103 protein-coding genes and 1 tRNA gene (1 of these 104 only partly in view) are annotated in these 109727 nt (G+C 62.9%); 45 read left to right on the top strand and 59 right to left on the bottom strand.

Going from position 1 to position 109727, the window contains the following annotated elements:
- On the bottom strand, window positions 1-303 hold a 303-nt coding region (locus ACN0YJ_RS02975), incomplete at its 3' end, for a hypothetical protein (protein WP_417495287.1).
- A gap of 475 nt (window positions 304-778) precedes the next feature.
- On the opposite strand from ACN0YJ_RS02975, the gene ACN0YJ_RS02970 reads away from it, so the two are divergent.
- The 7 genes from ACN0YJ_RS02970 (at window position 779) to ACN0YJ_RS02940 (ending at window position 9146) form a co-directional block, all read left to right on the top strand.
- On the top strand, window positions 779-2944 hold the full coding sequence (locus ACN0YJ_RS02970; protein WP_417495286.1) for a primosomal protein N': 2166 nt from the start codon (window positions 779-781) through the stop codon (window positions 2942-2944).
- 21 nt (window positions 2945-2965) lie between these two features.
- A complete protein-coding gene (locus tag ACN0YJ_RS02965; protein ID WP_417495285.1) occupies window positions 2966-3712 on the top strand; it encodes a TerC family protein in 747 nt (248 codons plus the stop codon).
- Window positions 3713-4180: 468 nt separating this feature from the next.
- Window positions 4181-4798: a F0F1 ATP synthase subunit delta gene (locus tag ACN0YJ_RS02960; protein ID WP_417488461.1), complete on the top strand. Its 618-nt coding sequence runs from the start codon at window positions 4181-4183 to the stop codon at window positions 4796-4798.
- 3 nt (window positions 4799-4801) lie between these two features.
- Complete coding sequence (gene atpA / locus ACN0YJ_RS02955; RefSeq protein ID WP_417495284.1) at window positions 4802-6334, top strand: F0F1 ATP synthase subunit alpha; 1533 nt, start codon at window positions 4802-4804, stop codon at window positions 6332-6334.
- A gap of 32 nt (window positions 6335-6366) precedes the next feature.
- Window positions 6367-7254, top strand: a complete 888-nt coding sequence (locus tag ACN0YJ_RS02950; protein WP_417488464.1) for a F0F1 ATP synthase subunit gamma — start codon at window positions 6367-6369, stop codon at window positions 7252-7254.
- An 18-nt stretch (window positions 7255-7272) separates the two neighbouring features.
- Window positions 7273-8712 (top strand): F0F1 ATP synthase subunit beta, encoded by a 1440-nt coding sequence (gene atpD / locus ACN0YJ_RS02945; protein ID WP_417495283.1) that lies wholly within the window; start codon window positions 7273-7275, stop codon window positions 8710-8712.
- 32 nt (window positions 8713-8744) lie between these two features.
- Window positions 8745-9146 carry a F0F1 ATP synthase subunit epsilon gene (locus tag ACN0YJ_RS02940; protein ID WP_417478605.1) on the top strand — a complete coding sequence of 134 codons (402 nt, stop codon included), beginning with the start codon at window positions 8745-8747 and terminating at the stop codon, window positions 9144-9146.
- A gap of 72 nt (window positions 9147-9218) precedes the next feature.
- Here the strand turns inward: ACN0YJ_RS02940 and ACN0YJ_RS02935 are convergent, their stop codons facing one another.
- The 13 genes from ACN0YJ_RS02935 to ACN0YJ_RS02875 form a co-directional block, all read right to left on the bottom strand.
- Complete coding sequence (locus ACN0YJ_RS02935) at window positions 9219-9722, bottom strand: RNA pyrophosphohydrolase (RefSeq protein WP_417495282.1); 504 nt, start codon at window positions 9720-9722, stop codon at window positions 9219-9221.
- Window positions 9722-11041 carry a divergent polysaccharide deacetylase family protein gene (locus tag ACN0YJ_RS02930; protein WP_417495281.1) on the bottom strand — a complete coding sequence of 440 codons (1320 nt, stop codon included), beginning with the start codon at window positions 11039-11041 and terminating at the stop codon, window positions 9722-9724. Before ACN0YJ_RS02930 ends, ACN0YJ_RS02935 begins: the two co-directional genes overlap by 1 nt.
- Window positions 11042-11203: 162 nt before the next feature.
- Entirely contained in the window at window positions 11204-12514 is a 1311-nt protein-coding gene (locus ACN0YJ_RS02925; RefSeq protein ID WP_417495280.1) for a S41 family peptidase, read from the bottom strand.
- 29 nt (window positions 12515-12543) lie between these two features.
- Entirely contained in the window at window positions 12544-13770 is a 1227-nt protein-coding gene (locus ACN0YJ_RS02920) for a murein hydrolase activator EnvC family protein (protein ID WP_417478609.1), read from the bottom strand.
- A gap of 102 nt (window positions 13771-13872) precedes the next feature.
- The gene (gene rlmH, locus ACN0YJ_RS02915) at window positions 13873-14343 is read right to left on the bottom strand and encodes a 23S rRNA (pseudouridine(1915)-N(3))-methyltransferase RlmH (protein ID WP_417478610.1); all 471 of its coding nucleotides are present in this window, start codon (window positions 14341-14343) and stop codon (window positions 13873-13875) included.
- Complete coding sequence (gene rsfS / locus ACN0YJ_RS02910; protein ID WP_417478654.1) at window positions 14344-14715, bottom strand: ribosome silencing factor; 372 nt, start codon at window positions 14713-14715, stop codon at window positions 14344-14346.
- Window positions 14716-14815: 100 nt separating this feature from the next.
- Entirely contained in the window at window positions 14816-15820 is a 1005-nt protein-coding gene (gene egtD / locus ACN0YJ_RS02905; protein WP_417478611.1) for an L-histidine N(alpha)-methyltransferase, read from the bottom strand.
- A 30-nt stretch (window positions 15821-15850) separates the two neighbouring features.
- Entirely contained in the window at window positions 15851-16408 is a 558-nt protein-coding gene (locus tag ACN0YJ_RS02900) for a nicotinate-nucleotide adenylyltransferase (RefSeq protein ID WP_417495279.1), read from the bottom strand.
- Window positions 16409-16496: 88 nt separating this feature from the next.
- On the bottom strand, window positions 16497-17633 hold the full coding sequence (gene proB, locus ACN0YJ_RS02895) for a glutamate 5-kinase (RefSeq protein ID WP_417495278.1): 1137 nt from the start codon (window positions 17631-17633) through the stop codon (window positions 16497-16499).
- On the bottom strand, window positions 17630-18664 hold the full coding sequence (gene obgE / locus ACN0YJ_RS02890) for a GTPase ObgE (RefSeq protein ID WP_417478614.1): 1035 nt from the start codon (window positions 18662-18664) through the stop codon (window positions 17630-17632). Before obgE ends, proB (ACN0YJ_RS02895) begins: the two co-directional genes overlap by 4 nt.
- Window positions 18665-18745: 81 nt before the next feature.
- Window positions 18746-19288: a GNAT family N-acetyltransferase gene (locus ACN0YJ_RS02885; RefSeq protein ID WP_417495277.1), complete on the bottom strand. Its 543-nt coding sequence runs from the start codon at window positions 19286-19288 to the stop codon at window positions 18746-18748.
- A gap of 124 nt (window positions 19289-19412) precedes the next feature.
- Window positions 19413-19682, bottom strand: coding sequence for a 50S ribosomal protein L27 (gene rpmA, locus ACN0YJ_RS02880; RefSeq protein WP_417478616.1), 270 nt, complete (start codon window positions 19680-19682; stop codon window positions 19413-19415).
- A gap of 2 nt (window positions 19683-19684) precedes the next feature.
- Entirely contained in the window at window positions 19685-20371 is a 687-nt protein-coding gene (locus tag ACN0YJ_RS02875; protein WP_417478617.1) for a 50S ribosomal protein L21, read from the bottom strand.
- A gap of 256 nt (window positions 20372-20627) precedes the next feature.
- On the opposite strand from ACN0YJ_RS02875, the gene ACN0YJ_RS02870 reads away from it, so the two are divergent.
- Together ACN0YJ_RS02870 and ACN0YJ_RS02865 are read left to right on the top strand one after the other, a co-directional pair.
- Window positions 20628-20715 (top strand) — tRNA-Ser (locus tag ACN0YJ_RS02870).
- Between the two features lie 106 nt (window positions 20716-20821).
- Window positions 20822-22699 (top strand): acetyl-CoA hydrolase/transferase C-terminal domain-containing protein, encoded by a 1878-nt coding sequence (locus tag ACN0YJ_RS02865; RefSeq protein WP_417495276.1) that lies wholly within the window; start codon window positions 20822-20824, stop codon window positions 22697-22699.
- 9 nt (window positions 22700-22708) lie between these two features.
- Here ACN0YJ_RS02865 and mnmH read toward each other — a convergent pair whose 3' ends face one another.
- Window positions 22709-23788 carry a tRNA 2-selenouridine(34) synthase MnmH gene (gene mnmH, locus ACN0YJ_RS02860; protein ID WP_417495275.1) on the bottom strand — a complete coding sequence of 360 codons (1080 nt, stop codon included), beginning with the start codon at window positions 23786-23788 and terminating at the stop codon, window positions 22709-22711.
- Window positions 23789-23839: 51 nt separating this feature from the next.
- Here mnmH and selD point away from each other — a divergent pair, with 51 nt between their 5' ends.
- Window positions 23840-24892, top strand: a complete 1053-nt coding sequence (gene selD / locus ACN0YJ_RS02855; protein ID WP_417495274.1) for a selenide, water dikinase SelD — start codon at window positions 23840-23842, stop codon at window positions 24890-24892.
- Window positions 24893-24902: 10 nt separating this feature from the next.
- Here the strand turns inward: selD and glp are convergent, their stop codons facing one another.
- From glp to moaA, 6 genes are read right to left on the bottom strand one after another with little or no spacing between them, the layout of a single operon-like run.
- A complete protein-coding gene (gene glp / locus ACN0YJ_RS02850; protein WP_417495273.1) occupies window positions 24903-26096 on the bottom strand; it encodes a gephyrin-like molybdotransferase Glp in 1194 nt (397 codons plus the stop codon).
- On the bottom strand, window positions 26089-26571 hold the full coding sequence (moaC, locus tag ACN0YJ_RS02845) for a cyclic pyranopterin monophosphate synthase MoaC (RefSeq protein ID WP_417495272.1): 483 nt from the start codon (window positions 26569-26571) through the stop codon (window positions 26089-26091). The genes glp and moaC overlap by 8 nt, the downstream gene beginning before the upstream one ends.
- A gap of 2 nt (window positions 26572-26573) precedes the next feature.
- Window positions 26574-27089 carry a molybdenum cofactor synthesis domain-containing protein gene (locus ACN0YJ_RS02840; protein WP_417495271.1) on the bottom strand — a complete coding sequence of 172 codons (516 nt, stop codon included), beginning with the start codon at window positions 27087-27089 and terminating at the stop codon, window positions 26574-26576.
- Complete coding sequence (locus ACN0YJ_RS02835) at window positions 27086-27556, bottom strand: molybdenum cofactor biosynthesis protein MoaE (RefSeq protein ID WP_417495270.1); 471 nt, start codon at window positions 27554-27556, stop codon at window positions 27086-27088. The genes ACN0YJ_RS02840 and ACN0YJ_RS02835 overlap by 4 nt, the downstream gene beginning before the upstream one ends.
- A 3-nt stretch (window positions 27557-27559) precedes the next feature.
- A complete protein-coding gene (locus ACN0YJ_RS02830; protein ID WP_417495269.1) occupies window positions 27560-27808 on the bottom strand; it encodes a MoaD/ThiS family protein in 249 nt (82 codons plus the stop codon).
- Window positions 27809-27811: 3 nt separating this feature from the next.
- Window positions 27812-28846, bottom strand: a complete 1035-nt coding sequence (gene moaA, locus ACN0YJ_RS02825) for a GTP 3',8-cyclase MoaA (RefSeq protein ID WP_417495268.1) — start codon at window positions 28844-28846, stop codon at window positions 27812-27814.
- 272 nt (window positions 28847-29118) lie between these two features.
- Here moaA and ACN0YJ_RS02820 point away from each other — a divergent pair, with 272 nt between their 5' ends.
- Entirely contained in the window at window positions 29119-30369 is a 1251-nt protein-coding gene (locus ACN0YJ_RS02820; protein ID WP_417478627.1) for an MFS transporter, read from the top strand.
- Between the two features lie 50 nt (window positions 30370-30419).
- Here the strand turns inward: ACN0YJ_RS02820 and ACN0YJ_RS02815 are convergent, their stop codons facing one another.
- From ACN0YJ_RS02815 to ACN0YJ_RS02800, 4 genes are all read right to left on the bottom strand, one after another.
- The gene (locus ACN0YJ_RS02815) at window positions 30420-32543 is read right to left on the bottom strand and encodes a DEAD/DEAH box helicase (protein ID WP_417495267.1); all 2124 of its coding nucleotides are present in this window, start codon (window positions 32541-32543) and stop codon (window positions 30420-30422) included.
- A gap of 171 nt (window positions 32544-32714) precedes the next feature.
- Window positions 32715-33365, bottom strand: a complete 651-nt coding sequence (gene fsa, locus ACN0YJ_RS02810; RefSeq protein ID WP_417478629.1) for a fructose-6-phosphate aldolase — start codon at window positions 33363-33365, stop codon at window positions 32715-32717.
- Between the two features lie 127 nt (window positions 33366-33492).
- Entirely contained in the window at window positions 33493-34782 is a 1290-nt protein-coding gene (locus ACN0YJ_RS02805) for an NAD(P)/FAD-dependent oxidoreductase (RefSeq protein WP_417488476.1), read from the bottom strand.
- A gap of 33 nt (window positions 34783-34815) precedes the next feature.
- Window positions 34816-35163 (bottom strand): ArsR/SmtB family transcription factor, encoded by a 348-nt coding sequence (locus ACN0YJ_RS02800; protein ID WP_417478631.1) that lies wholly within the window; start codon window positions 35161-35163, stop codon window positions 34816-34818.
- A gap of 87 nt (window positions 35164-35250) precedes the next feature.
- Here ACN0YJ_RS02800 and ACN0YJ_RS02795 point away from each other — a divergent pair, with 87 nt between their 5' ends.
- The 6 genes from ACN0YJ_RS02795 (at window position 35251) to ACN0YJ_RS02770 (ending at window position 42419) form a co-directional block, all read left to right on the top strand.
- Complete coding sequence (locus ACN0YJ_RS02795; protein ID WP_417478632.1) at window positions 35251-35604, top strand: rhodanese-like domain-containing protein; 354 nt, start codon at window positions 35251-35253, stop codon at window positions 35602-35604.
- An 11-nt stretch (window positions 35605-35615) separates the two neighbouring features.
- Entirely contained in the window at window positions 35616-36593 is a 978-nt protein-coding gene (locus ACN0YJ_RS02790) for an efflux RND transporter periplasmic adaptor subunit (RefSeq protein ID WP_417478633.1), read from the top strand.
- A complete protein-coding gene (locus tag ACN0YJ_RS02785) occupies window positions 36590-39868 on the top strand; it encodes an efflux RND transporter permease subunit (protein ID WP_417495266.1) in 3279 nt (1092 codons plus the stop codon). The genes ACN0YJ_RS02790 and ACN0YJ_RS02785 overlap by 4 nt, the downstream gene beginning before the upstream one ends.
- On the top strand, window positions 39865-40053 hold the full coding sequence (locus tag ACN0YJ_RS02780; protein ID WP_417478635.1) for a DUF2892 domain-containing protein: 189 nt from the start codon (window positions 39865-39867) through the stop codon (window positions 40051-40053). Before ACN0YJ_RS02785 ends, ACN0YJ_RS02780 begins: the two co-directional genes overlap by 4 nt.
- 127 nt (window positions 40054-40180) lie before the next feature.
- On the top strand, window positions 40181-41416 hold the full coding sequence (locus ACN0YJ_RS02775; RefSeq protein WP_417495265.1) for an NAD(P)/FAD-dependent oxidoreductase: 1236 nt from the start codon (window positions 40181-40183) through the stop codon (window positions 41414-41416).
- Between the two features lie 103 nt (window positions 41417-41519).
- Window positions 41520-42419, top strand: a complete 900-nt coding sequence (locus ACN0YJ_RS02770; RefSeq protein ID WP_417495264.1) for an acyl-CoA thioesterase — start codon at window positions 41520-41522, stop codon at window positions 42417-42419.
- Between the two features lie 31 nt (window positions 42420-42450).
- On the opposite strand, the gene ACN0YJ_RS02765 is transcribed toward ACN0YJ_RS02770, so the two are convergent.
- Entirely contained in the window at window positions 42451-43707 is a 1257-nt protein-coding gene (locus ACN0YJ_RS02765) for a TetR/AcrR family transcriptional regulator (RefSeq protein ID WP_417495263.1), read from the bottom strand.
- Between the two features lie 149 nt (window positions 43708-43856).
- Here ACN0YJ_RS02765 and ACN0YJ_RS02760 point away from each other — a divergent pair, with 149 nt between their 5' ends.
- On the top strand, window positions 43857-45914 hold the full coding sequence (locus ACN0YJ_RS02760; protein ID WP_417495262.1) for a 3-hydroxyacyl-CoA dehydrogenase NAD-binding domain-containing protein: 2058 nt from the start codon (window positions 43857-43859) through the stop codon (window positions 45912-45914).
- Between the two features lie 62 nt (window positions 45915-45976).
- Here ACN0YJ_RS02760 and putP read toward each other — a convergent pair whose 3' ends face one another.
- The 3 genes from putP to ACN0YJ_RS02745 are packed head-to-tail and all read right to left on the bottom strand — an operon-like array spanning window position 45977 to window position 49623.
- Window positions 45977-47485 (bottom strand): sodium/proline symporter PutP, encoded by a 1509-nt coding sequence (gene putP / locus ACN0YJ_RS02755; protein ID WP_417478640.1) that lies wholly within the window; start codon window positions 47483-47485, stop codon window positions 45977-45979.
- Between the two features lie 51 nt (window positions 47486-47536).
- On the bottom strand, window positions 47537-48823 hold the full coding sequence (locus ACN0YJ_RS02750; protein ID WP_417478655.1) for a glutamate-5-semialdehyde dehydrogenase: 1287 nt from the start codon (window positions 48821-48823) through the stop codon (window positions 47537-47539).
- Window positions 48824-48843: 20 nt separating this feature from the next.
- On the bottom strand, window positions 48844-49623 hold the full coding sequence (locus ACN0YJ_RS02745) for a pyrroline-5-carboxylate reductase family protein (protein WP_417495261.1): 780 nt from the start codon (window positions 49621-49623) through the stop codon (window positions 48844-48846).
- 298 nt (window positions 49624-49921) lie between these two features.
- Between ACN0YJ_RS02745 and proB (ACN0YJ_RS02740) the strand changes: the two genes are divergently transcribed.
- Together proB (ACN0YJ_RS02740) and ACN0YJ_RS02735 are read left to right on the top strand one after the other, a co-directional pair.
- Window positions 49922-51079, top strand: a complete 1158-nt coding sequence (proB, locus tag ACN0YJ_RS02740; RefSeq protein ID WP_417478642.1) for a glutamate 5-kinase — start codon at window positions 49922-49924, stop codon at window positions 51077-51079.
- A 251-nt stretch (window positions 51080-51330) separates the two neighbouring features.
- Complete coding sequence (locus ACN0YJ_RS02735) at window positions 51331-53007, top strand: methyl-accepting chemotaxis protein (protein ID WP_417495260.1); 1677 nt, start codon at window positions 51331-51333, stop codon at window positions 53005-53007.
- Window positions 53008-53014: 7 nt separating this feature from the next.
- Here the strand turns inward: ACN0YJ_RS02735 and ACN0YJ_RS02730 are convergent, their stop codons facing one another.
- The 7 genes from ACN0YJ_RS02730 to ACN0YJ_RS02700 form a co-directional block, all read right to left on the bottom strand.
- Window positions 53015-54166 carry a CaiB/BaiF CoA transferase family protein gene (locus tag ACN0YJ_RS02730; protein WP_417495259.1) on the bottom strand — a complete coding sequence of 384 codons (1152 nt, stop codon included), beginning with the start codon at window positions 54164-54166 and terminating at the stop codon, window positions 53015-53017.
- Between the two features lie 88 nt (window positions 54167-54254).
- Window positions 54255-55355, bottom strand: coding sequence for a molybdenum ABC transporter ATP-binding protein (gene modC / locus ACN0YJ_RS02725; protein WP_417495258.1), 1101 nt, complete (start codon window positions 55353-55355; stop codon window positions 54255-54257).
- Entirely contained in the window at window positions 55345-56016 is a 672-nt protein-coding gene (gene modB / locus ACN0YJ_RS02720; protein WP_417495257.1) for a molybdate ABC transporter permease subunit, read from the bottom strand. Before modB ends, modC begins: the two co-directional genes overlap by 11 nt.
- The gene (modA, locus tag ACN0YJ_RS02715) at window positions 56016-56798 is read right to left on the bottom strand and encodes a molybdate ABC transporter substrate-binding protein (protein WP_417478646.1); all 783 of its coding nucleotides are present in this window, start codon (window positions 56796-56798) and stop codon (window positions 56016-56018) included. The genes modB and modA overlap by 1 nt, the downstream gene beginning before the upstream one ends.
- 77 nt (window positions 56799-56875) lie before the next feature.
- Entirely contained in the window at window positions 56876-58123 is a 1248-nt protein-coding gene (locus tag ACN0YJ_RS02710) for a class I SAM-dependent methyltransferase (RefSeq protein WP_417495288.1), read from the bottom strand.
- A complete protein-coding gene (locus ACN0YJ_RS02705) occupies window positions 58123-58896 on the bottom strand; it encodes a DUF1365 domain-containing protein (protein WP_417495256.1) in 774 nt (257 codons plus the stop codon). The genes ACN0YJ_RS02710 and ACN0YJ_RS02705 overlap by 1 nt, the downstream gene beginning before the upstream one ends.
- Window positions 58893-60251: an NAD(P)/FAD-dependent oxidoreductase gene (locus ACN0YJ_RS02700; protein ID WP_417495255.1), complete on the bottom strand. Its 1359-nt coding sequence runs from the start codon at window positions 60249-60251 to the stop codon at window positions 58893-58895. The genes ACN0YJ_RS02705 and ACN0YJ_RS02700 overlap by 4 nt, the downstream gene beginning before the upstream one ends.
- Window positions 60252-60435: 184 nt before the next feature.
- Here ACN0YJ_RS02700 and ACN0YJ_RS02695 point away from each other — a divergent pair, with 184 nt between their 5' ends.
- From ACN0YJ_RS02695 to ACN0YJ_RS02675, 5 genes are all read left to right on the top strand, one after another.
- Window positions 60436-61014, top strand: a complete 579-nt coding sequence (locus ACN0YJ_RS02695) for a sigma-70 family RNA polymerase sigma factor (protein WP_417478649.1) — start codon at window positions 60436-60438, stop codon at window positions 61012-61014.
- Window positions 61011-61697 (top strand): ChrR family anti-sigma-E factor, encoded by a 687-nt coding sequence (locus ACN0YJ_RS02690; protein WP_417495254.1) that lies wholly within the window; start codon window positions 61011-61013, stop codon window positions 61695-61697. Before ACN0YJ_RS02695 ends, ACN0YJ_RS02690 begins: the two co-directional genes overlap by 4 nt.
- Before the next feature lie 144 nt (window positions 61698-61841).
- The gene (locus tag ACN0YJ_RS02685) at window positions 61842-62189 is read left to right on the top strand and encodes an Hpt domain-containing protein (protein ID WP_417478651.1); all 348 of its coding nucleotides are present in this window, start codon (window positions 61842-61844) and stop codon (window positions 62187-62189) included.
- 150 nt (window positions 62190-62339) lie between these two features.
- Window positions 62340-63677, top strand: coding sequence for a hypothetical protein (locus ACN0YJ_RS02680; protein WP_417478652.1), 1338 nt, complete (start codon window positions 62340-62342; stop codon window positions 63675-63677).
- Between the two features lie 114 nt (window positions 63678-63791).
- A complete protein-coding gene (locus ACN0YJ_RS02675; RefSeq protein ID WP_417495253.1) occupies window positions 63792-64958 on the top strand; it encodes a dipeptidase in 1167 nt (388 codons plus the stop codon).
- Between the two features lie 569 nt (window positions 64959-65527).
- On the opposite strand, the gene ACN0YJ_RS02670 is transcribed toward ACN0YJ_RS02675, so the two are convergent.
- The 4 genes from ACN0YJ_RS02670 to fliQ are packed head-to-tail and all read right to left on the bottom strand — an operon-like array spanning window position 65528 to window position 70228.
- The gene (locus ACN0YJ_RS02670) at window positions 65528-68077 is read right to left on the bottom strand and encodes a response regulator (protein WP_417495252.1); all 2550 of its coding nucleotides are present in this window, start codon (window positions 68075-68077) and stop codon (window positions 65528-65530) included.
- A gap of 39 nt (window positions 68078-68116) precedes the next feature.
- Entirely contained in the window at window positions 68117-69205 is a 1089-nt protein-coding gene (gene flhB, locus ACN0YJ_RS02665; RefSeq protein WP_417477390.1) for a flagellar biosynthesis protein FlhB, read from the bottom strand.
- Between the two features lie 10 nt (window positions 69206-69215).
- Complete coding sequence (gene fliR / locus ACN0YJ_RS02660) at window positions 69216-69968, bottom strand: flagellar biosynthetic protein FliR (protein WP_417477389.1); 753 nt, start codon at window positions 69966-69968, stop codon at window positions 69216-69218.
- Window positions 69965-70228 (bottom strand): flagellar biosynthesis protein FliQ, encoded by a 264-nt coding sequence (gene fliQ, locus ACN0YJ_RS02655; protein WP_417477388.1) that lies wholly within the window; start codon window positions 70226-70228, stop codon window positions 69965-69967. Before fliQ ends, fliR begins: the two co-directional genes overlap by 4 nt.
- A 112-nt stretch (window positions 70229-70340) precedes the next feature.
- Here fliQ and ACN0YJ_RS02650 point away from each other — a divergent pair, with 112 nt between their 5' ends.
- The 3 genes from ACN0YJ_RS02650 (at window position 70341) to ACN0YJ_RS02640 (ending at window position 76170) form a co-directional block, all read left to right on the top strand.
- Window positions 70341-72221 carry a DUF885 domain-containing protein gene (locus ACN0YJ_RS02650; protein WP_417477387.1) on the top strand — a complete coding sequence of 627 codons (1881 nt, stop codon included), beginning with the start codon at window positions 70341-70343 and terminating at the stop codon, window positions 72219-72221.
- Between the two features lie 179 nt (window positions 72222-72400).
- Complete coding sequence (locus ACN0YJ_RS02645; protein WP_417495251.1) at window positions 72401-74278, top strand: DUF885 domain-containing protein; 1878 nt, start codon at window positions 72401-72403, stop codon at window positions 74276-74278.
- Between the two features lie 11 nt (window positions 74279-74289).
- Complete coding sequence (locus tag ACN0YJ_RS02640) at window positions 74290-76170, top strand: DUF885 domain-containing protein (RefSeq protein ID WP_417495250.1); 1881 nt, start codon at window positions 74290-74292, stop codon at window positions 76168-76170.
- A gap of 87 nt (window positions 76171-76257) precedes the next feature.
- On the opposite strand, the gene fliE is transcribed toward ACN0YJ_RS02640, so the two are convergent.
- From fliE to flgB, 3 genes are read right to left on the bottom strand one after another with little or no spacing between them, the layout of a single operon-like run.
- Window positions 76258-76572: a flagellar hook-basal body complex protein FliE gene (fliE, locus tag ACN0YJ_RS02635; protein ID WP_417477384.1), complete on the bottom strand. Its 315-nt coding sequence runs from the start codon at window positions 76570-76572 to the stop codon at window positions 76258-76260.
- Window positions 76573-76616: 44 nt separating this feature from the next.
- Window positions 76617-77030, bottom strand: coding sequence for a flagellar basal body rod protein FlgC (flgC, locus tag ACN0YJ_RS02630; protein WP_417477383.1), 414 nt, complete (start codon window positions 77028-77030; stop codon window positions 76617-76619).
- Window positions 77031-77045: 15 nt separating this feature from the next.
- Entirely contained in the window at window positions 77046-77459 is a 414-nt protein-coding gene (gene flgB, locus ACN0YJ_RS02625) for a flagellar basal body rod protein FlgB (RefSeq protein WP_417477382.1), read from the bottom strand.
- A gap of 104 nt (window positions 77460-77563) precedes the next feature.
- Here flgB and ACN0YJ_RS02620 point away from each other — a divergent pair, with 104 nt between their 5' ends.
- Both ACN0YJ_RS02620 and fliP read left to right on the top strand, forming a co-directional pair.
- Window positions 77564-77887: a flagellar biosynthetic protein FliO gene (locus ACN0YJ_RS02620; RefSeq protein ID WP_417495249.1), complete on the top strand. Its 324-nt coding sequence runs from the start codon at window positions 77564-77566 to the stop codon at window positions 77885-77887.
- Complete coding sequence (gene fliP / locus ACN0YJ_RS02615; protein WP_417477380.1) at window positions 77884-78633, top strand: flagellar type III secretion system pore protein FliP; 750 nt, start codon at window positions 77884-77886, stop codon at window positions 78631-78633. The genes ACN0YJ_RS02620 and fliP overlap by 4 nt, the downstream gene beginning before the upstream one ends.
- Before the next feature lie 82 nt (window positions 78634-78715).
- On the opposite strand, the gene ACN0YJ_RS02610 is transcribed toward fliP, so the two are convergent.
- Genes ACN0YJ_RS02610 through ACN0YJ_RS02590 form a run of 5 tightly spaced genes read right to left on the bottom strand, consistent with a single transcriptional unit; the run spans window position 78716 to window position 85008 of the window.
- Window positions 78716-82153, bottom strand: a complete 3438-nt coding sequence (locus tag ACN0YJ_RS02610; protein WP_417495248.1) for a tetratricopeptide repeat protein — start codon at window positions 82151-82153, stop codon at window positions 78716-78718.
- The gene (locus ACN0YJ_RS02605; protein WP_417495247.1) at window positions 82137-82868 is read right to left on the bottom strand and encodes a MotE family protein; all 732 of its coding nucleotides are present in this window, start codon (window positions 82866-82868) and stop codon (window positions 82137-82139) included. Before ACN0YJ_RS02605 ends, ACN0YJ_RS02610 begins: the two co-directional genes overlap by 17 nt.
- Before the next feature lie 3 nt (window positions 82869-82871).
- Entirely contained in the window at window positions 82872-83261 is a 390-nt protein-coding gene (locus tag ACN0YJ_RS02600) for a DUF6468 domain-containing protein (RefSeq protein ID WP_417477377.1), read from the bottom strand.
- Window positions 83258-84388: a flagellar motor switch protein FliM gene (gene fliM, locus ACN0YJ_RS02595; protein WP_417477376.1), complete on the bottom strand. Its 1131-nt coding sequence runs from the start codon at window positions 84386-84388 to the stop codon at window positions 83258-83260. Before fliM ends, ACN0YJ_RS02600 begins: the two co-directional genes overlap by 4 nt.
- Window positions 84389-84399: 11 nt before the next feature.
- Window positions 84400-85008 (bottom strand): flagellar basal body-associated FliL family protein, encoded by a 609-nt coding sequence (locus tag ACN0YJ_RS02590; RefSeq protein ID WP_417477375.1) that lies wholly within the window; start codon window positions 85006-85008, stop codon window positions 84400-84402.
- A 255-nt stretch (window positions 85009-85263) separates the two neighbouring features.
- On the opposite strand from ACN0YJ_RS02590, the gene flgF reads away from it, so the two are divergent.
- The 4 genes from flgF to flgH are packed head-to-tail and all read left to right on the top strand — an operon-like array spanning window position 85264 to window position 88514.
- Window positions 85264-86013 (top strand): flagellar basal-body rod protein FlgF, encoded by a 750-nt coding sequence (gene flgF, locus ACN0YJ_RS02585; RefSeq protein WP_417477374.1) that lies wholly within the window; start codon window positions 85264-85266, stop codon window positions 86011-86013.
- Between the two features lie 17 nt (window positions 86014-86030).
- A complete protein-coding gene (gene flgG / locus ACN0YJ_RS02580; RefSeq protein WP_417477373.1) occupies window positions 86031-86816 on the top strand; it encodes a flagellar basal-body rod protein FlgG in 786 nt (261 codons plus the stop codon).
- Window positions 86817-86828: 12 nt separating this feature from the next.
- Window positions 86829-87758 carry a flagellar basal body P-ring formation chaperone FlgA gene (gene flgA / locus ACN0YJ_RS02575; RefSeq protein ID WP_417495246.1) on the top strand — a complete coding sequence of 310 codons (930 nt, stop codon included), beginning with the start codon at window positions 86829-86831 and terminating at the stop codon, window positions 87756-87758.
- Between the two features lie 15 nt (window positions 87759-87773).
- The gene (gene flgH / locus ACN0YJ_RS02570; protein WP_417477371.1) at window positions 87774-88514 is read left to right on the top strand and encodes a flagellar basal body L-ring protein FlgH; all 741 of its coding nucleotides are present in this window, start codon (window positions 87774-87776) and stop codon (window positions 88512-88514) included.
- Between the two features lie 170 nt (window positions 88515-88684).
- On the opposite strand, the gene dksA is transcribed toward flgH, so the two are convergent.
- On the bottom strand, window positions 88685-89113 hold the full coding sequence (gene dksA, locus ACN0YJ_RS02565) for an RNA polymerase-binding protein DksA (RefSeq protein WP_417477370.1): 429 nt from the start codon (window positions 89111-89113) through the stop codon (window positions 88685-88687).
- Window positions 89114-89288: 175 nt separating this feature from the next.
- Complete coding sequence (locus ACN0YJ_RS02560; protein ID WP_417477369.1) at window positions 89289-89699, bottom strand: flagellar assembly protein FliX; 411 nt, start codon at window positions 89697-89699, stop codon at window positions 89289-89291.
- Between the two features lie 247 nt (window positions 89700-89946).
- Between ACN0YJ_RS02560 and ACN0YJ_RS02555 the strand changes: the two genes are divergently transcribed.
- The 3 genes from ACN0YJ_RS02555 to ACN0YJ_RS02545 are packed head-to-tail and all read left to right on the top strand — an operon-like array spanning window position 89947 to window position 91852.
- On the top strand, window positions 89947-91062 hold the full coding sequence (locus ACN0YJ_RS02555) for a flagellar basal body P-ring protein FlgI (protein ID WP_417495245.1): 1116 nt from the start codon (window positions 89947-89949) through the stop codon (window positions 91060-91062).
- The gene (locus ACN0YJ_RS02550) at window positions 91062-91406 is read left to right on the top strand and encodes a rod-binding protein (protein ID WP_417477367.1); all 345 of its coding nucleotides are present in this window, start codon (window positions 91062-91064) and stop codon (window positions 91404-91406) included. Before ACN0YJ_RS02555 ends, ACN0YJ_RS02550 begins: the two co-directional genes overlap by 1 nt.
- The gene (locus ACN0YJ_RS02545) at window positions 91403-91852 is read left to right on the top strand and encodes a flagellar basal-body protein FlbY (protein WP_417495244.1); all 450 of its coding nucleotides are present in this window, start codon (window positions 91403-91405) and stop codon (window positions 91850-91852) included. Before ACN0YJ_RS02550 ends, ACN0YJ_RS02545 begins: the two co-directional genes overlap by 4 nt.
- Window positions 91853-91904: 52 nt before the next feature.
- Here the strand turns inward: ACN0YJ_RS02545 and ACN0YJ_RS02540 are convergent, their stop codons facing one another.
- Both ACN0YJ_RS02540 and ACN0YJ_RS02535 read right to left on the bottom strand, forming a co-directional pair.
- The gene (locus tag ACN0YJ_RS02540) at window positions 91905-94610 is read right to left on the bottom strand and encodes a hypothetical protein (RefSeq protein WP_417495243.1); all 2706 of its coding nucleotides are present in this window, start codon (window positions 94608-94610) and stop codon (window positions 91905-91907) included.
- Window positions 94611-94723: 113 nt separating this feature from the next.
- On the bottom strand, window positions 94724-95509 hold the full coding sequence (locus ACN0YJ_RS02535) for a cytidylyltransferase domain-containing protein (RefSeq protein ID WP_417477364.1): 786 nt from the start codon (window positions 95507-95509) through the stop codon (window positions 94724-94726).
- A 122-nt stretch (window positions 95510-95631) separates the two neighbouring features.
- Here ACN0YJ_RS02535 and pseB point away from each other — a divergent pair, with 122 nt between their 5' ends.
- The 5 genes from pseB to ACN0YJ_RS02510 all read left to right on the top strand — a co-directional run bounded on the left by pseB (window position 95632) and on the right by ACN0YJ_RS02510 (window position 100247).
- Complete coding sequence (gene pseB / locus ACN0YJ_RS02530) at window positions 95632-96705, top strand: UDP-N-acetylglucosamine 4,6-dehydratase (inverting) (protein ID WP_417477363.1); 1074 nt, start codon at window positions 95632-95634, stop codon at window positions 96703-96705.
- A complete protein-coding gene (gene pseG, locus ACN0YJ_RS02525) occupies window positions 96705-97763 on the top strand; it encodes a UDP-2,4-diacetamido-2,4,6-trideoxy-beta-L-altropyranose hydrolase (protein WP_417495242.1) in 1059 nt (352 codons plus the stop codon). Before pseB ends, pseG begins: the two co-directional genes overlap by 1 nt.
- Window positions 97764-97805: 42 nt before the next feature.
- Window positions 97806-98435, top strand: a complete 630-nt coding sequence (locus ACN0YJ_RS02520) for a formyltransferase family protein (protein WP_417495241.1) — start codon at window positions 97806-97808, stop codon at window positions 98433-98435.
- A 97-nt stretch (window positions 98436-98532) separates the two neighbouring features.
- Window positions 98533-99618, top strand: a complete 1086-nt coding sequence (gene pseI, locus ACN0YJ_RS02515; protein ID WP_417495240.1) for a pseudaminic acid synthase — start codon at window positions 98533-98535, stop codon at window positions 99616-99618.
- Window positions 99615-100247 (top strand): pseudaminic acid biosynthesis-associated methylase, encoded by a 633-nt coding sequence (locus ACN0YJ_RS02510; RefSeq protein WP_417495239.1) that lies wholly within the window; start codon window positions 99615-99617, stop codon window positions 100245-100247. Before pseI ends, ACN0YJ_RS02510 begins: the two co-directional genes overlap by 4 nt.
- On the opposite strand, the gene pseC is transcribed toward ACN0YJ_RS02510, so the two are convergent.
- The 7 genes from pseC to flbT all read right to left on the bottom strand — a co-directional run bounded on the left by pseC (window position 100244) and on the right by flbT (window position 106150).
- Entirely contained in the window at window positions 100244-101410 is a 1167-nt protein-coding gene (pseC, locus tag ACN0YJ_RS02505; protein ID WP_417495238.1) for a UDP-4-amino-4,6-dideoxy-N-acetyl-beta-L-altrosamine transaminase, read from the bottom strand. The two genes, ACN0YJ_RS02510 and pseC, sit on opposite strands and share 4 nt — an antisense overlap.
- 112 nt (window positions 101411-101522) lie before the next feature.
- The gene (locus ACN0YJ_RS02500) at window positions 101523-102353 is read right to left on the bottom strand and encodes a flagellin (RefSeq protein WP_417477357.1); all 831 of its coding nucleotides are present in this window, start codon (window positions 102351-102353) and stop codon (window positions 101523-101525) included.
- A gap of 200 nt (window positions 102354-102553) precedes the next feature.
- On the bottom strand, window positions 102554-102796 hold the full coding sequence (locus ACN0YJ_RS02495; protein WP_417489832.1) for a flagellar protein FlaG: 243 nt from the start codon (window positions 102794-102796) through the stop codon (window positions 102554-102556).
- A 230-nt stretch (window positions 102797-103026) separates the two neighbouring features.
- The gene (locus tag ACN0YJ_RS02490; protein ID WP_417477355.1) at window positions 103027-103851 is read right to left on the bottom strand and encodes a flagellin; all 825 of its coding nucleotides are present in this window, start codon (window positions 103849-103851) and stop codon (window positions 103027-103029) included.
- A 344-nt stretch (window positions 103852-104195) separates the two neighbouring features.
- Window positions 104196-105020 (bottom strand): flagellin, encoded by an 825-nt coding sequence (locus ACN0YJ_RS02485; protein WP_417477354.1) that lies wholly within the window; start codon window positions 105018-105020, stop codon window positions 104196-104198.
- A 369-nt stretch (window positions 105021-105389) separates the two neighbouring features.
- On the bottom strand, window positions 105390-105764 hold the full coding sequence (flaF, locus tag ACN0YJ_RS02480; RefSeq protein ID WP_417477353.1) for a flagellar biosynthesis regulator FlaF: 375 nt from the start codon (window positions 105762-105764) through the stop codon (window positions 105390-105392).
- Window positions 105764-106150: a flagellar biosynthesis repressor FlbT gene (gene flbT, locus ACN0YJ_RS02475; RefSeq protein ID WP_417477352.1), complete on the bottom strand. Its 387-nt coding sequence runs from the start codon at window positions 106148-106150 to the stop codon at window positions 105764-105766. The genes flaF and flbT overlap by 1 nt, the downstream gene beginning before the upstream one ends.
- A 192-nt stretch (window positions 106151-106342) precedes the next feature.
- Here flbT and ACN0YJ_RS02470 point away from each other — a divergent pair, with 192 nt between their 5' ends.
- From ACN0YJ_RS02470 to ACN0YJ_RS02460, 3 genes are all read left to right on the top strand, one after another.
- Window positions 106343-108127 carry a tetratricopeptide repeat protein gene (locus tag ACN0YJ_RS02470; protein WP_417477351.1) on the top strand — a complete coding sequence of 595 codons (1785 nt, stop codon included), beginning with the start codon at window positions 106343-106345 and terminating at the stop codon, window positions 108125-108127.
- The gene (locus ACN0YJ_RS02465; RefSeq protein ID WP_417495237.1) at window positions 108124-109140 is read left to right on the top strand and encodes a hypothetical protein; all 1017 of its coding nucleotides are present in this window, start codon (window positions 108124-108126) and stop codon (window positions 109138-109140) included. The genes ACN0YJ_RS02470 and ACN0YJ_RS02465 overlap by 4 nt, the downstream gene beginning before the upstream one ends.
- A gap of 69 nt (window positions 109141-109209) precedes the next feature.
- Window positions 109210-109727 carry the 5' portion of a sulfotransferase family protein gene (locus tag ACN0YJ_RS02460; RefSeq protein WP_417495236.1) on the top strand. The gene runs 460 nt beyond the window's last position, so 518 of the gene's 978 nt are visible here — the first part of the coding sequence; it begins with the start codon at window positions 109210-109212; its stop codon lies off the right edge, out of view.

Below are 109727 nucleotides of genomic sequence, written 5' to 3'. Positions count from 1 at the left end.
GCCAGAAAGCTCATAACCATCCTCAACGCCATGCTCAGAGACGCCAAGCCCTTCATCGCCTGATACAGTTGCCGGAATTCGCTGCGCTCCTCCGGGGAAATGGGCTTGTGTATTTTGAGGTGATTGCTGGGTGATCGCGGTACGCCATCCAGGGAAACCCGACCCAGGATGAATGGCGCTGCCCCAAACATGTCCTGCCAGCGGCATGATCGCGACACAGGTGGCGGGCACACTTTCATCATCAACCAGGGAGGCGATGATGCACACCAGACCCGGACAGACACCACAGACCATAGCCTTCATGCACGGCGCCAGCGCGCCGAATGCAGGCGCGAAGGCGGCAATTCTGCTCGATGCCCTGCTGCGCCAGCACAAAGACACACGCCGGCCCCTCCAGGCCTGGTATGACACCCGCCTGACCCGGCGGCGTTGAGGTCGGGCCTTGCGGGATAGTCGGGGTAGGAGCAGGCCCGGTTTTCCCCATTATCAAAACAAATCTTGTCATCCCTGACGGATGCCCCGCGCATGCGGGGCGCAGATCAGGGACCCAGAACCGCCAAGGCGAATCCATCAGAGCTGGGGCAGGACAACGCGTCGCCCGGCGCGTGAATGGCCAGACGTCGGGCGTCTGGGTCCCTGATCTGCGCCCGGATCGCTCACGCGTCCGGGCATCCGTCAGGGATGACACGGATTTGGGTTTGGTCGAACGAGAGGCTGGGTCTCTCCCCAACGCTATTCCGCTTTGAACTCGCCCGCGCAAACAGGCACACTTGGCCTCGTGTCCTCCGAATCGTCATCTCGCGCCTCGATCCTGTTTCCGCTGCCCCTGCCGGAGGCCTTCGACTATCTTGTGCCTGACGGGCTTGAGCTCGGGCTGGGCGATCATGTGCTGGCGCCGCTGGGCAAGCGGATGGTGCATGGGGTTGTCTGGGCGCTGAAACCGGGGCCGGGCGAGCGGGCGTTAAAATCGGTCGAGGCGCCGATGGGCGGGGCGCCGCTGCCGGCGGGGACGCGGCAATTTGTTGACTGGCTGGCGCGCTATCTGGTGCAGCCGCCGGGCGTGATCCTGCGATCGGTATTGCGCAGCGCCGAGGCGCTCAAGCCTTCGCCAACCGAAACACTCTATCGCGTTAGCGGCACTGAAGCACCGCGCATGACGGCGGCTCGCGCGGCGGTGCTCGATGCGGCGCTGGCACTGGGGGAGGCTTCGGCGTCGGACATTGCGCGTGAAGCCGGGGTCGGCTCTGGAGTGGTCAAGGGTCTGGCAACGGCCGGAGCCCTGACCAGGCTGACCCATCCGATCGATCTGCCCTATGGCAATCCCGATCCCGAGGCTGAAGGCCTGTCGCTGACCATGTTGCAGGCCGAGGCGGGCGGCGTATTGCGGCGGCTGGTGCGGGCAGGCGGATTTCAGAGCGCCTTGCTCGACGGGGTGACCGGTTCGGGCAAGACCGAGGTCTATTTCGAGGCGATTGCCGAAGTTTTGCGCCGTCATCCCGATGGCCAGATCCTGATCATGCTGCCCGAGATCGCCCTGACGGCCGCTGTGTTGTCGCGCTTCGAGGCGCGTTTTGGCTGTGCGCCGGCGATCTGGCATTCGGCGGCGGGGCCCAAGGTGCGGCGGCGTTGCTGGCGCGAAGTGGCCGAGGGGCGGGCCCGGATCGTGGTCGGGGCGCGTTCGGCACTGTTTCTGCCCTTCACCAATCTCAAACTCATCATTGTCGATGAGGAGCATGACCCGACCTACAAGCAAGACGAGGGGCTGCCCTATCAGGGCCGCGACCTCGCCGTGCTGCGGGCCAAGATCGAGGGCGCGATGATCGTGCTCGCCTCGGCCACGCCCTCGCTGGAAAGCCTGACCAATGCCCAGGCCGGCCGCTATGTGCATGTACGCCTGCCGGCCCGGCCGGGCGCGGCCGTGCTGCCACAGGTCGACACGATTGATCTGCGCGAGCATCCGCCCGAGGCCGGGCGCTGGATCTCGCCGCCCTTGGTTTCCGCCATGGTGGAAACCCTGCAGGCGGGCGAACAGGTCCTGCTCTATCTCAACCGCCGCGGTTATGCGCCGCTGGTGCTGTGCCGCGCCTGTGGTCATCGCATGACCTCGCCGGACACCCAGTCCTATCTGGTCGAGCATCGCTATACCGGGCGGCTGGTCTGTCATGTCACCGGGTTTTCCATGCCGCGACCGAAATTCTGTCCCGAATGCAAGGCCGAGGACAGCCTGACCAGTGTCGGGCCGGGTGTGGAACGCGTCGCCGAGGAGGCGAAGCATCTCTTTCCCGATGCGAAAATTGAGATCTATTCCTCTGACAGTGCTGCCGGTGCCGATCTGGTCGACCGGATGGAACGCGGCGAGATCGACATCCTCGTCGGCACCCAGATCGCCGCCAAGGGCCATAACTTCCCCAATCTCACCCTGGTCGGGGTGATTGATGCCGATCTGGGCCTGGCCGGCGGCGATCCGCGCGCTGGCGAGCGCACCTTCCAGACCCTGGTCCAGGTGGCCGGCCGGGCCGGTCGCGCCGAACGTCCCGGTCGCGCCCTGTTGCAGACCCACCAGCCGGAACATGAGGCGATCCAGGCGCTGATCGCCGGGGATCGCGATGCCTTTCTGGAAACCGAGATGATGGCACGCGAGGCGCTCGGCCTGCCGCCGTTCGGCCGTATGGCGGCGATCAGTTTCCAGGCGCGTGATGTCCAGGCGGTTGAAGCCGCCGCCGGCCGCTATGCCGCGGCCGCGCCGCTGACCGATGGTGTCGAGATCTGGGGCCCGGCCGAGCCGCCGCGCGCGCTGGTGCGGGGCTGGCACCGCCGCCGCATCCTGGTGCGCGCCGACAAGACGATTGATATCTCCGCCTATCTGCGTGCCTGGAAGACGCGGGTGAAAATCCCGCCTTCGATCCGGGTGACGATTGATGTCGATCCCTATAGTTTCATGTGATCACGCCCGGGAACCATTATCATGATTGAACTCCTGTCTTCGCCAGAGATCTGGATGTCGCTGGCGACGCTGACTTTCCTCGAGATCGTGCTGGGCGTCGACAATGTGATCTTCGTCGCCCTGATGGCCGGGCGCCTGCCCGAGGCCAAACGGGCCTCGGCGCGAACGCTGGGCCTGGCCATGGCGCTGGTCTTCCGCATCATCATGCTGATGGGTCTGGTGTGGATGGCGCATCTGGAAGCCGACCTGTTCGCCGTCTTCGATCACGGTGTCTCCTGGCGCGACCTGATCCTGCTCGGCGGTGGTCTCTTCCTGCTCGCCAAGGGCACGCTGGAAATCCACCACACCGTTGAAGGCGTCAGCGAAGCGCCGAAGAACGCCGCCGGTGAGGCCTTCCTGATGATCGTCGCCCAGATCACCGTGATCGATATCGTCTTCTCGCTCGACAGCGTCATCACCGCTGTTGGCATGACCGATCATGTGCCGATCATGATCACAGCGGTCGTGATTGCGATGGGCGTGATGTTGTTCGCTGCCGGCACGGTCGCCCGTTTCATCGAGAATCACCCGACGACGAAAATGCTGGCCCTGGCCTTCCTGCTGCTGATCGGCATGTCGCTGATCGCCGATGGTCTCGGTTTCCACATTCCGCGCGGCTATCTCTATTTCGCGATCGCCTTTTCGCTCTTCGTCGAAGTGCTCAATATCCTCGCCAAAAAGGCACGCGCCGGCGGAGCGCCACCGTCCGGCAAGGATGCGGCAGGCTAGCCAGAGCCAAACGGGTGACGTGCAGCAGGGCTGCGGGACGTCTGCAGCCGGTCAAGGCGAGGCCGTCGCCGGGCCGGGGGATTCGCTGTCATGCTGCGGCTGCCCGCCTTCAATCGCCGGCCATTTGCCGGACCCGCAAAAATAACCGGGCCGTGGCCAGGCCGTTCAGCCCGGGCCGTTATCCCCGCCGCCGGGATCGCGACTGCCCCTGGAGTGTGCATCGATTCCCCTGTCTTGACAGGCTATCCGGCCGATCCCGACACCGCCGCAGCGGAGGCGTTTACGCCGACAATCCCGTCAATCCCGCCCATTTGGGCGGCAGGCACGCGCTGCAGACAGTGACGCGCCTGCTGAATCGGTACGCGCTCCGGCTTGCTGCGCTGATCACCCTGTGCTATCGCAGCGCCGAACCCCGAGGACGGGTGGCGCAAGCTTGCTCGTCCAATCGTACAAATCGTTGAATTTCAAGTGTTTGCACCTTTCGGTGATTTACAGACACTTCTCCAGCCAGAGAGTGACGTCACGGTGAGCACCGGCGAAGACGCCATCACAGCCAATGCTGCAGGTCGCTATGCGAAAGCAGTATTCGAGCTGGCCAAGACAAGCGGCAGCCTCGATGCGGTTGCCGCCGATCTGTCGGCCCTGCGCGCAGCGCTCGAGACCTCGGACGAATTGTCCGACGTCCTGACCTCGCCGCTGTATTCGGCCGAGCACAAAACCGGCGTTTTGTTCGCATTGGCTGACAAGGCTGGCTTTAACGAGCTGACAAAGAACGCTTTTGGTGTTGTGGCGGAAAACCGCCGCGCTGCCGAACTCGGCGATATCGCGACGATCTTCGCGGCCCTGCTTGATGCCGATCGCGGCATTGTCCGGGCTGATGTGACATCGGCCGCAGCGCTGACCAAGAAACAGACCGAAGCCCTTGCGGCTTCTCTGAAAAGTGCCTTCGGGCGCGAAATCGAAGTACGCACAAACGTGCGTCCTGAATTATTGGGCGGGCTGATCGTCAAGATTGGTTCCCGTATGTTCGACTCATCTCTCCGCACCAAGCTGGACGGGATGAAGAATGCGATGAAAGAGGCGTAGGCCATGGACATCCGGGCTGCAGAGATTTCTGCGATCCTGAAGGATCAGATCAAAAATTACGGCACCGAAGCTAAGGTTTCGGACGTCGGTCGTGTGCTATCCGTCGGTGACGGTATTGCGCGCGTTTACGGCCTCGATGAGGTCGCGGCTGGTGAGCTCGTTGAGTTCCCGGGCGGGATTAAGGGCATGGCCCTCAATCTGGAACGCGACAATGTCGGTTGCGTGATCTTCGGTGAAGACCGGGGCATCAAGGAAGGCGACACCGTCAAGCGTCTCGGCTCGATCGTCGATACCTCCGTTGGCAAGGGCCTGCTGGGCCGTGTGCTCGACGGTCTCGGTGAGCCAATCGATGGCAAGGGTCCTCTGACCGATGTCGCCGAGCGCCGCCGCGTTGACGTCAAGGCGCCGGGCATTATCCCGCGCAAATCGGTCCATGAACCCATGGCAACGGGCATCAAGGCGATTGACGCCATGATCCCGGTCGGCCGTGGCCAGCGCGAGCTGATCATTGGTGACCGCCAGACCGGCAAGACCGCGATCGCGCTCGACACCATCTTGAACCAGAAGGCGATCAACCAGGGCACAGATGAGAGCGCCAAGCTCTACTGCATCTATGTTGCCGTTGGTCAGAAGCGTTCTACGGTCGCCCAGATCGTGAAGACGCTCGAGGAAAACGGCGCGATGGATTACACCATCGTCGTGGCCGCAACGGCGTCGGATCCTGCACCGATGCAGTTCCTGGCACCGTTCACCGCCTCCGCCATGGGCGAATATTTCCGCGATAACGGCATGCATGCACTGATCGTTTATGATGATCTGTCCAAGCAGGCTGTGGCCTATCGCCAGATGTCCCTCCTGCTGCGCCGCCCACCAGGCCGCGAAGCCTATCCGGGCGATGTCTTCTATCTCCACTCTCGTCTGCTCGAGCGTTCGGCCAAGCTGAACGAAGCCAATGGTTCCGGCTCGATGACGGCTCTGCCGATCATTGAAACCCAGGCCAATGACGTCTCAGCCTATATCCCGACCAATGTGATCTCGATCACTGACGGCCAGATCTTCCTGGAAACCGATTTGTTCTACCAGGGCATCCGCCCGGCGGTGAACGTCGGCCTGTCGGTTTCGCGCGTTGGTTCGGCTGCCCAGACCAAGGCGATGAAGCAGGTTGCCGGCAAGATGAAGGGCGAACTGGCCCAGTACCGCGAAATGGCGGCCTTTGCCCAGTTCGGTTCCGACCTCGACGCCGCAACGCAAAAACTTCTCAGCCGTGGTCAGCGCCTGACCGAGCTTCTGAAACAGCCGCAATTCTCGCCGCTGTCGATGGAAGAGCAAGTCTGCACGATCTATGCTGGTACACGCGGCTATCTCGACGGGATCGCAATCGGCGACATCAAGCGTTTTGAAGCAGACCTTCTGCGTCATCTCCATGCCGAGCACGCCACTCTCATGGCGGCGATCCGCGATGAGAAGAAGGTGAGCGACGAATCTGAGGCCAAGCTGAAGGGCGTTCTGGACAAGTTCACCGAACATTTCGCGTGAATTTGAACCGTAACGACCGCTAGGAGTGCCGCATGGCGAGCCTTAAGGACCTTCGAAATCGTATCGCCAGCGTGAAATCCACGCAGAAGATCACCAAGGCGATGCAGATGGTGTCAGCGGCCAAGCTGCGCCGGGCACAGGAAGCCGCGGAAGCCGCGCGCCCCTATGCCGGGCGTATGGCGGCCGTGATGGCAAACCTGTCCAATTCGATGGCCGGAACCCCGGGCGCTTCGCCGCTCTTGGTCGGGACCGGTAGCGATGAGACGCATTTGCTGCTCGTCATGACAGCTGATCGTGGCCTGTGCGGCGGTTTCAATACCAATATCGCCCGTCTGGCGCGGGCGCGCGTCAACGAGCTGCAGCGCGCCGGCAAGACCGTCAAGATCATCTGCGTCGGCAAGAAGGGCTTCGATCAGTTGAAGCGCCAATTCGCCTCGCTGATCATCAAGATGTTCGATCTCAAGGCCGAGAAAACACTCAATAGCGCTGTCGCCGGACGTATCGGTGACGAGATCACCCATATGTTCGAAGCTGGCGAATTCGACGTCTGTGAAATCCTGGCGTCGGAATTTGTTTCGGTGATCTCGCAGAAGCCGTACTCGAAAGTGTTGATCCCGGCGATCGATGCGATCGAAGAAGGCGTCGACCGGCCCGATACGAAGGGCAGCGTCTACGAGGCCGAGCCGGACGAGGAAAGCATCCTCAACGCCTTGTTGCCGCGCTATATCACCACTGTAATTCTTTCGACCCTGCTGGAAAATTCGGCTGGCGAAATGGGGGCCCGCATGGCCGCCATGGACAATGCCACCCGCAATGCCGGCGAACTGATCGACAAGCTGAACCTTCTTTATAACCGCACCCGTCAGGCGCAAATCACGACGGAGTTGACTGAAATCATCTCCGGCGCCGAAGCTCTCTAGACGAGGGGAAGACCAATCATGAGCACTCTTAAAGGCCGTATTGTCCAGATCACCGGCGCCGTCGTCGACGTCGAGTTCGATGGTGGACTGCCCAACATCCTCAACGCCTTGCTGTCGACGAATGACGGCAAGCCGCTGACCCTCGAGGTTTCGCAGCATCTTGGTGAGAACACGGTTCGCACCATCGCCATGGACGCGACCGAGGGCTTGCAGCGCGGCGTCGAAGTGACCGACACGGGTGGCCCGATCATGGTTCCCGTCGGTCCGGGCACGCTCGGCCGCATCATGAACGTGACCGGCGCGCCGATTGACGAGGCCGGCGAGATTCCGCACGCGACCAAAGCGCCGATCCACCGCGCCGCACCGACCTTTGCCGAACAGGCAACGGAAGCTGAAATCCTGCCGACCGGTATCAAGGTCGTCGATCTGCTCTGCCCCTACGCAAAGGGCGGCAAGATTGGCCTGTTCGGCGGCGCCGGCGTTGGCAAGACGGTTCTGATCCAGGAGTTGATCAACAACATCGCAAAGATGTTCGGTGGTTACTCGGTTTTCGCCGGCGTTGGCGAGCGGACCCGTGAAGGTAATGACCTCTACTGGGAAATGATCGAATCGGGCGTCAACAAGGATCCGAAAGAGCATGATGGCTCGACCGAAGGTTCGCGTTGTTCGCTGGTCTTCGGCCAGATGAACGAGCCTCCGGGCGCGCGTGCCCGTGTCGCTCTGTCGGGTCTCGCCCAGGCTGAATATTTCCGCGATGAAGAGGGCAAGGACGTTCTCTTCTTCGTCGACAATATCTTCCGCTTCACCCAGGCCGGCTCCGAAGTGTCCGCCCTGCTCGGCCGTATCCCGTCCGCAGTGGGCTATCAGCCTACCCTGTCGACCGATATGGGCGCACTGCAGGAACGCATTACCTCGACCAACAAGGGTTCGATCACCTCGGTGCAGGCCGTTTACGTGCCAGCCGATGACCTGACCGACCCGGCCCCGGCCGCGACCTTTGCCCACCTCGATGCGACCACGGTTCTCAACCGTGCGATCTCGGAAAAGGGTATTTATCCAGCTGTGGATCCACTCGATTCGACCTCGCGTATTCTCGAGCCCCGCATCGTTGGCGATGACCACTACAACACAGCCCGCCGGGTCCAGGAAACGCTTCAGCGTTACAAGGCCCTGCAGGACATCATCGCCATCCTCGGCATGGACGAGCTGTCCGAAGAGGACAAGATGCTGGTGACCCGCGCGCGCAAGATCGAGCGCTTCCTGTCGCAGCCATTCGACGTGGCCGAAATCTTCACCGGCTTCCCGGGCATCCAGGTGCCTGTGGCGGATACGGTCAAGGGCTTCAAGGCGATCTGTGACGGCGAATATGATCACCTTCCCGAGCAGGCCTTCTACATGGTCGGCACGATCGAAGACGCGGTGAAAAAAGCCGAGAAAATGGCTGCGGAGGCCGCATAAGCGGTCTCCGGCATTAGCCGGAGGAATACCTGATGGCTGACAAGCTGCATTTTGACCTCGTATCGCCTGAGCGCCGCCTGTTTGCGGGCGAAGTCGATATGGTTGTCGTGCCCGGTGAAGATGGCGATTTCGGCGTGCTGCCGAAACACGCCCCCTTCATGTCGGTGATCCGCTCCGGCGCGATCATTGTCACGACTGACGGCGTTGCCGAGCGTACCTTCATTCACGGCGGTTTCGCCGAGGTGACGCCTGAGGGCCTGACCATCCTGGCCGAAGAAGCGATCCCGGTGTCCGAAATCGATGTCGCTGCGGTCGAGCAAGATCTCAAAAATGCCCAGGAAGATCTGGGTGTCGCCAAATCCGATATGGATATTGAGCTGGCGCAAGCGCGCATCGACCGTCTGGAAGCGATGCGGACAACTGCCGCCAACTAATCCGTCTGACATGTCTGATTTAATAGAGGCCGTCCCGTTGGGGCGGCCTTTATCTGTTCACCGTGCCGGTCGTCATACCCGTCGGGCGAATGCGCCAAATGCCTCGGCGACCTGCACATAGACATCCCGCTTCCACGGGATGATCAGCTCAGGGATTTCCGCCAGTTCGCCCCACCGCCAGGCGTCGAATTCAACCTCGGTGTGGCGTGCAAGGTCGATATCCGCCTCACTGCCGTGGAAGCGAAAGGCGAACCAGCGCTGTTTCTGCCCGAGATGGCGCTTCTTGTGAAAGCGCGGATCCTCGCGCACATCTGGCGGGTAATCATAGGCGATCCAGTTGGCGATACTGCCCAGCAGCGCAACGTGATCAGACCGGATACCGGTCTCCTCCTCCAGCTCGCGCAGCGCCGCGTGCTCTGGGATCTCGCCGGGGTCCATTCCGCCCTGCGGCAATTGCCAGTTCCACGGTGGCGGCGTGCCCTCGCGGCGGCCGAGCCAGACCAGGCCATCACCATTGAACAGGGCAATGCCGACATTGGCGCGATGATACGGCCAAGGATCGTTCGTGTTTGACATTAATGGCCCGAGGCGGCGGCGGGCGCCGCATGCTCGCCATCGCTCGATGCGTCCGCAGGCGGGCGAGACCATCGATTATCGGTGACATGTTCGGGCTCGGGCTCAAGCGCACGTGCTTCGGCGGCAAGGCGTGCCTGCAAGCGCCGGCGCGCCATGACTGCGGACGGCGGGGCCAGTTGATAGCCGCGCATGTCGAGGCTACGGGCCCAGTCGCGCACATGCTCGACAGTGGTCGGGTAGGAGAAACCGGCGCCGAGAGAGGCACCATTCTGAAGCGCGAGCGCCTCAAGCGTCAGCAAGTGATCGTCGATCGCGGTCGGGCTGGGGTCTTCGTCGAGAACACGGTCGGCAATGGCGTACTGTACGTTCGTCGTGCGGGCAGCTGTCTCGATCACGGTGCGTCGACCGGCGCCGTCATGCAGGAAGGCGACGCCCCTGTTCTCCAGACTCTGCAGCAGCTGTGTCATGGCCGGTTCCGAGGCAGAAAAGCGGGCGCCAAGGTAGTTGGAGACCGCAAAATAGCCGGTCGTGCGCCCAAGCACCCATTCCAGACGTGCCAAATTGTCCGCGGGGGCGGCATCGGCGAGCAGTGTTTGTGGCCCGGGATCATTATTGGGGTAGTCAAAAGGCTCCATCGGCGCCTCGATCAGGACTTCATGACCTGCGGCACGTGCCCGGTCGACCCAGGTCTGCAAGTCGCGGGTATAGGGTGCGAAGCTCAGGGCAATCTCCGGCGGCAATTCATCAATGGCCGCTTGCGTTACAGCACTATTGAGGCCCAGCCCGCCAATCACGACCGCGATGGTCGGTGCGCTCGGGTCCCCATGGAAGGGCCGCGCATAGGCCCGTGATGCGCGCAGGCCATTGGGTGGAATTACGGGCAGGGGACCATTGGGTCCATCTTCACTCAAACCGGGAAGCGGGGCCGGGGCGAGCGCCCGTGCCGGGTCTGGCCGCGAAGCGGCATGGCGGGCTTCCGCATCCCCGGGGTCGGAACCGGTCGCGGGAGGTTGTGGTGCGACAAAGCGATCCTCAATCCCGGCGAGCTGAGCCTCTTCGGCTCCCTCCGGTTCAATGAAGCGGATCACTGGCGCTTCGTCTTCCTCGGGTGCGATCCGCAATTCGGTTGCCGGATAGAGCGTTTCAGCGGGAGCGGGTGCAACGCCGCCGCGGGCGAGGGGCGGTTCAAGGTCGGCCTTCCCGAATACGGCAATTATCAGAACAACCACTGCCAACAGGGCTGCCGCTCCGAGCCCTGCGAAGAGGGGGGCCCTGATCGTGAGCAGGGGTTCGACATGACGTAGGACGGCGCTGGACATGTGAGCAATCTTCGACAGGCGAGATAACCGGTCATACGCCCCGGCGGGGCGCACGAATTTCCTGTCGAAACTGCCCTGTCCCGGAAAAGAAACGGTTAACGGCCGCCGCGCCGGAACCGCCCGCACCGAGCGGTGGCGGGCGGTGAAATCATGTCGGCCGGCCTATTGCAGCGCTGCCTGCTGGCTTTCCATCGAGCTGCGCAGAACGTCTTGAGCGCGGGAAAGCTGGAAGTCTTCGCCCTCCGGCCAGTCCGCGGGCGGTTGCTCGATCGCAGCGATATCCGCTTCTGCCCGGCCTTCACCGGATTCATTCTCGAGCGCGCCTGGCAGGTCGGCTTCAAGCCTGACCTGCGAGCCGGCCGAGTCCTCGTCTTCAGAAATCGGGAAAGAGCTGATCTGGAGATCCGGCACAATGCCGGTCCCCTGGATCGAGCGGCCTGCCGGCGTGTAATAACGCCCGGTCGTCAGGCGCAGGGCGCCGTCACGGCCGCCGCGCAGCGGGATTATGGTCTGAACCGAGCCCTTGCCAAAACTGGTCATTCCGACGAGCTCGGCACGTTCCCGGTCCTGCAGCGCGCCTGCCACAATCTCGGCGGCACTGGCCGAACCCTCATTGACCAGGACGACGATGGGGGCACCGTTGAGACGATCGCCGGGGCGGGCATTGTAACGCTGAGTGTCGCGTGGATCTCGATTGCGCGTCGAAACAACTTCGCCACCATCCAGGAAAACATCGGTCACACCGATCGCCTGGTCGAGCAAGCCACCCGGGTTATACCGGACATCGAGGATCAGACCGGGCAGAGGCGCGCCATATTCTTCTTCCAGATCAGCGATCCCTTCCAGCACCATTTCGGTGGTGCGCTCGTTGAATCCTGCGATCCGCAGATAGGGAATCCCGTCATCAATACGCGTTGCGACGGTGCGCAGCGGTATGGTGTCACGCACAAGGGTGACGTCGAAAGGGTCCTCGCCGGCGCGGGCAATGGTGATCGTAATCGGATCGCCGACGGCGCCGCGCATCAGCTCAACGGCCCTGTCGACCGTGGCTCCGACAATGCTGTCGCCATCGACCGCGATGATACGGTCATTGGTACGCAGGCCGGCACGTTCGGCCGGGGTATCGCTGATTGGCGATACGATTGTGATGAATTCGTCGCGCTTGGTCACTTCCATGCCCAGCCCGCCATACTCGCCGCGTGTGGTGACACGCAAATTCTCGTAGCTGTCGGGATTGTGATAGGCGGAATGCGGGTCCAGTGAAGTCAGCATGCCCTCAATGGCAGCCTCAATCATCTCGCTTTGTTCAGTCTCTGTGACGTAGTCGGACTCGATCCGGCTCAGCACGTCCCCGAACAGCTCAAGCTGCCGGAACGTCTCCGAATGATCCTCCTGCCGCCCTTCGGCTGCGACAGCTATGGCCACTGCCCCGAGCGCGAAAGCCAGGATTGAAGCGAAGACATTGATGCGCATACAAATTCGCGTCCTTTGTGCGCGAGGTCCTATCCGGATTGTGCGTCGGGCCTGAGCCAGGGCCCGGGATCCATTGCATTACCGTCTCTACGTAGCTCCAGATACAATTCTGGGGCCGTTTGCCCGGTTTCAGGCATTGCACCAACCGGCTCGCCAGCAAGGACGCTTTGTCCGGCGCTGGCATAGGTGACTGCCATGCCCGACAAGACCATATAATAGCCCTCCCCGACATTCAGTATCAAGAGACCGCCATATGTGCTGAACGGTCCGGCGAATTCGATACGGGCGTCGAACGGAGACACTACCTGCGCTTCGCTGCGAGTTCGAATGAATATTCCTTCAGATGCTGTGCCATCCTCGGCCAGCTCTGCAAACCGTCGGACCACTTCTCCGGCTGCGGGCGGCCTGAGCCTGCCGCGGGCATCGGCGAAACGCAGGGTCTCCAGCGGCTCGACCGGTGCCCGTGCGGCGATAAGGTCACGGGCCGGGCGCATGTGCGGTTCGGGTATCGTGTCCGGCAGCTCGATCCGGCGCGGGTTCAGCGTCGGCATCACGGTCGCCATCTGCGTCAATTCGGCCAGGAGCGAGCGGATCGAACGGGCCCGTTCGCCGGCGGAGCTGGAGGCTTCGAGGAAGGCGACGGCTTCGTCTCGCCGGCGGGCTTCGAGCGCGCGCCGCTCCGCGATCAGGGCCTGCAACTCAAGTCTTTGTGCCGACAAGACGTCTTCGGCGCTCGCCAGCACACTGCTCTGGGTCTCGATATCGCTGCGGATCGAGCGCAGCCGCGCCAGCTCCCGCGACAGGGCATCGGCGCGCTCCTGCAGAGCCGGCGCCACCTGTGCCATCAGGGTCGCCGCCCGCGCGGCCCGGGCCGCATCGTCTGGTGCCGCCAGGATCGCAGGCGGCGTTTGGGTCTCGATGCGCTGGATGGCCGCGAGGATGTCAATCAATGATTCGCGCTCAGCCGCCAGGCGGGCGAGAATTTCGGCTTCTTCGCTACCCAGGCGCGCGAGTTCACCCGATGCCGCCAGCGCCGCCTGTTCGCTACTGCCGACACGCTGGCCCAACTCCACCAATTCCTGCTGCATCAAAGCGATCTCGGACGCCACGTGATCGGCTTGTTCGCGCGCGGCTTCGGCGCGCGCCGCGGTCTCGCGGGCCTCCCGCTCAAGCTGCTCCGCGGTGGTCGCATCGGCCGGTAGCGCCTCGGCAGGCTGGGCCTGCGACAGCCAGAGAGAGAGGAGGAGGAAATACATCCGCTGACGACAAATCCTTATTCTGAATAGGGCCGGAACCGGTTCTGCCTAGCGAATGGACGCCGAGACCTGGAACGCCGGAAGGTCTTCCCGGTTCATGACTTACTCTCTGTGATAGGGCGTGCCCGCCAGAATCGACACGGCACGGTAGATCTGTTCCGCCAGCATGACGCGTACAAGCTTGTGTGGCCAGACGGCCGGTCCGAATGCGAGCATCAGATCGGGCGCAGGCAGCACGTCCCTGTCATGCCCGTCGGCCCCGCCAATGCAAAACACGACCTCACGGCAACCGCCATCACGCCATTGCCCGAGCTTGCGGGCAAGATCGGGCGATTTGAAGGCTTTGCCGCGCTCATCCAGCATCACGAATTTGACATCCCCACCGAGACTCTCGGTCAGGGCGCGGCTCTCATCGGTCTGTGTCTTGAGACTTCGATTGTCGATCTGGGTCTCGGTCAGAGGACCCAGGCCGATTCCGCGACCGGCAACTGAACAGCGATTGATATAGTCATCGACCAGTTCACGTTCCGGTCCGGAACGGATCCGCCCGATCGCTGCGATGCGGAGTTTCACCTAGACTGCCGGATCGGCCACCGAATCCGGAGTTTCCGGATCGACCGACCACATCTTTTCCAGGTTATAGAAGGTCCGGACTTCCGGACGGAAGAGGTGGATGACGATATCGCCGGCATCGATCAGCACCCAGTCACAGGTCTGCAATCCCTCGATCCGCGTCTTCACGCGGCCGGTTTCCTTCAACGTATCGATGAGGTGATTGGCGATCGCGCTGACATGGCGCGATGACCGTCCCGAGGCGATGATCATGATGTCGGTCACCGAAGACTTGCCGCGCAGATCGATCGCAACAACGTCTTCAGCCTTGTCGTCATCGAGAGTTTCGAGGACCAGTGCTTCCATTTCCTCGAGGGGACCGTCTTCTCCGATGACCCGGACGGCCGCAGCCGTTTCTTCCTTGGTCCGGCGCGATGTTTCCGTAGACAGGGCGGGTGTCCTTTCTGACAACCAATACAATTTTGTGCCTATATCACGCTTTCGCGTTTGGTTCGAGCCAATGCAGCGAGAAGAGTTCAGCTGGGTCTGACCAGCTCTGCAGCAGGTCGAAACCGGCCGATCTGGCCAGGGCCTGAAAGCTTTCGGGCGTGAATTTGTGGGAATTCTCGGTGTGGAGCCGCTCGCCTTTGGCCAGGGAAAACGACTGGCCAGCGACTTGAAACTGCTGTGCTTCCAGGGCCTCGAGATGCATTTCAATGCGCGATTTTTCGGCATTCCAGACCGAGATATGCTTCAGCAAGGCCGGGTCGAGTGTTCCATCAAGCTCTGAATTGATGCGGGCAATCAGGTTCATGTTGAAGGCGGCGGTCACGCCCTGGGCATCATCATACGCAGCTTCAAGGGTCTGCGGTGACTTCACGCGGTCGGCACCAATGAGGATTGCGTCACCTTCGCGCATCCCCTTGCGGAAACTGGCCAGCACGGCGCGGGCGGCGTCGGGCTCGAAGTTTCCGATGGTCGAGCCCGGGAAAAACAGGATCCGCCGGCCCTTGGGCAGCGGTAAATGGTCGAGCGACAGGCCGGTCGTGAAATCGGCGCAGATCGCGCCGATGTGCAAACCGGGATAATCTCGCGCCAGCTCGTCGCAGGAGGCGATGAGGTGCTCCCCGGAAATATCCAGGCCGACATAGCCGGCTGGCTGATCGAGAGCGCTGAGCAATTTCCGGATTTTCACACTCGAGCCCGAGCCTGGTTCGATGACCACCGCACCCGGCCCGGCGCGCCGGGCCAGCTCGGGTCCGATCCGGTCGAGCAGGGCCAGCTCGGTCCGTGTCACATAATATTCGGGCAGGTCGGTGATCTGGTCGAACAGCGCTGAGCCCGCGGCATCGTAGAAATAGACGGGCGGGATGGATTTTGGTGTCGCCGCCAGACCGGTCAGCACGTCCCGCAGGAAGTCACCGGCGGGCGGGTGCTGGTCATCGAAGAAATCCAGGGCGGCATGAACCGGGGAGTGGCCGAGGGTGAGGTCGGTCATGGAAATGTCCTGCCTGCTGTGGGTCGGGGTTCAGGTTTGGGCGCGAAGCGCAGAAGAGGAATGCCAGTTTAACGGTTCTACCAGATAGGTCCACGCGGGCGCCGTTTTTAGGGGCAGCATTGCCAGGCCCTGGTCACGAAGCCGTGAGCTTGCATGCATGCGGACGGCTGGAGCAAGACGGGCGCGAACGGAATCCTGTGGCCGTGAAATTACCGCAATCGGAACCGAGTTGAAAATTTCGCGCCATTGGCCCCAGCGGTGGAAGCTCCTGAGATTATCGGCGCCCATCAGCCAGACGAAGTGGACGCCGGGATAGCGGCGCTGCAGGGCGCGGATCAGTTCGATGGTCCGGCTGCAGCCCAGCCGGGCCTCTATATCGCTGACCACCATGCCCGGCCGGTCCGCCAGGGCAGACACCGCCGCCATGCGGTCGTCCAGCTCCCCGGCCCGTCGTTGCTTGAGTGGATTTTGCGGCGAGACCAACCACCAGATCCGGTCCAGGCCAAGGCGCCGTCTTGTGGCGTCGGCGACGTGGAGGTGGCCGTCATGGGGTGGATCGAACGTACCGCCGAACAGACCAATTTTCATCCCGCGGACGAGCGTTTCACCCCGCAGTGGCGGCGCGGGTTTCGGGGCGCTGATCAGCCGGCCTCCCGCCATCGGGCTGGACCGGCGCCTAGACATCACAGCCGGCAATTGCGCCAGGGCTCGACAGGACGATGTCGTCGGCATGAACCAGTGCCGATGCTCGCCGGTATCCGAGCAGGGCTTCGATTTCGGCAGACTGGCAACCGCAAATCCGCCGCGCATCGCTGGCGTCATAGCCGCTGACACCGCGTGCAATCGCGGAGCCGTCCGGTCCCGTGATGCGAATCGCATCGCCGCGTCCGAAATGCCCGTCCACCGCGACGGCACCGACTGGCAGCAGCGATTTTCCGGCGCGAAGCGCCGCAGCCGCGCCGGCATCGATCCGGATCTCGCCATGGGGGCTGTGGGCGCCCGCAATCCAGGCGGCGCGGGCACTGACGGCAGAGCCGGTCGGATGGAACCAGCTGCCACAACCGGCTTGCCGTAGTCGCAAGATAGGTGTGGGCGCCGATCCTGGTCCGATCAGGGTAGAGCAGCCTGAGGCCGTGGCAATCTCGGCAGCGAGGATTTTGGAACGCATCCCGCCCGTCCCGACGCCGGTCAGCGTGTTGGTGTCGCCGGCCATGGCGTGGATGGATGCGTCAATTCGTTGAACTTCCGGGACAAGTCTGGCCTCGGGATGGTTCCGGGGGTCACGGTCGAACAGGCCATCAATATCTGACAGCAAGATCAGAAGTTCGGCACCGACCAGCTGGGCCACCCGCGCTGCGAGGCGGTCATTATCGCCATAGCGAATCTCGTCGGTGGCGACGGTATCATTCTCATTGACCACCGGAATGGCACCGAGATCGAGCAGTGTATGAAGCGTGGCGCGGGCATTGAGCCAGTGGCGGCGTGATTCGGTCACGTCGAGCGTCAACAGGGCCTGGGCCGTGGCGCGGCCATGGCGGGCGAAGGCCCGTTCCCATTCGCCGACCAGAACCGGTTGACCGGCCGCTGCGGCGGCCTGTTTCTGTTCCAGGGTCAGAGAGCCGGAGCCGAGGCTGAGCCGGGGCCGTCCCAGCGCTACAGCGCCGGAGGAAACGAGTACGACCCGTTTCTTCTGCCCGGCCAGCGACGCGATATCGTCCGCAATCGCGTCTATGACGGCAGGGCCCGATTGCAGCAGGCTCGAACCGACCTTGACCACGATGCAGCGGGCCGCGTCGAAGCCGGGGCGTGTCACGGGGTCCAGCCTTCCTCATCGGGTTCGGCGACGCCGGCGCGGACCTGTTGCACGATGCGCCAGGCTTCCGAGCAGAGCCGCTTGACGCCGTCACCGGAGACACCCGACAGGCGCATGACTTTCTTGCCAGTCGCCGCTTCCAGCAGTTTCGCCTTTTCCTCGACCTCGTCCTCGGAAATGGCATCGATCTTGTTCAGCGCGAGGATTTCACGCTTGTCGGTAATGCCGCCGCCATAGGCCGCCAACTCGTTGCGGACCGTATGATAGGCTTCCACCGGATCATCCTGGGTGCCGTCGATCAGATGGATAATCGAAGCGCAGCGCTCGATATGGCCAAGGAATCGATCACCAATGCCGGCACCTTCATGCGCACCCTCGATCAGGCCGGGAATATCGGCGACGATGAAGCGCGAGCCGGGGCCAAGATCGACGACGCCAAGATTGGGATAGAGCGTCGTGAAGGGATAGGCGGCAATCTTCGGATTGGCCTTCGAGACAACGCTCAGGAAGGTCGACTTGCCCGCATTGGGCAGACCGACCAGGCCGACATCGGCGATCAGTTTCAGCCGCAGCCAGACCCAGCGCTCCTCGCCCGGCCAGCCGGGGGTGGATTTGCGCGGGGCGCGATTGGTCGCCGACTTGAAGCGCGCATTACCCTGGCCGCCATCACCGCCGCGCGCCAGCAGCACCCGCTGGCCCAGCTCGGTCATGTCGGCGAGTACCTCGTCCTTGTCCTCGTCGAGGATTTGCGTTCCGACCGGCACTTGCAAGATGACGTCCTCGCCGCCCTTGCCCGAGCGGTCGCGCCCATGGCCATGGCCACCGGTATCGCCTTTGAAATGCTGCTTGTAGCGATAGTCGATCAGGGTGTTGAGCCCCTCAACGGCCTCGGCCCAGACATCACCGCCCTTGCCGCCATCGCCGCCATCGGGACCGCCGAATTCGACAAAAGCCTCGCGCCGGAAGGACATACACCCAGCCCCGCCATTGCCGGAACGGACATAAACTTTAGCCTGGTCGAGGAATTTCATTGGGTAATCTCTTTTGTGAGCGCCTCTTATACCGCTTTCCCGGGCATAAATAAGCGTTTCTCGTCATTGCAGCGTTCCGCCTCAGGCGGCCGCCAGGTCCATTCTCATTCCCAGGCAATTCGCCTTCGCCAGGCGTCCCAGACTGAATTCCTCGCAGGCTTTGCCGGTATAGCGAAACCCGAGCTTCTCCAGCACCCGGCCTGAAGCCGGATTGTCGTCATAATGGCCGGCGGTGACGACCGGAGCCGCCAGCTCGTTGCGGGCATAGTCGATCAGGGCCTGTCCGGCCTCGGTGGCCAGGCCGCGGCCCCAGAACGGCTTGGCGATCCAATAGCCGATCGCCCACTCGCTGTCGCGGGAGCGCCGGAAAACCCCGGCCATGCCGCACATTTCGCCGCCATCGGCCTCGCGGGTCTGCACGATCAGATGACGGTTGGCCGAACCGGCCCAGCCGGCGCGGCGCATCAGCACCCACATTTCGGCTGCCGGCACCGGATAGGGGTGCGGGGTCAGCATTGTCATCTTCGCGATATCATACTCGCCGGCATGGCGGGCGATATCGGGCGCATCGCTCATTTCCGGCGGGCGCAGCAGCAATCTTCCAGTCTCGATCCGCGGACCCATCTCGATCTCCATCGGGCGGCGGGGAGGCAAACAAAAAGGGAGACGGTGACCCGTCTCCCCTGATGCGCGATTGCGCTGTCGAGCCCCGCTGGTAACAGCGAACGGCTCGATATGTGCGAACCGTTTATTCGGCGGCGTCTGCCATCGGCTGAACCGATACATAGGCCTTGTTGTTGGCTTTCTTGGCGAAAACCACACGGCCTTCGGTCAGTGCAAAGAGGGTATGATCCTTGCCCATGCCGACATTGGCTCCCGGATTCACCTTGGTGCCGCGCTGGCGCATGATGATGTTGCCCGGAATGACCACCTGGCCACCGTATTTCTTGACGCCAAGGCGGCGACCTGCGGAGTCGCGACCGTTACGGGATGAACCGCCTGCTTTCTTATGAGCCATTGTTAGCCCTCCGTTCCGGAAGCGAGCGCTTTGGCCGCTTCGATCCAGCCATTTTTCTCTGCCTTGGCGGTGACGCCGAGGGCTTCCATGTCGGCCGCCGTCCAGGCCGCGACTTGCGCGAAGGACGTCACACCGGCTTCATTCAGTGTCTTGGCCAGCGCCGGGCCAACGCCCGTCAACTGGGTCAGGTCGTCATTGGCAGCTGGTGCGGCCTTTTTGGCGGCGGCCTTCTTGGGCGCGGCCGGCTTGGCAGCAGCCTCAGCTTTTTTCGGCGCTGCAGCTTTCGGGGCTGCTTTCGCCTTCGGAGCAGCCTTTGGAGCCTCGACTTCGGCTGGAGCCGCGGTCGTGGTCTTCAGCGCTGTTTTGGCCTTGGCGCCCGGCATCACGATTTCAGCGATGCGCACGATCGTGCCCCACTGGCGGTGACCCTGGGTGCGGCGGTAATTCTGGCGGCGGCGCTTCTTGAAGACGATGATCTTGCGGGCACGATTGGTGTCCAGCAATTCACCGATCACCTGGGCACCATCGATGACGGGGGAGCCGACGGTCACGCCATCATCACTGCCCAGCATCAGCACAGGACCAAGTGACAGCGTGTCACCAGGCTGGCCTTCCAGCTTTTCGATACGAATTTCGTCGCCGGCTGCAACGCGATACTGCTTACCGCCGGTCTTGATCACTGCAAACATGATCTCGGTTTCCTTTGTTCAGCAACGTCCCTCACCGGTTTTTCCGGTATTGGCGTGGCTCTTTTTCTTCACCCCGTATCCCCGGGGCGTTGTTTCAACAAATACCCGCCCGAACGGAGAACCGCACAGACAGGAGCGGGCGTTATACTCATGCCACGCGCAGAGTCAACGCCGGGCACAGCGACAGACCTGCTGGCATTGGCGGTTTCCGCCTCTTGATTTTGTCATCGCGCTGGTACAGAAAGCGCCTCCCCGCGGAGAGGTGCCAGAGTGGTCGATCGGGGCGGTCTCGAAAACCGTTGAACCGCAAGGTTCCGGGGGTTCGAATCCCTCCCTCTCCGCCATTTAACTCCCGACACAAGATCGCCCGCCGCCGTGCAGCAATCGCCGCATGGCGTGCACTTGCGCGCTGCGCTAGGCTTGGCTGAAGTCTTTGTTTGGGGACATGCCATGCCAACCAGGCCACAGCATCATGACAGCGTCGATTCGATTGCCGATGCGATCATTGCCGCGGTCGGACGCCGGATTGTGCTGGCCTTGCCGCTCGGGCTGGGCAAACCCAATCACATCGTCAATGCGCTGGTAGCACGGGCGATGGCCGATCCCGGCATCAGTCTTACGATCTTTACGGCACTGACGCTGGAAACCCCGGCGCTCGGCGACGGGCTGGAGCGGCGCTTTCTTGAACCGGCGAGGGAGCGGTTGTTCGGGGCCTATCCGCCTTTGACCTATGCGGCGGCGCTGCGCGATGGTTCGCTGCCGGCCAATATCCGGGTCGATGAATTCTTCTTCCTCGCCGGGCGCTGGCGCGGCGTCGGGCGGGCACAACAGAATTATATCTGCGCCAATTATACCGATGCCCAGCGCTATATTCTCGACCGCGGTGTCAATGTCGTCGGGCAATTGGTGGCAAAGCAGGCAGGAGATGCGGGGCCGCGCTACAGCCTGGGCAGTAATCCCGACATCACGCCCGATCTGCTCAAGGCGCGCGCCGAGGGGCGCGCCGATTTCATGCTGGTCGGCCAGGTCAATTCGCAAATGCCCTTCATGGGCGGCGAATCGGCTTTGGTGGAGGCGCAGGAATTCGCGCACATGCTCGATAGCGAAGCGACGGATTTCGAGCTGTTCTCGGCCCCGAAACGCCCGGTCAGCCTGGCCGACCAGGCGATCGGCCTGCAGGTGGCGCGGCTGGTGCCCGATGGCGGGACCTTGCAGATCGGGATCGGTGCGGTCGGTGATGCCGTCGCCCAGGGCCTGATCCTGCGTCAGAGGCAGAATCATGTGTTCGCACCACTCTCCGCTGCCCTGCATGCCGGCGATTGCGAGGCTCTGGCCTGCGAGGACAAACCCTTCGAAACTGGCCTCTACGGCGCCAGCGAAATGCTGACCGATGGTTTCCTGCAGCTGGAAAAAGCCGATGTGCTCAAGCGCGAGGTTGATGGCGCCGTGCTGCATGCGGCCTTCTTCCTGGAATGCCGGGATTTCTACACCGCGCTGCGGACCATGCCGGAAGACCGGCGCCAGCGCTTCGAAATGCGGCCGGTCAGCTTCACCAATACGCTCTATGGCGGCGTCGACGAGCGGCGGCGCGCGCGCACGGATGCGCGCTTCATCAATAGCGCCATGATGGTGACCCTGCTCGGCGCCGTGGTCTCCGATGCGACCGGCGACGGCCAGGTGGTGAGCGGGGTTGGCGGCCAGTTCGACTTTGCCGAACAGGCCTTCGCCCTGGACGGGGCGCGATTCATCATCACCATCAATGCGGTGCGGACCTCGCGCGGCAAGACGGTGTCGAACATCGTCTGGTCCTACCCTCACAATACAATCCCGCGTCATCGCCGCGATATCGTCGTCACCGAATACGGCATTGCCGATCTGCGTGGAAAATCCGATGCCGATGTCGTTGCCGAGCTGATCAATATCGCCGATAGCCGGTTTCAAGGTGAATTGCTGGCGACTGCGAAACAGGCCGGCAAGATCGCCGCTGACTATGAAATTCCAGCCGGTTATCGCAACAACACGCCGGAGCGGATCCGCGCCACGCTCGCCCCGGCGCGCGCAGCCGGGCATCTGCCCGATTTCCCCTTCGGCACGGATTTCACGGCGGTCGAGCAGCGTCTCCTGCCGGCGTTGGAGCGGATGAAGAATGCCTCGGCCTCGCTCGGCTCTGTCCTGCGTCTTGCCTGGAGTGGTGCGCGGTTGTCGGCACAGGGCGGTGTTGATCAGGCGGCGCTGGAGCGGATGGGGCTTGAGCGGCCATCATCCTTCGAGGATCGGCTCTATCGCTGGATGCTGGCAGCGGCGCTGCACGAGGCGGCCCAGGACTGACCGCCTGGATCAGGGCTTCACCTTTGCCGCGAGAATGGCGTCGGCCAATTCGCCAATCGCGGTCGCATCCAGTGTCTCGCTGCGCAGGGTCACAACCGGGTCTTCGCCGTGATGCGTACGGGCTCGATTATAGGCGGCGTCGTAATGGGCGGTGATCAGCTCACCCGCCAGTTCGCGATAATTACCGGCGGCATGCAGTTCGCGCCAATGAGCGATCAGGGTTTTGGCGTGGCGGCTGGCGAGCTGGTCGAGGGAGGCGTTGAGCTTGGCGGTATCAGAGACCAGGTCGGGATAGGCCTCGACCAGATATTGCGCGCGCGCCGGCACCGGTGCCGAGATGGCGATGCGTGGCGCGGCCTTCATGGCACTCCAGATGCGGGCCGGCAATTGGCGCCGTCCGACCATGTTGGATTCGGCCTCGAGATAGATCGGGCGGGTCTGGTCCATGCCGCGCAATTGCTCCCAGATCAGGGTCTCGAAGCGCTTCTGGCTCGGTTGCGGAATGGCGGCAAAGTCACCGAAGGCCGAGCCGCGATGACAGGCCAGGCCCTCAAGGTCGAGGATCTGGGCCCCTTTGACAGCGAGCTCAAGCAGGATGGCGGTCTTGGCGGTGCCGGTCTGGCCGTCGATCAGGATGAAGGGCAGGCGTGCATCGGAATGCTCCAGCTGCGCCACCACTTCGCGCCGCCAGGTGCGATAGCCGCCGCGCAGCAGCGAGATTTTCCAGCCCACAGCTGACAGGACCAGCGCCATCGAGCGCGACCGCATGCCGCCGCGCCAGCAATAGAGCAAGACCTTCGACTTGCGCGGCAGGCCAGCCAGCGCGGTTTCCAGATGATGTCCGATATTGCGTGTCACCAGCGCCGCGCCTTCGCGGCGGGCATCGAAGGTTGAGACCTGTTTGTAGATCGTGCCGACGCGAACGCGTTCTTCATCGCTCAACACCGGAAGATTAATGGCGCCAGGCAGATGGTCCTCAGCATATTCGCCCGGCGAGCGGACATCGACGATCAGATCGAAACCGGCCAGGCTGGCGGCATCCGTGTCATCGAGCATCGCATAATCGGGCATGGGCGCAGTATACTCCACGGATCGATCCACCGGGCATGGCGATAGTCATGCCATTTGCCAGGAATTCCCATGACCGATCTCACGACGCCGCCCCTGCTGACAAGTCTGGCGCACGGCGGCGGTTGCGGCTGCAAGCTCGATCCATCCGTGCTCAACCAGATTATCGAGCGCACACCGGGCTTCGCCATGCCGGCCGAACTGATCGTCGACGCGGCGACACGCGATGATGCGGCGGTCTACCGTCTGGGTGATGATCTGGCGATTGTCGCGACGACGGATTTCTTCACCCCCATCGTCGATGACCCGTTTGATTTCGGCCGGATCGCGGCGACCAATGCATTGTCGGATATCTATGCCATGGGCGCGCGGCCGATTTTCTGCCTGGCGATTGTCGGCATGCCGGTTGGCAAGCTGCCGCTGGAGACGATCCGCACGATTCTCAATGGCGGCCGCTCGGTCGCAGAGGCCGCGGGTGCACCGATTGCTGGCGGGCATTCCATTGATGCGGCTGAGCCTTTCTATGGCCTGGTGGCGCTGGGGATTGTCCATCCCGATCGCATGCTGACCAATGCCGGTGCCAAGCCGGGCGATGTCCTCATCCTCGGGAAACCGCTGGGAATCGGCATCTATAGCGCGGCGATGAAGCGCGGCATTATTTCGCCCGAGGACCAGGCCGAGATGATCGCCTCGACCACATTGCTCAACCGGCCCGGCACTGATCTGGCAGGTGTCGACGGGGTGCATGCGGTCACTGATGTCACCGGTTTCGGCCTGCTCGGGCATTTGCGGGAAATGTGTGAGGGCAGTGGTGTCGCGGCTGTGCTGACGCGTGATGCGGTGCCGGTTTTTGCCGGGGCGCGGCGGCTGGCGCAGGAGGGTGTGCGGACCGGAGCATCGGGACGGGTCTGGGCTTCGGTCAAGGATTTCGTGGTGGCGCAAGATAGCTGGCCAGATGCCGAACGTGACCTGTTATGTGACCCCCAGACTAGTGGTGGCCTGCTGGTATCCTGCTGTTCCGAGCGTGTTGATGAAGTGCTGGCCCTGTTTGCCCGTCACGGTCATGAGTCCGCGGCTGTGATCGGGCACATCGAGGCCGGCGAGCCGGGGATTTCGCTGGTCTGATCCTGGCCGGTCAGAGTGGCAGGATTTGCGTCGTCTCGCCGGCGCGGACGGCGGGCGCTTCGACCTCCCGCCGGATCAGCGCATTGGAATGGACCAGGGCCGAGAGGGCCGAGGAATCCTGATTGCCAAGTGGATGAACGCGACCGGTCTGGCGGTCAATGCGGGCACGGACGAAGTTTTCGCGCATGCCATTGGCTGGCAGATCCTCGCCGAGAATGACGGTGGCAAATTCCAGCGATTCCGGCCGGCCGCACAAAATTGCCAGGGCTGGCTGCAACAAGAGCCGCGCCATCACCAGTGATGAGACCGGATTGCCTGGCAGACCGAGAAACGCGCTCTCGCCCAGCCGGCCGAACCAGCTCGGCTTGCCCGGTTTGACGGCGATCTTGCCGAAGGCCAGCTCGCCCCCCATGGCGTTGAAGACCTGGCGCAGATGGTCGTGGTCACCGACCGAGGCGCCGCCAATCGTGACGATCAGATCCAGGCCACGTGCAGTCTCCAGCCTGGCGCCGACATCGGCCTTGCTGTCGCGCGCAATGCCGAGATAGACCGGCTCTCCGCCCCATTGGCGCACCAGCCCGTCCAGCCCCCAGGCGATGGAATTGATAATCTGGTGCGGTCCCGGCGTCTGGCCCGGCTCGACCAGTTCGTCGCCGGTCGACAATATGCCGACGCGCGGACGGCGGTGCACGGTCAGTTCGAGTCCTCCGGAACCGGCGGCGAGGGCGACCGCGTCGGGGCTCAACAGCGTGCCGGCCGGCAGCAGGATATCGCCGGCCTTGAAATCAATCCCGGCGGCGCGAACATTCGAGGCCGGGCGCGGCGTGTCGTCGAGGGTGATGTGATTGCCGTCGCGCACGGCGCGCTCCTGCATCACGACCTGGTCGGCGCCTTGCGGCATCGGCGCGCCGGTCGAGATCCGGATCGCGTGGCCGGGTTTCAAATTCAGGTCGAAGCCATGGCCTGCCGCCGATTCCCCCTGCAGGGACAGGCGGTTCGGCGTCTCGCCGAGATCACTCGATAGCACCGCATAGCCATCCATGGCCGAAGCGGCGAAAGGCGGCTGGGTCAGCGCGGCGATGACGGGTGCGGCGAGGGTGCGGCCGGGCGCATCGATCAGCGTGCACGGCTCGGAATCCATCGGCAGCAGCGCCGCCGCGATGCGGGCACGGGCAGCCTCGACGGAGATCATGATGTCAGTCATTGCGTTGATAATCTCCCGACTTTCCGCCCGTCTTCTCATCCAGCACGATGTCGGAAATGCGCATGGATTTATCGAGCGCCTTGGCCATGTCATATATCGTCAGCGCGGTGACAGACACTGCCGTCAGCGCCTCCATCTCGACGCCGGTGCGGCCGCGCGTGGAGACCTCGGCGCGGATGATGAATTGCGGCGCGTCATCGCTGGCCTGAATGCTGACCTTGGCCTGGGTGATCGGCAGCGGATGGCAGAGGGGGATCAGGTCGGAGGTTTTCTTGGCCGCCATGATGCCGGCCAGTTCCGCCGTCTTCAGCGCATCGCCCTTGGGGCCCTGGCCATCGCGGATCGCTTCGAAGGCGGCCTGGCTCATGGTGATGCGGCCGGTCGCGACAGCGCGGCGGGTGGTTTCGTCCTTGCCGCCGACATCGACCATGCGGATGCGGCCATCATCATCCTGATGCGTGAGTTTGGCGCTCATCCTCAGCGCTCCGTCAGGCGCGGCAGGAGGTCGACCAGATTGCACGGCCGGTGGGTGCGGTCGAATTCATCCTTGAGAATATGATTCCAGACATCCTTGCAGCCCCCCATCGAGCCGGGAATGGCGAACAGATAGGTCCCGCCGGCAATCCCTGCCGTGGCGCGCGACTGGATGGTCGAGACGCCGACCGAGCGGAAACTGACCTGGTGATAGACGGCGGAAAAACCATCCATCTCCTTGTCATAGAGCGGCTTGAACGCTTCCGGCGTCACATCGCGGCCGGTCAGGCCTGTGCCGCCGGTCGCGATGACCGCATGGATGGCAGGATCGGCGATCCAGGCCTTGAGCTGGTCCTGGATGGCGCTGATCTCATCGGCGACGATAGCGTGATCGATGACCGCATGTCCTTCGGCGCTGATCTGTTCGCGCAGCCAGGGCCCTGTCTTGTCGGTCTTGGCGTCGCGGCTGTCGGAAACGGTCATGACGGCAAAGCCGATCATGTCTGGGATGGCGCTCATGCTGTGTTTTCCTTCTCACCGGCCAGCCAGGCCGAAGCGGCTTCATTATCGCCGGGACGTGGCTCGACCCAGTTAGAGCCGGAGGTGGTGTGTTCGCGTTTCCAGAACGGGGCCTGGGTTTTGAGAATATCGATCATGAAGCTGGTTGCCTCAAGTGCGGCGCGGCGGTGTGGTGCCGAAGCGCCGACAAAGACGATCGGCTCGCCAATCCCCATCTTGCCGACCCGGTGAATAATCACCGCCTCGCCCAGCGACCAGCGCCGCACGGCCTCATGGGCGATGCGGCTGAGCGCCTGCTCGGTGACGCCGGGATAATGCTCCAGTTCCAGCGCCACGAGATCATCGCCGCCGCGGACCTGGCCGGTAAAGCTGGCGACCGCGCCGCAGCTGGAATCCTGGCCCGCCAGCGCATTGAGCAGGGCACCGGCATCAAAGCTCTCGGTCTGGACCTTCACTGAAACTGCCACTGTCTAGCCCCCTGAAAAGGGCGGGCAGAAGGCAATGGTGTCGCCATCCTGGATGGATTGGCTGCGCGGTGCGATCTCGTCATTGATGATCAGGCGCACGGATGGATGGGCGAGCGCCTCTGCCGCCGGATCGCGCGCGATCAGCCACTCGGCGAGGCCGCCGCCATTAATGCCAGGGATGTGGTCGACGACAGATTCGGCCGTCCCCATCCTGTCGCGCAGGGCGGCGAAATAGCGGATTGTCAGAGCCATGGATCAGCCTCCGGTATGGGCCATGGTACGGCCAACGGCGGCCTCGGCCCCGGCAGAGACATCGAAATCATGCGCCTGTGGCTTCAGTGCCATGGCCTCGTCGAGCAGGGCGTCAACGGCCTCAAGCCCGCCTTCGCGCAAGGCCGCCCGCAGATCGAGCCGGCCATTGCGGCCCAGGCACATATAAAGCTGGCCGGTGCAGGTCAGGCGGACCCGGTTGCAGCCGGCACAGAAATTTTCGGTCAGCGGCGTGATCAGGCCGAGCCGGCCACCGGTCTCCTCGACGCGGTGATAGCGCGCCGGCCCGCCGGTATTGTCGCTCAGCGGAGTCAGGGTCCAACCCTGTTCGAGATCGGCCTTGACCTGGGCCAGCGAGAGGAATTGATCGGACCGCGCCGCATCGACCTCGCCCAGCGGCATGATCTCGATCAGGGTCAGGTCAAAGCCGCGGCCATGAGCCCAGGCGATCAGCTCACGCAGGGAATGCTCATTGTCGTCCTTGAGGGCGACGGTATTGATCTTGATCTTGAGGCCGGCGGCGTCCGCAGCATCAATCCCGGCCAGCGTATCGGCAATCCGGCCGCCCCGGGTCAGGCGTGAGAAGGTGGCCTCATCGAGCGTGTCGAGCGAGACATTGATGCGTTTGACGCCCGCGGCGACGAGATCCTTGGCGAAGCGCGGCAGCTGGGTCGCATTGGTGGTGAGGCAGATCTCCTCCAGCCCGGTCTTGCCCAGGCGAGTCCCGAGGTTTTCGATCAGCGTCATCACATCGCGCCGCACCAGCGGCTCCCCACCGGTGACGCGGATCTTGGTCACGCCGCGGCGGATGAAGGCATCGCTCAGCTGGGTCAATTCCTCGAGCGTGAGCAATTCCGATTTTGGCAGAAAATCCGGCCGCGCCTTCATGCAATAGACGCAGCGCAGATCGCAGCGATCCGTCACCGAGAGGCGCAGATAGGTGATATGCCGCCCGAAATGGTCGATCAGCGGGCGCTGACCCGCGGCGGTCGTGGTAGCGTTTGAAATCGAACCGTCCACAAAAACCTCGGTCGCGGCAAACTTACCGGCTTGATAAACATCAAAAATCGCCCTGTGGCGAAGCGGCGAGTCGTCGCAGTCTAGCGTGAAGTGTGATGGTGAGCGAATGCGCAGATGCGCCACTGGCGTGATTGTGATGCGAGGCGGGCTTTTTCAGCTATCGCAGCGCCCGGCCAGTTTCGGTTTTCGCTTCAAGGCGGCTCTGTGTATGGCTGGTCGTATTGGCTACGGCGCCACGCGTCGGGGCGTCGGTGTTCCGGGGGGATTATACCGTGTTGCTGCCATCGATCGCCGTATTCCGGCATGATGCCTTCCTGCGCTACTGGATCATGCGTCAGTCGATCTCCGCCGCGCGGCAGATGATGGCCGTCGCGATTGGCTGGCAGGTCTATGACATTGCGCGCCAGACCCGTTCCGTCGAGGAATCAGCGCTGATGCTGGGCATGGTGGGCCTGGCGCAATTCGCACCGGTGCTGCTGCTCTCCCTGGTCGGTGGCCAGGCGGCTGACCGGCTGGATCGCAAGATGATCCTGGTCCTGACCAATATCGGGCGCGCCCTGTGCACGCTGGTACTGGTGGCAAGCCCCTTCTTCGCCGGACCGACCGCATTGTGGATGATCTTCTCGGTCTCGCTGGCTTTGGGTGTGATGCACGCCTTTTCGCCGGCCGCCTCAAGCGCCCTGTTTGCGCGCCTCATCCCGCGCGATGAATTGCGTCAGGCGATTGCGTGGAATTCGCTCGGTTTCCAGGCTGCGGCGATTACCGGTCCGGCGATTGCCGGCCTGCTCTATATCGCGGGTCCGGCGACGGTGTATGCGGTCAGCTTCGTGCTCGTCATGATCGGCACCTATGCGATCTGGACGGCGCGCACGCCGCAGCATGAACATGTCCGCGGCGTCAACGGGCGCGCGCTGATCGTGGAGGGCCTGCGCTATGTGCGCAATAACCGCATCGTGCTCGGGGCGATCTCGCTCGACCTGGTCGTGGTCCTGTTCGGCGGTGTCACGGCGCTTCTGCCGGTCTTCGCGCGCGACATCCTTCACACCGATACCGTCGGGCTGGGCCTGTTGCGGACAGCGCCGGCAGTGGGCGCCGCGATTGTCGCCTTCATGCTCGCAACCCGGCCGCTGACGCGCCATGTCGGCGGCTGGATGCTGGGCGCGATCGCGGTTTACGGGGTGGCCATGATCGGGTTCGCGCTTTCCACACTGATCATCCTGTCGATGGCCATGCTGGCGATTACCGGCGCGGCTGACATGATCTCGGTCTATATCCGTCAGTCCATCATCCAGCTCTCGACGCCGCAGAGCATGCGCGGGCGCGTCTCGGCGGTCGAGTTCATGTTCATCTCGGCGTCGAACGAGCTGGGCGAGTTTGAATCCGGTGTCGCGGCGCGGTTTCTCGGCCCGGTCGGTGCGGTGCTGATGGGCGGCGTTCTGGCGCTGATCACAGCGGCCAGCTGGTTCAAGCTATTCCCGGACTTGTCCAGGACAGACGAGTTGAAACCGGCGGACGAAGAATAGTCCCGGCGGGCGATGACGGTTATCCGCCATCGCCCGCAGGTCTGACGCGATTACTCTTCCGACGGCTTGGCTTTCTTCTTGGTCTTCTTCAGCGCGTGATCGGGACCACCGGGAGCCGGGCTCTCGGTTGGCGAACGGCGCTTGACCGGGGCCGAGGCGACGACTGCCGGATCCCAGGGCTTGCTCGGGCGCGGCGTTCCCGCTTTTGCACCGGTCTTGCGGTCAGCACTGAAAGGTTTGCTGCGTGGCTTGAACGGCGCGCCGCCCTCGGCAGCGCGTGGCTTGCCCTTCGGGGCGAAAGGCTTGTCGCCATCGGCCTTACGGGGTTTGGGTGTGTAGGCCTTGTCGCCGTCGCTGGCGCGCGGCTTGGCCTTCGGTGCGTAGGGTGCGGTGAAAGCGGCGTCATCCCGCGACTTGCCCTGGTAGGGCTTGTCGGACTTGCCGGCATAGGGTTTCGGACGCGGTGTGAAATCGCCACCACCTTCGCCATCACGGGCCGGTTTCGGGCGGCCGGTATAGGCGGCCGGCTGACGCGGGGTGCGGGGACGGTCGAGAGGCGCGTCGGCACCGCCCTCATCACGGGTGATGCGGATCGACTTTTCGCCACCGCCGGCTTTCTGCACCGCTTCCATGAAACGGTCAGAGGCCGAGGCCAGGATTTCGAAACGGCTTTCTTCCTCGCCGATCTGGATCGCGCCGATCTCGCGTTTGGTGATATGGCCCAGACGGCAGATCAGCGGCAGGATCCAGCGCGGTTCGGCGCGGTGTTTGCGGCCCGCGGTGAGACGGTACCAGACACTGTCGCCAAACGGCTCGCGGCGCTTTTCCGGTGCGCCCGGGCCCTCATTGGAATAGGTGCCGGGATTCTCGATCAATTCCTCGGCCGACGGCATATCGGCCTGGCGGCGATTGAGGAAGGCGGCGGCAATCTGTTCGGCCGGATAGCGCGAGAGCAGTTCCTGGGCCATGGCGAGGGCAGCCTCGTCATAGGTCTCCGACAGCGACGGGTCGGTCATGACGCGCTCGCGGTCTTTTGCGGTAATATCGTCCAGGCTTGGCGCATTGCCCCATTCCGCCTGGATCTTGCCGTCGCGCAGCAGGCGCTGGGCACGGCCGCGGCGGGTATGTGGCACGATCAGGACGCAAGTCCCTTTCTGGCCGGCCCGGCCGGTGCGGCCGGAGCGGTGAAGCAGCGTGTCGCTATTGGTCGGCAGGTCGGCATGGATCACCAGTTCGAGGCCGGGCAGATCGATGCCGCGCGCGGCGACATCGGTGGCGACGCAGACGCGGGCCCGGCCATCACGCATCGCCTGCAGGGCCGAGGTGCGGTCTTTCTGGCTCAGTTCTCCGGACAGGGCGACAACGGCAAAGCCGCGATTGCCGAAGCGGCTGGAGAGCCGGTTGACTGCTTCGCGCGTGGCGCAAAAGACGATGGCGCTCGGGGCATCATAGAAACGCAGGACGTTGATGATGGCGTGTTCGCGATCGCTGGGCGCCACCGAGAGCGCCTTGTATTCGATATCGCTGTGCTGGGCGCGTTCCGAGACCGTGGAGATGCGCACGGCATTGCGCTGATAGCGCTTGGCCATATCGGCAATCGAGCGCGGCACGGTGGCCGAGAACATCAGGGTGCGGCGGCTCGCCGGTGCGGCGTCGAGGATATATTCGAGGTCTTCGCGGAAGCCGAAATCGAGCATTTCATCGGCTTCGTCGAGGACAACGGCGCGCAGGGAGGACAGATCGAGCGCGCCGCGTTCGATATGGTCGCGCAGGCGGCCCGGCGTGCCGACGACGATGTGGCAGCCCGCTTCAAGCGCGCGGCGTTCGGTACGCGTGTCCATGCCGCCAACGCAGGTGACGACGCGGGCGCCGGTCTCGCCATAGAGCCAGACCAGTTCGCGCTGGACCTGCAGCGCCAGTTCGCGGGTTGGGGCGACGACAAGCGCCATCGGTTCGGCACCGCGTTCGAAGCGTTCGGCCTCGCCGAGCAGGGTCGGGGCAATGGCCATGCCGAATGCGGCGGTCTTGCCAGAGCCGGTCTGGGCCGAGACCAGAAGGTCGGCGCCGTCGGCTTCCGGTGCGAGCACCGATTCCTGGACTTCTGTGAGGGTGGCAAAACCCTTCTTTTCAAGCGCGCGGGCCAATGCCGGCGCAATGCGGGTGTTCAGTGACATGAGGTCTATTTCCAATCCGGGCGCGTGTTTGCTCCAGATCATGCCTCAAGATGTCAGCTAACTGACTTGGCCGACTGGTCCGATTTTCGGGTGACGCGTCAGCGCCCCCATAACACGACCGGAAAGCTTATGCACATTTTTATATTGCAGTGCAGCAGAGCGCGGTGGCGGTCAGATCGTCTGGCCGGTGGCATCCCAGTCGGCGAGGAAGCTGGCCAGGCCCTTGTCGGTCAACATGTGCCGGGCGAGGGATTTGAGGACGTTCGGCGGAATGGTCGCGACATCCGCACCCGCCAGGGCGCAGGCCTCGACATGGGCGGCCGAGCGGATTGAAGCCGCGAGAATTTCCGTCTCGAAGCCATAAATATCGTAGATCGCGCGGATCTTGTGGATCAGCTCCATGCCGTCGACACCGAGATCGTCGAGCCGGCCGATAAAGGGCGAGATGAAACTCGCGCCGGCCTTGGCGGCCAGCAGGGCCTGATTGGCCGAGAAGCAGAGCGTGACATTGGTCGCTATGCCTTCATCACTCAGGGCGCGGCAGGCTTTCAGCCCGTCCCAGGTCAGTGGCAGTTTGACGGTAACATTGCCGGCAATCCCGGCGAGACGCCGGCCCTCGCGGAGCATGCCCTCGACATCCATGGCCACCACTTCAGCGGACACCGGTCCGGGAATGATGTCGCAAATCTCGGCGATGACTTCCATGAAATCCCGGCCGGACTGTTTGATCAGCGACGGGTTTGTCGTGATGCCGTCGACAAGACCGGTCGTCGCCAATTCGCGGATTTCAGCAGTTTCGGCAGTATCGATAAAGAATTTCATGGCGGCATCACCCTGGAACGTCACTGTCTCGCGCAAAATGGCGAGGCGGTCAGCCTAGCCGACCGCCTTCAGCCGACAAGCCTGGAGACCAGCGCTTCCGGTGATGTCACTGAAACCTCACACGACCTCATTCGGCCGGCGTTGGCGGCTTCACCTTATGGATGCCCAGCATGTCGAAGGCGGCCTTTTCATAGAAGGGCTCGCCGGTGCCGCTGCGGATCTTGCCGATGAAATAGCTTTCGAAGGCCTCCTTGGCCATGTGGACCCATTTGCCCTCCGCGGCCCAGTTGACATTGCGCGGCGGAATTTGCGGCATGGCCACGAAGGCGACGCCGCCATCGCCGAAATCGGCGATGCAGACGGCATTCCAGGTCGCCTCATTGACGGGCTCTTCGCCTTTCATCACGGCGCGCATATTGCGGGCCGCTGCCACGACCATGGATTCGATCATGAAGCCGGTTTTCGGTACGCCGACAGGGACCGCGTAATTGCCAACGGGCGGAATCGCGATGCAGACGCCGATGCCGTAGATATTGGGGAAGGTCGGGTTGCGCTGGGTCTTGTCGACGATGACGAAGCCGCGCGGATTGACCAGGCCCTCAATGCCGCGAAGCGCGGGAATGCCGCGGAAGGGTGGCAGCATCATCGAGTATTTGAAGGGCAATTCATGGGTCTTGGCGACGGTCCCGTCCTCGGCGACCTGCTCGACATGCATCAGCCCGTCCTCGACCTTGGTGACGCGGGCGCTGGTGATCCATTTGATATGCCGGTTGCGCAGCTCGCTCTCGAGCAGGCCCTTGGTATCGCCGACACCGTCCAGCCCGAGATGGCCGATATAGGGTTCGGAGGTCACGAAGGTCATCGGCACCTTGTCGCGAATCTTGCGGCGGCGCAGATCGGTTTCCATGATCATGGCGGATTCATAGGCCGGTCCGAAGCAGGACGCGCCCTGGACGGCGCCGACCACGATCGGGCCCGGATCAGCGACGAAGTCATCCCAGACCTGTTTCGAGGCCGCGGCATGATCGACATGACAGACCGATTGCGTGAAGCCGCCATGGGGACCCAGCCCCTCGATCTCGTCGAAGGCGAGCTCGGGACCGGTACAGATTGCCAGATAATCGTAGGTGACGGTCTCGCCATTGGCCAGGTCGATCGCGTTGTCCTGTGGTCGCAAACCGGTTGCGGCGGAATGGATAAAGGCGATCTTCTTCTTGCTCAACATCGGCTCAAGCTCGACCTTGATCTGGTCGGGCTTGCGCCAGTCAACGGCGACCCAGGGATTGGAGGGCGTGAAGTGAAAGGTCGCGCTGTCGCTGATGACGGTGACGGTATCGGACTTGCCGGCGTGTTTGCGGGCCTCGAGGGCCATCGGTACGCCGCCCAGTCCAGCTCCCAGTACAACAATGTGTGCCATGTCACGCTCCTTCAGGGTTGAGAGGGTCGCTGATCAGCCTTGCAGGCTGTCGGCGGCGATGCAGAAATCTTCCTTGAGATGTTTCAGAATGCCGTGGCAGCGCTCATCCGCGATCGAATAGTGAACCTGCAGGCCGGCCTTGCGGCCGGAGACCAGGCCCTCACTGCGCATCTTGGCGAGGTGTTGCGACATCGCCGACTGTGACAGTCCCGCCATTTCGCACAATTCCGATACCGTCGCCTCACCCATTGCGAGGCGACAAAGAATGAGGAGTCGTTTCTCGTTGGCGAGTTGTTTGAGGAAGGCCGCAGCGTCGCCGGCCTGATGCTGGAGGTCGGCAAAATGAACATCGGTTGCGGAGGCTGTCGGGCTTGCGGTCATCGGTTTTCCAAACATTAGTTGACACTAAAATATCTTTCACTACATTAGTTGTCAATTATGTTTTCTTCACCCCAGGGAGATGCCCCGATGAGCCTGCGTGAGCTGGATCCGAAAACCACCATTGAAGCGGTGCAGTCGAAACAAGCCATACTGATTGATGTCCGCGAGCCGCGCGAATACGCCTCCGAGCGCATTCATGGTGCCCTGCTTTTCCCGCTTTCGACCTTCGATCCCGCCGCCCTGCCCCTCGACAAGACCCGTGAGGTGATCTTCCATTGCGGTTCCGGCAAGCGTTCCGCCGATGCAGTGGCGCGCTGTGAGGCGGCTGGCATCCCGATCTCCACGCATGTGCGTGGTGGGCTCATGGCCTGGAAGCAGGCGGGTCTTTCGACGATTGCCATTGATCCGGCCACCGGCGCCATGTTCGATCCACAAGCCTGATGAGGCCTCCCATGCGACTGTCCGCAATCCTCTTTCCCCTGGCCCTGCTGGCCGCGCCCGCCATGGCCCAGACCGGCGGGACCTACACGGTCACCGAACAGAATATCGTTGACCGCAAGGCGGTCTTTGCCACCGTCGAGAGTATCGATGTGGTCAGCGCCCGGGCGCGGATCGGCGGTACGATCGGCGAATTGAGGGTTGATGAGGGCCACGCCGTCGCGGCCGGCGATATTCTCGCCGTCGTCGTCGATGACCGGATCGCGCCGCAGATTGGCGCCGCCAATGGCGATGTCGCAGCTCTGGAATCACAACTCGCCCAGGCGCGGATCGATCTGACCCGGGCCCAGGACTTGTTTGATCGCGGTATCTTCCCGCAGGCGCGGCTCGACGCTGCGCGCACCACTGCAGAGGTGCTGGAAGGTCAGCTCGCCGCCGCACGCCAGAGCCGCAATGTCCTGGTGCAGCAATCGCGGCAGGGCGATGTGCTGGCGCCGGCCTCGGGCCGTGTCTTGCAGGTGCCCGTGACCTCCGGCAGCGTTGTTCTGCCGGGCGAAGCCGTGGCGATGATCGCCTCGGACCTCTATCTTTTGCGCCTGCGCTTGCCGGAGCGGCATGCCCGCAGCATTCGTGAAGGCGATGCAGTGATGGTCGACAGCTCCGACCTGACCGGCGATGTCTCCCCGTCGGGCTATATCCGGCAAGTCTATCCGCAGGTTGAAGATGGCCGCGTGATCGCCGATGCGGTGGTCGAGGGCCTTGGCAGCTATTTCGTTGGCGAGCGCGTGCGGGTCTATGTCGCCGTCGATGAGCGCGCCGCCATCCTGGTGCCTGCCGACTATCTGGCGAACCGCTACGGTGTCGACTATGCCCGGCTACAACATCAGGACGGAAGCCATTCCGATATTGTCGTCCAGCGGGGCCTGGATACGGCAGACGGCGTGGAGATCCTCGGTGGTCTCGCCGCCGGTGACCTGCTGGTGCAGCCATGAAGCTGGGAATTTCCGGACACCTCACCAAGGCCTTCATCCGCTCGCCGCTGACGCCGCTTATCCTGCTGGCCTCGCTGGCCGTCGGTCTGCTGGCCCTGATGGTCATCCCGCGCGAGGAAGAGCCGCAGATTTCCGTGCCCATGGTCGATGTCATGGTCCAGACCGATGGCCTGCGCGCCGCCGATGGTGTCGAACTGGTCACCGAACCGCTCGAGGCGATCATCCGGTCGATCGATGCGGTCGAGCATGTCTACTCCCAGACCAGTGATGACCAGGTGATGGTGACGGCACGCTTTGATGTCGGCACTGATCCCGATGCGGCCATCCTGCGTGTGCATGAGCGCATCCGCGCCAATATGGACCGTATCCCGCATGGCATTCCGGAACCGCTTGTTGTTGGCCGCGGGATTGATGATGTCGCGATTGTATCGCTGACGCTCTCGCCCCGGGCTGATCACGCCGGGCATTGGGATGACAACGCGCTCTACAATATCGTCGAGGAATTGCGCGCTGCCCTGCTCTCGGTCGAGGATGTCGGCCTGACCTATATCGTCGGCGGCCGCGCCGACCAGATCCGCATCGAGCCCGATCCGGAGCGCCTGTCGCAATACGGCATTACGCTGCAACAGCTGGCCGCCCGTATCGCCGAAGCCAATCGGTCTTTCCCGGTTGGCGATCTGACCGCCACCGACCAGACATGGTCGGTCACTGCCGGCCAGACCCTGCAGGGCATTCCCGATATCGGTCTGCTGCTGGTGACCTCGCGCGATGGCCGCCCGGTCTATGTCCGCGATGTCGCCACTGTCGTGATCGGGTCGATGCCGACCGATGCCCGCGCCTGGATGCTCAATCGTGAGGAGGGCGAGCGCGAATGGAACCGCCTGCCCGCCGTCACCCTGGCGATTGCCAAGCGTGAGGGTGCCAATGCGGTGGTAGTTTCAGAGCATATCATCGAGCGCATTGAATCGCTTGAAGGCACGCTGATCCCGCACGGGCTCGACGTCACCATCACCCGCAATTACGGCGAGACCGCGAACGAGAAAGCCAATGAGCTCTTGTTCCACCTCGCGCTGGCGACCGTCTCCATCGTTCTGCTCGTCACCTTCGTGATCGGCTGGCGCGAGGGCGTCGTGGTGTTTGTCGTCATCCCGACGACCATTCTGCTCACCCTGTTTGCCTCCAATCTGATGGGTTACACCATCAATCGCGTCTCTCTGTTCGCGCTGATCTTCTCGATCGGCATTCTCGTCGACGACGCCATTGTCGTGATCGAGAATATTGCCCGTCACTGGGCGATGCGCGACGGGCGAACCCGTGTCCAGGCGGCCATCGAGGCCGTCGCCGAAGTCGGCAATCCGACCATTGTCGCCACCCTGACCGTGGTCGCGGCGCTTCTGCCCATGCTCTTCGTTTCCGGCCTGATGGGACCCTATATGGCGCCCATTCCGGTCAATGCCTCGGCCGCGATGATCTTCTCCTTCTTCGTCGCGATGGTGCTCACGCCCTGGCTGATGAAAGTCATCGCCGGCGGCAAGCCAGACAAGCCGGGCGATGAAGCTGCTCACGCGCATGAGAGCGAAGGCCCGCTCGGCCGGCTCTATCGCCGCGTCGCGACGCCGGTCATCGCCACGCGCGGCCGTGCCTGGACGCTTCTGCTCGTGATCGGGGTCTTTACCCTGGGATCGATGTCGCTCTTCTTCACCCGCACGGTGACCGTCAAGCTCCTGCCCTTCGACAACAAGTCTGAATTCCAGGTCGTGATTGATCTGCCCGAAGGCGCGACCCTGGAGCGGACCGAGCGCGTATTGAGCGAGGCCGCCGACCGTCTGGCAGCCCTGCCGGAAGCGACCTCGATCCAGCTCTATAGTGGCACCGCGGCTCCGTTCAATTTCAACGGTCTGGTCCGCCACTACTATCTCCGCAACCGTCCCGAGCTGGGCGATCTCCAGGTCAATCTGGCGCCGAAAACCGAGCGTGACCGCTCCTCGCACGAGATTGCGCTGGAGGCGCGGCAATTGCTTGACGGTCTCGACATGCCCGAGGGCACGGTCGTGCGCGTCGCCGAAATCCCGCCCGGGCCGCCCGTGATGGCAACCCTGCTGGCCGAGATTTACGGTCCCGATGCCGAGACCCGGCGCGCGGTCGCCACCGAAGTGCGCGCTGCATTCGCCTCGGTCCCCTATATCGTCGATATCGATGACAGTTTCGGCACGCCGCGGCCGCGTCTGCGCATTGCCATCGACCAGGACAGTCTGGAATTTTTCGAGGTCCAGCAAAGCGATGTCTATGACACCATCCAGGCCCTGATCGGCGGCATGCCGGTGGGTTATTCGCATCGCGGCGAGGGCCGTAATCCGATTGATATCTCGGTTGCCCTGCCACGCGGTGCGCGCAGCTGGAATGAACGTCTGGCTTCAACGCCGGTACCGGCCAATGCCCTGCCGGGTGCGCGCGGCGTCGTCGAGCTCGGCGATGTCGTCTCGGTCACCGAAGAGCCCGGCTCCTACCCGATCTATCGCCGCGATGGCCGCTATGCCGAAATGGTTATGGGCGAGTTGGCCGGGGCCTATGAGGCGCCGATCTATGGCATGGGCGCAGTTGCCGAAGCTCTCGACGACCGGCCCTGGACGGAAGCGGTGCCGCAGCCGGTGATCCGTCTGCATGGCCAGCCGGCCAATGATGATGCGCCGACCCTGCTGTGGGATGGTGAGTGGGAAATCACCTATGTCACCTTCCGCGACATGGGTGCGGCCTTCATGGTCGCGCTGCTCGGCGTCTATGTGCTGGTTGTGGCCCAGTTCGGCTCCTTCCGGGTGCCGCTGATCGTCCTCACGCCGGTGCCGCTCACCTTTATCGGCATCATGTTTGGCCATTGGGTGTTTGGCGCCGCCTTCACCGCGACCTCGATGATCGGCTTCATCGCCCTGGCCGGCATCATTGTGCGAAATTCCATCCTGCTGGTCGACTTCATCCGCCACGGCGCGGAGGCCGGCGAGCCCTTGCGCGAAACCTTGCTGCGAGCCGGTGCCATTCGCTTCAAGCCGATCATGCTGACCGCCATCGCGGCGATGATCGGGGCGGTCGTGATCCTGGGCGATCCGATCTTCCAGGGATTGGCGATCTCGCTTCTGTTCGGCCTGGCGTCCTCGACCCTTCTGACGGTCCTGGTGATCCCCGCCATCTATGTGATTTTCAAGGATCCCGACGAACCCTACATCCCCCAATCCGGTGTCCAGCCTGATGCGGAGCCGGTCATAGAAGGAAATATGCCATGACCATCAATAGTGCCGTCCGGCTGCTTGCGGGCAGCATGGTCCTGATCTCCATTGCCCTGTCGCTTCTGGTACACCCCTACTGGATCGCGCTGGCCATCTTCGTCGGCTTCAATCTGGTCCAGTCCAGCTTCACCGGCTTCTGCCCGCCGAGCATCATCTTTCGCAAGTTCGGCCTGAAGGGCTAAATCTGATCGCAAACGGCGCGGCGCGCGGCAAAAGGCGGCGTTCGCCTGATTTCCCGCTTGCCCGCCCGTGTCGTGATAAGGTCTGATTGGTGCTGCCCGCCAACGCCTTGCAGAAAGCCTCCCGATCATGACCCAGCCCGCCAATGCGCCGCAAGATATCGTCATCATCGGCGCCGGCCATGCAGGCGGCTCCGTCGCGGCGCAATTGCGCCAGGGCGGATTTGCCGGCGCGATCACGCTGATCGGCGAGGAAGCGGTCGTACCCTATCAGCGTCCGCCCCTGTCCAAGGCCTGGCTGGCGGGCACCAGCAGCCTTGATCATGTCATCCTGCGGCCGCACGACTGGTATCGTGAAAATGATGTCGATCTGCGGCTTGGCACCCGTGTTGCCCGGATTGATCGCACGGCCCGGCAGGTGATCCTCGGCGATGGCGAGGCCATCGGCTATGATGCGCTGGTGATTGCGACGGGTGCGCGGCCGCGCGTGCTCGGTCTGCCCGGCGAGGACCTCGCCGGCGTCCTCAGCCTGCGCAGCCTGGTCGATGCCGAAGCGCTGAAGACGGCGATGATGCCCGGAAAGACTATCGTGTTGATCGGCGCGGGCTATATCGGTCTGGAAGTCGCGGCGTCGGCCCGCAAGGCGGGGCTCAAGGCCATTATTGTCGAACGCGAGGCGCGCAGCGCCGCCCGTGTCGCCAGCGCGACCATGTCGGAATTTCTTGAGCGCTATCACCGCGATCACCAGGTCGAGTTCATCTTCAATGCCGCCGCTAAGGGCTTTGCCGGCACAGGGGCCGTGACGGCCGTCGAGCTGGCCGATGGCCGTGTCCTGGACTGCGATCTGGTTCTGGTCGGTGCCGGGGTCGTGCCCAATGATGAGCTGGCGCGTGAGGCCGGGCTCGAATGCGGCAATGGCATTATCGTTGATGCCGAGGCGCGCACCAGCGATCCGGCGATCTTCGCCATTGGCGATGTCTCTTTCCGGCCGCTGGAGCTCTACAACACGCAATTCCGGCTTGAGAGCGTGCCCAATGCGCTGGAACAGGCGCGATGTGTCGCTCATGTCCTGACCTCGACGCCGCCGCATGCGCCGGAAGTGCCCTGGTTCTGGTCGGATCAGTATGATCTGAAAATCCAGCTCGCCGGCCTGCCCATCGACGCGACCAGCCAGCTGGTGCGGGGCGATCCTGCGACCGGGACATTTGCCGTCTTTCATTTGCAGGGCAATCGCGTCCGCGCCGTCGAAGCGGTCAATGCGCCGCCGGAATTCATGTTTGGCCGCAAGCTGATCGCCGCCGGCAGCGCGGTCGATCTGGAGCGCCTGGCCGACATGTCTGTATCGATGAAACAGGTCGTCCTCTGATCCATGCGTATTTGTTGCGCTGCACAATAGGCGTTGACGCCTGGCGTTTTGACCGCGAATTTCTGCCCATTGGCTTGATCAAGCCGACAAGAAGGACCTGGCCATGCCCGCAAGTGAAACGCCCGAGACCCGCAAGACGCCTGCCGAGTTGATCGAAGGGCTGGAGCGCCTGCTCTCGGTCGAGGAACTCGACACCGATCTCTATCGTGGTCTGCGCAATCCCGGAGGTCAGGGCCGGGTGTTTGGCGGTCAGGTGATTGCCCAGGCGCTGATGTCGGCCACCGCGTCTGTCGAGCCTGACCGGATCGTGCACTCGCTCCACGCCTATTTCATGCGGCCTGGGGACGAAAACCTGCCGATCATCTGCCGCGTCGAACGCGATTTCGACGGGCGCAGCTTCTCCACCCGGCGTGTTGTCGCGATGCAGAAGGGCAAGCCTATTCTCAATCTGGCGGCCTCGTTCCAGATCCCCGAAGAGGGGTTCAACCATCAGGCGGAAATGCCCGATATACCGCAGCCGGAAGATCTGCTCAGCGATGCTGAACTCATCCGGCGCGAGAGCGCCGAACTGCCGGAAGCCTTCGTGAAGGCGATGACGCGGCCACGTCCGATCGAGATGCGGGCGGTCAAGCCCTGGTCATTGCTGCGTCCGGAAAAGAGTGAGCCGGTGCGGCAGATCTGGATGCGGGCCGTGGCGCCGATCGCCGGTGATCAGGTGATGCACCGGGCGATCATGACCTATGCCTCTGACATGGCCTTGCTGAGCACCAGCATGCAGCCACACGGGGTCAGCTGGATCAGTCCCGGCATGCAATCGGCCAGTCTGGATCATGCGCTGTGGCTGCATGGTGATGTGCGTGCGGATGAGTGGATGCTCTATGTCACCGACAGCCCCTGGGCTGGCGGCGGCCGCGGCTTCAATCGCGGCCAGATCTTTGCCCGTGATGGCCGTCTGATTGCCAGCACGGCGCAGGAAGGCCTGATCCGGCAGCGCCGGACCTAGTGCCGGCGCTTGGCTTTACCGCGGTTGCGGCCTAGTCGACGGCGAAATCGACGGGGTCTGCCAACAGGCCGTGGGCGACGGTCGAGCCGTACAGGCTGATCGCCGTCGGGTCCGGCAAGGTGGAGATCCAGCCGCGCAGATCATAGGCGGCGTTGAGCGTGCCCATGACCACCTGGCTGGCGATCAACGGGTCAAGGGCGCGGACCGAGCCTTCGGAAATGCCATCAATCATCATGCCCGCGAAGCGGCGGGCCAGCCGGGTCGAGCGCTCCAGCATGTCGGTCCGCCATTCGCTTGGCAGGACTTGCAGGGCCGTCGTGCGCAAGAGTGGAAAATCACTGCACAGCTGGACGTCAAGCAGGGTGGCGATGGCGGAGGCCAGCCGGTCGCGCTGGCTGCCATTGGCGTCGATGGCGGCACGCTGCACCAGTTCGATCCGCTCATGGCTGCGCCGGAAACACTCCAGCACCAGCTCATCCTTGGCTTCCAGATGGTGGTAGAAACTGCCCTTGGTGACATTCAGTTCTGACGCGATCTGTTCGACCGAGGCCCCGCGATAGCCCTTCTCATTGATCAGGCAGGTGGCGGCGCGCGCGAAATTCTCCGGCATGCCCTCCGCTTCGGCTGTCCGGGACGGTGTCTTGACCGGCAGGAGTTGTGGCGTCCATGCGGCCGCGGCCGGCGTGATGCCGTGCTCGAAAATCTCGATCATGCGGCGGCTGAGCCGCGGGTAGTCATCGACCGAATACAAGGCCAGCCAGCCGGGCAGCCAGAACATGTTTTGCACCAGGACATGGGCGCGGATTGTGCGCAAGACCTTGTCACGTGCCGTCAGCGGCGGCGCGAAGAATTCGCGGACCGCGCGCAGCGCCCCGACATAGCGTGCCGTCAGATCGGTGCGAAAAGGTTCGCCCAGGGCGCGGATATCCGAGAGCACAGTATAGGGACGTTCGCGATTGAGCTGGATGCGGGCGTGCAGCTCGAAATGGGCCTGGACATAGCGCGCGACGCGCGCGCGCGGCGTCGGCTGGGCCGCGGCGTCGCGGATCAATTCCTCGAGCCGGTCGATCGAGCGGTCCAGAACGGCCGCCGCCAGCAATTCCTTGCGCTTGAAATAATAGGTCACGCTTGTGGTGTTAAGCCCGACGAGTTCGGCGACATCGACAAAGGTCATCCCCTTGACGCCATGCCGGTTGATCAGCTGCGCCGCGGCATCGAGGATACGGTCCCGCTTCTGCTGAAAGCGCTGTGTGGTGGCGTCTTCGCCCTGATCAGGTCTGGCATCCATATCATCGGCTTAACAGAGTTTCGTGCGAGCGTCACCGAGGGCGGCAGATTGCGTGTCTTGCAGCGCGCCCTGGCTTGGGGTCAAATCGGAATGTCCCGCCGGTATGGCGTTAGACGCCTGAATTGAAACGGAATCGCCAGGAGCAGCCCATGTCTGTGATCACCACTCAACGCCACGGGGATGTGCTCGTCATCATCTCCGATAATCCGCCCGTCAATGCGCTCGGCCAGGCCGTGCGTGCCGGGCTGGCTGCGGGGATCGCCGAGGCGGCGGGCGACGACGCCATCAAGGCTGTCGTCATTCGCTGCGAGGGGCGGACATTCTTCGCGGGCGCGGACATAACCGAATTCGGCAAACCTCCGGTCGGGCCGTCATTGCCTGAGGTGGTCGATGCGATCGAGCAATGCCGCAAACCGGTGGTCGCGGCCATTCACGGCACGGCGCTGGGCGGCGGGCTGGAGGTCGCGCTGGGTTGCCATTACCGCATCGCCATTGGCTCGGCCAAACTGGGCCTGCCGGAAGTGAAACTGGGGCTCCTGCCTGGCGCGGGCGGCACGCAACGCCTGCCGCGCGTGACCGGCGTCGCCGATGCGCTCCACATGATCGTCAGCGGCAATCCGGTGACAGCGAGCCGGGCGCTGGAGATCGGACTGGTCGACCGGATCGCGAGTACCGGCAGCCTGGCCGACGAGGCCATCGCCTTTGCCAGGGAGGTCGCCGGCGCAGCCGGCCATCCGGTCTCCAGCCTGCGCACCGACCGCATTGCCGAAGCCGCCAACCATCCTCAGGTCTTCGATAAATTCATCGCCGAAAACTCACGCAAACTGCAAGGTTTCGATGCACCGAAGGCCTGTATCGAGGCCGTTCGGGCTGCGGTCGAATTGCCGTTTGAGCAAGGTATCAAGCTGGAACGTGAGCTATTCCTGAAACTCGTTTCCGGCACGCAATCCCGGGCAATGCGGCACCTCTTCTTCGCCGAACGCCAGGCCGCCAAGATTGATGGCATCCCCGCTGACACGCCCCTCATCCCGATTACCAGAGTCGGCATTCTCGGCGCCGGCACGATGGGCGGGGGGATTGCCATGAATTTCCTCTCCGCCGGCCTGCCCGTCACCCTGGTCGAGCGTGAACAGGCCGCCCTCGACCGCGGTGTCGCGACGATCCGAAAGAATTACGAACGCACCGCAGCGCGCGGCCGCATGACGATGGAGCAGGTCGAGCAGGCCATGAGCTTGCTGACCCCGACGCTGGATTATGAGGAGCTCGCCGATTGCGATCTGGTGATCGAGGCGGTGTTCGAGCTGATGGAGATCAAGAAGGAGGTCTTCCGGCGCCTCGATGGCCTCGTCAAACCCGGCGCGATCCTGGCCTCCAATACCAGTTATCTCAATATCGACGAGATGGCGGCCGAGACGACGCGGCCCGAGGCCGTGGTCGGGCTGCATTTCTTCTCGCCGGCCAATATCATGCGCCTGCTTGAAGTGGTGCGCGGCGCCAAAACCTCGCCGTCAGTGCTCAAGACGGTGATGGGACTGGCCAAGACAATCGGCAAGATCGCCGTCGTCTCCGGCGTCTGCCCCGGCTTCATCGGCAATCGCATGCTCAGCCCGCGTCAGAGCGAAGCGCAAAAGCTTCTGCTCGAAGGCGCGACCCCGTGGGAGGTCGATGCAGCCCTGACCGAATTCGGCTTCCCGATGGGCCCATTTCAGATGGCCGATCTGGCCGGGCTGGATCTGGGCTGGACCGCAGAAGGCTCGACCAGTTCGACCATTCGCGAAGTCCTGTGCGAGCGTGGCCGGCGCGGTCAGAAGACTGGACAGGGGTTCTACGATTACGACGAGAACCGTCGCGGCTCGCCCTCACCGGAGACCGAGGCGATCATCGCGGATTTTGCCGCCAGGAGCGGCCGGGCGCAGCGCAAGCTATCCGGCGATGAGATCCGTGAACGCCTGCTTTATCCAATGATCAATGAGGGCGCGAAAATCCTCGAGGAGGGCATGGCACAGCGCGCCTCGGACATCGATATCGTCTGGCTCAATGGTTATGGCTGGCCGGCCTCTACCGGTGGTCCGATGTTCTGGGCTGATACGATCGGGCTGAAGGCCGTGCTCGACGGCCTGGCCCGTCACGCCGATGCGCTGGGGCCGGATTTCATTGTCTCGCGCTTGCTGAAAGGCAAGGCCGAGGCCGGTGAAAGCTTCAACTGAATATGGAAACGGCCGGCGGGATTGCCCCGCCGGCCGCTTTCTTGTCGGCTTGCCGATGGGCGTTATTTCGGCGCGATGACACCGGTGCGCATGGCTTCCTTCATGGAGTCGAAATCCTCGGTCAACGCGCTGCTTGGTGTGCGCGTCATGAAGCCGACGATGAGTGTGACGATCAGGCTGAGCGCGAAGCCCGGCACCATTTCATACATCATGTCGGATGGGCGCATGCCGTTGATCTCGAACGGCGCGTAGATCCAGATCAGCACTGTTGCGGCGCCGGTGACCATGCCGGCCAGCGCGGCATTGCGGGTCATGCCGCGCCAGAACAGGCTCAGCAGGATCAGGGGGCCGAAGGCGGCACCAAAACCGGCCCAGGCATTGGAGACCAGCGAGAGAATGGTGCTCGAGCGGTCGAAGGCCAGCGCAATGGCGATCAGGGAGACGGCCAGAACCGAGAAGCGTCCGACCAGGACGAGTTCCGTCTGGCTGGCACCCTTGCGCACGAAATGCTTGTAGAAATCCTCGGTCAGAGAGCTGGACGAGACCAGAAGCTGTGAGGAAATCGTGCTCATGATCGCAGCCAGGATGGCGGCGAGCAGGAAGCCGCCAACCAACGGGTGGAAGAGGACCTGGGAGAGCAGGATGAAGATGGTTTCCGGATCCGTGAGTTCTGCGCCGGTCGAGGTGACATAGGCGAGACCGAGAATACCGGTGGCGACGGCACCGATCAGGGTGACGAGCATCCAGCTCATGCCGATATGGCGTGCTGCGCGAACTTCCTTCAGCGTCGCAATCGCCATGAAGCGGACGATGATGTGTGGCTGGCCAAAATAGCCGAGCCCCCAGGCCATGCTCGAAATCACACCGAGGACGGTGACGCCCGTGGTCATCTGCAGCAGGGTCGGATCAATTGCATTGATCTCTGTCAGGATGGGCTCGCTGCCACCGAGCACCATATAGGTCACGATCGGAACCGTGATCAGGGCGACGAACATGATGCAGCCCTGGACGAAATCGGTCAGTGAGACGGCGAGGAAGCCCCCGAACAAGGTGTAGGCGACGACGACGCCGGCGGTGAGGAAAAGCCCGAGCTCATAGCTCAGCCCGAAGGAGGCTTCGAACAGCTTGCCGCCCGCAACAACCCCGGCGGAGGTGTAGAGGGTGAAGAAGATCACGATGACCAGCGAGGAGATGACGCGCAGCAGGCGTGATTTGTCCTTGAAGCGCTTTTCGAAATAATCCGGGATGGTGATCGCATCTTCGGCGATCTCGGTATAGGCGCGCAGGCGTGGCGCCACGAGCTTGTAGTTGAGATAGGCCCCGATCAGCAGGCCGACCGCGATCCAGGCGCTGCTCATCCCCGAGACATAGATGGCGCCGGGCAGGCCCATCAGCATCCAGCCGCTCATATCCGAAGCGCCGGCAGAGAGCGCCGCCACGGCCGGGTGTAATTGACGGCCACCCAGCATGTATTCAGCGACATTGCTGGTCGATTTTCGGTAGGCGTAATAACCAATCGCCATCATCAGGATGAAATAGAGGGCGAGTGAAATCAGGGCTTCGGTTTGCATGTCACGCTCACGATCATGGATTGAGACTTGTCTGGGTGGCGGCCGGGGGCGCTATGGCCGGGTCTGGCCGTCGCCGAGAACGAGATATTTATAGATGGTCAATTGCTCGAGCCCGACCGGGCCGCGCGCATGCATCTTGCCGGTGGCAATGCCAATCTCCGCCCCCATGCCGAACTCGCCCCCGTCGGAAAACTGGGTCGAAGCATTATGCATCACGACCGCAGAGTCGATAGTGCGCAGGAAGGCGGCGGCAGTGTCGCTGTCTTCGGTGATGATCGCGTCGGTATGGTGCGAGGAATGGGCCTCGATGAAGGTCATGGCCTCAGCCGCGTCATCGACCAGTTTCACCGACAGGATGGCGTCTAGATATTCAGTGTCCCAGTCCTCATCGGAGGCGGGCTTGATGCGGGCATCGATCGCGATGGACTCCGCTTCGCCGCGGACCTCGCAGTCTCCCAGGGCATCGAGCAGGCCAGGCAGGTATTGGCCCGCAATCGCCCGGTCGACGACCAGGCTTTCCGTGGCGCCGCAAACGCCGGTGCGACGAAGCTTGGCATTGACGACGACGGCGGTCGCCTTGTTCAGGTCGGCGGCGCTGTGGATATAGGTGTGCACATTGCCATCGAGGTGCAGCAGGGTTGGCACGCGCGCTTCGCGCTGGACCAGGGAGACCAGGCCCTTGCCGCCGCGCGGGATGACGAGATCAACATAGTCGGCGCAATGAAGCAGGAATTTCACCGCATCGCGGTCGGTCGTATCGACCAACTGGACAGCCTCTTCCGGCAGACCGGCCTCTTTCAGGCCGCTGGCGAGGCAGGCGACAATCTGGCGCGTTGAGTTCAGGCTTTCCGAGCCGCCGCGCAAAATGATCGCATTGCCCGATTTCAGGCAGAGCGCGCCAGCATCGGCACCGACATTCGGGCGCGATTCATAAACCATGGCGATGACGCCAATCGGCACCGAGACGCGCTCGACGACGAGCCCGTTGGGCCGTTCGAAGCGGGCCAGCTTGCGTCCGACCGGGTCTGGCAGGTCAGCGATTTGTTCCAGCGCCGAGGCCATCGCCTCGATCCGGCCGGCATCGAGCACGAGACGGTCGATGAAAGCGGCATTCTTGCCTTTGCCAGCGACGCTTTCGACATCCTTGCGATTGGCGTCGAGCAGGGCGGGCATGGTTTCGCGCAGGGCCTTGGCGGTGGCGCGCAGGGCGGTATTCTTCTGTTCAGTGGTGGCTCCGGCGAGGGCGCCGGCGGCTTGCCTGGCCTTGCGGCCCAGCTCATTGACATAGTCTTGCACGGTCTCGGACATTATTTTCCTTGTAGTCTGTCTGGTGGTGATGGGCGGGCAGGCAGCGTCTGTTATCGCAGCTCTATGGCCCGCGCGTAAGCGGCTTTGGTGGTGTTTTCGAGCAGCGTGTCGAGCTGCCCGTCCTGCATCAGGGCTTCAAGCCCGGCCTGGGTCGTTCCGTTCTTGCTCGTCACATCCTTGCGCAGGGTCTCCAGTGAGTGGTCGGATTGCCGGGCCATCTCGATGGCCCCGGCCATGGTGTCGAGCACCAGGGTTCGCGCCGTGGCCGTATCGAAGCCCAGGGCTTCGGCGGCCGCGACATAGCTGCGGGCTATTTCGAAGACATAGCCCGACCCGCTGCCGGCGACGGCGGTGATGCGGTCGATCTGGTCTTCATCCTCGACCCAGATCGCCGAGCCGGTCGTGGTGGCCAGTGCGGTTGCGGCCTCGCGATGCGAGGGAGTGCACGGCGCATTGGCGAACAGGCCATTGACCCCCTGGCCGATCATCGCCGGCAAATTGGGCATCAGCCGGATAACCGGATGATCGCCGATCAGGGCGGTGAGGCGGGCACTGGAATAGCCTGCGGCAATCGAGACGAGGCAGCCATCCGGTGCCAGATGTGGCATATAGGGCGGCAATGCCGTGTCGATCATTTGCGGCTTCACCGCGATCAGCACCATGTCGAACAGGCGTTCGCCCAATTCTGCGGGTGAGCGCACATGCTCGACCCCCGGCGGCACGGAGCCGCCATTGGGTGAGGCGACGGTGAAACGTGCAATATCTGACTGGAGCCAGCGGCGCAGCATGGCACCGCCCATTTTCCCGCACCCGATCAACAAGATCTGCATCTATAATCCTCTGTTACGACCTGCTGGGTGGCCATCACAGAAGCTGGGCTAGCACTGGCCTGCGGTCATTTCAGGGCGTGTAGTATCTTATAAGCAAAGCGAACGCAAATCTCTCACAGAGTCCAATACCGTATCAAATTTGTGAGTAAGCGCAGAAGCGTTAAGCGGCAGAATTAGGGCAAGAGTTGATATAATGTATTTGCCATTACAGGAGTCGGTTGGTTGAAATGAGGTTCGTGTTCCCGTATAGACTGCTCGACCCCTGAAATTTACCCCAGATATCGAACGGAGACCTGTTTTGAGTGCGCGCAAGAGAATTGTTGTAAAGATCGGCTCGAGCCTTTTGGCCAACAGCAAGCGACTGACCCTGAGATATGCCTTCATGCACGGGCTTCTGAGCGACATCGCCGATCTGCGCGAGCAGGGTTATGATGTTGTATTGACCTCGTCCGGCGCCGTCGCGCTCGGACTCAATGCCGTCAACAAGTCGCCCGAAGAGGCCGATGTCCTCGACAAGCAGGCCGCAGCTGCCTGCGGTCAGCCGCTCTTGCTGAACGCTTACGGCCAGGTTGCCGCCGAGCATGGCTATATTATTGGCCAGGTCCTGGTGACGCTGGGCGATATCGAGGAGCGCCGGACCTTTCTCAATATCCGCAACACGATCCAGCGCCTGTTCGAGCACGGCGTGATGCCCGTGGTGAACGAGAATGACACGGTCACGACCCAGGAAATCCGCGTCGGCGATAATGATCGTCTCGCCGCCAAGGTCGCCCACATGATCCAGGCGGATCATCTGATCATCCTGACCAGTGTCGACGGCCTCTATGATCGCGACCCCTCAGAGCCTGGCGCCCAATTCATCGAGACGATTGACGATGTCAGCTCCTATCTGGCGGTGACCGATAGCACGAGTGCACTGGGAAGCGGTGGCATGCTGACCAAGATGCATGCGGCCAACATGGCCCAGGATGCCGGTTGCGAGACCTTGATCGCGCGCGGCATTATCGAGCGGCCGATCTCCTCCATCCTGGCCAAGGAACGCCGTCATACGCGTTGCGTCGCCAAGGGTACGCCGGCTTCGTCCTGGGCGGTCTGGCTCACCAATCGTCTGCAAATGGCCGGTAGCCTGGTGCTCAAGCAGGAGCGGATTGATGCCATGCTCGCCGGCGACCTCGTGGTCGAGCGCGCCGACATCGTCTCGATCCATGGTGATTTCCAGAAGGGCGATGTGCTGCACATCTATAATGAAGCCGATGAGGAGTGCGCTCGCGGCCTGACCAATTTCTCGTCCAATGAAACGCTTCTTCTGGCGCGGCATCTCGACCAGCCGATCAGCGAATTGCTCGGCTATGATGCTGGCACCCGGGTCATCAGTCCGGAAAATCTGGTGATGCTGCAAAACCACCACCTGCCATGGGATGTGCCGACAGATCAGGTCACCCTGGTCGCATCCTGACGATATCCAACCGGAGCGCCTGGCGCTCCGGTTGCCGCAGGCCGCCGCGCTCGCTCCCTGATGCATAAGATATGATATGGGCGGTGTCCCCGGCGTAGCCAGCGATTAACCTTGACAATTAATGCTGTCAGTTCCTTCGGCGGACCCGTTTTTGCGGGGCCCGTCAACTGGGAAGCTGGCCTGCGCAAGACTTCATCGCGTTGACCGGTTGACCCGTCACGCCGCCCGGTTCCGGGCCATGGAGTCCCTTGATGCCTGCGATCAACCTGCAAAACATGTCCTTGCGTGGCCGCCTGTCCCTGCTCGCCGTCGCCTCGATTGGCGCCATGCTGCTCTATGTGCTCGTCAACGGTCTGGTTGGCAGTGCGGTGGCGCGGGTCAGCACTGAAGCGCGGCACACCACCGTTGCGAACGTCGCCGCCAATGCGCTGGAAAAGGACATGACGTCCTTCCTGCGCGACACTTATCGCATGCTGGCGCTGCCAACCGATGATTTCATCGCCGATGCGCGCGGCAATCTGACCGATCTGGGGATTGCGATCGAAACTACACGGGAGACCGGGCTCGACGCCCGTTATCAGGCGACCTTTGACGAGATCCTCACTGAATACGCAGCGTTGACGGTGTTGTTCGGCGAGCTCGAAGCGCAAGTCCAGAACCTGACCACAGCCGACACGATCGCCTATACCGAACGCCTGGCGGTGTTCGACGATGAGATGGATACAATGATCGAGAGTGTCCGCGACGGCACGGCTGACGATCTGCGCGCCGGTTGGGCTGAACTCGACGCCATGCGCACGCTCAGCTTCTGGATCGCGGCCATCGCCGTCCTGGTCGCGGCTGGTGTGCTTTATGGGCTGACCATCATGATCGGTGCTTCGATCCGCCGTTCAGTCGCGAGCGTGCAGCAAACCCTTACAGCCCTGGCCCGCGGCGACCGGCATGTCGAGATCGCCGGCCAGGATCGCACCGATGTGTTTGGTGAGCTCAGCCGTGCCCTGTCGCAACTCGACGGAGCCTTGACGGCCGCCGATGAGGTGCGCGCGCGTGATGATGCCGAAGCTGAAACCAAGATGCGTCAGCAGGAAGCCACCCGGCAGGCTGTGGAACGCTTTGAAGAGGCGTCCTCCAATCTGATGCAGAGTGTCATGCGTTCCTCGGAAGGCCTCGAACTGGCCGCCGGCCAGATGCAGTCCCGGTCCAGCGAGGCTGCCGGCCAGTCCAACTCGGCCCGCCAGGCCGCCGATATGACCGCCAGCAGCGTGCAGTCGGTCGCCGCCGCCGCCGAGGAACTCGCCGCGTCCATCGCGGAAGTCTCCAGCCAGGTCGCCCGCACCAGTGAATTGTCACAGGTCGCCGACCAGGAAACGCGCGTCAGTTCCGAGGTTGTGGAGCAGCTGGCGGAATCGGCCCAAGCCATCGGTGCGATTATTGATCTGATCGACACCATCGCCTCGCAGACCAATCTGCTCGCACTCAACGCAACCATCGAGGCCGCTCGGGCGGGTGAAGCCGGCAAGGGCTTCGCCGTCGTGGCTTCCGAGGTCAAGGCGCTGGCCGAGCAGACCTCCGGTGCCACCCAGCAGATCACCCAGCGCATCTCGGCGATCCAGTCCTCGACCGAGGCCTGCGCCAAGTCGACGGCGGCGGCGCTCGCAGCCGTGTCCCAGCTGGGCGAACTGGCGACGGCCTCGGCCGCGGCAATCGAACAGCAACGCGTCGCCACCTCGGAGATCGCCGAGTCGGCTCAGCGGGCCCAGGCGGGCGCGACCAAGGCGGCCACCGATGTTGGCCAGGTTGCCGAATTCACCCAGCAGACCGACCAGGTCTCCAGCGACGTGCTGAATTCCTGCACCGACATGGCCCGCAATCAGGGCGCCTGGAAGGATGAGTTCGACCAGTTCCTGAACACGATCCGCGCAGCCTGACCGCAGCCTAGTCCCACAAACGCTCCCGGATCCCGGCGCCATGTTCGTCGAGACCGGGTGAGCGCTTGCCCGAGCCGACTTCGATGCCGGACAGGCGGATCGGATTGCGGATGCCGGGAATGCCGTCGGCTTCTGTCGCGAGGCCGCGATGCTGTGCCTGGACATCGTTGAAGGCTTGCTCGACGGTATTGATCGGCCCGGCCGGAATGCCTTCCTGCTCAAGTGCGGCGAGAAGATCATCGCGCGTGAAGCGCGCCATGGCATCGGCGATTTGTGCCACCAGTTCACTCCGGTTGGCAGCGCGTTCGGCATTGGTGCGATTGCGGACGAGAACGTCTGGCGGGAAATCAAGCAGGGTGCACAGGCGTTCAAACTGTCCATCATTGCCGCAGGCCAGGATGATATGGCCATCACTGGCGGCAAACTCCTGATAGGGCACGATATTCGGGTGTGAATTGCCGAGCCGGTGCGGTGCGACCCCGGTCGTCAGATAATTCATCGCCTGATTGCCCAGCACGCCCATCATGCTGTCCAGCAGCGCCATATCGACATGCTGGCCAAGCCCTGTCTTCTCGCGCTGGGCGAGGGCCGCCTGGACACCGATCACGCCATAGACGCCGGTGAAGATATCCGCGAAGGCGACGCCGAGGCGCTGGGGCGGACGGTCAGGCTCGCCGGTCAGGTCCATGATCCCGCTCATCGCCTGGATCATCAGGTCATAGCCGGCGCGGTGGGCATAGGGTCCGGTTTGGCCAAAACCCGTTACGGAACAATAGACAAGGCGTGGATTGCGCACCTTCAGACTGTCATAGTCGAGCCCGTATTTGGCCAGCCCGCCAACCTTGAAATTCTCCACCAGCACATCGGCGCCATCGACCAGTTCCAGCACGAGATCGCGATCTTCCGGCTTGGTAAAGTCCAGCGCGATCGAGCGCTTGCCGCGATTGCAGGAATGATAATAGGCCGAAGAAGCGCCGCTCTCGTGCTTGACCCAGGGTGGCCCCCAATGGCGGGTATCATCGCCGAGCGGGGCTTCGACCTTGATCACGTCGGCGCCGAGATCGGCCAACGTCTGACCGATCCATGGACCGGCCAGAACCCGGGCCAGTTCCAGAACCTTCAGGCCGGCAAGTGGCTTGTTGTCTACTGCTTGTGTCACGGGAATCCCCCTGGAAATCTGCCGTATACTAGCTGCTAATATGCTGCAGTGTCCTGCTGGCAAAGCTTCACCGTAACCGGTGCTGCGATCAACCCGGTCCGCGGTCGAAACTGGCGCTCTTGACCAGCGCGTAGACGGCCTGGCCCGGTGCCAGTTCCAGCGCCTCGATCGAGGCCCGGGTGAGGCGGGCTTTCAACTGGCTGGTCCCGATCGAGACGGTCAGATCGGCATAGGGTGAGGTCTCGTTTTCGCTGATGGCTATGATCCGGCCATCGAGCACATTGCGGATGCTGATCGCCTGGGGTTTCAGGGTCGCGATTGCGACATCGCGGGCCCGGATTCTCAGCCGGACCGTATCACCGGGCTGTAGCGCGGCGGACATGGGCAATTCCAGCACCTGGCCGCCAATGTCGACGCGGCTGAGCTGCAGGCGTTCATTCTGGTCGATCAGCTGTCCGGCCAGGATCGAGCCGGCTTCGAAATCGCGCTCCAGCGGTTCGATTTCCAGCCGGGCAAAGACCTCCTCGACCGGGCCCATCGCGACACAACGACCCTGGGACAGGGCCAGCACACGGTCGGACAGGCGCACCACTTCCTCGACGGAATGACTGACATAGAGGGCCGGAATTTCCAATTGCCGCAAGGTCGTGTCGAGATAGGGCAGAAGTTCGGCCTTGCGGGCATGGTCGAGCCCGGCCATCGGCTCGTCGAGCAGAAGCAGGCGCGGCTGGGTCAGCAGGGCGCGGGCCAGCGCCACGCGCTGTGCTTCGCCGCCCGACAGCGAGGCTGGTCGGCGCGGCAGGAGCGGAGCGAGATCGAGGGCCTTGATGATCGTTTCGGAATCGAAACGTGTCGGGCCGGTCGCGGCGCGGCGCTGCGCGTAGGCGAGATTGCCCGCCACGCTGAGATGCGAAAACAGGCGTGCATCTTGGAACACCAAACCGACCGGGCGCTGGTGGGCCGGGGTGAAAACATGCCGGGCGCGGTCGACCCAGACCGTATCGCCCATCGCGATGCGGCCTTCATCGGGTCGGTCGAGACCGGCGACCAGGCGCAGCAGGCTGGTCTTGCCGCTGCCGCTGGGGCCGAACACGGCGGTGATGCCGTCGAGCGGGATCTCCGCCTCGATATCGAGGTCGAAGCCACCGCGCCGGGCGCGCAGCTGCAGGGACAGCCGGTCATCCGACATGGATACGGAACCGGCGATTGAGGCTGTAGACGAGCAGCAGGGTGGCAAAGGAGAAGGCGATCAGCAGGCCCGACAGGATATGGGCGTCCTGATATTGCAGGCTCTCGACCTGTTCGAAAATCGCAATCGAGATGACGCGGGTCTGGCCGGGAATACTGCCACCGACCATCAGCACGACACCGAATTCCCCGATTGTGTGGGCGAAGCTCAGGATGGATGCGGTGAGAAATCCGCGGATGGAGAGCGGTGCCGCGACGCTGAAAAACGCGTCGAGCGGCGAGGCGCCGAGGCTGGCGGCGGCCTCGAGTGGTGCCCGGCCGACGCTCTCGAAGGCGCTCTGCAGCGGCTGCACCATGAAGGGCAGGGAATAGACCACCGAGGCCACAACCAGGCCGGTGAAGGAGAAGGTCAGCGTGTCGCCGGTCAGGGTCAGCCAGAAACTGCCGATCGGCGAGGTCGGGTTGAGCAGGATCAGCAGATAGAAGCCGATCACGGTCGGCGGCAGGATGAGTGGCAGGGCGGTCAGGGCCTCGATGGCCGGTTTCAGGCCTGAGCGCGTGCGCGCCAGCCACCAGGCCAGCGGTGTGCCGAGCGCCAGAAGGATCACGGTGGTGATCGCCGCGAGTTGGAGACTGAGCCAGAGCGGGCCGAGATCAGGCATTAATCCACAACACCATAGCCATGGGCCGAGATGATCTCCCGCGCCTCCGGACTGGCGAGGAAATCCAGCCAGGCCCGCGCTGCCGGATTGTCCTGTCCATGCCGGGTCAGCACCGCATCCTGACGGATCGGCGTATAGAGATGTTGCGGTATCGCCCAGTAATCGGGGTCGGTGCTCATATCTGTGCCGGCGAATTGGGAGACCGGCACGATGCCAAGATCGGCATTGCCGGTGATCAGCATCGCCTGCACGGCTGCAATGCTCTCGCCGGTCACGAGCCGGTCTTGCGCCGGAGACCACAAGTCCAGCGCTTGCAGCGCCTGACGGGCGGCTGCGCCGTAGGGTGCGAGTGCCGGATTGGCGATGGCGAGCGTGCGGTAGCGGCCTTCACGCAGCCTGTCTTCTATCGGGCCGGCTGTGTCAGCGTCACCGGCCGACCACAGGGCGATATGCCCCACGGCATAGGTGAATTGCGTGCCGGAAATGGTCTGGCCCTGCACTTCGAGGCGGTGCACCGTCAGCTGGTCAGCAGACAGGAATACATCGAAGGGCGCACCATGCAGGATCTGGGCATAGAATCGTCCGGTCGAGCCGGGCGTGATCAAGACGGTGTGTTCGCCTGTTTGCTCAAAACGGGTCTGCAGCGCGCGCGCTGCCGCGTCGAAATTCGACGCCACGGCAATCAGCGCCTGATCGGCGGCCGCAGGCGCAGGGTGAAACAGCCAGCCAAGCGTCAGCACGCCGGCACTCACAAGACTGCGTATTCGATCCGTCCAGGCCAAAGCGCTCCGCTCCCGGTGGCTGACAAGCCCCTCACCCTATTTGACGGCGGATCGGGCGCGCGGTCCAGAGCCTCGACTCAGGACAGGGTGGTCGCCGGCTTGCGATAGACGAATTGACCGACATCGCAGCGCCCCGAACGGAAGCCGGCTTCGCAATAGGCGAGGTAGTAGCGCCAGATGCGGGCGAAGCGGTCATCAAAGCCCAATGCGCGGATCTGTGGCCATGTGGCATCAAAGCCGGCGTGCCAGTGCTGCAGTGTGTTGGCATAGTCTTCGCCAAACATGCAGGCGTCGATATCGTCCAGCCCCGCGCGCCGGGCCTCCCCGGCGAGCGCCGATGGCGGCGGCAGCATGCCGCCCGGAAAGACGTATTTCTGGATGAAATCCACCGTGCCGCGATAATGATCGAAATCCGCTTCGCGCAGGGTGATGACCTGTAGCGCCGCATACCCGCCCGGTTTGAGGCAATGCGCCAGCTGGTCGAAATAGACCGGCCAGTGCGCCTCCCCAACGGCTTCGAACATTTCGATCGAGACGATGGCGTCGTATGTCTCGTCGATATCGCGATAATCACGGATCTGCAGATCGACCTGGTTGCTCAGCCCGGCCCGGGCGATGCGGGTCCGGGCATAGTCCAGCTGTTCTGTCGACAGGGTGACGCCGGTGACGCGGCAACCGAAATCGCGCGCGGCCACTTCGGCAAAACCACCCCAGCCGCAACCAATCTCGAGCACATGATCGCCGGGCTTCAATTGCGCGGCGACGCAAATCCGGCGGTATTTCTCGGCCTGGGCGGCTTGCAGACCCTGGTCTGGCGTCGCGAAACAGGCCGAGGAATAGGTCATGCTCGCATCGAGCCAGAGCGCGTAGAAGGCATTTCCCAGATCATAGTGGAAGGCGATATTGCGCTTGCTGCCGCTGCGCGTATTGGCGTTGAGCCAGTGCTGGACTTGGCCGATGATCCGGCTCGGACCGCCCTTCGCCTGGGCGACACTGATCTGGTCGAAGGCGCGGGCGAGCACATCGAGCAGGGCGCGCAGATCGGGCGTCTCCCATTCGTCATTCACATAACCTTCGGCAAAGCCCAGCGCGCCGCTTCCGCCCAGCCGCAACAGCGCATTCCAGCGTTTGAGTCGCCATTCGGCCTGGGCAACCGCTTCCGGGTCGCCACAGGAAACGCGATAGCCCGATGGCAATTCGATGACGAGATGGGCCGCGTCCAGGTCCGACAGGGCCCGGCGCAAACGGTTGGCGATGAAACGGTCCAGCGCGCTGCCGGATTCCGGTTGGCCGGTATCACCGGTCTGATCCGAGTAGATATCCATCATTGTCTCCAGGGTCTGGTGTCGATGGAGCCGTGCCGGGGAGTATACAGCCTTAACCCCTTCAGGCGAAGGCGTAGGGCTTCCAGCAGGATGGCGCCGACGATCTTGATGGTGTTGAAGGCCAGCGAAAACGGGGCGCGGACCAGATTGCGCGTCGTCAGTGGCCGGATCGTGCATTTCTGGACGGCGCTGAGGACGCAGGCGCCGTCGCGATACAGCTGGATTGCCAGGCGCAAACCGGTCTGATCGCGATCGAGCCGGAAGCGGTATTCGCCATTGGTGTCGTTGAAGGGCGAGACGAAGAAGCGCTTGCGGCTGGAAAAGCGCAGGCTCTCTCCCGCGGTGGCGCGTGGCAGCACGAAGGTGTAGGCATGGCGGCCGCCATGGAAATTGCTGACCTGGAAGATGACGGCCCGCAATGCTGCCGACCGGTCATGGCAAAACAACACCGTCACCGGATTGAAGACCAGGCCGAGCACGCGCGGGGCTGCGAGGATCTGCACCCGGCCCAGCGGGAAATCCGCTGCCGCATCGTCCAGCTGGTCCTGCACCCAGGGCCGCAGCTCTGCCTCGCCGCGCCCGTGATCGCGGGCCTGGAAGCTGACGAGATTAAAGCGATTGACCGAGAAGAGGGGCGAGCGGATCCGGTCCCGATCCGGCCCGTCAATATCGAGCAGGATGGAGGCCATGCGATAGCGCAGGCTGTGGCGCTTCGGTCCCAGCCGTGAGTGTCCGACATCGCCGTCCAGGAGAGAGGCTGGCAGGGGAGTCATTCGGCGGCAATCGCGCTTGGGCTATTGGCGCGCAGGGGAATGTGGTCCGGCCAGACGATACGTCCGGTCATGCCTTCCAGTCCCCAGGGGCGTGTGGGCGCGCCCAGCGCTTCGGCGACGGCGAGGCCGGATTGCAGGCCGTCCTCGTGGAAGCCCGATCCCATCCAGGCGCCGCAATACCAGCTGTGATGATCGCCCTGGATTTCATGGATCTGCCGCTGCGCCGCGATCGCGGCGGCGTCGAATACGGGGTGGGCATAATGATCCGTGTGCAGGACGTGCTCCGGTGCCGGGGCGAGATCGGGATTGAGGGTGACCAGGACCGGCCTGGTTGTCGCCAGCGGCTGCAGCCGGTTCATCCAGTAGGTGAGGCTGATGCGCTCCTGACCGGACCGGTCCGGCGTATCGAGATAATTCCAGCTCGCCCAGGCCGATTTGCGCCGCGGCATCAGCCGCGTATCGGTATGCAGGACGGCGATATTGTCGCGATAGCGGATAGCGCCGAGCAGGTTGATCTCCTGCGGCGAGGGATCGGCGAGAAGTTTCAGCGCCTGGTCGCTATGACAGGCGAAAACCACTTCGTCGAAGGGCTCGGTGCCGCCATTGGCGAGATGCAGGGTCACCGATTCACGTTGGCGGGTGACCGAATGGACCGGTGTCGACAGCCGCAAATCGCCGGTGAAGAGGTCGGTCAATGCCTCGACATGGTGGCGGCTCCCGCCTGTCACAGTGCGCCAGGCGGGCTGGTTCAGCACCTGCAACAGGCCGTGATTGCGGAAAAACTCGAAGAAGGCGCTGGCCGGATAACCCCGCATCGTGGCGACGGGCGAGGACCAGATCGCGGCGCACATGGGCAGGATATGGTCGTCGCGGAAGGTGCGCGAATAGCCTTCATCGCGCAGGAATTGCTCGAGGCTGCGCGTCTCTGCGGCCGCGTCGAGGGCCTTGGAATGCGCGTGCAGGCGCAAAAGGTCGCGCAGCATGCGCCACATGCGCGGACGCAATAGATTGCGCTTCTGGGCAAACAGGCCTTCGGGCCGCGATGAATATTCGAAGCCATGACTGTCGAGCGAGGCAGCGAAGGACATGTCGCTGGGGGAGGTCTCGACGCCCAGCAGATCCAGCATGGCGGTGAAATTGGGGTAATTGGCCGGGTTGAAGACAATGAAACCGGTATCGACAGCGACGGTCGCGCCATCGATATCGACTTCCACGGTATGGGCATGGCCGCCCGGTCGGGAGGCCGCCTCGAACAGGGTCACGTGATTATCGAGTGTCAGGCGCCAGGCCGCTGCCAGCCCGGCAATTCCCGAGCCGATCACCGCGATCCGTTTCTTCTGTTGTAGTGCACCCATTGGCCGCGCCCGATAATTGTGATCAATGAAAGGGGTTACGAGCGCCGGCCCGGCGTGGATCACTGCAGCTGCATGTGATCCATCTCGCTGCGGGCGCCGTAGTCTGGGCATGTACGCTGTCGCTCAGATACTGAACTCGTCCTGGCCAGGAGGCCGGACTGGCCTGGAAAAGGGGCGAATGGGGATGGCTGCGCCGTCGCAGGCAGGGTTGATGGATGCTGCGGAGCTGGCTGACCTTGTCGCGCGCATTGGCGTCGACCGGGACCGCGAGGCCTTCCGCCGTCTGTTTGACCATTTCGCACCGCGCGTGCGGGGCTTTCTGGTCCGGCGCGGCTTGCCTTCCGCCCAGGCCGATGATCTGGCCCAGGACACCATGCTCGCGATCTGGCGTCGCGCCGAGAGCTATGACGTCGCCAAATCCGCCGTGTCGACCTGGGTCTATACGATCGCGCGCAACCTCCATATCGACCAGTATCGCAAGCTGGCCCGGGCCGATCGCGTCGACCTGACCGATCCATCCCTGCGGCCTGGCGAGATCCCGGCTGCCGATGAGCTTTATGCCCGCGGGCAGGATGCCAGTGCCGTGAGCGAGGCGCTTCTGACCCTGCCGGACGATCAGCGCCGTGTGCTCGAACTGGCCTTTATGGAAGGCCTGTCTCACAGCGACATCGCGGTGCGACTGGTTTTGCCGCTGGGGACGGTCAAATCGCGAATTCGTCTGGCGATGGATAAATTGAAACTCAGCCTTGGAGATTTGCAATGAGCCGGAGAGGCTATTTCCTCGAACAGGGCTGGTATCTCGACCATGCCGCCGGTGCCCCGATGTCGCCGGGTCAGGACATGTTGTTGCGTTCGCATCTGGAAGTGTCCGTGCCGGCACGCGCGCATGCCGCCTCGATGGCGCGCATTGGCGGCGCCATGCTGGAAGGCGTCGAGGACAAGGGTGAACTCGCTTTCGATGCCGATGATATTTTTGCCCTCGATGAGGCGTTTGATGCCGCCCGGACCCGGGCGGAACCGGCACCGGTTGCGGCGGCGCCCGTGGCCCCGGCCGACCGTCCCGAATGCCTGCCCGCCGTCTTGTGCGATTTCATCGACCGGGAAGGCATAAAGCTGCGCTGGGAGTTTCTCGGCCCCGGCCTCAGGAAGGCGATGCTGTGGCATGGCGAGAGCGATGAACGCCTGTGGCTGTTGCGCGCGCGTCCAGGCGTCGCCATCCCGCATCATGGTCATCGCGGCACCGAATTGACGCTCGTCTTGCAGGGCTCATTCCTCGATGGCGACCAGCGTTATGAACGCGGTGATGTCGAGGAAGCCGATCCCGAGGTCGCCCATGATATCAAGATTGGCGAGGGCGAAGAGTGCATCTGCCTCGCCTTGACCCAGGGCAAGCTGCGCTTTGACGATCCGCTCTTGCGGGCGCTGCAGGTCTTCACCGGCCTTTGACCCTGCGCTGGCCCGGCGCCCGTCAACACCGCAGGCGGTTTACGGCTTGATCAGGATATCGGTCTAATCTGGTTTTGCATTGCGACTGAACGTGCGCATCGCGGGCCGGACAGGCTGGCGGAAAATCAGTGAAGGGTATGGATCATGACGGACCAGACGATGGATTGGCGAAACCAGGCGGAGATCGACAATGCCGCCGTTGGGGCATTGGTTGCCGCGGTCGGCCCGGACACATTTGCCGCCTTGAAGCTTCAGTTTGCCGCCGATTTCCAATCCCTGTCGGACACACATATCCAGGCCCGCCGCGATGGCGATGAGGCGTCGGCCCGCGCGGCCGCGCATGGCCTGCGGGGTGCGGCCCTGAATGTCGGGCTGAAACGGCTTGGTCACCTCGCCGGCGCACTCGAACGCGGTGAGCACAGCGATGAGGCCGAGCTGCCCGCCGTGCTGGCCTCGTCGGTGTCGTGCCTGATGGCGTCGGGCCAGTCCTGATCGCGCATCGCCGCGCCTGAAATCGAAAAAAACTCCTTCATTCAGCTAGGGTTCACCCGGAAAACCCTTTAGTATGGGGGTCTGGCATCTGCCGGGGCGGCTTGCACGGGGTGGGCCGAGCCTCCGGCGATCGTTCAAGGGGAAATCAAGATGAAAGCATTTTTGCTCGCAACGGCATCTGTCGCACTGCTGGCGGGCGGCGCGCTCGCCCAGGATTATTCGGCGCCGCCAACCTATGGCAGTGTCAATCTCAATGCCGGCTTCACGCCTGATCCGTATACCGTCAGCATCACGTCCGGTGGTGCGCTCCGGGCCAGCAATGTGTCCTCGTCCTGCCGCGGCTGGGTCGCCAATGCGCCTGATTATTCGGTCAATTACGCTGCCGGCGGTTATAATCTGACGATCGGCGCGACGTCGAATTCCGACACGACCCTGCTGGTCAATGGTCCAAATGGCGAATGGTATTGCGACGATGATAGCGGTCAGGGCCTCAACCCTCTGGTCCAGCTCAACAATCCACGTTCCGGTCGCTATGATGTCTGGATCGGCTCCTATTCCGAGGGCGATTACGCCGCCACGACTCTCTCGGTGTCGGAAATCGGTGCGACCCAGGGCGGGTCAAACGTGCCGAATACCAATGCGCCAGCGACCTTTGGCAGCGCCAATCTGCGGGCCGGCTTCACGCCTGATCCTTACACGGTGAATGTGACCTCTGGCGGCACTCGCAGCGCCGCTCAGATGAGCAGTTCCTGCCGCGGCTGGATCGCCGACGCGCCGGATTTCTCCGTCAACTACACCGCCGGCAATTTTGACACGCTGACCATTGGTGCCGTGTCCAGCTCGGACACCACGCTCGTGGTCAATGACGCCTATGGCAACTGGTATTGCGACGATGATAGCGGCAATGGCCTCAATCCTCTGGTTACCTTGGCCAATCTGGCGACCGGCCGTTACGATATCTGGGTCGGTTCCTATTCCCAGGGCGATTATGCGACCTCGGTCCTGTCGATCTCGGAAATCGGCCAGGTCGCGGGCCAGCAGCCCCGTCCACAGCCCCGCCCGCAACCGCGTCCGCAGTCGGGCATCAATATGTCGGCCCCGGCCGCCTATGGCACTGCTTCGCTGCGTGCCGGCTTCCAGCCTGACCCTTACCGCGTCAGCATCACGTCGGGCGGTGGCTATCGTGCCGATAGTGTCCGCTCGGGCTGTGCCGGTTGGGTCGCGTCTGCGCCTGATTTCGAACTGACCTATTCGGCCGGTTCCCTGCCGCTGATCATTTCGGCCGCTTCAAGCTCCGACACGACGCTTCTGATCAATGATCCGAACGGCAACTGGTTCTGCAATGATGATGGCGGCAATGCCGGCCTGAACCCGGCGCTTCGTTTCGACAATGCGGCATCCGGTGTCTATGACATCTGGATCGGCTCCTACAGCCAGGGCAATAACGCCTCGGCCACCCTGTCGATCTCCGAGCTCTACAGCGAATAGACCTGACAGCATCGACTGCATTGAGAGGGCCGTCCGGCAAACCGGGCGGCCCTTTTGCTTGCAAGCCGCGCTTGCTGTGGCACTCTCGCGTTCAAATCGATCCGGGGGAATGAGATGCGTATTATTCTGGCAGTGGCCGCGGCCCTATTGGTGGCCGTCGCCATCGGCGTATTCGGCGTCCTTCCGGCCAAGCTCGACCACGACATGAATGCCGTCACCGCCCACGAGCCCTACGCCATCTCGGCCGAGGCGACGGCCCTGCACGACAGCCTGCGCGTCGCCGATCTGCATTCCGACATGCTGTTGTGGATGCGCGATCCGACGCGCTGGAATGATCGCGGCCATACCGATCTGCCGCGCCTGCGCGCCGGCCGTGTCGCGCTGCAGGTCTTCGCCAGCGTCACCAAGACGCCGGCCGACATGAATTACGACAGCAATACTGCCGACAGTGACAACATTACCCCGCTGGCCATCGTCCAGCTCTGGCCGCTCGACACCTGGACCTCGATCTATGCCCGCGCCCGCTTCCATGCCCGGCGCCTGATGCGCGTGGCCGAGCGCTCTGACGGCGATTTCGTCGTCGCCCTGACCCGCGGGGAGCTGGCCGAAGCCCTGGAGCGCCGCGCCGGCGATACCGATGTGCTGGTCGGCATCCTCGCGACCGAGGGCGGGCACCCGTTCGAGGGCGATCTGGCCAATATCGACGGTCTCTATGATGAGGGCTATCGGATGATCGGCCTGCAGCACTTCTTCGACAATGAGCTCGGCGGCTCGCTTCATGGCGTCTCAAACGCCGGCCTGACCGATTTCGGACGCGCTGCCGTTGAGCGCATTGCCGGGCACGGCATGATTATCGATCTGGCCCATTCCTCCCAGGCCGTGGTCCGCGACGTGCTCGACATGACCGATGTCCCGCTGGTCATCTCCCACACCGGCATTCACGGCCATTGCGAAGCCAAGCGCAATATTCCTGACGCCCTGATGTCGGAAGTCGCATCGCGCGGCGGTGTGATCGGTATCGGCTTCTGGGCGGATGTGACTTGTGACGACACCCCCGAGGGCGTCGCCGCGACCCTCCTCGCCGCGATTGATCTTCTGGGTGTGGAGCATGTCGCGCTGGGATCCGATTATGACGGCACCATCACGGCGACTTTCGATGCCTCGGAATATGCGGTGCTGACGGATCGCCTGCTGGCCGCCGGTCTCAGCGAGGCGGATATCCGCGCCGTGATGGGCGAGAACACGATCCGCTTCTTCCTGGAGAATTTGCCGGAGGGGTAGAACTGCCGTTTGTATCGCCGTGGCCCGCTTGTCTCCCCCGTCTTCCTGGATGGAAGATGTGGCCGCGAAGCGGTCGGCTTGGCGGCTTATCCCCCACCACCGACAACTACCCCACGTCATCCCGGCATACGCAGGGACCTCGACGTGACAGGGTCGGAGCCTGGTCGTTCGAGGTCCTGACTTTCGTCAGGATGGCGAATTTTTGGTGATGTTATCCCCGCCCCCTCGCGCCTGGCGCATACCTCAGCCGTTCCGGTCGCACGGGAGGCACGAGCTCAGTCAGTCGCGGCGGTCGGGAGCGTGCAGCCTGTCCGGGCAGAGGGGTGACATCCCGCGCACTGGCAGGGCGTCCTTTCAGGTCTGACGGCACTACACGCCCGACCCGAATACCCGATTGGATTGGAAACGGGGCCGAGAGGCAACGGGAAAACTGCACGTGTGGGACGTCTCGGATGTCACACTTAAATCATACGCGTTACCCGGCATTCGCCGGCGTCCCACACACCTCCCACCTGGGGAGGGCCAGCAAACCTCCAGCGGCACGCCGCGTGGAGATTTTGGTACAGGCGTCAGCTCTTTTCCGCCCGCTTCAACATTTCCTGCTTCACCTTCTCGGCCAGCTGGATGAGCGTGAAGGGCTTGGGCAGGAAGGAGACTTCCTGTTCTTCCGACAGCGTCTTGGAGAATTCCTCGGCGGCATAGCCGGAGATGAAGACGACACGCGTATCATTCAGCATATGCCGGGCCTTTTGCAGCAGACCGGGGCCATCCAGCCCGGGCATCACGACATCGGAGAGCAGAAGGTCGAAGCCCTCCTCATCCTCCTCGAGGATTTCATAGGCTTCCTCGCCATCACAGGCCTCGACCACGTCATAACCGCGCTTGACCAGGGTCTTGGCGGCGATATTGCGCACCGCATCCTCGTCCTCGACCAGCAGGATACGGCCATGGCCGGACAGATCGGACGGTGCCGGCTCAACGGTGCGCGCTTCCTCGGCCTGTTTGAATTCGGCCGTTTCGGCCTCGCTTGGCACATGGCCGGGCAGATAGATGGTGAAAGTCGTGCCCTTGCCGACGTCCGAATTGGCAAACAGGAAACCGCCGGACTGTTTGACGATCCCATAGACCGTGGCGAGACCCAGACCAGTGCCCTTGCCCGCTTCCTTGGTGGTGAAGAAAGGCTCGAAAATCTTCTCCAGCGTCTCGGCATCCATGCCATGGCCTTCATCGCTGACGGCGATCGAAACCCACGGACCGGGCCGCGGATTGGGTCCACCGGCCTTGCGCACATCTTCGTCGGAGAGCACGGCGGTGCGGATCACCAGCGAGCCACCACCCTGGTCACGCATCGCGTCACGGGCATTGGCGGCCAGATTGATGATGGCCGTTTCCAGCTGGCCCTTGTCCACCTTGATCAACGGCACATCGCGGCCATGGATAATGTCGAGCCTGACGGTCTCTTCGACGATCTGGCGCAACAGGACCGAGACGTCGGACAGGAGGTCGCCGATATCCATCGCTTCCATGCGGAAAGTCTGCTTGCGCGAGAAGGCGAGCAGTTTGCGCACCAGGCCGGCGGCGCGAACCACGGTCTGGTTGATCGATTGCAGCTCGCCATAATCGGGGTCGCCAACCGGGTGACGGTTGAGCAGCTCATCGCAATTGAGCCGCACGGCGGTGAGCAGATTGTTGAAGTCGTGCGCCACCCCGCCGGCCAGCTGACCAACCGCCTGCATTTTATTGGCCTGGGAGAATTGCCGCTCGAGTTCCTTCCACGCCGTCACATCGATGATGTAGGCGACGCGCTTGCCGCCGCGGGCCGGCGCGAAGGCGAGGTGGACATAGGTCGCCGCCTCGCTGGCGAGCCGCGCCTCGGCCGGCTCCTTGCCACCGGCCATCGCGACCGCGAAGGCATCGGTCGCCGAACGACCGTCTTCCCAGTTGAAGATCTCGCGGAACTTGACCCCGGGGATCGCCTTGCCACCGGAGAGCTGGACCAGGGCCGGATTGACGTCCTCGATCATGGCGCTTTCCGGATCGGCACCATCCAGGCGGACGACACCGAAGGGGGCGCTGGCAAACATGTCGTCGAGCGTGCGGCCGGCCGGGCGTGCCTCGCCCATGGACTGGGCCACACCCGGCGGCGAACCGGTCGGGGACAGGCCATAGAGCACGCCGCGGCCGATCGAGGGTTCGCCGGGCGCCCATTCAATCGCCACAACAACCGGGCTTTCAATGCCGTCGCGGGCCCGCAGACGGCAATCGACACGGGTCACGCCCTCGCCGCCGCGTGCCTGCAGCACCGCTTTGGCGCCATCGCCGGTCAGCACATCGCCGAGCATTGGAAAACCCTGGCCATCAATCAGGCCGAGCCATTCGCGCAAGGTCGCATTGCCCATCGCGATCTCGCCGCTGGCGCGCAGCGAGAACAGGCCGACAGGAGCGTGCTGCGACCAGTCCGCCATGGAGGAGGCCTGCCCCATGGATCGGTCGCCGACGGGCGTCAGCCGCCACAGGATCATCTGATCGGGTTGTGGCAGGGCTTCGAGGTGGAACTGGCCAATCGCGCCATCGGCGAGGTCGAGCGGCGGCAGCATTTCACAGGCGCCCTCGCCGCGCGCCGCGGTCCGTGCCAGCCGGTAGACCGCGCCATCGCCGCCACCGGCACCGGCCCAGATACGGTCAATCCCGGGGATGCCGAAGCTCTGGCCGAAACCGGTCGTGGCCTTGGCCAGGTCACGATAGGCCGCATTGGCCCAGCGCGCCGCACCGCGTTGGTCGGTCATCAGGACCGGATCGGGAAAGGATTCCATGGCCTGGCCGGCGAGCATGGCTGCGCTGGGCGCCTGATTCTGATTGATGCGTTTGCGCATGCTGCGCCCGGCGGTTTCACCGGCCGCGATCGCGTAGAGCACCAGGAAACCGATCGCGGCCAGGCCCGACAGCAGGACAAAACCCTGCCAGCCATCCTGACCCGCAGCGAACAGCGCGGCCAGGGCCGCCAAGGCCACAATAAAGACGCAGACCCAGAAGGCGACGCGGCCAAAGGGTTTGGACCAGAAGGACTTGCGCGCAGCAGCGGGCCGGGCGGCAGGATCATGGGCGGGCAGTTCAGCCATGGGAGGCTCCAGCACGAATCAAAAAGCTTGCGGTACAGACTACTCGCTTGGAGCGTATTGTGCGCGACCGCGTGAAAGCGACAGCACATAGCCGATAATCTTGGCGACAGCCTTGAAATGGTCGACCGGAATCTCCTGGTCCAGCTCGGCCGTCGCGAACAGGGCCCGCGCCAGCGGCGGATCCTCGACGATCGGGATGTCATGCTCCTTGGCCACTTCGCGAATCCGCAGCGCCACTTCATCCACCCCCAGCGCCAGGCAGATCGGCGCCGTGGTCTTGCCCTGTTCGTACAGGAGCGCCACCGCGTAGTGGGTCGGATTGGTGATGATCACGGTCGCCTCGGGCACCCGCGCCATCATCCGGCGCTGCGAGCGCTCATGGCGCAATTGGCGCAGCTTCGCCTTGACGTGCGGATCGCCCTCGGAATTCTTGTGCTCGTCCTTGATTTCCTGCTTGGACATGCGATTGCGCTTCATGAAACTCTGTTTCTGGAAGGCGAAATCGGCTGCGGCAATCATGGCGTAGACCACCAGGCAGGCGAGCATGAGTTCAATCGAGATTGTGCGCACCAGGACCAGGATGTCCGAGACGTCGAGTGCGGGCATGCCCGCCAGTAGATCGCGTTTCGGATACAGCACCACAAACACCGCCAGCCCGACCAGTGCCATCTTGCCAATCCCCTTGAGGAAGTTGGCGACGCCCTGCGGCCCGAACACACGCTTGAAGCCCTCGACCGGATTGATCTTGGAGAGTTTGGGCTGCATTTTTTCGGTGGTGAAAATCATGCCCTGCTGCAGGTAATGTCCGGCGAAACCGGCCCCGGCGAGCACCAGGATCGGCACGCCGACAATGACCGCAACATGCCAGGCTGTCTGGCGCATCATCGAAAGCACGGCGTGCGGTTCGACGGCAAAGGCCTCGGGCTGTTCGAGATATACGACCAGCGTGCCGGCGAGATTGCGGGCCATCGCCGGAAAAATGAAGCTGAGCAGGGCCAGTCCGGCCGCCAGGATGAACCAGCCGGGGATTTCCTGCGACTTGGCGACATCGCCCTTCTCGCGCGCATCATCGAGCTTCTTCTGGGTCGGTTCCTCGGTTTTCTGACTTTCGTCTTCGCCTTCGGCCATCTCGCCCCCCTCAGTTCAGATCAATCGCGAACTGGCGCATGCGGTCGAGCCAGACGGCGCTCATGGCACCCAGCGATATCGTGAGGATGAACAGGCCGACCATGATGTTGGACGGCATGGCGATGAAGAAGATCTGCGCCTGCGGCATGAGGCGTGAGAGCACGCCAAGCGCCAGGTAGAAAACCAGTCCGAACACGATCATCGGCGCCGCAATCTGGACGCCGAGCCGGAAGGCATCCGTGAAGGCCTGCAACGCCCAGGCGGCCGCATCGGCCATGGGCGGCAATTCGCCCGGCGGGAAGACGAGATAGGAATTACTCGCCGCCAGCAGAAGGAGATGATGCAGATTGGTCGCGAACATCAGGATCAGGAAGGTCAGGTTGAGCAGGGTGGAGAAAATCGCGCCCTGCTGCCCCTGGGATGGATCGAAGGTCTGTGCAAAGGCGAGCCCGCTCTGCATGCCGATCACCTGGCCGGCAATCGCCGCCATCGCCATCAGCATGCGCGCAATCCCGCCAATCATCAGCCCGATCAGCATTTCGCCAATCACCAGACCGGCGATTGGCAAGGGGGCTGCGGGCATGGGCGGCAGGATCGGCGCGATGACCGGACCGAGGATCAGCGCCACCAGCAGGGCGAAGGAGAGCCGGATCCGCATCGGAATGCTGGGCTCGGCAAAGCCGGGCATCAGCATCAGAATCGACCCGACACGCGCAAACACCAGTCCGGCGGCGAAGACAAGCCCTGGCAGATCGGGAATCATGGATTGACGATCCGCTCGATGACCCCGGCCATGAAGGCGGACAAGAGCGCGCCCATCAGCGGCAGGAAGATCAGCATCGAGACGAAAATGGCGATGATCTTGGGCACGAAGACCAGAGTCATTTCCTGGATCTGGGTCAGGGCCTGGAAGAGCGCGATTACGATCCCGACGGTCAGGCCCGTCAACATGATCGGTCCTGCCATGGCGAGAGTCAGCCAGATGGCATCGCGTGCAAAGTCGAGGACTTCAGGTCCGGTCACGTGTCAGGCCTCAGCCGGTCAAGAGAATCGCTATTACGGTTAATTATCTTTACGCTTGGCCCGCGCACGTTAAGAAAGAGTCAATTCTTAACCATTCGGGGGTTCAACAACCATGTCATTCCGCTCATTCCTGGCCAGCACCAGCGCACTGGTTCTGCTCGCCGCCTGCTCACCGCAAACCAGCGAAACCCCGGCGGCGCCAACCGCCGCCGCGACCGCCGAGACCGCTGCGGTTCAGAGCGAGACCGAGCGTCTCAATGCCTGGTTCGACGAACAGTTCGCGGCCGAACTGGCCTACTCCCCCGAGGGCAAGACCTATCTGGGCATGCTTGACGATCTGGAAGCCTATGGCCAATGGGATGATCCCTCCGAGGAAGCCTTCCGCGCCTGGCTGCAACGCGCCGCCGACCGCCTGCGCTACATGCAGGAGAATTTCGACTATGACGCGCTGACCGAAGACGCCCAGGTCAGCTGGCGTTTCGCCGAATTCATCACCGCCAATGACGCTCAACAGGGCGAGTTCCGCGACCATAATTATACTTTCACCCAGTTCTTCGGCCCGCATACCGGCATGCCGACCCTGCTGATCGGCTATCACAAGGTCGAAAACCTTGACCAGGCCGAGGCCTATCTCAGCCGTCTGTCCAGCCTGGGCGACACGCTCGACATCCACACCGCACAGGCCGATGAGCAGGCGCAGGCCGGCATTATCGCGCCAGCCTTCGCCTATCCGATCGTGATCGGCGCGGCGCAGCGCTTCATCACCGGCGCGCCCTTCGACGACAGTGGCGAGGATTCGCCGCTACTGGCCGATTTCCGCTCCAAGGTCGAAGCGCTCGATATTGATGATGCCGAGAAGACGGCCCTGATCGACCGTGCCGTCACGGCGCTGACCGATGGTGTCGCACCAGCCTACCAGCATCTGATCGAGGTGATGGGGCGTCACGCTGAACTGGCCGACGGCCGCAATGACGGCGCCTGGGCCCTGCCCGATGGCGAGGAATATTATCGCAGTCAGCTGACCAATTACACCACTCGCACCGACCTCACCGCCGCCGATATTCATCAGACGGGTCTGGACGAAGTTGCCCGCATTCATGACGAAATGCGCGCCATCATGGAACAGGTCGGATTTGAAGGCACGCTGCAGGAATTCTTCGCCTTCCTGCGTACCGATCCGCAATTCTACTATGCCGATACAGACGACGGCCGCGCCGCCTATCTCGCCGATGCCACCGCGATCATTGATCGCGTCATGGAAGCGTCGCCGGACTATTTCGGGCAATTGCCGGCGGCAGATCTGGAAGTGCGCGCGGTCGAGGAATACCGCATCACCACCGCAACCGGCGCCTTCTACGAACCCGGCTCGCTCGATGGCTCCCGCCCCGGCGCCTACTACATCAACCTCGCCAACATGGCGGAAAGCCCGACTTATCAGATGGAGACCCTCGCCTATCATGAGGGCGCGCCCGGTCACCATTTCCAGAGCTCGCTGGCCCAGGAACTCGAAGGCGCGCCGATGTTCCAGCGCCTGACCTGGTATTCCGCCTATGGCGAGGGCTGGGCGCTCTATGCCGAAAGTCTCGGCAAGGATATGGGCTTCTTTACTGACCCCTATATGGATTTCGGCCGCCTCTCCTATGAGGTCTTCCGCGCGGCCCGTCTGGTCGTCGATACCGGCATTCATGACCTGCACTGGACCGAGCAGCAGGCGGTCGACTACATGACGCACAACACGCCGATGGCCGACACCGATATCCAGAGCGAGATCCGCCGCTATATCGTCTGGCCGGGCCAGGCCGTGTCCTACAAGGTCGGCATGCTCACCATTCTCGAGCTGCGCCAGCGGGCAATGGATCAGCTCGGTGATGACTTCGACTGGGGCGAGTTCCACGATGTGGTCCTGACCCATGGCTCGGTGCCGCTGACCCTGCTCGAGGAACTGGTCGACGGCTATATCGCCGACACGCTCGCGGCCCGCAGCGCCGACTGATCCGCTGGCCGGAGGCGGCATACGCCCGCCTCCGGCCGCGCCAGCCTGGCGGTCTTTCGTCCGTATGCAGGTCTTGACCGCACTGGAATATCCGCTGACGGTACCGTCCGGATATGATCAAGCCGGACGCAGGCGAAAGCCTCGCAGGATTACCGGCGGCAGACATCGGGGAAAACAAGATGCGTCGTATAATCCAGACACCCATGGCGGTGTCATTGCTGGCCTTGATGGCCGCCTGTTCGCCGCAACAGCAATCGGCAAGCCCTGCCGCGGATACTGCGACCGTGCAGGAAGTCGCCAGTGAACAGACCGAGACGGCCCGGCTCAATGCCTGGTTCGCCGAACTGTTTGAAGCGGATCTGGCGCGATCGCCGGAAGGCCAGACGGCGCTGGGCCGGATTGATGATCTCGACGCCTATGGCCGCTGGGATGCGGTCGATGAAGCCGATGCCGCCGCCGCCAATGCCCGCCGCATCGAGCGGCTCGACCAGTTGCGTAATACTTTCAACATCGATGCCCTCGACGCCACGGCGCGGGTCTCCTACCGGGTGTTCGAATATCTCCAGCAGACCGGGATCCGCAATTACGAGTTCCGCGACCAGCGCTATATTTTCACCCAGATGTTTGGCCCGCATACCGGCCTCGCGACGACGCTGATCAGCCAGCACCGCATTAATAATGCCGAGCAGGCGGAAGCCTATATCCGCCGTCTCGACGGCATGGGACCCATCCTGCGCGAGCTGATCGACCAGGCCGAAACGCGCGCCGCCGCCGGCGTCCTGCCGCCCCGCTTCACCTTCGCCTATCTAATCGACAATACCGCACAGCTTGTCGCTGGTGCGCCCTTCGATGAAAGCGGTACGACTTCGCCCCTGCTGGCCGATTTCACCGCCAAGGTCGAGGCGCTGGAGATTGACGATGACGCCAAGGCCGACCTGATCGCCCGCGCCGCCACTGCCCTGACGGAGCAGGTCGGGCCGGCCTATACCGATCTGCTCGCGATGTTCGAGCGTCATCGCGAGATGGGCGATGATCGCGACGGGGCCTGGAAACTGCCGCGCGGCGAGGCCTATTACCAGGCTCAGCTGGCCAATTTCACCACCATGCATGACCTCTCGCCCGAGGAGGTTCACCAGACCGGCCTCGAGGAGATCGACCGCATTCATGGCGAGATGGCGGCGATCATGGAGCAGGTGGGCTTTGAGGGTTCGCTGGCCGAATTCTTTGAATTCATGCGCTCCGAACCGCAATTCTACCTGCCCAGCACTGATGAGGGCCGGGCCGAATACATGACGCAGGTCAATGCAATCTTCGACCGCGTGCGCGGTGTGCTGCCAGACTATTTCGACACTGTGCCACGCGGCGAAATGGTGGTCCGCGAGGTCGAGCCCTACCGGGCCGCCGGAGCACCGAGCGCCTTCTACAATACCGGCACCATGGACGGCACGCGTCCCGGCACCTTCTACGCCAATACGCTGAACATGCGGAACCTGCCCATCTATCAGATGGAGACGCTCGCCTATCATGAGGGTATTCCGGGCCATCACTTCCAGCTCACCCTGGCGCTGGAAGCCGCCGACAGGCCGATGTTCCAGCGCCTGCTCTACCTGCCGGCCTTCGGTGAGGGCTGGGCGCTCTATGCCGAGAGCCTGGGCAAGGATATGGGAATGTTCACCGACCCCTACCAGGATTTCGGCCGCCTCTCCTATGAGCTCTGGCGTGCCGGCCGGCTGGTCGTCGATACCGGTATCCATTCGATGCGCTGGACGCGCCAGGATGCGATCGATTATCTGCGCACCAACACCTCCTTCACCGAGGAGGAAATCACACGCGAGGTCGAGCGCTATATCGTCTGGCCCGGCCAGGCGACCGCCTATAAGATCGGCCAGATACGCATTCGGGCCCTGCGTGACTTCGCGCAAGCCCAATTGGGCGATGCCTTCGATTTCGGCGAATTCCACGATGTGGTGCTGACGAATGGCTCTTTGCCCCTGCCCGTCCTGACCGAACTTGTGAATGATTATGTAGAGGCCAAGCGCGCCGAAACGGCACCTTGAGGGAGAATGAAATGACAAATCTGAAACGATTCCTGGTCAGCGCCGCGAGCGCAGCCCTGCTCGCCGCCTGCTCGGACCCGACCGGCACACCACCGGCAGCCAGCACCGCGCCGGCCGCGGATACGGCGTCCGCGCCGGCTGATGCCAGCAGCGAACAGCCTGTCCTCTCCGCGGAGACCGTGCGCATCAATGCCTGGTTTGAAGACGTCTTCCAGCGCAATGTCGCCCGTTCGCCGATGACCCAGACCTTCCTCGGCCTCAAGACCAATTACGACCAGTGGAATGACGCGTCGCCGGAATATGATCGCGAGGAGTTTGAACTCGGTCAGGCCGATCTCGCCTATATGCTGGCGAATTTCGACTATGATTCCCTCGATGAAAGCGCTCAGATTTCCTGGCGCCTGTTTGAATATAATGCCCGGCGGGCCGCCGACGGCCAGCGCTGGGTCGATCACGGCTATACCTTCACGCCGCGCTCGGGTCCGCACATGAATTCGCCGACCTTCCTGATCAATAATCACCGCGTCGACGATGTCAGCGATGCCGAAGCCTATATCGGCCGCCTGCGCAATCTGGGCCCTTATCTCGACCAGAATATCGCCAATGCACGCCGCTCCTTCGAGCTCGGCATCTCGACGCCGGACTGGACCTATCCGCCGATGATCCGCACGGCGCAGAACATCATCACCGGCGCCCCGTTTGACGATGGCGATGACAGCCCGATCATGGCCGACTTCCGCGGCAAGGTCGCAGCGCTGGGCCTGCCAGAGGCCGAAGCGGATCAGCTGCTGGCCGACGCCTCAGCGGCCTTGCGCGACGTCGTTGCGCCGGCCTATGGCCGGATCATTGCCCTGTTCGAGGAACAGGCCGAAAGCGCCACCGGCGATGACGGGATCTGGAAACATCCCGATGGCGGTGAATATTATAATTACCTCCTCAATGGCTATACGACGATGGATATCTCCGCCGAAGAGATCCACCAGCTTGGCCTGTCGGAAGTCGCCCGTATCCACGACGAAATGCGCGGCATCATGGACCAGGTCGGTTTTGAAGGATCGCTGCAGGACTTCTTCGAATTCATGCGCACCGATCCGCAATTCCAGTATGCCAATGACGAGGCCGGGCGCACCGCCTATCTCGCCGACGCCACAGCGCTGATCGACACCATGCGCGAGGCGCTGCCGCAAATGTTCAACACTTTCCCGCGCGCCGAGCTGGAAGTGCGCCGGGTCGAAGCCTTCCGCGAGGCTTCCGCCGGCAAGGCCTTCTATAACCGTCCGGCACCGGACGGGTCACGGCCAGCCTATTATTACGCCAATCTGCGCGATATGGCCGACATGCCGACCTATCAGATGGAAGCGCTCGCCTATCATGAAGGCATTCCGGGCCACCACATGCAGCTGGCCATCATGCAGGAACTGGAGGGCGTTCCGTCCTTCCGGCGCTTTGGTGGCTACACCGCCTATACCGAAGGCTGGGGACTTTACAGCGAATTGCTGCCGCGCGAATTCGGCTTCTATTCCGACCCCTATTCCGACTTCGGCCGCCTGGCGATGGAACTGTGGCGCGCTTGCCGGCTGGTGGTCGATACCGGCATCCACCACCATCAATGGAGCCGTCAGGACGCGGTCGATTATCTCGCCACCAACACGCCCAACCCACAAGGCGATGTCGAGAATGCGATTGACCGTTACGTCGTCTATCCGGGCCAGGCCAATGCCTACAAGATCGGCATGCTTGAGATCCTGCGCCTGCGCGGCATCGCCGAAGCCGAGCTGGGCGAGGCCTATGACATCCGTGACTTCCACGATGTCGTCCTGACCCAGGGCGCCATGCCGTTGGCGATCCTGGAAGAACGCGTCCAGGACTATATCGCGGCCACGCCTCACTAAGGCAGGCAGAGTCGACAAACAAAAGGCCGCCAGATCGGATGATCGGGCGGCCTTTTTTCTTGTTGGTTGCGAAAGTTCGGACGTGGGCTAGATCGGCATGCGCAGGATTTCCTGATAGGCGCGAACCACCTCATCGCGAACCGCGACCATGGTTTCAAGCGAGATCTCGGCCGCCGTCACTGCGGTCGCGACATCGATCAGCTCGGCATCACCGGTCGCCGACGCGGCCGTCATCTGCTCGGCATGGCCGAGCGAATTGGAGGTCTGGTTGATCGCCTCGGCGACCATGTCGCCGAAAGCAAATCCGCCGGCCTCGACTTTCTCGCCGCCATTGCCGACAGCATTCTGGGCGGAACGGATGGCGGCCTGATAAGCCTGCACCCCGGTGAGATCACCTGCCATGGACTTTATCCTTCAAACTCGTTCTGAGTCAGTGATGCGACCGGCTAGCGGCGCAGGAGATCCAGCGCACGCTCCTGCATGCGCCGACTGTTTTCAATCATGTTCAGATTGGCTTCATAGCTGCGCAAGGCTTCGCGCATATCCATCATTTCCACCAGCATGCTGACATTGGAGGTACGCACATAGCCACTCTCGTCAGCGGCCGGGTGGCCGGGATCATACTCAAGTGTGAACTCGGATTCGTCCCGGGCGACATCGGTCATGCGGACGCGATTGACGCCGGATGCCCGGTCGAGCTCGGTGTCGAAAACCGGGATCTGACGCTGATACGGATCGCCGCCGGCCTCGCGTGCCGTGGAATCGGCATTGGCGATATTCTCGGAAATAATCCGCATCCGGGCCGCCTGGGCCCGCATGCCGGAGGCCGAGACCTGCATCGCATCTGAAGCATTTCCCATGACTTATTCTCCCGGCTAGCGGCCAGCCTGGCGGATCGCGGTGCGGATCATGCCAAGGCTTTTCTGGTAGAGGCTCAAGGCGCTCTCGTATTCCATGCGGTTTTCATTGGCCCGCATCATCTGTTCCTCGAGCACGACCGTATTGCCATTGACGGTGGTCTCGGAGTCCGGCGCATCCTGGGTCTGCCACTGGCGCGTCGGCGATGTCAGTGCCGGCATGGCCGCACCGCCACGCGTCGAACGGGCCGCAGAGCGGGCCTGCATCTGTTCACGCAGATCACGCTGAAACTCACCTTCATCGAGGTCCTGGGCGACATAGCCGGGCGTGTTCGCATTGGCGACGTTCTCCGCAATCACGCGCTGGCGCTGATTGTGGAAATTCATCGATTGGGTCAAAAGCCCCAGTACGGGCACGTCTTCCGGTCGCATGAGCGAATCGCCTTCTGATTGGGGTTCAGGCTGCGCCCGCACGGTTAACGCTGGCTTAACCGCATCGGCCCACAAGGCGAGATGAAGCAAAATGCGGCCCTGCCATGAATGACCTCGTCAACTGGAGCCATTACCTGCTCGCCCTGATGGTCCTGCTCGGGCTACTCGGCGCGATGGGCTTCTTTGCCTATGCGGTGCAGCGCGGCTGGATCCTGCAGGGCGTCACCGGTCTGCGGGCCTTCACTGCGACGACGCGGCGGCTGTCGATCAGCGAAACCCTGAGCGTCGACCCGCGCCGGCGGATTGTCATCGTGCGCTGCGACAATCGCGAACACATCCTTCTGCTCGGTGCCGAGCGCGAAACCATTCTGGCCAGCCATGATGTGCCGGCGCAAAGCCCGCTAGCCAACAGGGAAACCGAAACATGAAAAAGGGTTTCTGGCTCTATCTCGGCCTGTTTGCACTCGGCGCAGCCCTGCTGCTGGGCGGCGGCGCCCAGGCCCAGTCGATCACGATCGATACCGGCACGGAAGGCGGTCTGACCGAACGCGTGCTGCAGCTCATCGCCCTGATGACGGTGCTGTCGCTGGCACCGTCCATCGTCGTGATGACCACCAGTTTCGTGCGCATCACTGTCGTGCTGTCACTGTTGCGCACCGGGCTCGGCCTGCAGCAAAGCCCGCCCAATGCGGTCCTGGTCAGCCTGGCCATGTTCCTGACCGCCTTCATCATGGCGCCGGTCTTCACCCAGTCCTATAATGAGGGCATCGAGCCCTTGCTGAACAATGAGATCGAGCTGACCGAAGCGTTCGACCTCAGCACCGACCCGCTCAAGGCCTTCATGCTGATGCATACCCGCGAGGATGATCTCGGCCTGTTTATCGGCATGTCCCAGGGCGAAGTGCCGGAGACGCCGGCCGATGCCTCCTTCTTCGTCGTCGCACCGGCCTTCATGATCTCCGAATTGCGCCGCGCCTTCGAGATTGGCTTCCTGCTCTTCATCCCCTTCCTGGTGATCGATCTGGTCGTCGCCTCCATCCTGATGTCGATGGGCATGATGATGCTGCCGCCGGTGGTGATCTCACTGCCATTCAAGCTGATCTTCTTCGTTCTGGTGGATGGCTGGCGACTGGTGACAGGTGCGCTGGTGCAGAGCTTCGGCACGATAGGCTGACGGCAATAGCCGCCCCATGCTCGCAGATAACCGGGACATCCATTGAGAGCACAGCGCTCACGCGCGCTGCCGCCTGTCCGGATCAGGCCGGTCCGCCACCATTATTGAAGCGGGCCCGGAAAGGTTCCATGAAGGCGTCGAGCGTATCGATGCGGGCGATGCGGGCCGCCAGATCCGAGAAGCGGACATTGCCTGGCGGCGTGTCATCATCGGTCAGGACCTCGAAGGCCGCGGCCCCCTCGGTGATCGCCATCGCCTCGCCATAACGGCGCCCCAGCCGGCCGGCCGCACCCCGGTCCCCGGACAGGGAATAGGCGATCGCGGCTCGCACCAGATCGGATTGCTCCGACGGTGTCAGCGGGGCGGCATCGAGATAACGATTGCCGAGCAGCGCTTCCAGCCGGCGGCCGGTATTGGGCCAGTCGCGCTGGGCCCAGGTCACATCGGCACGCAGGCGGGCCGCAGCCGGCGACTGATCGTCCTGAATCAGCTCCAGCGCCTGTTCGTGACGGCCCAGCTCGGACAGCGCGCGGGCCTCCAGCAGATAGCGTTCATCGACCAGGGCTTCGGGCAGGCCGGCGACCCGCGAGCCGCGGATCGTGTTGAGCGCATCCTCATAGCGATGGTCCATCAGATAGACCACGGCCAGATCGGTGGCGACACGGGCCCGCGCCGTCGGTTCGCGCAAGCGATAGGTGCAATCAGCCCCCGTACTGATGCGGTGACAACCGACCTGGTGCTGCAGCAATTCCGACGCCGGGCCGAGCAGATCAAAGGCGATCAGGCGGTCAGCCAGACGCCGGATCATGCGGTCACCATCGGAGCCAATCGGGGCCAGATGTTGATATTGATAGAAAATCGCGACCGCTTCGACCGGGTCCATCCGGTCGGCCTCGCCATCGAGGAAAAGCCGGCGGAAAATCGCCGCCATATCGCCGCCGATGCGGCGCCCGGCCTCGGTGTCGGGAAAGCGCGATTGCGCTGTGCTCATGGTCTGGAGCCCACGGGCAAAACTGCCGGACTGGACGTAGAGCTCGCCGAGCAGGCGCACGGTATCGAGTTCGATCGTATCCCCGCGCCAGCGGAAGCGCAGGTTTTCCAGCGCGTCGATCGCCTCCTCGCGGCTGATGCGTCCATCGGCCACCTGCAGCCGGTAAAGCTCGTAGAGTGCATGCGCCTCGAGCGGCGGCACACCGGAGTCAGCGAGGCGTTCAAACCGGCGGATCGCCTCGTCAAGATTACCGGTTTCGGCCTCGATCCGGGCCGCGATATAGGCGGCGTCCAGCCGGGTCCGGTCATCGGGCTCGCCTTCATCGACGCGATAGAGAAAGTCCTGCGCCGCAGCGAGATCGCCAAGTTCGAGCGCCGCGCGGGCCTGGGCCACGGAAAAACGGGCCTGCCAGTCAGGCGAATAGGCGCCCGCCACAGCCTGGCCGGCCAATAGCCGGCGCCGGCCCTCCGGCCAACGCTCCAACCCGACGGCAATCATGCCGCGCCACAGATCGGCAGCGGGATCGACCAGCAGGGACGGATCAGCCAGGAATCGGGTCGCATCGTCGAGCCGGTTCATCTCGTAGGCGGCAACAGCCTGCAGGCTGCGGACATGGGAATCGCTCGCCAATTGCGGTTCACGTGCAATGGCAAAATCGAGCATGCCCAACGCTTCCAGCGCCATGTCGCGGGCCAGCAGGAAGCGCGCCAGGGCAATGCGGCTTTCCGATGTGTCTTCGAGCGCGGATTGGCGCTGGCGCGCATTCCAGGCCGGCAGGAAGGGCCCCTCGCCGTGCCAGCTGGCAAAGTCGAGCATGGCCGGCGAAGCGAGCGCGGCGGCATTGGCATCGCCTTCACCGGTCAGGCTCGCGGCCGGTGTCAGGTCGAGTCCGCCTGGCCGGCCAATCGCGGCCCCGGCGCCGATCAAGGTCAGTTCGAGATCCTCGGCGACCACTTCCACCGCGCCGCCATGGGCCGAACGCAATAGCGCACCGCCCACAAAATCACGGCGTGAAATCAAACCCTGAACCGGTCCCGTGGCGGTGACCACAGCGATACGGTCGCCGACGACCGGGTCGGGGACCCAGCGAATGGCATGGGCGCCATCAAGCCCGATCAGGATCCGGCCCGGCCGGTTGAGACGGGCATCGCGGCGGATCTGGATCGGGCGCGGCGGGGCGTCGATCCGGTCGCTGAAAACAATAATCCAGCGGCCGCCATCAATACGGGCCTCCGCCTGCGTCACCCCGGACGTCACCAGCCGGACGGCCGTGTAGTCGGCGCCCTGCATGACCTCATAATCACGGATATGACGATCCGGCCCGCCGGGAAAATCGCCGAATTGCAGGGCTGCGGCGGCATCGAAGACAATCCAGATCGCCTCACCGCGCCGGAAAATCGCTGCACCGACGGGCGCTGCCCAGGGAAATTCGGCCCGCAAATCACCATCTGTCTCGGCCAGCAGGACCGGAATGATGCCGCTTTCCGGAACCGGATCGAGTTCCGCTTCCGGCTCGACCAGGGCCGCTGCAGGTGCGATTTGCGCCGGGCCGCGCGGCTGTACGTCCGAAGCAATGGGCGCGGCGTCATCAAGGGCCAGGGCTGCGGGCTCCGGAGCGGGCTCAGATGCCGTTTCAGGGGCGGGGTCAGCGGCAGGCTCAGCGGGTTCATCGGGTTCATCGGGCGCGCGCAGGCTGGCCATTTGTGCCAGCAGGGCTTCGGCACCGGCAGCCGCGGGGTCGGGCAAATCAATATTGACCCGCGGCCCGTCAGCCCAGGCTCGCGCCTGCACGCCGGAATCGAGCTCCAGGCGCAATATCCAGTCATTGCCGATGCGCTCCTGGGTCGCGGCGCGCAGGAAATTCGGCGGTGAACCGGTCAGCCGCCCGAGCGAGATCTCGGCCGGTTCGCTGAAGCGCAGCTCGGCCGTGTCGCCCGTCTGGCTTAGGGTGAAGGGCACAGCGCGCGGCCAGATCAGTTCAAGCCGGGTGTATTCCGTGGTCTGTCCGACCCGGTACTGGACCGGAACCGGATCAAGCGGTGGCGGGCCGGCCGGCGTGCTGGCGGCGAGTTCGGCCGCACGTGCGGCGGCCTCGCGCTCGGCCTGCTCGCGCGGCGAAACCAGCGGCGCAAGGGCGGGCGTGCCGGGCGGGGCGAGATCAATCGCAATCTGGTCATAACTGGCCGACACGCGTGTCTCGACCGGGCGCGTCAGGGCGATGCGCAAGGTGGCACCGTCCGCATCCAGACGCGCCCGCGCTGCCAGATCACCGATCTCGTCGGCCAGGCCGGAAATATCGGCGCGCATGGCCTCGCTCAGGCGGATCAGCAAGACAGAGTATTCCAGCCCGGCCGTCGCGGTCGGGCGGGCATCACCGAGACTGTCTTCGTAATCCAGAATAATGCGCGCGGTTACCCCCTCGCGCTCGACGCGGACATCGGCAGCGCTTTGAGCCAGCACGGCGGGGCTCAGACAACAGGTGAGCGCCAGGGCGGACAGGAAGCCGATATGTCTAGCCGCCTTCGGCAATCCGCGCCTCCAGCTCGGCCACGGTATCGGGAAGATTGCTGCGCGCGGCCATACGCTCGGTCAGGCTGGCCGCCGCCAGCGGCGTCATCTCGGCGAGAATGCCACCAAATGTGCGTTGGGACATCCGCGAGGCGATCTGCAACTGGGTATCCAGATCCAGGCTCGAAATCCGCGTCGCCGCATCACCGGCATCCATCGCGGCATACCAGGACACGATCACGTTCATGTCTTCGGATTCGCGCTCGGTCAGATCGCCGGCCAGACCTTCAATCTGGGTGCGCAATTGGTTGAGTTCGCCGATCTTGGTGTCGACACGATGTTCCATCGCCAGCATCAGGGCTTCGCGCGTTTCCAGCTCGCTCTCGCGGCGGTCCAGCTCGACGGAACGTTCGCGCAGGCGATAGATCACACGCTCCTCGTCCGCCGTGCGCACACCACTGGCAATGCGGCTGGCGAATTCGGCAGACGGTGTCGCGGCTGCAGGCGCCGGTTCCGGCACCTCGGCCTCCCCCAGGCTGATCGGCGCTGCGGCGGCCGGAGCCGGCTCCTCATCCACGCCGGACGTCGCTGCGCCAGCTGTCTCCTGCTCCATGCCGGCAGCCTGGGCCTGCCACCAGTCGGCGGCGCCATTGGCGACCGAGATCGTCTTGAGGGCGAACAGGCCGCCCATCAGGATGGCGAGGACGGCGAGCAGGCGCATGGGTTCACGCATCATGGTCTATCTCACATCCTTCAGGCCATTAATCACCGAGGAGCCGGCGCCTTCGGGGAAAATCTCCGAAGCGCGGCGGCGCGGTGCCCGGCGCGAAATCGTATCGGCCGTGCGATCGGCCTGGCCGGTCATCAGGCGCAATTCCTCGGACAGGCCGCGCGCCTCGCGCACCCGGGCTTCCAGGACTTCACCCGATTCCGTCGTGGCGCGTTCGAGCGCCGCCAGGCTGGCACGGGCGCGGTCGGTGGCTTCATTGAGCGCGATCACGGCGCCACGAACGCCATCCTGGCCGCGCTTGAGCGCGTTGAGCCGGCGATCGACCCGCCAGCACATGACGACAGCGACCAGCAAGAGACCGGCGACCAGCGCCTCGAAAATCAGACCTGCGAGTGTCATGCGAACCTCATCATTGTTTTCTTGGCAACCGGCGAGAGCGGACCGCTCAGGCGCAGGGCTACACTGTGTCCGAGTCGGCCCATCCGGCCGCGCGTCAATGGCACATTGCCGCAACGCAATTCCACTTCACTGGTCGGCGAGGCATCGAGGAAGAGCGTATCGCCGACCTTGAGATCCATCACCCGGCCCAGCGTCACGCGCTGCTCGTCGAGCACGGCGTGAACCTCCATCTTGGTCGACCACAGCTCGGTGGCCAGATGGCCTTCCCAGATATTGTCGCGACCGAATTTCTCACCCATGAATTGCTGCAGCAGCATTTTGCGGATCGGCTCGAGCGTCGCATAGGGCAGCAGCAGCTCGATGCGGCCGCCGCGGTCTTCCATGTCGATGCGCAGCTTGACCAGGATCGCCGCATTGGCCGGCCGGGCGATGGCGGCAAAGCGCGGATTGGTCTCGACGCGCTCGAGATCGAAATCAACCTCGGTCAGGGGCTGGAATGCCTGTTTGGCATCGCCGAGCACGACCTCGATCATGCGCTGGACGAGCATGCGCTCGATCGTGGTGTAGGGGCGGCCCTCAATGCGCATGGCAGAGGTGCCGCGCCGCCCACCGAGCAACACGTCGACGATGGAGTAGATCAGGTTGGAATCGACGGTCAGCAGACCGTAATTATCGAGCTGCTTGGCGCGGAACACCGCCAGGATGGCCGGCAGCGGGATCGAGTTGAGATAATCGCCGAACCGGATCGAGGAAATATTGTCGAGGCTGACCTCGACATTGTCCGATGTGAAATTGCGCAGGCTCGTCGTCATCAGACGGACCAGCCGGTCGAACACGATCTCGAGCATCGGCAAACGCTCATAGGAGACCAACGCCGAATTGATAATCGCGCGAATGCCCGACTTGTCAGCCGCATCATCATCAGAGAGCGAAAACCCGAGCAGGCTGTCGATCTCGTCCTGATTGAGAATACGCTCGGCCGCACCGCCGGACTGGGCCATTTCGGACGAATCATCATCGCCGCCCACCATGGCTTCCCATTCGGAGGCGAGATCGAGATCATCGCCATCCTCGGCCATCGCTTCCCATTCGGCAGCGAGCGCATCTTGGTCCATATCGTCAGACATGCAATTGGGTCCTAATCGACAATCATGAATTCTTGAATCAGCACGGCATCGGCATATTCCGGTTCAATAGCCAGATTCACCCGCCGCAATAATTCCAGACGCACACGGTGCATGCCCGCCGAGCCGTAGAGATCGTCCTCACGCAGCTCGCGCAGGAACATGATGAACTGGTCCATGATCGGATCGATGTGGGCATCAATGACCTGGCCAAACTCCGGATTGGACGATTCCAGTGTGATCTTCAGCATCACCGTGACCGGACGGCCATCGACCGAGCGGATATTGGTGATGATCGGATCCTCGGCACCGTCGGCATCGCGCAGCGGGAAATAATAGGCCTGCGCCTCATGCTCTTCTTCCGCTTCGGCATGCCCGCCCGCAGCCGCCATGACCGGCTGGCCATGATCGTCGAGCACAGGATCGCCATGCTCGTCCAGCACGGCTTCCATCACAGGCTCATCACTACCGCCGGCAAACATCATGAAACCGGCCACACCGGCCAGTAGAAGGATAATCGCCGGCAAGCCGATAAACAGGCCGAGCTTGAGCATGCCCATTTTCGGCTTGGCCTTGGCTTCGCCGCCGTCTTCGTCTTCGTTTTCTTCCGGATCGTCGGCCATGCCGGTCTCCTGCAAGGGAATCGCTTTGCATGATTAACGGCCAGCGCGGTTAACACTCCGTAGCCTTTCGGCCGGAACCGGCAATTCCTGCCCACTTGCCCGGACAGGATTGCCCCCGCCGCAGGGTGCCCCCAACCCTCTCACCACATCAACTAATTGATTTTGCGCGATATTAACCTTGGCACGCCGGATGCAATGGTTTGTGGCAACGCCGCAGACCGTGGCGAACACCGGCATCCAGAATGGAATATGCCCATGGATAATACTCTGATGATCGGCCTGTCGCGCCAAATGGCCCTGCGCCAGGCGATGGATGTGGTGGCGAATAACATCGCCAACGCCAATACGGCGGGCTTCAAGGTCGAATCACTCCTGATCGAGAATCACGCCGCCCCGACCGCCTCCCAGGCTGACGGACCGACCGACCTTCAATTTGCCGATGTCTGGGGCATGGGCCGCGACTTCCGCCAGGGTGCGCTGGAAATGACCGGCCGCAATCTCGACGTCGCGATCGAGGGCGACGGCTTCTTCGCCGTCAGCGTCAATGGCGCCGAGCAATTCACCCGCGATGGCCGCTTCCATCTCGACAATGCCGGCCAGCTCACCGCCCATGACGGAGCACCGGTGCTCGATGCGGCAACGCGCGGCCCGATTATGCTCAACCCGTCGGCGCAATCGACCAGCATTTCGCAGGACGGCACCATCACCCAGGACGGTGTCCCGGTCGGTACGATCGGCGTGTTCGAGATCACCAATCTCTCGGGCCTCTCCAAACAGGGTAATGGCCGCTACGTCCAGACTGACAATCCCGATGGCCGCAATGACCCGCAATCCATGCTCTCGCCGGTCATGCGCCAGGGCTTTGTCGAGGCGTCCAACGTCCAGCCCGTGGTCGAGATGACCGACATGATGACCATCATGCGCAGCTATCAGTCTGTGTCGAAATTTGTCGAACAAGCCGAAGACATCAACCGTCGCGCCATTGAGCGCCTCGGCAAGGTTTAAAGGGAAAGAGGACCGATATGCGCTCTCTCATGACTGCCGCAACGGGCATGCAAGCCCAACAGCTCAATGTCGAGGTCATCTCGAACAACCTGGCCAATATGAACACAACCGGGTTCAAGCGGCAGCGCGCCGAATTCCAGGACCTGCTCTACCAGAATGTCCAGCAGATGGGCGTCAGCTCCTCGGACGCCGGCACCATTGTCCCGACCGGTATCCAGGTCGGGTTGGGTGTGCAGACCGCCTCGATCTATCGCATCACGGAACAGGGATCGCTGGCCAATACCGGCAATCCGTTCGATCTGGCGATCAATGGCGATGGCTATTTCCGCATCTCCATGCCCAATGGCAATGACGCCTATACCCGGGCGGGCAGTTTCGCTGTCAGCCCGGAAGGCGAGATTGTCACCGCCGATGGCTATACCGTCGCGCCGGGCATCGTCATTCCCGCGGGTGCCCGCAGCGTGGCGATCAATGAACAGGGCCAGGTCCAGGCCATGATCGATGGCCAGACCGAGCCTCAGACCGTCGGCCAGCTCGAGCTTTCAACCTTCAATAATGATGCCGGCCTGGAAGCGATCGGTAACAATCTCTTCCTCGAATCCGCCGCCTCCGGCGCCGCCGCAACCGGCACGCCAAGCTCGCCGGGTTATGGCTATGTCATGCAGGGTTTTGTCGAGGCCTCCAACGTCAATGCGGTGACCGAGATCACCTCGCTGATCCAGGCCCAGCGCGCCTATGAAATGAATGCCCGCGTCATTACCGCGTCCGACGAAATGATGTCCGCTACCTCGAACCTTCGCTAGGAGGACCGCTAGATGATCCGCGCCAGCTTGCTTGCCCTCGCCTGCCTCACCACGGCACCGGCCCTCGCATCAGAGCCCGTCTTCCTGCGCGAAACGCTGGTTGTCGAAGGGCCACAAATCACCCTCGGCGACCTGTTCGAAGTCGGCGGCCCCCAGGCCGCCACCGTGCTGGCCCGCTCACCGGCTCCGGGCGCCCGCACAGCGCTCGACGTCAATTATGTGCGTCAGATCGCAGCCGATCACGAGCTCGACTGGGCCAATGCGTCCGGCCTGCTGCGCCTGACCATCACCCGCGCCAGCCGCGTCGTCGATGCCCGCGAACTGACCGGCATGCTGGAAGGCGAATTATTTGCCCGCGAAGGCGGCCAGCACGAAGTTCAGCTCGCCAATACCAATCTCGCCCTGCACGCGCCCATCGATACGATTGGCGGACCGCAGATCAGTGCGCTCAATTTCGACCCACGCACCGGCATGCTCAGCGCCGACATCGCGCCATTTGACGGCGCTGCCAGCGTCCGCGTGACCGGCCGGGCCTATCAGACGATCGATATTCCCGTCCTCGTCCAGCCCGTCGCGGCCGGCGAGGTGATCGGCGATGACGATATTCGCTGGGTCTCGCTGCGCAGCGATCGCGTCCGTCCGGATTCGGTGCTCGATCCGGGCGCCATCATCGGTCATCAGGCCCGCCGCGCCCTGCGCGCCGGCGAACCCTTGCGCGGCTATGACGTGCAGGAGGCCATTCTGGTCAATCGCGGCGATCTGGTCACCTTGATGTTCGAAGCCCGCGGCATCCAGTTGAGCGTGCGTGCGCGCGCCATGGAGAATGCCGCCGATGGCGAGCTGATCCGCTTCGTCAATCTGCAATCCAACCGCACTGTTGAAGCCATGGTGGACGGCCCCGGTCGCGCCCGCGTCTTCGCCAGCCCTGCCGCCAGTTTCTAGGCCCTGGAGACCATCATGATCCGCAAGATAACCGTCATTATCATCGCCGCGCTCGCCCTCCAGGCCTGTGGTGCCACCACCCGCCTGTCACAGGTTGGACAGACCCCGCCGATGCGTCCGATCGAGAACCCGGCTGTTCTGGCCGGCACCGGCCCGTCGCAAATCCCGATGCCCGACATGCCGCGGCGCCTGCCGGCCACCCAGACCAATTCGCTCTGGAACGCCAATTCACCGACCTTCTTCGGCGATCCCCGTGCAGCACGGATTGGCGATATCCTAACGGTCAATATCGACATTTCCGACAGCGCCCAGATCAACAATACGACCAGCCGTTCGCGCACCGCGGCGGAAGATTCCGACATGACGCAATTCTTCGGACTCGATCTGACGCAATTCTTCAATGACTCGATTGATCCAAGCGCGCTGACCAGCCTGGGCTCGGCCTCATCGACCTCCGGTACGGGCACGGTCAATCGCGGCGAGTCGATCTCGTTGACGGTCGCCGCCATCGTCACCCAGGTCCTGCCGAACGGTAATCTGGTGCTCGCAGGCCGTCAGGAAGTCCGGGTCAATAACGAGGTGCGCGAGCTCCTGATCAGCGGCATCGCCCGGCCCCAGGACATCGGCTCCGACAACACGATCAGCCATACCCAGATTGCCGAGGCCAGAATCTCCTACGGTGGACGCGGCCATATCTCCGAAGTCCAGCGTCCCAGCTATGGCCAGGAACTCTACAATATCCTGATGCCCTTCTAGGCCGCATCAGCAGACCATACTTCCGGCCAACCTCGTGCGCATTGAAGTCGCGACAGGCAGGCCGGACAGAAACCCCGCCACCATCGGGCTTTTCTGGGCCGTCACGAGCAATCGTGGCGGCCCTTTTTTTTGGATAAACCTGGGTGCTCAGCCGCACCTGGTCGGCGCAGCTAGTCGTCGCGGTGAACACGTTCCTTGCGCTCGTGACGCTCCTGCGCCTCGAGGGAGAGCGTCGCGACCGGACGGGCATCGAGCCGGGCCAGGCTGATCGGCTCGCCGGTATCTTCGCAATAGCCGTAAGCGTCGTCCTCGATCCGGCGCAAGGCACTGTCGATCTTGGAGATCAGCTTGCGCTGGCGGTCGCGGGCACGCAGTTCAAGCGAGCGATCTGTCTCGGTCGAGGCACGGTCGGCAATATCCGGCAAAGCCCCCTGGTCAGCCTGCAAATTGGACAGCGTTGATTTGCTCTCCCGCAGGATATCTTCCTTCCAGGCGATCAGTTTGAGACGGAAATACTCCTTTTGCCGCTCACTCATGAACGGCTCATCATCGCTGGGCCTGTAGCCCGCGGGGAGTTCGATCGGTTCAGATTCCATCATCGCCTTCTACTCAACAACTGTCGCCTACAGGCTCTCCCCCCAGAAAGCGGGCGGAGCATATGCACGGTGCACGCCGAGTCAACGCGGCGGCGCTGCTCGGCGACAGGGCTCACCTAGCAAAAATCTGACCAAACAGGGAAATGGAGGACATGCAGCCGGATAGCCGGTTGCTGGGTCAGCCGAATTTCGCAAGCTCGACAGCGGCCCGGATCTCGACTTCGTCCAGGGCGGCTTCCAGCCCGGCATCATTGGTATCATCGCGCCGGGTCTGCAGCAGATTCATCAACGCGACCAACTTGGTTTTCGGCAAACCGCCTTCAAGCAAGGCCAGTTTGAGCTCATCGAGCACATCGAGCAATTCCATCGCCCGACCGGTCGCCTGCTGGCGCGCTTCATTGAAGTCGCCCACCGATTGCAGCGCCAGAATGGCATCAACCGAGCTCACGCCGGTCATCGGTGCACTCGCCATCGCCGCAGAAGATTGCGTGGCCTGTTCAAGCGTAAAACTGTCGCCGCCCGCACGCGAGCCGGAGGCGCGCTTGCCGGTCGAAACTGAGCTCGCTGAGCGGGGACCTGTGACTTTCATGACGAGAATCGCTTCCTGTTCGATGACCTTCAGGGATGCGCTGCCGCCGTTAACAGAGGCTTAATCCGGCCACCCCGCCCGGCAGATCTTGCCCGGCGATTGCCGCCACCGGCGAGTTTTACCGCCCGGCCACATCAGCCACGATCTCACAAGGGTTTGTTTTTAGTGGCATATTTTTATATCCGCCCGTCCTGGCACTGGCACAGCATTCGCAATGCTTCTGGAGAATCTTTCCGGAGACCGCAAAATGCGTCTGCTCATGACTATCCTGACTGCCCTGCTTGTATCGGCCCCTGCGCTCGCCTCATCGCGAATCAAGGACATGGTTGATGTCGAGGATGTGCGCGATAACCATCTGGTCGGTTATGGCCTGGTTGTCGGTCTCGATGGCACGGGCGACTCGCTGCGCAATTCCAGCTTCACCAATCAATCACTCAACGCGATGCTGGAGCATTTCAACGTCAATACGCGCGACGCCAATCTGAACACGCGCAATATTGCCGCCGTGATGGTCACCGCCACACTCCCCGCCTTCTCCTCGCAGGGCTCGCGCATTGATGTCACCGTCTCCGCGATCGGCGATGCGGGCAGTCTGCAGGGCGGGACATTGATCGGCACGCCGCTGTTTGACAGCCATGGCCGCGCCTGGGCCGTCAGCCAGGGAACGCTGACCATTGGCGGCTTTTCCGCTGGCGGCGACGGCGCTTCGGTGACACGCGGAGTTCCCACCAGCGGCCGCATCGCCAATGGCGCCCTGGTCGAGAACCCGTTTGACGGGACCGGGATGGATCCCTGGCAGGAGATTGCCAATCGCTCCTCCCTGCGCCTGTCCCTGCGCAATCCCGATTTCACCACCGCGCGCCGTATGGCCGATGTCATCAATGCCTTCATGGGCGCCAGCGCCGCGCGTGCGACCAATCCGGCGACCGTCGAGCTGACCCGCCTCGCCTCCTATAATGGCGACATGATCGACCTGCTCTCCGAGATCGAGCAATTGCGCGTCCAGGCTGACCAGCCGGCCCGCATCATCATTGACGAAAACACCGGCACCATCGTGATGGGCGAGAATGTCCGCGTCTCCACCGTGGCGATCGCCCAGGGCAATCTGACCATCACGGTCCGCGAAAGCCCGGTCGCCAGCCAGCCCGCGCCCTTCTCCGGCGGGGAGACAGTCGTCCTGCCACGCACGGATGTGTCGGTCTCCGAGGACAATACCCAGCTGGGCGTCCTCGATGGCGGCGTCTCGCTGAGCGAGCTGGTCGACGGGCTCAATGCGCTGGGCGTCACGCCGCGCGACATGATCACCATCCTGCAATCCATCAAGGCAGCCGGTGCGCTGCAGGCAGAGATCGAGGTGCTGTAATGGAAAGCCTGCTCGACTTTCAGCTCAACCAGGCGCTCGGCGCCTCGCGTTCGGGCAATATCACCGCCCAGACCAGCGGCACGACGGCGGATGCCGCCCGCGCTGCGGCCGAGGATTTCGAATCCGTTTTCCTGGCGCAGATGATGGAAGCCATGTTTGCCCAGGTCGGCGAGGATAATCCCTTTGGCGGCGGTCCTGGCGAGAACGCCTTCCGCGGCATGCTCAACGAGGAATACGCCAAGGTGATGTCGCAGGCTGGCGGACTGGGTCTGTCGGATCGCCTGACCTCGGAGATCCTGCGCTACCAGGAAGCCGCTGACAGCCAGGGTGGAGAGAGCCAGTGACCGAACTAGCCGCGAGAAACGGTACCGAACGCGCCGAGGCGCTATTGCGCCTGACGATCCGCCTGACCGAGCTTGTCCGCGGCGAAACCCGGATGTTTCAGCGCCGCCGGCCACAGGACGCGGTCACGCTGCAGGATGAAAAGAGCAAGCTCGCCAATATCTATCGCAGCGAGGTCGCCCGGGCCCGCAGCGAACCGACCCGCTTCGCCGGCGCACCGGCGCCGCTCAAGAACACCTTGCGCGAGGCAACCGTCAGCTTCCACGCCGCCCTGGCCGAAAATGCCCGCGCCGTGACGGCCATGAAGGTGATCACCGAGGGCGTTGTCCGCGCCATCGCCGAGGAAGCCGAACGCCAGCGCAGCACCGGCCATGGCTATGGCCCCGGCGCCGCCCAGCGACCGCAACAGTCGCGCGGCCTCTCCATCGCCCTGAACCAGACGGCCTGAACCACCACGTCTTTCTTTATCGGGGAAGCGCAAGCCTAGCGGCTGGCCTGGCCTAGTAATACCCGCCGCTCGTTGAACCGCCCAGCCGTTCCAGTCCGGCGGTGTAGTTGGCCAATTGCTTGGTCAGATAGGCCGGCACAGTACCGCCGGTCTTGCCCGGGCCTTCGTTCAGCAGATTCTTCAACGCTGCCGGCGTCGTCAGTTCGCGATAGGCGCGCTGGACGATCGTCATCGCATTGCTGATCGCGTCAAAGGCGGTCTTCGACGTGTCCTTGTCGGACAGGCTCATCAGCGTCGGCAGGTCCATCGCAAACAAGGGCGGCGCATCGGCCGAACCATCCTTGTCGAGCGCGGAGGCCTTCTTGACGATCGCGCCGGGCGCCATGCCGAGCGCCTTGAGCAAGTCGCTGCCCTCACTGCCGGCGAACAGCTCGATGGTCGAGCCGTCCTTCGGCGAAATGCGCAGGGCATCGCCATTGGTCGCACGCCGGACATCGGCGGTGCCGTCGAGGATCAGGGCGCCATTGATCTTGAAGGTGAGCGAACGCATCGTATCGTCCGCATCAATGGTGATTTTCTGGCGGCGTCCGCCATTGACCGACACGTAGAAATGATCGCCCTCACGCGCAGCTGTACGGTCGGTCACGACAAGGCTGTCGGCATAGGTCAGTGTCCCGGCCGGCAGGCCCATCGCGTCGAGCACGGAATCACCGCCGGCGACAACGGAAACACCGGTGGCCTCGCTGATGCCATTGCGGCCGCTGAGCTGGACCGCCCAGTCAAAGGCACCATCGGCGGCATTGAAACTGGCAGCAAAGGCATCGCGATCACCGATCAGCGACTGGCCAGGCAAGGCACCGGTGGTCTTGCCGGCGAGATAGATCTTGGAGCCATCCAGGGTGATGGCATTGGCCGTTTCATCCTTGTCCGAGCCGAGGAAGGTTGTGTAATCGACCGTCGCCGAGACCCCATCGGTCAGCTTGATCAGGACGGCATCACGCTCGCCGCCGGAATGGGCCGTGACCGGCGCGCTCGGGGCGAAACTGCCGCCAGCCGAACCGGCAATATAGATATTGCTGCCATCCACCACGATATCACCAATTCGGCCCGCGCCCATATCGCCCAGGGATTGGGTCCAGAGCGGGCCGGCGGCCAGATCGGCCGTGTCGAATTTGCGGATCACACCGACGCCGTCTTCCTGGCTGGCGACGATCAGATTGCCGTCCGACGCCATGGTGATCGCGGACACCGATTCATCACCAACGCCGCCAATACGGGTCGTCGAAAGCGTCGTACCGCTGGAACTGATCGCCCGCAGATAGCCATCGCTGGCACCGCCCAGATGATTGGCACCGCCAAAGGCACTGGCGGCCTTGCCGGCGACATAGACCGTGCCATCGCTGGCAATGGTCACGGCATTGGGCTGGTCGTCACCGCTGCCGCCAAAGCGCGACAGCCATTGCTCGACACCATTGGCATTGTATTTGGCAACGAAGCTGTCCTTGCCACCGATATCGGTCGTGCTGCCCAGCCCGCCCTCGACAATGCCGGCGACAACGACATTGCCGCTATCATCAACGGCGACGCTTGTGGCGCCGGCTTCGGCCGCAGCGCCGAGCACGCGGCTCCACACCATCTTGCCGGTGGAATCATACTTGGCCAGCACCATGTCGTGCTCGCCCTTGATATCGGCACCGCCCAGCGCGGCCGACGTCGTACCAACCACAAAAACACTGCCATCGGCGGCCGTGGCACTCGACTTGATCTCGAGCGGATTGACCTCTTCCTTGATGCGGGTCTCATCATCCTCGCTACCGACCACAGCCACTTCACTGGTGTCTGGCGCAGCTTCAAGCCGGGTGGAAAAAGCCGTCGTCGGTGCCGCGGCACCCAGATCGGTCAGCTTGACCACCTGGCCGGCTGCATTCTCGTTTAGCCCCGACGTGCCGGCGAGGTAGATGGCCGGGCTTGCAGAGGCCGCGCTGAAGCTGACAACCTCGGTCGAGATACCCGAGACCTTGAAGCCGTAATCATTGCCGGGGATGATATTATTCTCGTCCGGCGTGCCCAGTTTGACGCGGGAAAAACGTGTCATCACGCCAGCGCCCTCGAGCGCCGTATTGATATGGGCCGAGACATTGTCGAGCGAGCGCGTCGTCGCGCCCATATCGGCCAGATTGATGGCGATATCCTGGGTCACGCCATTCTTCTTCACCGAGACCGTGAACTCTACATCGCCGGTCAGGCTCGCCACTTCGGCGTCATAGGCACCGGTATGCACCGTGCCGGTGACATAGACGGACTCGCCGCGGCTGATCGCGACCGAACTGTCGGCGGTGGACAGCTGCTCGCCCTTGAGCAGGGTTAGCCCGTCGAGATTCATGGAATCATAGAAGCTGTCGAGCTGGGCCAGACCTTCAGAAAATCGCGTATTGATGAATTTGCGATCGGTCTCCGAGACCGTCTTGTCCATCGCCTTTTCGGCCAGAGAGGACAGGGTCTTCAGTCCGACATAGAGATCAAACAGCGCCTTGTAGTCATCCGGAGCGTTGAGATCGGAGAAGGCGCTCTTCTTGGAGTCGAAGAATTCACCGCTGGCCAGGACGCCCCGGCGCAAGTCCTCGATCGACGCGGTCTCGCTGGACACATCCCAGGGCGGCGTCACACCGGCGGCGGCCGTTTCATTCGCGGTACGGGCCTGGGGCGCGGCGCTGGATACTTGCGACGCGCTGAGCTTGGCCTGGTACCAGCCGCTCAATACCGATAAATCCAACCCGTAAACGGCCACGACTCGAAACCCTTCTGATCCAGTGTGCGAGACTAGGCGCAGAGTGCGAACAAAGTCTTGCCGGCAAGGCTCAAAAGCGCGTCTTAAGCGGCTTCACGCAGGGCGAACGGGGCGCTGGTGATCTCGGCCAGCTGCGGGTTGGCGAGCCGGCCCGGATCGAGCCGGCCGGCATTGATCGCCACGAGGTCGGGACGGCGCAGGCACAGGGCAGCCAGCTGGGCCGCCGACGCCGTCGCCGCGGCCTCTCCGAGTTCGTCGTAAACGGCCTGGAAGAATTCCAGGTCTTCGGGGTAGTCGAGCGTCCAGCGCAGCCGCTCCAGCCCCTGACCGGGCCCGGCCAGGCAGGCGTGGTGGAGGTGCGGGTTCTGGCGCAGCCACGGCGTGACATGCTCGCGGTCGCCCGGTTCACGGGCCAGGCGGTCGGCGCGATAGAGCAGTACGGCCGGGAAAACCTCACAATCGAGCCCGTGCGGAAACAGGGCCGGCATTGTATTGCTGGCATAGTCGGCATGGGTGTCGTGCAACAGCGCGATCACACGTTCGCAGATCTGCGGATCGATGAAGGGGCAATCGCTGGTGACCCGCATAATATATTCGGCACCGCAGTCGCGCGCCGCTTTGGCATAGCGCGACAAGACGTCGCTCTCCGAACCGCGACTGACGGCATAGCCCGCCGCGCGGGCCGCATCCGCGACCACATTATCGGCCTCGGTATCAGGGATTGCAGCGATGACATGATCGGCTCCGCCTATGCGGGCGCAGCGGTCGAGCACCCGTGCCAGCGCGGTCTTCGAGCCGAGCGGGTTGAGAATTTTGCCCGGCAATCGCGATGAGCCGAGACGCGCTTGAACGATGATGGCGAGGGTCATGACCAGCCTTGAAGAGTAGTCTGATGAAACAGTGTCGTATCAGTCTCTGCGGCACTCTCCTAACGCCTCGTTAACCGCTGCACGCCAGCGTCGAGTCCGACAGGCGAATCACGAGACCCAATATGTCCAAGACCCCGATCGAAGCAGATGCGCTGGAACAGATGGTGATGAGCCGCACTTTTCGGGAGCCCCGAATCGATCTGAACGGCAAATCCGTCCTGATCACCGGCGGGACCGGCTCGTTCGGCAAGCGTTTCGTTGAAACGATTTGCCGCGACTACAAGCCGCGCAAATTGATCATCTTTTCGCGCGACGAGCTGAAGCAATATGAAATGGCTCAGCAATTCTCACCGAACGACTATCCCTTCCTGCGCTATTTCATCGGCGATGTACGCGATGAATCGCGCCTGGAACAGGCGATGCGCGGGGTCGATATCGTCATCCATGCCGCGGCCCTGAAACATGTCCCGATCGCTGAATACAATCCGTTCGAATGCATCAAGACCAATGTCATGGGTGCCGAGAATGTTGTCCGCGCGACCATCAAGTGTGGCGTGAAGCATGTTTGCGCCCTTTCGACCGACAAGGCGGCCAACCCGATCAATCTCTACGGCGCCTCGAAACTGGCTGCCGACAAGATTTTCACCGCAGGCCAGCATATGGGCGGCGCCGACGGCCCCGTCTTCTCGGTTGTGCGTTATGGCAATGTCGTGGGCTCGCGGGGTTCGGTCATCCCCTTCTTCCGCAAGCTGATCGATGAGGGCACTGACCACCTCCCCATCACCGACCCGCGCATGACCCGTTTCTGGATCACCATCGAGCAGGGCGTGAATTTCGTCCTCTCCACCCTGGCCATGGCCCGCGGCGGCGAGATTTTCGTGCCGAAAATTCCATCGATGAGCATGGTCGACCTCGCCCATACCATCGCGCCAGACCTGCCGCACAAGGTGATCGGCATCCGGCCCGGCGAAAAACTGCACGAAATTATGGTGCCGTCCGATGATGCCCGTTCAACCGTTGAGCTCAGCGACCGCTTTGCCATCCTGCCAGCCTATGCCGGCGAACTCATGGCGCGCTATCTCGGCAAGGGGGCCCATCGGGTCCCCGATGACTGGTCCTACTCCTCCGACAATAATGCCGAACAACTCGACGGCCCATCGCTGCGCGAACTGATAGGCGAAGCGAACGCCGCCTGATGTCTGCCGCAGCCCTGCCTGCACGTATCCTGATCCGGGCCGATGCCGGGCCAGAGCTCGGCGGCGGCCATATCATGCGATGCCTGGCGCTGGCCGCTTCGCTCAAGACCCATGGTGCCAGTATCGCCTTTGCCTGTGCGCCCGGCTCCGGCGATCTTGTCCCGGCCCTGTCGCGATCCGGCTTTGCGGTGATGACGGCACGATCAGCCGCCGATTTCGATCTCCCGCCGGCCTGGAATGGCCGGGCCGATGCGATACTGGTCGATCTTTACGCCTCCACACAGGCCGATGAGAGCCGGATGCGGCTCATCGCACCGGTCATCGCCGTGCTGGAAGACCTGCCCGACCGGCCCCATGACTGCGATCTGCTGGGCGATCAGGGTTTTGACCGTCAGCCATCGGACTATGCCGACAGGGTCCCGCCAGGTACCACGCTACTGCTCGGAGCGGACATGGCGCCGCTGCGGCCCGATTTTGCCCGTTTGCGAATTGCCTCGCTGGCCCGGCGGCAGGCCAGCCCCGGCCTGTCGCGCCTGATGGTCTCGATGGGAATGACGGATGTCGGCGGCATCAGCGCGAAAATCGTCTCCCTGGCCCGCGCCAGCCTGCCCGGGATCACAATCGATGTTATCCTCGGCCCGCTCGCGCCAAGCCTGCCCGGCTTGCGGCACGCCGCAGAGAACGACCCGAACCTCAATATCCTGGTTGATGTCGACCGCATGGCCGATTGCGTCATGGCCGCCGATCTGGCGATCGGTGCCGGCGGCGGCAGCGCCCTGGAGCGCTGCGTTCTCGGCGTTCCAAGCATTGTCGTCGTGCTGGCGGAAAACCAGCGGCCGGCGGCCCGGGCCATGGCCGCAGCCGGTGCAGCCCTGACGATCGAGACGCCCGCAGCGCTGGCCGACACCCTGCCCGGTCTGCTGCGCCAGGTGTCACCGCGCCAATTGGCAGACATGTCGGCCCGGGCCGCGCGCTTGTGCGACGGGCGCGGCGCGGAGCGGATCGCCCGTGCCTTGCTGGCGCGGATCTCGCAGCATCCGTCCCGCGCGAATGGCTGACCGGCAAGACTTGGTTAAACTCGCACACCCAGACTCCGCGCCATGCACGTCCTGATTCTTTCCCCCTATCCCGAGGCCCTGATCGCTCCGGTCACGGCCCGGGGGGACCGTGTCACCACGCGATCAGACCTGCTGAGCGAGGCCGATTTTGCGGCCATCCGCCCCGACTGGATCATCAGCTATGGCTATCGCCGCCTGATCACTGCACCGGTGCTGGAGCAGTATGCGGACCGGATTGTGAATCTGCACATCTCGCTTCTGCCCTACAATCGCGGCGCCGATCCAAATTTCTGGTCCTGGGTCGACAACACCCCCAAAGGCGTGACCCTGCATCTGATCGATGGCGGGATGGATACCGGACCGATCCTGGTCCAGCGCGAGGTCGAGCTCGATCCGGACATTGAAACCCTGAAGTCCAGCTATGTGCGGCTGCGCCAGGAAATCGAGGATGTTTTCGCCCGCCATTGGGACGCGATCGCCAGCGGACGCTTGCAGCCCCGGATCCAGACGACCTGCCTGCCGATGCACCGCGCCGCCGACAAGACGACGCTGTTTGCCCTGTTGCCCGAAGGCTGGGATACCCGCGCCCGCACCGCGATGCGCCTGCTTTCCGACGCATCCGGTCCCGGCGAAGCCGGCAGCGCCGACGGTCAGGGTCGAACGACAAATTAACCTGCCTGACCGAGGCTCGAAGCCTGTCTCCAAGGGTGATTCGCCCCATGCGCCACGCGACATATTTTTGGCCGGACACCACTGCCTGAGGACGATTATGCCCACCGCCCCTGACACCACATTCGACTTCGCCGGGCGCCCGGTCGGCCCTGATCACCCACCGCTGGTGATCGCCGAGATCTCGGCCAATCATCTTGGCCATATCGACCGCGCCATCGCGTCAATCGAGGCGGCGGCGGCCTGCGGTGCCGATGCGATCAAGATCCAGACCTATACCGCCGATACCATCACGATTGATCATGACGGCCCGGGCTTCGTGATCGAGGGGGGATTATGGCACGGGCGCTCGCTGCACGATCTCTACTCCGAGGCCCACACGCCGTTTGAATGGCATGGCGAACTCTTCGCCCGTGCCCGCAAACTGGGCGTGCCGCTGTTCTCGACGCCCTTCGACCACACCGCCGTCGACCTGCTGGAATCGCTCGACGCGCCGGCCTACAAGATTGCCTCCTTCGAGATCACCGATCTGCCGCTGATCGCCCGCGTCGCGCGCACCGGAAAACCGATGATCATGTCAACCGGCATGGCCAATCTGGCCGAGATCCATGACGCCGTCCGCACCGCCCGCGAAAACGGCGTTGGCGGGCTGGCCGTCCTGCATTGCCTGTCTGCCTATCCGGCACCGATTGACCAATCCGATCTGCGCACCGTGCCGCACCTGGCCGAAGCCTTCCACGCCGTCGCCGGGCTGAGCGATCATACGCCGGGCACCGCCTGCGCCGTCGCCGCTGTCGCGCTCGGAGCGCGCGTGATCGAGAAACACTTCACGCTCTCGCGGGCCGATGGCGGCCCGGACGGTTCCTTCTCGCTGGAGCCGGATGAACTCACACGCCTGGTCGAGGATTGCCATAACGCCTTCGCCGCACTGGGCTCGGTCCGATACGAGCTGGCCGGCTGTGAACGCGGTTCCATGAATTTCCGCCGCTCGCTCTATGTCGTGCGCGACATCGCCGCCGGCGAGGCTTTCACGGCGGACAATGTCCGCTCGATCCGGCCCGGCCTGGGCCTCGCCCCGAAGCACTGGGATGCGATAATCGACCGGCGTGCGACGCGCGCCCTGAAACGTGGTGATCCGCTGGCGATGGAGATGATCGACTGGCGCAGCGATGGAGAGAGTGCATGACCGACACAACCCAGCTCGATGCCTGGCGCGGCGAATTCGGCGACAAATATATCGATCGCAATGAGAGTCTGACCGAGGTGCTGCGAATGCGCACCCGGATGTGGGCGGAGATGCTCAAAACAACGTTTGGCGCCGAGCCGGAGAGCATTCTGGAGGTCGGCTGCAATATCGGTCTGAACCTGCGCGCCATCGACCGGCTCTGCGCCGCGACACTGCACGCAGTGGAGCCCAATGCCAAGGCAAGGCAGCGCGTGCTGGACGACAGGGTTGTGGCAGACGAACGGCTATATAACGCGACAGGGCAGAAACTGCCCTTTGGCGCCGGCGAAATCGACATGGTGTTCTCGTCGGGCGTGTTGATTCACGTCCATCCTGACGATCTCGGCACCGTCGCCGACGAGATGCACCGGGTTTCAAATCGCTGGATTCTGGTCGCCGAATATTTCTCGACCAAGCCCGAATCCATTCCGTATCGCGGACGTAACGACCTGTTGTTCAAGCGTGATTTCGGCGGCTTCTTCCTCGACCGTTTCGATGATCTGGAAATCGTGGAGGATGGATTCATGTGGCAGCGCTCCACCGGGATTGATGACCTCACCTGGGTCCTGTTCCGCAAGAAGAACCGCTAGCCGCCCAGCACCGCGTCCAGCGCCGCCACCACCCGCGCCGGATCGTCTGCCGCCATGTCCGTGAACAGCGGCAGGCTCAATGTCTGCGCATAATATCCAGCCGCACCGGGCGGAGTCTGATCGCCATAACGCCTGCGATACCAAGGCTGTGACGGCACCGGGATATAGTGAACCTGCGAACCTATCCCGCGTTCCTGCAGGGCCCGCATAATGCTGGCGCGGTCCGTGCCAGCCCCGGCAAAGTCAATCCGCACCGGATAGAGATGCAGACAGGGATCACATTCGGGTGTCCGTACCAATGGTTTCACGAGCGGATGCCCCGTGAGCAAAACGTCATAAGTCTCTGCCAGCGCTTTGCGTTTGGCCGCGAAAACATCCAGGCGATGCAATTGCGAACGCGCCAGAGCCGCCTGGACATCGCACAGGCGGTAATTCCAGCCCAGCTCCTGCATCTCATGCCACCAGGGCTCGTCCTGGCCCTGTTCCATTCGTGCCGGATCGCGCTCAATGCCATGACTGCGCAAACGCCGCAGCCGGGCTGCCAGAGCCGCGTCGCTGGTTGTCACCATCCCTCCCTCGCCGGCCGCTATGGTCTTGACGGGATGGAAGGAAAAGCAAGCCGCGTCGGAATGCTCGCAGGCCCCGACCGGCCGGTCCCGCCAGCGCGTGCCGAGTGCATGACAGGCATCCTCGACCAGTTTGGCGCCGGCCGCATCAGCGATCTCGCGCATGGCGGCCATATCCTCGCACTGCCCGGCCAGATGGACCGGCAAAACGGCGCGCAGTCTCGCCCCCGAGACACGCGTGATCGCCTGCCGCAGCGTGTCCGGGGTCATCAGCCCGGTCGTGGCATCAACATCGGCAAACACCACATCGGCACCGCAATACATCGCCGCATTCGCCGTCGCCATGAAGGTAATCGCCGGCACGATGCAGACATCGCCCGGGCCAACATCCAGCCCGGCGAGGGCCAGATGCAGGGCGGTCGTCCCGTTCGAGCAGGCGATCGCATGGGCCGCCCCGGTGCAGGCCGCGAAGTCCGCCTCGAAGGCATCGACCGCCGGCCCTGTCGTCAGCCAGTCCGAGCGCAAAACCTGGGCAACCGCCTGGATATCGCTGTCATCAATGGATTGCCGGCCATAGGGCAGAAAGGGTCTGGGCATGATGTATCCTCGGTGCGCTGCGCATCATGACGCGAGTCGCTGAAACGAAAACGGCACCCCGTGGGGTGCCGTTCCGCAGCAAGACAGGCCGTGGTGAGGCAGGCTTACGGGTCTACTGGAAAAGATTGAGAATGATCTGTGGCTGGGAGTTGGCAATCGAAAGCGCCTGGACACCCAGTTGTTGCTTGACCTGCAAGGCCTGCAATTGCGCACTTTCAACCGCCAGGTCGGCATCGACCAGATTGCCAACCCCCTTGGTGAGGGCATCGGCCAGTTTGCTGACGAAACCGGAATGGGCTTCGAGCTTCTTGGTGTCCGAGCCGAGATCAGCGAGGGATTGATTGACGTTATCGAGACTGGCCTGGATGGTCGCCATGACCGAAGTTGCAAGCGTGACAGTGCTCAGGCTGGCCGTCGCCGGGATCGTCACGATCGCGCCGCCAATGCTCATATCCTGGGACTTCAGCGTGACCGTGCGGGCCGCATCGGCGTCGGCGAGGAATTCAACACCATTGGTCACCGAGCCATCAAGAAGATTGGCGCCATCAAATTCAGCATTCTCGATGATCACCCGGACCTGGTCGAGCAGAGCCTTGAAGTCAGAATCATAGGCCTGACGCGAATAGGAATCGATCGACGGGTCCATCGCCGCCATGGCCTTTTCGCGCATCTGGATCAGCAAATCCGAGATCGTCTCACCGGCGGCCAGCGCAACATCACCAATCGTCGTGGCGCGGTTGAGACCGGTCTGGACGGCACTGAGCGCACCGAGATCAGCGCGCATGCCCTGGGCGACCGCATAGATCGCCGCATTATCCTTGGCTCCGGCGATCTTCAGGCCGGTATTGATCCGGTTCTGAACGCCATCCATCTGATCATTGGTTTTGTTGAGGTTCTGCAGCGCAATCATCGCGGCGGTATTGGTGTGGACACTCAAGGTCATGCGATATTCTCCCGCAAATCACCGCGCCACACTTTCGTGACGCCTTGATATTACGAGCGCAATTGCCGTGCCTATTTCTGAAAAGCCGATAAATAGCTCTATATCAGCGACTTACCCGTTTTTGCGATCACCGCGATGGGGAGGAAAAGTCGGAATTTGCCGAGTCGTGACGGCCAGGGCGGTCAGTTTTGCCCAGCGACTCAGGCCCTCTTGTTGACGATGCCGGCCTTGAAGGTCCGCAGATACTCCGCCAGGTCCTGGTGCGTTTCAGGCGGCCAGCGACGGATGGTCTCGCCGGTATCCTTGTCGATCATCAAATAGACGAAGTCGCCGGACGTCGTTTCACGCTGAATACTGAGCCTGGAATTTCCCAGCATGTCCCGGGACAAGCGCTCCAGCTCTGCAACCAGTTCCTCTGAAGGACGGCCTGCAGTCTTTGGCATGGACGGCTTTGTTTCGACAGGCGGGACGCGGGTCGGGTCGGGCCGAAGGCGGTCGCCGGACATATCGCGTGAATCCAGAAGTGGATTAGCCACCAGAGGTGACCGCGTATAATTGGTATCAGCCATTTTCTTTTCGCCGACGTAGAGGCGTCAGCGCCTCCAAAACATCCTCCGTCAGCGATCCCGGGAAGGTGGATGGCGGGCCAGGGCCCGCCATCCGGTTCCGTGGATTAACGGAAGTAGCCCAGGATCGTGCTCGGAGCACTGTTTGCGATCGACAGAGCCTGAACGCCAAGCTGTTGCTTGACCTGCAGGGACTGCAACCGCGCGCTCTCTTTTGCCAGATCGGCATCGACCAGATTGCCGATACCCTGCGTCAGGGAGTCGGACAGCTTGCCGACGAAATCCTTGTGGATACCCACGGATTTCGAAGCCGTACCCAGGCGAGCCAGGGAAGAGTTGAGGTTGTTCAGAGACGTCGAGATGGTGCCAGCGAGTGTCGCAGCGGTACCGGCAGAATCCATCGAAGCGGTTGCTGCCAGCGTGACAACGCCGCCACCGAGCGAAAGATTCTCGTCAGCGATCGAGATCGTGGACGAGCCCGAAGCATTGGCGAGCGCCGAGATCGAGGTCACCGAGTTATTGATCAGGTTCGTGCCATTGAACGAGGCATTACCAACGATCTTGCCGATCTGGTCGCGAAGTGCCTTGAAGTCTTCGTTCAGCGCGGAACGCGAAGCCGAATCGAGGCTGGTGTCGGAAGCGGCGAGCGCCTTCGACTTCATTTCGATCAGGATATCGGAAACAGCTTCGCCAGCGGCCAGGGCCACGTCGACCGTCGAGGCTGCCAGATCGAGCGACCCGCCAACAACTTCATAAGCCTGAACGTCTGCCCGCATTTTCTGGGCAATAGCGAACTTGCCGCCATCATCTTTCGCGGAGCTGACCGCAAGGCCGGTGGTGATCCGGCTCTGGACCTGTTCCAGGTCGCGATTGGTCATGTTCAGCTGCTGCAGCGCAACCATGGCGCCGGAATTCGTATTGATAGTAGCCATTTCTTGGCCCTTTCCGTTCTGGTTTATGCCGGGCGTTTTGCCCGATGGACCTTCTGATCCACGGAAATCCTCGCAAACTACGGGCCAGAAACGGTTGGCTGAAACAGGTTAATCGGGGGAGAGAAGCCGCCGCTGGTAATGTTCGCTGAATCGGACGATCGCCGGTAACCATTGGCTCGGCAAAAAGTGCCGCAGCAGCAGGCAGAATGGCCGGCAAAAATTTCCCATCGGCAAAGTTTTATGATTTACAGATGGTTAACGCCAGATTGCGGACATGCTTATGGCCCCCCGCGTGCTGAACCAAGAAAATCGGGGCCGCCCAAGGGCGGCCCCGATCGACGAAACTACTGGAAGAAAGACAGAATGGTCTGCGGAGCCGTATTGGCAATCGAAAGTGCCTGAACCCCCAGCTGCTGCTTGACTTGCAGCGACTGCAGGCGCGCGCTCTCTTTTGCCAGATCCGCGTCGACAATATTCCCGATACCCACTTCAAGGGCGTCGGAAAGCTTGGCCACAAAGCTTTCGTGAATCTCCAAAGATTTCGATGCCGTGCCGAGGCGCGCCAACGCAAGATTCAGATTATTCAGCGAAGTCGAGATCGTTCCCGCAAGCGTATCAGCCGTACCAGCCGTCGCGAAGGAAGCCGTCGCACCGAGGGTCACGACAGCGCCCCCCAGCGAGAGGTTTTCATCGACGATCGAGATCGTGCTGCTACCGTCATCATTCGCCAGGGCGGAAATTGACGTCACGGTATTGTTGATCAAGTTTGTGCCATTGAATTCAGCGGTACTGACCATCTTCGAAATCTGGTCGCGCAGGGCCTTGAAGTCTTCGTTCAGGGCCGTCCGCGATGCAGAGTCCAGAGAAACATCAGATGCCGCCAGTGCCTTTGCCTTCATCTCAATGAGCAGGTCCGAGATGCCCTCGGCCGCCGCAAGTGCGACGTCGACGACAGACTGGGACCGGTTCAGACTGTCTTTCACAACGGAATAGCCACCCACCTGGGCGCGCATACGCTGGGCGATAGCGAACTTGCCGCCATCATCCTTCGCACCCGCCACATCCAGGCCGGTATTGATCCGCTGTTGAACCTCAGTCATTTGAGCGTTGGTCTTCGTCAGGTTCTGCAGAGCCACCATGGCTCCGGCGTTGGTGTTCACTGAAAGCATAATTGTTCCTCCATTCTGGAAGTGGTGAAGTCGTTCTTGACTTGGACTTTTTGTCCTGTCGGAACAGTCGCAATCCCCATGCCACCGAAGACGCAGGCAAGCGGTTGTTTTCGTGTCGGATTTTATATTTGCGTGGAACCATAGCCGGACATTCGCCCGATTGTGCAGTCCAATTGTGCCGACCCGGCAGAACCTGCCTGCGGCCGCACCCCTACGCGCAATTCTGGTGAATGCAGAACGCGGCCTGGCCCCGAGAACCGCCGGTCAGACACGCCGCAAATGCACAAGGCCGGCCGCATTCACGTGCGGCCGGCCCTTCAGGTATTCAGGAAAGCTTGGAAATGACGGCTATCAGCCATGCGCGGCCGGTCAGGCGGCGCTGTTCGCCGCATTCGGTTGCGGCGCGAGGCCCTGCATGATCGTGCGGTTCAGGTCGATCAAAACTTCGAACTCACCGGTCCCGCGCATCACCTGGGAGGTGTATTTCGAGACAAATAGCGACAGCGAGATGATCGAGGCACGGAGCTGTTCCGGGAGTTTGTTCTCGGCACTGGCACAATCGGCGCCGAGGTTGGACCAGAGCCTGCGATTCCAGTCGAGCGCGTCAATCCGGCTCGAAATCTCGACCCGGTCAGCCTCCGACGCCTGCATCAGGGCCCGCGTCACCTGGGCAAATAGCCGATATTCCGTCGAACGCGGGTCTTCCACCCGGGTTGAGGCTTTTTGATAGGCTTGAAAGGACATTACTTCAGACGCTCCTCTTCAAACTCGATCAGTTTCTTGCAGCGCATCAACGCCTTGTAATACTCGCCGGCCATCACATCGCGGCTGATGGTGACGCAACTCGACAGGATTTCCGTCGCCGTCACAGCGCCCATGAATTCATTCATCCGGAGCACGAACTGCTCGTACTGGAATTCATCGGCCTGATCGGAGAGATACATCATCATGATCGGAAAATAGATGTGGCGGGCCGGTGTCGTGACCTGGTCTGCCTGCATGATGTCCTTCTCACGAAGCACCGAAGCCCGGTTCTGCAACAGAAGCGTGGCACGGCGGTCGCCATTCTCCACCACGGCTCCGTTCAGCACGAACTTCTCGCCGGGTTTGAGCGAGATTTTCAGGGCCATGAGAATTCTCCAGTCATTGAAGCGCGGATTCGCGCCATAGCAAACGCCACGTTGGCAAAACGGGGTGAAGAAAAGGTTTCGCCACTACCCCGCCAGCAGCAAGTCTGGCGATGGCCGCGTTAGCAAGTTTTAAATCGAATCCCGTCCAGCTGCGATTGGATTCCCAGTCACACCAGACCCGATAGGCTTTGTATGAGCGACGCAGCCCTGATTGACGAGTTTAACGCCGAAGCCGAGTCCGCGAAAAATGATGCGATCGGCGCGCGCGGGTCACGCGGCCGGCTCAGCGCCGAAATTCGCCTCGGCGTCGTCCCGAAAGCCCAGCGCGACAAGTATCGCAAGGCCGCCAGCCTGGTAACGCGGGGTATTAAATTATCCGATGAGGGCGAACACCAGGAGGCTGCGAAATACGTCCTCCGCGCCCTCGACATCGCCCCGGACGTCGCTTTGACCAATCATGCCGTCGGCCTGGTCCTGTTTCGGGTCGGGCGCCTGTCGAAGGCACTCGAATATTACGAGCGCGCCTGGAAAATCGACCCGAAGGACGCTGAAATCTACCTCAATATGGGCATTGTTGCCTGGAAGCTTGATATGCTGGGCGCGGCGGAGAAATTCTACCGGCTCTGCCTTCAGCTGGATCCCGGCAATCTCAGCGGCATCACCAATCTGGCCAGCGTCCTGCGTGATCAGGCGCGGATCGAAGACGCGATTGAAATTCTGCGATCCGCGATATTCCTGCACCCGGAGAATGTCGAATTGTGGAATTCGCTCGGCACCGTCCTTGCCGAATCCGGTGACCCGGCGGGCGCCATGACCTTCTTCAGCGAAGCCTTGCGGCTGAATCCCGACTTCGCCCGCGCCCACAATAATATGGCCAATATGTATGAGCTGCTCGGCAAGCCATTCGAAGCGGTTGAGCATTTTGAACTCGCCCTGAGGAGCCCGCAGGACGCGATGGACCGGGCGACGATGGAGCATGGCCGCTCCCTGCTCTTGCTGGCCTGCGGGCGTGTCGAGGAGGGTTGGAAAGCTCAACAGGGCCGCCTCGACCCAAATAATTCGCAGGCGACGATTTTTGCCATGAGCTGCCCGCGCTGGGAGAGCCATGACCTCGCCGATATCAAGGGCAAGATCGTTGTCCTCGTCGGCGAACAGGGCCTCGGCGATGAAGTGCTCTTTCTCAACACAGCCCAGGATTTGCTCGACGCGATCGGCCCGGAAGGTGAATTAAGAATTGCCTGTGAATACAGGTTGGTAGAACTCGTCCAACGTTCATTGCCCCAGGCCAGGGTCGGCCATCATACTTCGGTCAAGCTTGAAGGGCGCGATGTGCGCACCGCCAATCATCTCGATGATGGCGCCGACTATTGGACGCCGATGGGCGACCCACTGATCGCCCTGCGGCCATCGCTCGAGAGCTTTCCCAAACGACCTGCCTTTCTCACGCCCGATCCCGGGCGCGTACAGGTCTGGCGTGACTATCTCGACGGGATCGGCGATGGGCTGAAAGTCGGCATTCTCTGGAAATCATTGAAAATGACCGTGCGACGGTCACGTTTCTTCTCGGAATTCGAGGACTGGAAACCGATCTTCGCGGTGGACGGCGTCAATTTCATCAATCTGCAATATGGTGAAATCGCCAAGGAACTCCAGCAAGCCAAGGATATGTTCGGCGTCGACATCCATCAGCCCAAGGGCATCGACCTCAAAATGGACCTCGATGATATCGCCGCCTTCGCCTCGAGCTGCGATCTCGTAATCGGGCCGATGAATGCAACCAGCAATCTGGCGGCCGCGTCCGGTGGCAAGGTCTGGTTCATTCACGCACGGTCTACCGCCTGGCCCCTGCTCGGCACCGATCACATGCGATGGTATCCGCGGACCCGCTCGTTTTTCGGCACCGGCTTCCGTGACTTCAACAATATCATGCCGCAGGTCGCTTCGAATCTGGAGCAGATGGTCAAAGAGCGGAAATGAACGCCATGCCCGCCCGCCTGGCGATCCGAGCCGATGGCGATAGCCGGATCGGCTTCGGCCATATGATGCGGTGTGCGGCGCTGGCCCACGCCCTGCTGGATGCCGGGCATACCCTCGTCTGGTTCAGCCGCACGCCGCTTGCCCTGCCCGCCAGCCTGGCCGCCCGCATCGACGTCCGGCCCTTCGCCGCCGACGGTGATGTCGCTGATTGCCTGGCGCGAACCCTCGGCGATGCGGGGGTCGCCGGCCTGATTGGTGACTGGCAGACCACCGACGCCCTGCTCTGTGCACAACTGCGCCGCGCCGGATTCTGGCTGGCCCTGATTGGCAGTCACCATGGCGACGCCGAGGCCGATCTCGTCATCCACCAGGGATTTGAACCGGCCCAGGGCGGCGCACTGACCGGGTTATGCGAGGGCCGCGAACACATTCTTCTCGCCCCCGGCTATGCCGGCCGGCCGCCACGCACCATCCGGCCGCAAGTTCAGCGCCTGCTAATCTCGCTCGGGGGCAGCGACACGCCGGTGCTGGACCCCGTGCTGGGCGCGCTCAAGGGCCTGCCCGAACTCGAAGGCGTCAGGATCGACATCAAGCGGGCGACGCCAGGAGCTGACGTCCTGCCCGAGGCTGGTCTGCTGGACGAGCTCTGCGCGGCCGATATCGGCATTCTCGGCGCCGGGACCACATTGCATGAGGCGGCAGCGACCGGTCTCGCGGCCATCGCCCTGCCGATCGCAGCCAACCAGCGCGAGCGGGCCCGGCAATTCGAGACATTTGGGCTCGGGCGCAGCCTGGATCCGGCCGCTGGCAGCTTTGCGGAAGATTTGCGACAGGCCCTTCGCAGCCTGCTGGAAACACCGGCCCGGCGTCAGGCCTTTTCCCGTGCGGGCGAGGCAGCGGTCGATGGCCGCGGCGCCAGCCGGGTCGCGGCCCGCATTTCACATCTCGTTTCAGCCACACCGACACAGCTGAATCCAAGCATTTCAAGGGTGACGGCTGGTCCGGCGGCCTGAATCAGGCGCAGTATTTCCAGTCCAAGCCAATACAGAAGCTGCCAATCGGCCGCACCGAGGGAGACCAGGGTGGGTAACGCACCAATATATCGACACCCCGGCTCGGAGGCCTCAGCCGCACCCGGCTGGCCGGACTTTCTCGTGATCGGTGCGCCGAAATCCGGCACGACCTCGCTCTATCACTATCTGCGCCAGCACCCGGATATCTTCCTCTCGCCCACGCGCAAGGAGGGCCGTTTCTTCTCCGACATCTGGAAGGGCGAGGTCTACTGGCCCGCCTTCTATCATTTCGACGCCCCGACCTCGGCAGCTGATTATCAGGCCCTGTTCGCCACGCGCCGCCATGAAACACACGCCGGTGATGTCTCCCCGGACTATATCGCCTATGCGGACATCGCCGCCCCGCAGGCCCGAGCCCTGTGTGGCCCCGCCACCCGCGTCATTGCGATATTGCGCAATCCGGTTGATCGCGCCTGGTCTCACTATCTGCAGAACGTCCGGCGCGATGCCGAATTTCTCTCCTTCGCCAAAACCCTGGAGATCGAAGCCGGGCGCAAGGCAGCGAATTGGGGTTTCCAATGGCTCTA

Source organism: Maricaulis sp. (assembly GCF_048270095.1).
Classification (GTDB): Bacteria; Pseudomonadota; Alphaproteobacteria; order Caulobacterales; family Maricaulaceae; genus Maricaulis.
This window is presented reverse-complemented; position numbering and strand designations above follow the sequence as displayed.

Bases quoted from the DNA above. Each gene is read 5' to 3' on its own strand.
- ACN0YJ_RS02965 (WP_417495285.1), top strand. From the start codon at position 2,966: ATGATTGAACTCCTGTCTTCGCCAGAGATCTGGATGTCGCTGGCGACG.
- atpA (WP_417495284.1), top strand. From the start codon at position 4,802: ATGGACATCCGGGCTGCAGAGATTTCTGCGATCCTGAAGGATCAGATC.
- ACN0YJ_RS02950 (WP_417488464.1), top strand. From the start codon at position 6,367: ATGGCGAGCCTTAAGGACCTTCGAAATCGTATCGCCAGCGTGAAATCC.
- atpD (WP_417495283.1), top strand. From the start codon at position 7,273: ATGAGCACTCTTAAAGGCCGTATTGTCCAGATCACCGGCGCCGTCGTC.
- ACN0YJ_RS02940 (WP_417478605.1), top strand. From the start codon at position 8,745: ATGGCTGACAAGCTGCATTTTGACCTCGTATCGCCTGAGCGCCGCCTG.
- ACN0YJ_RS02935 (WP_417495282.1), bottom strand. From the start codon at position 9,722: ATGTCAAACACGAACGATCCTTGGCCGTATCATCGCGCCAATGTCGGC.
- ACN0YJ_RS02930 (WP_417495281.1), bottom strand. From the start codon at position 11,041: ATGTCCAGCGCCGTCCTACGTCATGTCGAACCCCTGCTCACGATCAGG.
- ACN0YJ_RS02925 (WP_417495280.1), bottom strand. From the start codon at position 12,514: ATGCGCATCAATGTCTTCGCTTCAATCCTGGCTTTCGCGCTCGGGGCA.
- ACN0YJ_RS02920 (WP_417478609.1), bottom strand. From the start codon at position 13,770: ATGTATTTCCTCCTCCTCTCTCTCTGGCTGTCGCAGGCCCAGCCTGCC.
- egtD (WP_417478611.1), bottom strand. From the start codon at position 15,820: ATGACCGACCTCACCCTCGGCCACTCCCCGGTTCATGCCGCCCTGGAT.
- ACN0YJ_RS02900 (WP_417495279.1), bottom strand. From the start codon at position 16,408: ATGAAAATTGGTCTGTTCGGCGGTACGTTCGATCCACCCCATGACGGC.
- obgE (WP_417478614.1), bottom strand. From the start codon at position 18,664: ATGAAATTCCTCGACCAGGCTAAAGTTTATGTCCGTTCCGGCAATGGC.
- ACN0YJ_RS02885 (WP_417495277.1), bottom strand. From the start codon at position 19,288: ATGGGTCCGCGGATCGAGACTGGAAGATTGCTGCTGCGCCCGCCGGAA.
- rpmA (WP_417478616.1), bottom strand. From the start codon at position 19,682: ATGGCTCATAAGAAAGCAGGCGGTTCATCCCGTAACGGTCGCGACTCC.
- ACN0YJ_RS02875 (WP_417478617.1), bottom strand. From the start codon at position 20,371: ATGTTTGCAGTGATCAAGACCGGCGGTAAGCAGTATCGCGTTGCAGCC.
- ACN0YJ_RS02865 (WP_417495276.1), top strand. From the start codon at position 20,822: ATGCCAACCAGGCCACAGCATCATGACAGCGTCGATTCGATTGCCGAT.
- selD (WP_417495274.1), top strand. From the start codon at position 23,840: ATGACCGATCTCACGACGCCGCCCCTGCTGACAAGTCTGGCGCACGGC.
- glp (WP_417495273.1), bottom strand. From the start codon at position 26,096: ATGACTGACATCATGATCTCCGTCGAGGCTGCCCGTGCCCGCATCGCG.
- moaC (WP_417495272.1), bottom strand. From the start codon at position 26,571: ATGAGCGCCAAACTCACGCATCAGGATGATGATGGCCGCATCCGCATG.
- ACN0YJ_RS02840 (WP_417495271.1), bottom strand. From the start codon at position 27,089: ATGAGCGCCATCCCAGACATGATCGGCTTTGCCGTCATGACCGTTTCC.
- ACN0YJ_RS02830 (WP_417495269.1), bottom strand. From the start codon at position 27,808: ATGGCTCTGACAATCCGCTATTTCGCCGCCCTGCGCGACAGGATGGGG.
- ACN0YJ_RS02815 (WP_417495267.1), bottom strand. From the start codon at position 32,543: ATGTCACTGAACACCCGCATTGCGCCGGCATTGGCCCGCGCGCTTGAA.
- fsa (WP_417478629.1), bottom strand. From the start codon at position 33,365: ATGAAATTCTTTATCGATACTGCCGAAACTGCTGAAATCCGCGAATTG.
- ACN0YJ_RS02805 (WP_417488476.1), bottom strand. From the start codon at position 34,782: ATGGCACACATTGTTGTACTGGGAGCTGGACTGGGCGGCGTACCGATG.
- ACN0YJ_RS02800 (WP_417478631.1), bottom strand. From the start codon at position 35,163: ATGACCGCAAGCCCGACAGCCTCCGCAACCGATGTTCATTTTGCCGAC.
- ACN0YJ_RS02795 (WP_417478632.1), top strand. From the start codon at position 35,251: ATGAGCCTGCGTGAGCTGGATCCGAAAACCACCATTGAAGCGGTGCAG.
- ACN0YJ_RS02790 (WP_417478633.1), top strand. From the start codon at position 35,616: ATGCGACTGTCCGCAATCCTCTTTCCCCTGGCCCTGCTGGCCGCGCCC.
- ACN0YJ_RS02785 (WP_417495266.1), top strand. From the start codon at position 36,590: ATGAAGCTGGGAATTTCCGGACACCTCACCAAGGCCTTCATCCGCTCG.
- ACN0YJ_RS02780 (WP_417478635.1), top strand. From the start codon at position 39,865: ATGACCATCAATAGTGCCGTCCGGCTGCTTGCGGGCAGCATGGTCCTG.
- ACN0YJ_RS02775 (WP_417495265.1), top strand. From the start codon at position 40,181: ATGACCCAGCCCGCCAATGCGCCGCAAGATATCGTCATCATCGGCGCC.
- ACN0YJ_RS02770 (WP_417495264.1), top strand. From the start codon at position 41,520: ATGCCCGCAAGTGAAACGCCCGAGACCCGCAAGACGCCTGCCGAGTTG.
- ACN0YJ_RS02765 (WP_417495263.1), bottom strand. From the start codon at position 43,707: ATGGATGCCAGACCTGATCAGGGCGAAGACGCCACCACACAGCGCTTT.
- ACN0YJ_RS02760 (WP_417495262.1), top strand. From the start codon at position 43,857: ATGTCTGTGATCACCACTCAACGCCACGGGGATGTGCTCGTCATCATC.
- putP (WP_417478640.1), bottom strand. From the start codon at position 47,485: ATGCAAACCGAAGCCCTGATTTCACTCGCCCTCTATTTCATCCTGATG.
- ACN0YJ_RS02745 (WP_417495261.1), bottom strand. From the start codon at position 49,623: ATGCAGATCTTGTTGATCGGGTGCGGGAAAATGGGCGGTGCCATGCTG.
- ACN0YJ_RS02735 (WP_417495260.1), top strand. From the start codon at position 51,331: ATGCCTGCGATCAACCTGCAAAACATGTCCTTGCGTGGCCGCCTGTCC.
- modC (WP_417495258.1), bottom strand. From the start codon at position 55,355: ATGTCGGATGACCGGCTGTCCCTGCAGCTGCGCGCCCGGCGCGGTGGC.
- modB (WP_417495257.1), bottom strand. From the start codon at position 56,016: ATGCCTGATCTCGGCCCGCTCTGGCTCAGTCTCCAACTCGCGGCGATC.
- ACN0YJ_RS02710 (WP_417495288.1), bottom strand. From the start codon at position 58,123: ATGGATATCTACTCGGATCAGACCGGTGATACCGGCCAACCGGAATCC.
- ACN0YJ_RS02705 (WP_417495256.1), bottom strand. From the start codon at position 58,896: ATGACTCCCCTGCCAGCCTCTCTCCTGGACGGCGATGTCGGACACTCA.
- ACN0YJ_RS02700 (WP_417495255.1), bottom strand. From the start codon at position 60,251: ATGGGTGCACTACAACAGAAGAAACGGATCGCGGTGATCGGCTCGGGA.
- ACN0YJ_RS02695 (WP_417478649.1), top strand. From the start codon at position 60,436: ATGGCTGCGCCGTCGCAGGCAGGGTTGATGGATGCTGCGGAGCTGGCT.
- ACN0YJ_RS02690 (WP_417495254.1), top strand. From the start codon at position 61,011: ATGAGCCGGAGAGGCTATTTCCTCGAACAGGGCTGGTATCTCGACCAT.
- ACN0YJ_RS02685 (WP_417478651.1), top strand. From the start codon at position 61,842: ATGACGGACCAGACGATGGATTGGCGAAACCAGGCGGAGATCGACAAT.
- ACN0YJ_RS02680 (WP_417478652.1), top strand. From the start codon at position 62,340: ATGAAAGCATTTTTGCTCGCAACGGCATCTGTCGCACTGCTGGCGGGC.
- ACN0YJ_RS02675 (WP_417495253.1), top strand. From the start codon at position 63,792: ATGCGTATTATTCTGGCAGTGGCCGCGGCCCTATTGGTGGCCGTCGCC.
- ACN0YJ_RS02670 (WP_417495252.1), bottom strand. From the start codon at position 68,077: ATGGCTGAACTGCCCGCCCATGATCCTGCCGCCCGGCCCGCTGCTGCG.
- flhB (WP_417477390.1), bottom strand. From the start codon at position 69,205: ATGGCCGAAGGCGAAGACGAAAGTCAGAAAACCGAGGAACCGACCCAG.
- fliR (WP_417477389.1), bottom strand. From the start codon at position 69,968: ATGATTCCCGATCTGCCAGGGCTTGTCTTCGCCGCCGGACTGGTGTTT.
- ACN0YJ_RS02650 (WP_417477387.1), top strand. From the start codon at position 70,341: ATGTCATTCCGCTCATTCCTGGCCAGCACCAGCGCACTGGTTCTGCTC.
- ACN0YJ_RS02645 (WP_417495251.1), top strand. From the start codon at position 72,401: ATGCGTCGTATAATCCAGACACCCATGGCGGTGTCATTGCTGGCCTTG.
- ACN0YJ_RS02640 (WP_417495250.1), top strand. From the start codon at position 74,290: ATGACAAATCTGAAACGATTCCTGGTCAGCGCCGCGAGCGCAGCCCTG.
- fliE (WP_417477384.1), bottom strand. From the start codon at position 76,572: ATGGCAGGTGATCTCACCGGGGTGCAGGCTTATCAGGCCGCCATCCGT.
- flgC (WP_417477383.1), bottom strand. From the start codon at position 77,030: ATGGGAAATGCTTCAGATGCGATGCAGGTCTCGGCCTCCGGCATGCGG.
- flgB (WP_417477382.1), bottom strand. From the start codon at position 77,459: ATGCGACCGGAAGACGTGCCCGTACTGGGGCTTTTGACCCAATCGATG.
- ACN0YJ_RS02620 (WP_417495249.1), top strand. From the start codon at position 77,564: ATGAATGACCTCGTCAACTGGAGCCATTACCTGCTCGCCCTGATGGTC.
- fliP (WP_417477380.1), top strand. From the start codon at position 77,884: ATGAAAAAGGGTTTCTGGCTCTATCTCGGCCTGTTTGCACTCGGCGCA.
- ACN0YJ_RS02605 (WP_417495247.1), bottom strand. From the start codon at position 82,868: ATGATGCGTGAACCCATGCGCCTGCTCGCCGTCCTCGCCATCCTGATG.
- ACN0YJ_RS02600 (WP_417477377.1), bottom strand. From the start codon at position 83,261: ATGACACTCGCAGGTCTGATTTTCGAGGCGCTGGTCGCCGGTCTCTTG.
- fliM (WP_417477376.1), bottom strand. From the start codon at position 84,388: ATGTCTGACGATATGGACCAAGATGCGCTCGCTGCCGAATGGGAAGCG.
- ACN0YJ_RS02590 (WP_417477375.1), bottom strand. From the start codon at position 85,008: ATGGCCGACGATCCGGAAGAAAACGAAGACGAAGACGGCGGCGAAGCC.
- flgF (WP_417477374.1), top strand. From the start codon at position 85,264: ATGGATAATACTCTGATGATCGGCCTGTCGCGCCAAATGGCCCTGCGC.
- flgG (WP_417477373.1), top strand. From the start codon at position 86,031: ATGCGCTCTCTCATGACTGCCGCAACGGGCATGCAAGCCCAACAGCTC.
- flgA (WP_417495246.1), top strand. From the start codon at position 86,829: ATGATCCGCGCCAGCTTGCTTGCCCTCGCCTGCCTCACCACGGCACCG.
- flgH (WP_417477371.1), top strand. From the start codon at position 87,774: ATGATCCGCAAGATAACCGTCATTATCATCGCCGCGCTCGCCCTCCAG.
- dksA (WP_417477370.1), bottom strand. From the start codon at position 89,113: ATGATGGAATCTGAACCGATCGAACTCCCCGCGGGCTACAGGCCCAGC.
- ACN0YJ_RS02560 (WP_417477369.1), bottom strand. From the start codon at position 89,699: ATGAAAGTCACAGGTCCCCGCTCAGCGAGCTCAGTTTCGACCGGCAAG.
- ACN0YJ_RS02555 (WP_417495245.1), top strand. From the start codon at position 89,947: ATGCGTCTGCTCATGACTATCCTGACTGCCCTGCTTGTATCGGCCCCT.
- ACN0YJ_RS02550 (WP_417477367.1), top strand. From the start codon at position 91,062: ATGGAAAGCCTGCTCGACTTTCAGCTCAACCAGGCGCTCGGCGCCTCG.
- ACN0YJ_RS02535 (WP_417477364.1), bottom strand. From the start codon at position 95,509: ATGACCCTCGCCATCATCGTTCAAGCGCGTCTCGGCTCATCGCGATTG.
- pseB (WP_417477363.1), top strand. From the start codon at position 95,632: ATGTCCAAGACCCCGATCGAAGCAGATGCGCTGGAACAGATGGTGATG.
- pseG (WP_417495242.1), top strand. From the start codon at position 96,705: ATGTCTGCCGCAGCCCTGCCTGCACGTATCCTGATCCGGGCCGATGCC.
- ACN0YJ_RS02520 (WP_417495241.1), top strand. From the start codon at position 97,806: ATGCACGTCCTGATTCTTTCCCCCTATCCCGAGGCCCTGATCGCTCCG.
- pseI (WP_417495240.1), top strand. From the start codon at position 98,533: ATGCCCACCGCCCCTGACACCACATTCGACTTCGCCGGGCGCCCGGTC.
- ACN0YJ_RS02510 (WP_417495239.1), top strand. From the start codon at position 99,615: ATGACCGACACAACCCAGCTCGATGCCTGGCGCGGCGAATTCGGCGAC.
- pseC (WP_417495238.1), bottom strand. From the start codon at position 101,410: ATGCCCAGACCCTTTCTGCCCTATGGCCGGCAATCCATTGATGACAGC.
- ACN0YJ_RS02500 (WP_417477357.1), bottom strand. From the start codon at position 102,353: ATGACCTTGAGTGTCCACACCAATACCGCCGCGATGATTGCGCTGCAG.
- ACN0YJ_RS02495 (WP_417489832.1), bottom strand. From the start codon at position 102,796: ATGCCAAAGACTGCAGGCCGTCCTTCAGAGGAACTGGTTGCAGAGCTG.
- ACN0YJ_RS02490 (WP_417477355.1), bottom strand. From the start codon at position 103,851: ATGGCTACTATCAATACGAATTCCGGCGCCATGGTTGCGCTGCAGCAG.
- ACN0YJ_RS02485 (WP_417477354.1), bottom strand. From the start codon at position 105,020: ATGCTTTCAGTGAACACCAACGCCGGAGCCATGGTGGCTCTGCAGAAC.
- flaF (WP_417477353.1), bottom strand. From the start codon at position 105,764: ATGTCCTTTCAAGCCTATCAAAAAGCCTCAACCCGGGTGGAAGACCCG.
- flbT (WP_417477352.1), bottom strand. From the start codon at position 106,150: ATGGCCCTGAAAATCTCGCTCAAACCCGGCGAGAAGTTCGTGCTGAAC.
- ACN0YJ_RS02470 (WP_417477351.1), top strand. From the start codon at position 106,343: ATGAGCGACGCAGCCCTGATTGACGAGTTTAACGCCGAAGCCGAGTCC.
- ACN0YJ_RS02465 (WP_417495237.1), top strand. From the start codon at position 108,124: ATGAACGCCATGCCCGCCCGCCTGGCGATCCGAGCCGATGGCGATAGC.